This window comes from Undibacterium sp. CY21W, from assembly GCF_014284265.1.
In the GTDB taxonomy this organism is placed as follows: domain Bacteria; phylum Pseudomonadota; class Gammaproteobacteria; order Burkholderiales; family Burkholderiaceae_D; genus Undibacterium; species Undibacterium aquatile.
In genome coordinates this window covers 519,044-634,386 of record NZ_JACOGE010000002.1, presented here as the reverse complement: position 1 = coordinate 634,386, position 115,343 = coordinate 519,044, and the positions used below count along the sequence as shown (strand labels likewise).

The 115,343-nt window shown below is 49.7% G+C and carries 109 protein-coding genes (2 of these 109 running past the window's edge); 63 read left to right on the top strand and 46 right to left on the bottom strand.

The genetic code is table 11. The features are described 5' to 3' along the window. Both H8K29_RS07465 and H8K29_RS17915 read left to right on the top strand, forming a co-directional pair. A protein-coding gene (locus tag H8K29_RS07465) for a methyl-accepting chemotaxis protein (RefSeq protein WP_186897047.1) crosses the window boundary here: on the top strand, positions 1-907 show its 3' end. It extends 1,430 nt beyond the left edge of the window; 907 of the gene's 2,337 nt are visible here — the last part of the coding sequence; its start codon lies beyond the left edge, outside the window; it ends in the stop codon at positions 905-907. Positions 908-997: 90 nt separating this feature from the next. Then, entirely contained in the window at positions 998-7,333 is a 6,336-nt protein-coding gene (locus H8K29_RS17915) for an Hpt domain-containing protein (protein WP_255423293.1), read from the top strand. A gap of 157 nt (positions 7,334-7,490) precedes the next feature. Here H8K29_RS17915 and H8K29_RS07455 read toward each other — a convergent pair whose 3' ends face one another. Then, on the bottom strand, positions 7,491-8,978 hold the full coding sequence (locus H8K29_RS07455; RefSeq protein WP_186897046.1) for a deoxyribodipyrimidine photo-lyase: 1,488 nt from the start codon (positions 8,976-8,978) through the stop codon (positions 7,491-7,493). 85 nt (positions 8,979-9,063) lie between these two features. Here H8K29_RS07455 and H8K29_RS07450 point away from each other — a divergent pair, with 85 nt between their 5' ends. The 6 genes from H8K29_RS07450 to H8K29_RS07425 all read left to right on the top strand — a co-directional run bounded on the left by H8K29_RS07450 (position 9,064) and on the right by H8K29_RS07425 (position 13,916). Continuing rightward, complete coding sequence (locus H8K29_RS07450) at positions 9,064-9,744, top strand: YqgE/AlgH family protein (protein ID WP_186897045.1); 681 nt, start codon at positions 9,064-9,066, stop codon at positions 9,742-9,744. After that, positions 9,744-10,151 carry a Holliday junction resolvase RuvX gene (gene ruvX / locus H8K29_RS07445; protein WP_223826935.1) on the top strand — a complete coding sequence of 136 codons (408 nt, stop codon included), beginning with the start codon at positions 9,744-9,746 and terminating at the stop codon, positions 10,149-10,151. The genes H8K29_RS07450 and ruvX overlap by 1 nt, the downstream gene beginning before the upstream one ends. After that, a complete protein-coding gene (gene pyrR / locus H8K29_RS07440; RefSeq protein WP_186897044.1) occupies positions 10,148-10,660 on the top strand; it encodes a bifunctional pyr operon transcriptional regulator/uracil phosphoribosyltransferase PyrR in 513 nt (170 codons plus the stop codon). Before ruvX ends, pyrR begins: the two co-directional genes overlap by 4 nt. Next, positions 10,653-11,627 (top strand): aspartate carbamoyltransferase catalytic subunit, encoded by a 975-nt coding sequence (locus H8K29_RS07435; RefSeq protein ID WP_186897167.1) that lies wholly within the window; start codon positions 10,653-10,655, stop codon positions 11,625-11,627. The genes pyrR and H8K29_RS07435 overlap by 8 nt, the downstream gene beginning before the upstream one ends. Before the next feature lie 82 nt (positions 11,628-11,709). Beyond that, positions 11,710-12,993: a dihydroorotase gene (locus tag H8K29_RS07430; protein WP_186897043.1), complete on the top strand. Its 1,284-nt coding sequence runs from the start codon at positions 11,710-11,712 to the stop codon at positions 12,991-12,993. 188 nt (positions 12,994-13,181) lie between these two features. Next, a complete protein-coding gene (locus H8K29_RS07425; RefSeq protein ID WP_186897042.1) occupies positions 13,182-13,916 on the top strand; it encodes a 1-acyl-sn-glycerol-3-phosphate acyltransferase in 735 nt (244 codons plus the stop codon). 290 nt (positions 13,917-14,206) lie between these two features. Here the strand turns inward: H8K29_RS07425 and H8K29_RS07420 are convergent, their stop codons facing one another. From H8K29_RS07420 to H8K29_RS07395, 6 genes are all read right to left on the bottom strand, one after another. Next, positions 14,207-14,746, bottom strand: a complete 540-nt coding sequence (locus tag H8K29_RS07420; protein ID WP_186897041.1) for a hypothetical protein — start codon at positions 14,744-14,746, stop codon at positions 14,207-14,209. A gap of 57 nt (positions 14,747-14,803) precedes the next feature. Next, complete coding sequence (locus tag H8K29_RS07415; protein WP_186897040.1) at positions 14,804-17,635, bottom strand: DUF1631 family protein; 2,832 nt, start codon at positions 17,633-17,635, stop codon at positions 14,804-14,806. A gap of 232 nt (positions 17,636-17,867) precedes the next feature. Beyond that, positions 17,868-18,695, bottom strand: coding sequence for a symmetrical bis(5'-nucleosyl)-tetraphosphatase (locus H8K29_RS07410; RefSeq protein ID WP_186897039.1), 828 nt, complete (start codon positions 18,693-18,695; stop codon positions 17,868-17,870). Positions 18,696-18,706: 11 nt separating this feature from the next. Next, entirely contained in the window at positions 18,707-19,813 is a 1,107-nt protein-coding gene (hemH, locus tag H8K29_RS07405) for a ferrochelatase (protein WP_186897038.1), read from the bottom strand. Positions 19,814-19,826: 13 nt separating this feature from the next. Continuing rightward, positions 19,827-21,473: a DNA repair protein RecN gene (gene recN, locus H8K29_RS07400; protein ID WP_186897037.1), complete on the bottom strand. Its 1,647-nt coding sequence runs from the start codon at positions 21,471-21,473 to the stop codon at positions 19,827-19,829. Between the two features lie 153 nt (positions 21,474-21,626). Next, the gene (locus H8K29_RS07395) at positions 21,627-22,520 is read right to left on the bottom strand and encodes an NAD kinase (protein ID WP_186882855.1); all 894 of its coding nucleotides are present in this window, start codon (positions 22,518-22,520) and stop codon (positions 21,627-21,629) included. A 74-nt stretch (positions 22,521-22,594) separates the two neighbouring features. On the opposite strand from H8K29_RS07395, the gene H8K29_RS07390 reads away from it, so the two are divergent. The 3 genes from H8K29_RS07390 to H8K29_RS07380 are packed head-to-tail and all read left to right on the top strand — an operon-like array spanning position 22,595 to position 24,741. Next, positions 22,595-23,281 (top strand): HAD family hydrolase, encoded by a 687-nt coding sequence (locus tag H8K29_RS07390; protein WP_186897036.1) that lies wholly within the window; start codon positions 22,595-22,597, stop codon positions 23,279-23,281. A 44-nt stretch (positions 23,282-23,325) separates the two neighbouring features. After that, the gene (gene hrcA / locus H8K29_RS07385) at positions 23,326-24,345 is read left to right on the top strand and encodes a heat-inducible transcriptional repressor HrcA (protein WP_186897035.1); all 1,020 of its coding nucleotides are present in this window, start codon (positions 23,326-23,328) and stop codon (positions 24,343-24,345) included. Between the two features lie 12 nt (positions 24,346-24,357). Then, positions 24,358-24,741: a response regulator gene (locus H8K29_RS07380; protein ID WP_186882858.1), complete on the top strand. Its 384-nt coding sequence runs from the start codon at positions 24,358-24,360 to the stop codon at positions 24,739-24,741. A gap of 64 nt (positions 24,742-24,805) precedes the next feature. Here H8K29_RS07380 and fur read toward each other — a convergent pair whose 3' ends face one another. Next, positions 24,806-25,234, bottom strand: a complete 429-nt coding sequence (gene fur, locus H8K29_RS07375) for a ferric iron uptake transcriptional regulator (protein WP_186882859.1) — start codon at positions 25,232-25,234, stop codon at positions 24,806-24,808. A gap of 130 nt (positions 25,235-25,364) precedes the next feature. On the opposite strand from fur, the gene H8K29_RS07370 reads away from it, so the two are divergent. The 16 genes from H8K29_RS07370 (at position 25,365) to H8K29_RS07295 (ending at position 42,082) form a co-directional block, all read left to right on the top strand. Continuing rightward, positions 25,365-25,850: an outer membrane protein assembly factor BamE gene (locus H8K29_RS07370; protein WP_186882860.1), complete on the top strand. Its 486-nt coding sequence runs from the start codon at positions 25,365-25,367 to the stop codon at positions 25,848-25,850. 11 nt (positions 25,851-25,861) lie between these two features. After that, positions 25,862-26,674, top strand: a complete 813-nt coding sequence (dapB, locus tag H8K29_RS07365; RefSeq protein ID WP_186897034.1) for a 4-hydroxy-tetrahydrodipicolinate reductase — start codon at positions 25,862-25,864, stop codon at positions 26,672-26,674. Positions 26,675-26,687: 13 nt separating this feature from the next. Next, positions 26,688-27,374 carry a MotA/TolQ/ExbB proton channel family protein gene (locus tag H8K29_RS07360; RefSeq protein WP_186897033.1) on the top strand — a complete coding sequence of 229 codons (687 nt, stop codon included), beginning with the start codon at positions 26,688-26,690 and terminating at the stop codon, positions 27,372-27,374. Positions 27,375-27,376: 2 nt separating this feature from the next. Next, positions 27,377-27,823: a biopolymer transporter ExbD gene (locus H8K29_RS07355; protein ID WP_186897032.1), complete on the top strand. Its 447-nt coding sequence runs from the start codon at positions 27,377-27,379 to the stop codon at positions 27,821-27,823. An 86-nt stretch (positions 27,824-27,909) separates the two neighbouring features. Further along, a complete protein-coding gene (gene leuS, locus H8K29_RS07350) occupies positions 27,910-30,600 on the top strand; it encodes a leucine--tRNA ligase (protein WP_186897031.1) in 2,691 nt (896 codons plus the stop codon). Between the two features lie 23 nt (positions 30,601-30,623). Next, positions 30,624-31,133, top strand: a complete 510-nt coding sequence (gene lptE, locus H8K29_RS07345) for an LPS assembly lipoprotein LptE (RefSeq protein WP_186897030.1) — start codon at positions 30,624-30,626, stop codon at positions 31,131-31,133. Next, entirely contained in the window at positions 31,134-32,153 is a 1,020-nt protein-coding gene (holA, locus tag H8K29_RS07340; protein ID WP_186897029.1) for a DNA polymerase III subunit delta, read from the top strand. Between the two features lie 136 nt (positions 32,154-32,289). After that, positions 32,290-33,558: a glutamate-5-semialdehyde dehydrogenase gene (locus H8K29_RS07335; RefSeq protein WP_186897028.1), complete on the top strand. Its 1,269-nt coding sequence runs from the start codon at positions 32,290-32,292 to the stop codon at positions 33,556-33,558. Positions 33,559-33,595: 37 nt separating this feature from the next. Continuing rightward, positions 33,596-34,018 carry a CopD family protein gene (locus H8K29_RS07330; protein WP_186897027.1) on the top strand — a complete coding sequence of 141 codons (423 nt, stop codon included), beginning with the start codon at positions 33,596-33,598 and terminating at the stop codon, positions 34,016-34,018. 115 nt (positions 34,019-34,133) lie between these two features. Beyond that, positions 34,134-35,345 carry a class I SAM-dependent RNA methyltransferase gene (locus H8K29_RS07325; protein WP_255423292.1) on the top strand — a complete coding sequence of 404 codons (1,212 nt, stop codon included), beginning with the start codon at positions 34,134-34,136 and terminating at the stop codon, positions 35,343-35,345. A gap of 228 nt (positions 35,346-35,573) precedes the next feature. Next, positions 35,574-37,055 carry an NAD-dependent succinate-semialdehyde dehydrogenase gene (locus H8K29_RS07320; protein WP_186897026.1) on the top strand — a complete coding sequence of 494 codons (1,482 nt, stop codon included), beginning with the start codon at positions 35,574-35,576 and terminating at the stop codon, positions 37,053-37,055. 104 nt (positions 37,056-37,159) lie between these two features. Further along, positions 37,160-38,395, top strand: coding sequence for a multidrug effflux MFS transporter (locus H8K29_RS07315; protein ID WP_186897025.1), 1,236 nt, complete (start codon positions 37,160-37,162; stop codon positions 38,393-38,395). Positions 38,396-38,742: 347 nt separating this feature from the next. After that, positions 38,743-39,723, top strand: a complete 981-nt coding sequence (locus H8K29_RS07310; RefSeq protein ID WP_186882870.1) for a porin — start codon at positions 38,743-38,745, stop codon at positions 39,721-39,723. A gap of 231 nt (positions 39,724-39,954) precedes the next feature. Then, positions 39,955-40,317 (top strand): hypothetical protein, encoded by a 363-nt coding sequence (locus tag H8K29_RS07305; protein ID WP_186897024.1) that lies wholly within the window; start codon positions 39,955-39,957, stop codon positions 40,315-40,317. A 29-nt stretch (positions 40,318-40,346) separates the two neighbouring features. After that, positions 40,347-41,312, top strand: coding sequence for a homoserine kinase (locus tag H8K29_RS07300; protein ID WP_186897023.1), 966 nt, complete (start codon positions 40,347-40,349; stop codon positions 41,310-41,312). Then, entirely contained in the window at positions 41,309-42,082 is a 774-nt protein-coding gene (locus H8K29_RS07295; protein ID WP_186897022.1) for a BPSS1780 family membrane protein, read from the top strand. The genes H8K29_RS07300 and H8K29_RS07295 overlap by 4 nt, the downstream gene beginning before the upstream one ends. On the opposite strand, the gene H8K29_RS07290 is transcribed toward H8K29_RS07295, so the two are convergent. After that, entirely contained in the window at positions 42,073-42,528 is a 456-nt protein-coding gene (locus H8K29_RS07290) for an OsmC family protein (RefSeq protein WP_186882874.1), read from the bottom strand. The genes H8K29_RS07295 and H8K29_RS07290 overlap by 10 nt on opposite strands. 291 nt (positions 42,529-42,819) lie before the next feature. On the opposite strand from H8K29_RS07290, the gene rplM reads away from it, so the two are divergent. The 11 genes from rplM to H8K29_RS07235 all read left to right on the top strand — a co-directional run bounded on the left by rplM (position 42,820) and on the right by H8K29_RS07235 (position 51,467). After that, positions 42,820-43,248, top strand: a complete 429-nt coding sequence (gene rplM, locus H8K29_RS07285) for a 50S ribosomal protein L13 (RefSeq protein WP_186882875.1) — start codon at positions 42,820-42,822, stop codon at positions 43,246-43,248. A gap of 9 nt (positions 43,249-43,257) precedes the next feature. Further along, positions 43,258-43,650, top strand: coding sequence for a 30S ribosomal protein S9 (gene rpsI, locus H8K29_RS07280; protein ID WP_162039944.1), 393 nt, complete (start codon positions 43,258-43,260; stop codon positions 43,648-43,650). Between the two features lie 149 nt (positions 43,651-43,799). Then, positions 43,800-44,837, top strand: a complete 1,038-nt coding sequence (argC, locus tag H8K29_RS07275; protein WP_186897021.1) for an N-acetyl-gamma-glutamyl-phosphate reductase — start codon at positions 43,800-43,802, stop codon at positions 44,835-44,837. 52 nt (positions 44,838-44,889) lie between these two features. Continuing rightward, positions 44,890-45,570 (top strand): DUF6776 family protein, encoded by a 681-nt coding sequence (locus H8K29_RS07270; protein WP_255423291.1) that lies wholly within the window; start codon positions 44,890-44,892, stop codon positions 45,568-45,570. A gap of 78 nt (positions 45,571-45,648) precedes the next feature. Next, positions 45,649-46,041 (top strand): polymer-forming cytoskeletal protein, encoded by a 393-nt coding sequence (locus tag H8K29_RS07265; protein WP_186882878.1) that lies wholly within the window; start codon positions 45,649-45,651, stop codon positions 46,039-46,041. Between the two features lie 50 nt (positions 46,042-46,091). After that, positions 46,092-46,442 (top strand): iron-sulfur cluster insertion protein ErpA, encoded by a 351-nt coding sequence (gene erpA, locus H8K29_RS07260; RefSeq protein WP_186882879.1) that lies wholly within the window; start codon positions 46,092-46,094, stop codon positions 46,440-46,442. Positions 46,443-46,582: 140 nt separating this feature from the next. After that, a complete protein-coding gene (locus H8K29_RS07255) occupies positions 46,583-48,070 on the top strand; it encodes an FAD-linked oxidase C-terminal domain-containing protein (RefSeq protein ID WP_186897019.1) in 1,488 nt (495 codons plus the stop codon). Between the two features lie 32 nt (positions 48,071-48,102). Further along, the gene (glcE, locus tag H8K29_RS07250) at positions 48,103-49,167 is read left to right on the top strand and encodes a glycolate oxidase subunit GlcE (RefSeq protein ID WP_186897018.1); all 1,065 of its coding nucleotides are present in this window, start codon (positions 48,103-48,105) and stop codon (positions 49,165-49,167) included. Positions 49,168-49,173: 6 nt separating this feature from the next. Further along, positions 49,174-50,403: a glycolate oxidase subunit GlcF gene (gene glcF / locus H8K29_RS07245; protein WP_186897017.1), complete on the top strand. Its 1,230-nt coding sequence runs from the start codon at positions 49,174-49,176 to the stop codon at positions 50,401-50,403. A gap of 9 nt (positions 50,404-50,412) precedes the next feature. Next, positions 50,413-50,745, top strand: a complete 333-nt coding sequence (locus H8K29_RS07240) for a CidA/LrgA family protein (RefSeq protein ID WP_186897016.1) — start codon at positions 50,413-50,415, stop codon at positions 50,743-50,745. Beyond that, on the top strand, positions 50,742-51,467 hold the full coding sequence (locus H8K29_RS07235) for an LrgB family protein (protein ID WP_186897015.1): 726 nt from the start codon (positions 50,742-50,744) through the stop codon (positions 51,465-51,467). Before H8K29_RS07240 ends, H8K29_RS07235 begins: the two co-directional genes overlap by 4 nt. Positions 51,468-51,503: 36 nt before the next feature. On the opposite strand, the gene H8K29_RS07230 is transcribed toward H8K29_RS07235, so the two are convergent. The 3 genes from H8K29_RS07230 to H8K29_RS07220 are packed head-to-tail and all read right to left on the bottom strand — an operon-like array spanning position 51,504 to position 54,196. Continuing rightward, positions 51,504-51,989, bottom strand: a complete 486-nt coding sequence (locus H8K29_RS07230) for a glutathione peroxidase (RefSeq protein ID WP_186882885.1) — start codon at positions 51,987-51,989, stop codon at positions 51,504-51,506. 2 nt (positions 51,990-51,991) lie between these two features. After that, positions 51,992-53,128: a PilT/PilU family type 4a pilus ATPase gene (locus H8K29_RS07225; protein WP_186882886.1), complete on the bottom strand. Its 1,137-nt coding sequence runs from the start codon at positions 53,126-53,128 to the stop codon at positions 51,992-51,994. Between the two features lie 24 nt (positions 53,129-53,152). Continuing rightward, the gene (locus H8K29_RS07220; RefSeq protein WP_186882887.1) at positions 53,153-54,196 is read right to left on the bottom strand and encodes a type IV pilus twitching motility protein PilT; all 1,044 of its coding nucleotides are present in this window, start codon (positions 54,194-54,196) and stop codon (positions 53,153-53,155) included. A 132-nt stretch (positions 54,197-54,328) separates the two neighbouring features. Between H8K29_RS07220 and H8K29_RS07215 the strand changes: the two genes are divergently transcribed. Both H8K29_RS07215 and proC read left to right on the top strand, forming a co-directional pair. After that, positions 54,329-55,033, top strand: a complete 705-nt coding sequence (locus H8K29_RS07215) for a YggS family pyridoxal phosphate-dependent enzyme (RefSeq protein ID WP_186897014.1) — start codon at positions 54,329-54,331, stop codon at positions 55,031-55,033. After that, entirely contained in the window at positions 55,023-55,850 is an 828-nt protein-coding gene (gene proC / locus H8K29_RS07210) for a pyrroline-5-carboxylate reductase (protein WP_186897013.1), read from the top strand. The genes H8K29_RS07215 and proC overlap by 11 nt, the downstream gene beginning before the upstream one ends. Positions 55,851-55,856: 6 nt before the next feature. Here the strand turns inward: proC and H8K29_RS07205 are convergent, their stop codons facing one another. The 4 genes from H8K29_RS07205 to ubiA all read right to left on the bottom strand — a co-directional run bounded on the left by H8K29_RS07205 (position 55,857) and on the right by ubiA (position 57,889). Next, positions 55,857-56,168, bottom strand: coding sequence for a YqjK family protein (locus tag H8K29_RS07205; protein ID WP_186897012.1), 312 nt, complete (start codon positions 56,166-56,168; stop codon positions 55,857-55,859). Positions 56,169-56,176: 8 nt separating this feature from the next. Then, entirely contained in the window at positions 56,177-56,560 is a 384-nt protein-coding gene (locus tag H8K29_RS07200) for a phage holin family protein (protein ID WP_186897011.1), read from the bottom strand. A gap of 3 nt (positions 56,561-56,563) precedes the next feature. Then, positions 56,564-56,875: a YqjD family protein gene (locus tag H8K29_RS07195; RefSeq protein WP_186882892.1), complete on the bottom strand. Its 312-nt coding sequence runs from the start codon at positions 56,873-56,875 to the stop codon at positions 56,564-56,566. A 147-nt stretch (positions 56,876-57,022) separates the two neighbouring features. Then, positions 57,023-57,889 (bottom strand): 4-hydroxybenzoate octaprenyltransferase, encoded by an 867-nt coding sequence (gene ubiA / locus H8K29_RS07190; RefSeq protein WP_186897010.1) that lies wholly within the window; start codon positions 57,887-57,889, stop codon positions 57,023-57,025. A 515-nt stretch (positions 57,890-58,404) separates the two neighbouring features. On the opposite strand from ubiA, the gene H8K29_RS07185 reads away from it, so the two are divergent. Further along, on the top strand, positions 58,405-59,190 hold the full coding sequence (locus H8K29_RS07185; RefSeq protein WP_255422767.1) for a helix-turn-helix transcriptional regulator: 786 nt from the start codon (positions 58,405-58,407) through the stop codon (positions 59,188-59,190). A 52-nt stretch (positions 59,191-59,242) separates the two neighbouring features. On the opposite strand, the gene H8K29_RS07180 is transcribed toward H8K29_RS07185, so the two are convergent. From H8K29_RS07180 to recG, 4 genes are all read right to left on the bottom strand, one after another. Further along, positions 59,243-60,187 (bottom strand): hydrogen peroxide-inducible genes activator, encoded by a 945-nt coding sequence (locus tag H8K29_RS07180; protein WP_186882894.1) that lies wholly within the window; start codon positions 60,185-60,187, stop codon positions 59,243-59,245. A gap of 223 nt (positions 60,188-60,410) precedes the next feature. After that, complete coding sequence (locus H8K29_RS07175; RefSeq protein ID WP_186897009.1) at positions 60,411-61,325, bottom strand: SDR family oxidoreductase; 915 nt, start codon at positions 61,323-61,325, stop codon at positions 60,411-60,413. Positions 61,326-61,439: 114 nt separating this feature from the next. Then, positions 61,440-61,934 (bottom strand): GNAT family N-acetyltransferase, encoded by a 495-nt coding sequence (locus H8K29_RS07170; protein ID WP_186897008.1) that lies wholly within the window; start codon positions 61,932-61,934, stop codon positions 61,440-61,442. Positions 61,935-61,938: 4 nt separating this feature from the next. Next, complete coding sequence (recG, locus tag H8K29_RS07165; protein WP_186897007.1) at positions 61,939-64,062, bottom strand: ATP-dependent DNA helicase RecG; 2,124 nt, start codon at positions 64,060-64,062, stop codon at positions 61,939-61,941. Between the two features lie 122 nt (positions 64,063-64,184). Here recG and queA point away from each other — a divergent pair, with 122 nt between their 5' ends. The 7 genes from queA to H8K29_RS07130 all read left to right on the top strand — a co-directional run bounded on the left by queA (position 64,185) and on the right by H8K29_RS07130 (position 74,491). Then, positions 64,185-65,228 (top strand): tRNA preQ1(34) S-adenosylmethionine ribosyltransferase-isomerase QueA, encoded by a 1,044-nt coding sequence (gene queA / locus H8K29_RS07160; RefSeq protein ID WP_186897006.1) that lies wholly within the window; start codon positions 64,185-64,187, stop codon positions 65,226-65,228. 72 nt (positions 65,229-65,300) lie between these two features. Then, positions 65,301-66,434, top strand: a complete 1,134-nt coding sequence (gene tgt / locus H8K29_RS07155) for a tRNA guanosine(34) transglycosylase Tgt (protein WP_186897005.1) — start codon at positions 65,301-65,303, stop codon at positions 66,432-66,434. 218 nt (positions 66,435-66,652) lie between these two features. Further along, complete coding sequence (gene yajC, locus H8K29_RS07150) at positions 66,653-66,919, top strand: preprotein translocase subunit YajC (RefSeq protein ID WP_255422803.1); 267 nt, start codon at positions 66,653-66,655, stop codon at positions 66,917-66,919. A gap of 77 nt (positions 66,920-66,996) precedes the next feature. Then, entirely contained in the window at positions 66,997-68,877 is a 1,881-nt protein-coding gene (secD, locus tag H8K29_RS07145; RefSeq protein WP_186897003.1) for a protein translocase subunit SecD, read from the top strand. Positions 68,878-68,910: 33 nt separating this feature from the next. Further along, positions 68,911-69,849, top strand: a complete 939-nt coding sequence (gene secF / locus H8K29_RS07140) for a protein translocase subunit SecF (protein WP_186897002.1) — start codon at positions 68,911-68,913, stop codon at positions 69,847-69,849. 302 nt (positions 69,850-70,151) lie between these two features. Then, positions 70,152-71,408 carry an efflux RND transporter periplasmic adaptor subunit gene (locus H8K29_RS07135; RefSeq protein WP_186897001.1) on the top strand — a complete coding sequence of 419 codons (1,257 nt, stop codon included), beginning with the start codon at positions 70,152-70,154 and terminating at the stop codon, positions 71,406-71,408. Continuing rightward, the gene (locus tag H8K29_RS07130) at positions 71,405-74,491 is read left to right on the top strand and encodes an efflux RND transporter permease subunit (protein WP_186897000.1); all 3,087 of its coding nucleotides are present in this window, start codon (positions 71,405-71,407) and stop codon (positions 74,489-74,491) included. Before H8K29_RS07135 ends, H8K29_RS07130 begins: the two co-directional genes overlap by 4 nt. A gap of 100 nt (positions 74,492-74,591) precedes the next feature. Here H8K29_RS07130 and H8K29_RS07125 read toward each other — a convergent pair whose 3' ends face one another. The 5 genes from H8K29_RS07125 to purB all read right to left on the bottom strand — a co-directional run bounded on the left by H8K29_RS07125 (position 74,592) and on the right by purB (position 78,517). Beyond that, complete coding sequence (locus H8K29_RS07125) at positions 74,592-75,023, bottom strand: MarR family winged helix-turn-helix transcriptional regulator (protein WP_186882905.1); 432 nt, start codon at positions 75,021-75,023, stop codon at positions 74,592-74,594. 108 nt (positions 75,024-75,131) lie between these two features. Next, the gene (locus H8K29_RS07120) at positions 75,132-75,701 is read right to left on the bottom strand and encodes a YceI family protein (protein WP_186882906.1); all 570 of its coding nucleotides are present in this window, start codon (positions 75,699-75,701) and stop codon (positions 75,132-75,134) included. A gap of 77 nt (positions 75,702-75,778) precedes the next feature. Beyond that, on the bottom strand, positions 75,779-76,345 hold the full coding sequence (locus H8K29_RS07115; RefSeq protein WP_186896999.1) for a YceI family protein: 567 nt from the start codon (positions 76,343-76,345) through the stop codon (positions 75,779-75,781). A gap of 20 nt (positions 76,346-76,365) precedes the next feature. Further along, the gene (locus tag H8K29_RS07110; RefSeq protein ID WP_186896998.1) at positions 76,366-76,902 is read right to left on the bottom strand and encodes a cytochrome b; all 537 of its coding nucleotides are present in this window, start codon (positions 76,900-76,902) and stop codon (positions 76,366-76,368) included. Positions 76,903-77,149: 247 nt separating this feature from the next. Beyond that, the gene (purB, locus tag H8K29_RS07105; protein WP_186896997.1) at positions 77,150-78,517 is read right to left on the bottom strand and encodes an adenylosuccinate lyase; all 1,368 of its coding nucleotides are present in this window, start codon (positions 78,515-78,517) and stop codon (positions 77,150-77,152) included. Between the two features lie 267 nt (positions 78,518-78,784). Between purB and H8K29_RS07100 the strand changes: the two genes are divergently transcribed. Continuing rightward, the gene (locus H8K29_RS07100) at positions 78,785-79,393 is read left to right on the top strand and encodes a glutathione S-transferase N-terminal domain-containing protein (protein ID WP_186896996.1); all 609 of its coding nucleotides are present in this window, start codon (positions 78,785-78,787) and stop codon (positions 79,391-79,393) included. A gap of 56 nt (positions 79,394-79,449) precedes the next feature. Here the strand turns inward: H8K29_RS07100 and bfr are convergent, their stop codons facing one another. The 6 genes from bfr to asd all read right to left on the bottom strand — a co-directional run bounded on the left by bfr (position 79,450) and on the right by asd (position 82,606). Next, positions 79,450-79,926 carry a bacterioferritin gene (gene bfr / locus H8K29_RS07095; protein ID WP_186897165.1) on the bottom strand — a complete coding sequence of 159 codons (477 nt, stop codon included), beginning with the start codon at positions 79,924-79,926 and terminating at the stop codon, positions 79,450-79,452. A 93-nt stretch (positions 79,927-80,019) separates the two neighbouring features. Then, positions 80,020-80,706, bottom strand: a complete 687-nt coding sequence (locus tag H8K29_RS07090; protein WP_186896995.1) for an energy transducer TonB — start codon at positions 80,704-80,706, stop codon at positions 80,020-80,022. Continuing rightward, complete coding sequence (locus tag H8K29_RS07085) at positions 80,703-80,942, bottom strand: bacterioferritin-associated ferredoxin (RefSeq protein WP_186882911.1); 240 nt, start codon at positions 80,940-80,942, stop codon at positions 80,703-80,705. Before H8K29_RS07085 ends, H8K29_RS07090 begins: the two co-directional genes overlap by 4 nt. Before the next feature lie 42 nt (positions 80,943-80,984). Continuing rightward, entirely contained in the window at positions 80,985-81,299 is a 315-nt protein-coding gene (locus H8K29_RS07080) for a hypothetical protein (RefSeq protein WP_255422768.1), read from the bottom strand. A 77-nt stretch (positions 81,300-81,376) separates the two neighbouring features. After that, positions 81,377-81,577 (bottom strand): hemin uptake protein HemP, encoded by a 201-nt coding sequence (gene hemP / locus H8K29_RS07075; protein ID WP_255423290.1) that lies wholly within the window; start codon positions 81,575-81,577, stop codon positions 81,377-81,379. A gap of 183 nt (positions 81,578-81,760) precedes the next feature. Further along, positions 81,761-82,606 (bottom strand): archaetidylserine decarboxylase, encoded by an 846-nt coding sequence (asd, locus tag H8K29_RS07070; protein WP_186896994.1) that lies wholly within the window; start codon positions 82,604-82,606, stop codon positions 81,761-81,763. Between the two features lie 370 nt (positions 82,607-82,976). On the opposite strand from asd, the gene ahpC reads away from it, so the two are divergent. Beyond that, positions 82,977-83,540, top strand: coding sequence for an alkyl hydroperoxide reductase subunit C (gene ahpC / locus H8K29_RS07065; RefSeq protein WP_186882913.1), 564 nt, complete (start codon positions 82,977-82,979; stop codon positions 83,538-83,540). 70 nt (positions 83,541-83,610) lie between these two features. Beyond that, a complete protein-coding gene (gene ahpF / locus H8K29_RS07060) occupies positions 83,611-85,158 on the top strand; it encodes an alkyl hydroperoxide reductase subunit F (RefSeq protein WP_186896993.1) in 1,548 nt (515 codons plus the stop codon). Positions 85,159-85,249: 91 nt separating this feature from the next. On the opposite strand, the gene H8K29_RS07055 is transcribed toward ahpF, so the two are convergent. The 3 genes from H8K29_RS07055 to H8K29_RS07045 form a co-directional block, all read right to left on the bottom strand. Further along, positions 85,250-86,191 carry a MurR/RpiR family transcriptional regulator gene (locus tag H8K29_RS07055; protein WP_186882915.1) on the bottom strand — a complete coding sequence of 314 codons (942 nt, stop codon included), beginning with the start codon at positions 86,189-86,191 and terminating at the stop codon, positions 85,250-85,252. A gap of 191 nt (positions 86,192-86,382) precedes the next feature. Continuing rightward, positions 86,383-87,486 (bottom strand): tRNA 2-thiouridine(34) synthase MnmA, encoded by a 1,104-nt coding sequence (mnmA, locus tag H8K29_RS07050; protein ID WP_186896992.1) that lies wholly within the window; start codon positions 87,484-87,486, stop codon positions 86,383-86,385. Next, entirely contained in the window at positions 87,483-87,953 is a 471-nt protein-coding gene (locus tag H8K29_RS07045; protein WP_186882917.1) for an NUDIX hydrolase, read from the bottom strand. Before H8K29_RS07045 ends, mnmA begins: the two co-directional genes overlap by 4 nt. 487 nt (positions 87,954-88,440) lie before the next feature. On the opposite strand from H8K29_RS07045, the gene H8K29_RS07040 reads away from it, so the two are divergent. From H8K29_RS07040 to H8K29_RS07025, 4 genes are all read left to right on the top strand, one after another. Next, positions 88,441-89,556, top strand: a complete 1,116-nt coding sequence (locus H8K29_RS07040) for a Re/Si-specific NAD(P)(+) transhydrogenase subunit alpha (RefSeq protein WP_186896991.1) — start codon at positions 88,441-88,443, stop codon at positions 89,554-89,556. A gap of 47 nt (positions 89,557-89,603) precedes the next feature. Continuing rightward, positions 89,604-89,966, top strand: a complete 363-nt coding sequence (panD, locus tag H8K29_RS07035) for an aspartate 1-decarboxylase (protein WP_186882919.1) — start codon at positions 89,604-89,606, stop codon at positions 89,964-89,966. Positions 89,967-90,082: 116 nt separating this feature from the next. Next, positions 90,083-90,409, top strand: a complete 327-nt coding sequence (locus tag H8K29_RS07030; RefSeq protein WP_186882920.1) for an NAD(P) transhydrogenase subunit alpha — start codon at positions 90,083-90,085, stop codon at positions 90,407-90,409. After that, positions 90,409-91,854 (top strand): NAD(P)(+) transhydrogenase (Re/Si-specific) subunit beta, encoded by a 1,446-nt coding sequence (locus tag H8K29_RS07025; protein ID WP_186882921.1) that lies wholly within the window; start codon positions 90,409-90,411, stop codon positions 91,852-91,854. Before H8K29_RS07030 ends, H8K29_RS07025 begins: the two co-directional genes overlap by 1 nt. A gap of 129 nt (positions 91,855-91,983) precedes the next feature. Here H8K29_RS07025 and rocF read toward each other — a convergent pair whose 3' ends face one another. Beyond that, entirely contained in the window at positions 91,984-92,895 is a 912-nt protein-coding gene (rocF, locus tag H8K29_RS07020) for an arginase (RefSeq protein WP_186896990.1), read from the bottom strand. A gap of 35 nt (positions 92,896-92,930) precedes the next feature. Beyond that, positions 92,931-94,022, bottom strand: coding sequence for an ornithine cyclodeaminase (locus H8K29_RS07015; protein WP_186896989.1), 1,092 nt, complete (start codon positions 94,020-94,022; stop codon positions 92,931-92,933). Between the two features lie 299 nt (positions 94,023-94,321). Here H8K29_RS07015 and H8K29_RS07010 point away from each other — a divergent pair, with 299 nt between their 5' ends. After that, positions 94,322-94,777 carry an Lrp/AsnC family transcriptional regulator gene (locus H8K29_RS07010; RefSeq protein WP_186896988.1) on the top strand — a complete coding sequence of 152 codons (456 nt, stop codon included), beginning with the start codon at positions 94,322-94,324 and terminating at the stop codon, positions 94,775-94,777. A 120-nt stretch (positions 94,778-94,897) separates the two neighbouring features. On the opposite strand, the gene H8K29_RS07005 is transcribed toward H8K29_RS07010, so the two are convergent. The 3 genes from H8K29_RS07005 to H8K29_RS07000 form a co-directional block, all read right to left on the bottom strand. Continuing rightward, the gene (locus tag H8K29_RS07005; RefSeq protein ID WP_255423289.1) at positions 94,898-96,118 is read right to left on the bottom strand and encodes an S-layer protein; all 1,221 of its coding nucleotides are present in this window, start codon (positions 96,116-96,118) and stop codon (positions 94,898-94,900) included. A gap of 84 nt (positions 96,119-96,202) precedes the next feature. Continuing rightward, the gene (locus tag H8K29_RS17910) at positions 96,203-96,541 is read right to left on the bottom strand and encodes a hypothetical protein (protein WP_255423288.1); all 339 of its coding nucleotides are present in this window, start codon (positions 96,539-96,541) and stop codon (positions 96,203-96,205) included. Positions 96,542-96,753: 212 nt separating this feature from the next. Then, the gene (locus H8K29_RS07000) at positions 96,754-97,155 is read right to left on the bottom strand and encodes a hypothetical protein (RefSeq protein WP_186882925.1); all 402 of its coding nucleotides are present in this window, start codon (positions 97,153-97,155) and stop codon (positions 96,754-96,756) included. Positions 97,156-97,466: 311 nt separating this feature from the next. On the opposite strand from H8K29_RS07000, the gene H8K29_RS06995 reads away from it, so the two are divergent. Then, positions 97,467-99,023, top strand: a complete 1,557-nt coding sequence (locus tag H8K29_RS06995) for a sigma 54-interacting transcriptional regulator (protein ID WP_186896987.1) — start codon at positions 97,467-97,469, stop codon at positions 99,021-99,023. Positions 99,024-99,054: 31 nt separating this feature from the next. On the opposite strand, the gene H8K29_RS06990 is transcribed toward H8K29_RS06995, so the two are convergent. Both H8K29_RS06990 and H8K29_RS06985 read right to left on the bottom strand, forming a co-directional pair. Then, positions 99,055-99,474 carry a hypothetical protein gene (locus tag H8K29_RS06990; protein ID WP_186896986.1) on the bottom strand — a complete coding sequence of 140 codons (420 nt, stop codon included), beginning with the start codon at positions 99,472-99,474 and terminating at the stop codon, positions 99,055-99,057. Between the two features lie 174 nt (positions 99,475-99,648). Then, positions 99,649-101,880, bottom strand: a complete 2,232-nt coding sequence (locus H8K29_RS06985; protein WP_186882928.1) for a serine/threonine-protein kinase — start codon at positions 101,878-101,880, stop codon at positions 99,649-99,651. 394 nt (positions 101,881-102,274) lie between these two features. On the opposite strand from H8K29_RS06985, the gene H8K29_RS06980 reads away from it, so the two are divergent. Next, positions 102,275-104,347, top strand: coding sequence for an AidA/PixA family protein (locus tag H8K29_RS06980; RefSeq protein WP_186896985.1), 2,073 nt, complete (start codon positions 102,275-102,277; stop codon positions 104,345-104,347). 74 nt (positions 104,348-104,421) lie between these two features. On the opposite strand, the gene H8K29_RS06975 is transcribed toward H8K29_RS06980, so the two are convergent. From H8K29_RS06975 to H8K29_RS06955, 5 genes are all read right to left on the bottom strand, one after another. After that, a complete protein-coding gene (locus H8K29_RS06975; protein ID WP_186882930.1) occupies positions 104,422-104,634 on the bottom strand; it encodes a hypothetical protein in 213 nt (70 codons plus the stop codon). Between the two features lie 121 nt (positions 104,635-104,755). Then, positions 104,756-105,949, bottom strand: coding sequence for an FAD-dependent monooxygenase (locus H8K29_RS06970; RefSeq protein WP_255423287.1), 1,194 nt, complete (start codon positions 105,947-105,949; stop codon positions 104,756-104,758). After that, on the bottom strand, positions 105,950-107,302 hold the full coding sequence (locus H8K29_RS06965) for an aminopeptidase P N-terminal domain-containing protein (protein ID WP_186896984.1): 1,353 nt from the start codon (positions 107,300-107,302) through the stop codon (positions 105,950-105,952). It abuts the gene before it with no gap. A gap of 5 nt (positions 107,303-107,307) precedes the next feature. Continuing rightward, complete coding sequence (gene murU, locus H8K29_RS06960; protein WP_186896983.1) at positions 107,308-108,021, bottom strand: N-acetylmuramate alpha-1-phosphate uridylyltransferase MurU; 714 nt, start codon at positions 108,019-108,021, stop codon at positions 107,308-107,310. 10 nt (positions 108,022-108,031) lie between these two features. After that, the gene (locus H8K29_RS06955; RefSeq protein WP_186896982.1) at positions 108,032-109,099 is read right to left on the bottom strand and encodes an aminoglycoside phosphotransferase family protein; all 1,068 of its coding nucleotides are present in this window, start codon (positions 109,097-109,099) and stop codon (positions 108,032-108,034) included. Between the two features lie 98 nt (positions 109,100-109,197). Between H8K29_RS06955 and H8K29_RS06950 the strand changes: the two genes are divergently transcribed. The 5 genes from H8K29_RS06950 to pgi form a co-directional block, all read left to right on the top strand. Next, complete coding sequence (locus H8K29_RS06950) at positions 109,198-111,486, top strand: LPS-assembly protein LptD (protein WP_255423286.1); 2,289 nt, start codon at positions 109,198-109,200, stop codon at positions 111,484-111,486. A gap of 179 nt (positions 111,487-111,665) precedes the next feature. Then, entirely contained in the window at positions 111,666-112,997 is a 1,332-nt protein-coding gene (locus H8K29_RS06945) for a peptidylprolyl isomerase (protein ID WP_186896981.1), read from the top strand. Then, positions 112,997-114,040, top strand: a complete 1,044-nt coding sequence (gene pdxA, locus H8K29_RS06940; protein ID WP_186896980.1) for a 4-hydroxythreonine-4-phosphate dehydrogenase PdxA — start codon at positions 112,997-112,999, stop codon at positions 114,038-114,040. Before H8K29_RS06945 ends, pdxA begins: the two co-directional genes overlap by 1 nt. Next, positions 114,037-114,813: a 16S rRNA (adenine(1518)-N(6)/adenine(1519)-N(6))-dimethyltransferase RsmA gene (gene rsmA / locus H8K29_RS06935; protein ID WP_186882936.1), complete on the top strand. Its 777-nt coding sequence runs from the start codon at positions 114,037-114,039 to the stop codon at positions 114,811-114,813. Before pdxA ends, rsmA begins: the two co-directional genes overlap by 4 nt. A 56-nt stretch (positions 114,814-114,869) precedes the next feature. Further along, a protein-coding gene (pgi, locus tag H8K29_RS06930; RefSeq protein WP_186896979.1) for a glucose-6-phosphate isomerase crosses the window boundary here: on the top strand, positions 114,870-115,343 show its beginning. It continues 1,173 nt past the right edge of the window; the window shows 474 of its 1,647 coding nt (coding positions 1-474); its start codon is at positions 114,870-114,872; its stop codon lies beyond the right edge, outside the window.

Here is a 115,343-nt window from a genome sequence, read left to right as displayed (position 1 = left end):
AGATATTACTGGTGCGATTGCCGACTCGGTTAACTACACGGTGGAAGAGTTGCGTGGTCTGGTCGGCCGGGTTACGACGACTGCGGAACAAGTTACGTCTGCGTCGAATCAGGCGCAAGGTATTTCCGATAACTTGCTTGAAGCGTCAGAGCAACAGTCACGTGAAATTTCCGATGCCGGTCAGGTGGTTCTGACGATGGCGCAGGATATTACCGACGTTTCCCGCTCTGCGAATGAATCTGCTGAGGTTGCGCGTCAATCGGTTGCGGCGGCCGAACAGGGGGCGCATGCGGTGGAAGACGCGATCAAGGGTATGAACGAGATTCGCGAGCAAATTCAGGAAACGTCTAAACGTATTAAACGTCTGGGTGAATCTTCTCAGGAAATTGGTGAGATCACCGAACTGATTTCCGACATTACTGAACAAACTAACGTGCTGGCGCTGAATGCGGCGATTCAGGCGGCGTCTGCAGGTGAAGCGGGGCGAGGCTTCTCGGTGGTTGCGGAAGAGGTTCAGCGTCTGGCGGAACGTTCGGCTGAAGCGACCAAGCAGATTGGTGCGCTGGTGCGTACGATTCAAACGGATACCCATGACGCGGTTGCTGCGATGGAAAAATCCACTCAGGGTGTGGTTGAGGGAGCAAAACTGTCAGATGCGGCGGGTACCGCCTTGTCTGAGATCCGTAGCGTTTCGAACCGTCTTGCTGAACTGATTCAGGGTATTTCTCTGGCGACTGAACAGCAAGCGACATCAGCAAACGGTGTTGCACAAAATATTCAGCACATTCTGACTATTACCGAACAGACCCAGAACGGTACACAGCAAACATCCGAGTCGATTAAGCAATTGTCTCTGTTGGCTGAGGAATTGAAAAACTCAGTATCCCGTTTCCGTGTAACTGCCTGATTTTCCAGTCTATGGGTTGCTTAAAACGACCCTATCATATTTGCAGACGATGAACCGCGGTTCATCGTCTCTTGAGTTTGCGGAGCGCGCATGACATCCGATTTTTCAAATTCGTCACATCTGCCTCAGGAACAGTTTGATACTGGACCACTCTCCTGGGTTATGCCCGAGGTGCGGGAAGCGATGACCAACGCTGGCAAGGTGCTTACCGAAGCGCTTGCACAGGATGTTGACGCAAGATCCACTACTTTATTACATGCGAAAAGTTATTTGCATCAGGCACATGGTGCCTTGCAAATCGTTGATATTGACGGCGTTTCTATCGTCACCGAAACCATTGAGGAATTGATAGAACGCTTGCAAAGCAGTCAGTTAGAAATGACGCAGGCAAATATCGATGTCATTCTCGACGCTTTTCATGCTGTATTGCGCTACCTTGAGGATTTACTCTCCGGGGCACCGCATCAGCCAGTCAGATTGTTCCCCTACTACCGCGCGCTGCTGGAGCTCAAGGGCGCGGAGCGGATACATCCGGCGGACTTGTTTTTCCCAGCGTTATCTGTCAGTGAAAAAATTCCCGAACTCGCTGTAACGCCCAACGGCAAATCTGCGAATTACAGTGGATTACGTCAGCGTTTTGAGAAATTACTGTTGACGGTACTGACTAGCAAAGATCAGCAAAAGCGACGTGAAGCAGCCGAGAACATGCATGGCTTGATTCATGAAATCGATCAGATGCAGACCAATTCTCAGGCGAAAGCTTTCTGGGTTGTCATGCGGGCATTTGTTGAGGCGGTCGCCGATGGTGGGATCGACGACCAGCAATATGTAAAACAAATTTTCGGACGTATTAATTTACAGATCCGTCGTCTTGTCGATGGCGTCAACACGATTCCTGAGCGTCTGCTCAGAGATGCCTTATTCTTTTTGGCTCAGGTTGAAAAGCCGTCCGCGTTCGTGTCCAGTATTCGTCGTGCATATCAACTGGATAACAAAGTACCGACTGACTATAACGAGAAAAATTACGGTCAGATTGCGGCAGGTGTATTAAGTACCGCAAAAGAACAGCTCACCGCTGTTAAAAATTTATGGGGTCGGATTGCGAACGGCGATGCCAGTCTGGCTGATAAGTTTTCGCAAAAAATGAAGGATCTGGCAGAGACGGGCACGGGTTTAAATGTGCCCTCGCTATCTAAGCTTTTGCGCGAATTAAGCGGTATTGCCAGACATGTCGCACATTCGGCAGATGGCAGTAAGCTGGCACTGGAATTAGCGACAAGCTTGTTATTCGTCGAAAATGCACTGGATCAGATTACCCGTTTACCTGCGCATTTTTCCGAGCGTGCGGATGAAATTACAGCCCGTTTATTATCCGTTGTGTCCGGCGATGAGCCGCAGTCGCAAGCGGCCTGGATGGGAGAAATTTCGCGCGAGGCACAGCAGCGTCAGACCATGACGGTTCTCGTTTCTGAAATTCAGACGAGCCTGCGCCAGGTTGAAAAAACACTGGACGAATACTTCCGTGATCCTGCGCAAAGTGAATCTTTGCATTCGATCGATAACATGTTGCATCAGGTCAGTGGCGCGATGGCGATTCTGGATCAGGATGCGGCGATGCAAGCCTTGGAAACGACCAGACAGACGGTTGCTACGTTGGCAGACTCCAAAGAGTTGTCTGAATCTGATCGTGAAGCTGAGCATCAAAAACTGGCGCAAAATATTGGTGCTCTCAGTTTTTTCATCGAAACTTTGCAGACCCAGCCAGAAACAGCGAAAAAGAAATTTGTGTTTGACGCTGATGCAGGTCTTTTCCGCCCAAATCTGCTCGATGCGCCGGCGCAGAAAGAGTTATTGCCTGTCAGCGAGGATGTGATTTTTTCAGCTGATCAGTTACAAACTTCTACCGAAGAGTCCTCTTCCGTTTTAACCGCAGAAAAAGAATTACTTAACCAACAGCATGAATCGGCACGTCTTGCCGTGTCTCTCGCTGAAAATCCTGACGATAAAACACTGAAGGCGCAATTGAAAGATTCGCTGGAGTCTGAACGCTCGGTGGCGACTTTATTGGATGACTCAGCTGCAAGTGGCCGTGCAAAAGCAGCGATTGAGTTGCTTGGATCTGGTGAAGAGTCTCATTCAACTGAGAGTTTGCAGGATATTGTTGCTGCCACCTCACCGGTTGCTGTAGCCGAAGTGAAGGCGACGGCTGTTGCTGCTGTTTTGCCGCAAAGTGATGAGGCAATTGATGCTGAGTTGCTCGAAATTTTCCTGACAGAGGCCGATGAAGTTTTGCATTTTGTGCAGGACACGTTGCCACGTTCACGCGCCGATGTTGACAATCAGGAATATCTGACCAGCCTGCGCCGCTCCTTCCATACATTGAAGGGCAGTAGCCGCATGGTTGGACTGAATGTGTTCGGTGAAACTGCCTGGAGCATTGAGCAGGTGATGAACTTATGGTTGTCGGAGTCGCGTCGAGGTGACGACAATCTGTATGCACTGCTCGAACGTACGGCAAGTGAGATGAATACCTGGGTCGATGAGCTCAAGCAATCAGGCCAGTCTGCAAGAACCGGCTCTGCGATTATCGCTGCGGCGGAGCGAATCAAAGCCGGCCTCGATTATCAGGAGGCCGACGAGTTGCCAGTCGTGGCCTCAGAAATTTCAGAGCAGCCTGCGGCAATTGAGCCTGAAGATGAATTGTTGTCAGAGCCAGTCGTGCATGATGTATCTGAAGTGGAGGATTCAGCGATTGCCGATGCGCTTGATGAACCCCTTATTGCAACTTCGCTTCCCGTGGACGGTGAGGCATTCGCGATTCTTGACGACGGTGCAGAAACGATAGAGGCCTTGCCGTTAGTGGATGTGACCACGGATGCGGCGACAGACGCGCTGACATCTGGGTTTGAACTCAGTGCATTCGACGATTTGCCAAGTGCGGCGAACATATTGGCTGAGACTGCAGCGACGCTTGATGATGTCACGACAGGGCATTCTTTGCCTGCTTCTGATGACATCGTTATTGCTGCTGAAACTGCTGCAACTGTTGAAACTGAAGCGATTGAAACAATCAGTTTTTCTGCTCCCGATGCGGTTGCTGAGGATGTTCAAAATCCGATAACTGAGCCTGAAGAGGTTGTTGATTTGCCGAGTCCGGTGGAAGAGCAGATCGTGGCAACTGTAATGACATCTGAGGATGCTGTTGAAGAAGTTTCTTCTGTTGCAGATATTGAACACTCCGTACCACAGATAGTTGAGGAGCCGGTTGCAGTGGCTGAACCAGTTTCTGATCCTGTTGGCGCAAAAATCATTGAGTTTCCGGAGTTGAATAAGTCGGCTGTAACGCTCGATGACAATATCAAGCGTATCGGTGATCTTGAAATCAGCCTGCCGCTGTACTCTATATACATGGCAGAAACCGACGAAATTGTTCGCTTCCTGACTCAGGATTTATCTGAGTGGCGCCACGAACCCGAGCGTCATGTCTCCACACATGCGATTCATGCGAGTCATTCTCTTGCCGGCAGTTCCGCAACTGTTGGTCTGATTCCGTTGAAAGAGTTGGCGCATAGTCTGGAATCTGTTTTACAGCGCCTTGAGCGTCATCCGGTTATCTTGACCTCTGCAGAATTCGACATGCTGGATCATGCGTTGGAGTCTGCAAAACGGATGCTGCAGAAATTTGCATTGTCTGAAATGGCCGACTTTGCCCCTGATGATGTCAGACAATTAGATCAGTTATTGCAAGACGTGATCGCACGTTCGAGTTCCGGTGCAGATGAGGAGTTCATCACCTCAACGAATGAAAAACTGAATCCGGCAGACTTGTCGGGAACGGCGGTCATTGAAGAGTTGTCTGGTGATAGCCTGGCGGAAACACCTACTGAAGAATCTGGCACACTGAATCTGGCGGATGAGACTGTCGTTCAGCAACTGAACGTTGCATTGCCGGAAAGCACTCCTCAACAAACAACACAGGTCAAAGATGACCTCGATCTTGATTTGTTGCCGGTCTTCCTTGAAGAAGGAAATGACTTATTGCCGATGGTCGGTCAGTTATTACGTAGCTGGCAAGCACAGCCTGATGACACGGCAATACCGCAGTCGATTGCACGTCTGATGCATACGATTAAAGGTAGTGCGCGGATGGCCGGTGCGATGGGATTAGGGCAGCACATCCATGACATGGAAACGCGTATTGAAAGTCTGATGCACACCAGTGGTGCAGTACGTGCGCCGTTGATGGATGATTTAATGGCTCGCCATGATTACAGCATGCAGTTGTTTGATCGTTTGCAAAACCCTGAGGCTCACGTTGAGCCATTGTTGCCTGAGCCATTAACTGCCGCGCAAGAGCTGGATCAGTTCCAGGAAGCGTTGGTCGCGAGTGAGACTGGTATCGCACCTGCGGAGGCCGTCGTAGCACCGCGTGAAATGGTCAGCCTGACACCTTTGATGCCGATTACTGATAGTCAGTCTGCGGTCAGAACGACTGCAATTCCGCATGCTCCTGTCAGTGCGCCGGCAACTGCAGGTGCGCCGGTGCCTCTGGTGCGTGTACGAGCCGACGTGCTGGATCGCTTGGTCAATCAGGCCGGTGAAGTGTCTATTTCACGTTCACGTTTAGAGAATGAAGTCAGCACTTTGCGCTCGTCATTAGGCGAACTGACCGCCAACGTCAGTCGTTTGCGTGATCAGTTGCGTGAAGTAGAGATTCAGGCTGAAACGCAGATCACATCGCGTATGGCGCTGTCCGGTGATCGTGAATTTGATCCACTGGAGTTTGACCGTTTTACCCGTTTGCAAGAGCTGACCCGCATGATGGCGGAAAGCGTGAGCGACGTGGCAACAGTGCAGACGAATCTGACGCGAACGATAGATGGCGCTTCCGGTAATTTGCATGTGCAGGCGCGCCTGACACGTGAGTTGCAACAGGATCTGATGCGCGTGCGTATGATTCCGTTTGCGAGCGTTTCTGAGCGTCTGTATCGTGTTACCCGTCAGACCTCGAAAGAAGTAGACAAGCGGGTCAATCTGGATATCCGTGGTTCCGGCGTTGAAATGGATCGTGGCGTTCTGGAAAAAATGGTCGGGCCGTTTGAGCATCTGTTGCGGAATGCGATCGTGCATGGTATCGAAACACGTGACGTGCGGCGTCTAAATGGCAAACAAGAAACCGGTGAGTTATTGATCGAGATTCGTCAGGAAGGTAACGAAGTTGTTATTCGTTTCAACGATGATGGACAAGGGCTGGATTTGCAAAACATCCGTCAGAAAGCGCTCAGCGTTGGTCTGATCGGTACAGATGAAACACCGGGCGATGCGGAAACTGCCAGCCTTATTTTTGAACCTGGATTCTCAACGGCGAATGAAGTAACTGAGCTGGCCGGACGTGGTGTCGGCATGGACGTCGTCCGTTCTGAGGCAGCATCACTGGGCGGTCGTGTTGAAGTTTCTACGGTAGAAGGTAAGGGCGCTGAATTTACTATTCGCCTGCCGCTCACGCTTGCTGTGACACAGGTCGTGTTGCTGAGTTCCGGTGGACGTACTTACGCGGTACCGTCGGTTCTGGTTGAACAGGTGCAGCATCTGAAGTCGAATGCGCTGGCCAATGCATACAATGACGGTGCTTTAATGTGGCAGGGCCAACGTGTTGCGATGCATTATCTGTCTGCTCTGTTAGGTCAGCGTGACGCAGTGCCTGTGACCCAGCAATACACACCGTTGCTGATCATGAAGAGCGGTACTGATCGCGTGGCGATCCACGTCGATGATATCGTCGGTAATCGTGAGGTCGTTGTTAAAAACATCGGCCCGCAACTGGCGCGTATGGTGGGTATTGCCGGTGCGACTGTGCTGGGTTCCGGTGAAGTCGTTTTGATTCTGAATCCTGTTCCGTTAGCGCAGCGTGCTGAACATGAACATGCTCGTTTGCCGCAATCCGGTTCTGAGGCAGTTTCTGATTTAGGTGCCGTCGCTGATTTGCATCACGAAAACACCACGGCGCAGGTGAATGCCGAACCGGTTCAGGGCTTGCGGACACAGCATATCGTCATGGTCGTCGATGACTCCCTGACCGTGCGTCGCGTTACTCAGCGTTTGCTGACACGTGAAGGCTATCAGGTCGTGTTGGCGAAAGACGGTATTGATGCGTTGGAACAGTTGCAATCAGTGACGCCAGACGTGATGCTGGTCGATATTGAAATGCCGCGCATGGATGGTTTCGATTTGACGCGTAACGTTCGCAGTGATGCTCGTACGGCGCATATTCCTATCATCATGATTACGTCGCGTACTGCCGATAAACATCGTAACTACGCACGTGAACTTGGCGTGAACGAATATTTCGGTAAGCCTTACCGTGAAGACGATTTACTTGAAGCGATTGTTGGTTTTGTTGGCAAAGAACAGGCAATCGTCGTGTAAGTAACTCCTGATTTAGTAAATAAAAAAGCAGAGATTTATCTCTGCTTTTTTTATGTTAATTGCGTTCTGTTTTATGTTCGACGCTGCATTGACTTTGGTTTGAGTGCTCCAGAGCTCTCATCAACTCCATCGAATGCTTGTCGCTGCTTGAGGCACTTCAATCCGTTGAAAGTATTCCCGCCTTTTTGACCACAGCATAACGCGCAAGGGTTTTCTTTCGCGCCTCGTCATGTTCGACGATGGGATAAGGATAATCCTTCCCCAGACTGACGCCCGCTTGCTGTAATAGCAGGGGAGCCGCTTTCCAGGGCGCGTGTATCGAGCGCTTATCCAGCCTGGCTAGTTGCGGTAAATAGCGCGCAATGAATTTGCCATCGGCATCAAACTTTTCGGATTGTGTTATCGGATTAAAAATTCTGAAATACGGTTGCGCGTCACAGCCGGATGACGAGGCCCATTGCCACCCGCCGTTGTTTGCCGATAAATCAAAGTCATTCAGTTTTTCGGCGAAATAAGATTCACCGCGCCGCCAGTCTATACCCAGATCCTTAATCAGAAAGCAGGCGGTCACCATGCGCAAGCGGTTATGCATGTAACCGGTCTGATTCAGTTGCCGCATCGCTGCATCAACGAGCGGATAGCCGGTATTACCTTCGCACCACGCGGCAAAATGCGCATCCGCCTGTTCACCTGTTTCCCATTGAATTGCATCGTAATCGGGTTTGAACGAACGCTCTGCCACATGCGGATGATGGTGCAGAATCATGAAATAGAAATCACGCCAGATCAGTTCAGCCAGCCAGATTTCTGCACCGTGATTACTGCTGGTTCTGATTTGTTGCATCGCTTCACGCACCAGATGCCTGATAGAAATGGTACCGAAACGCAGATGCACTGACAAATACGACGGACCCTTCAGCGCAGGGAAATCGCGGGCAACGTCATAATGTTTCATCCGCGCCAGAAAGTCCTGGATCAGCTGTGTGCCGCCGGACATCCCGGCCTGCAGGGGAATAGCCTGCGTTTGCGCAGCGGCAAAACCTATGTCTGATAGAGACGGTATGGCGGGCACATCAAGACGATAGAAGTTTGCTGCATATTTTTCTACCGGATATGATTTTGCGTAAAAATCACTACCTTCAGCATAGAATTTTTTCAGCCATGCATTCTTGTACGGTGTGAAGACGGAAAAGGGCGTACCAGCCTGGGATAAAACTTCGCTTTTCTCAAAAATCACCTGGTCTTTATAGCTTAAGAATTCGCACTGTTGCTTACCGAGCGCGGTCTTCACCGCGGTATCCCTTTGTAATGCCGCCGGTTCATAATCGCGATTGGCGAAGACTGCGTTGACTTGCAGTTGTTCTGCAAGGCGTGGAATTTCGGTGACAGGATCGCCGTGTATCACCAGCAGGCTGCCGCTAAGTTTGCTGATTTCCTGTTCAAGTTCAATGATGCTGTCGTGAATGAAACGCACGCGTCTGTCATTGGCTGGCAGATGTTTCAATATGTTCTGATCAAAAATAAAAACACAGATAACTTCTTTGCTATGCCGTAAAGCCTGATATAACGCGGCATGATCAAAGCAGCGTAAATCACGCCGGAACCAGACCAGAGCGCGCCGAAAAGAAACAGATTTTTCTTGCATAAGTATCAGAATAGGAAAGTCGGAATCATGGTGCGGAACCTTAGCACACATCGAAAATACACGTTAAAAATGCTAAAATGGCGGCATGGCGAAGCAAACAAAATCCCCACACTCTGAACTGTCCGACGGTGTTCCCGCACCGGCCGGTGCGATTTCTGACATTGTTGCAACAGCGGGCGGCGATACCGTTCCAGAATTTGATTTAAATCTAACAAATCATTTCCTGATTGCAATGCCTTCTATGCATGACCCCGTGTTTGGCGGTAGCGTGGTGTATCTGTGTGAACACAATCCGCGCGGCGCGATGGGCATGGTGATTAATCGCCCTACCGATATGACCGTGGCTGAATTATTTGACCGCATCGATCTGCGTCTGGAAGTGATTCCCGATTCGCATCCTATGGGTAAGCATCTGGTGATGTTTGGCGGCCCGGTACAGGACGATCGCGGTTTTGTGCTGCATTCTCCGGTCGGCGAATATACTTCCTCGCTCAAAGTGACCGACGATATCGCCTTCACGACCTCGCGCGATGTTTTGGAAGCGATTGCCGCTGGCGAGGGGCCGGAGCGTATTGTCATGAGTGTTGGCTATGCCGGTTGGGGCGCAGGGCAACTTGAAAAAGAAATTCTCGCGAATGGCTGGCTGACTGTTGCAGCTGATCCGCAGATTATTTTTTCGCTGCCGGTCGAAGAACGTTTTAATGCAGCCATCAAATTACTTGGTATTGATCCCATCATGCTCTCGTCCGAAGCGGGGCATGCCTGATGACTATGCTCGAAGCCAGGGCTGATGGTACGGTGCTTGCCTTTGATTTCGGATTGAAACGTATTGGTGTGGCGGTCGGCAATACCTTCCTGCGCCAGGCCGAGCCACTCAACATCATTCATGCGCCGACTAACGATGGCAAATTTGCCGAAGTTGCCGCGCTGATCGGCAACTGGCAGCCAGTCTTATGCGTGGTCGGCTTACCGTTGCATCCGGATGGCGAGTCGCATGAAATGACCCAACGTTGCCGCCGCTTTGCGAACCAGCTGCAAGGCCGCTTCAAGCTCCCGACGATACTGGTCGATGAACGTTATTCCTCCGCCGTTCTGAACGGCAAGCGCGGTGCACACATAGATGACGATGCCGCAGCCCTGATTCTGCAACAATATTTTGACGAGAACCCATGAGCAATGTTTCCCCCACACTGAATGCGGAAGCGCTGTATCAGCAGCTTCTGAAGCAGATCAAACCACAAGCCGTGGCAAATGATAATCTGGCGATCATCGGCATTTATTCTGGCGGTGCCTGGATTGCCGAACGTCTGGTGAATGATCTCGGCCTGAGAAATAAACCTGGTTTGATTGATGTGTCATTTTATCGCGATGATTATGCGGCAAAAGGTTTGCATGCTGATGTCAAACCGACGCATATTCCATTCGAAGTCGATGGCGCACACATCATACTGGTAGACGACGTGCTGTACACGGGACGAACGACGCGCGCAGCGATCAACGAGTTGTTCGACTACGGCAGACCCACACGAGTGATGCTGGCGGCGCTGGTCGATCGCGGTGGGCGCGAATTACCGATTGCTGCCGATTTTGTTGCGCATGTTGCCTCATTTGAACCCGCTGTCTCTGTGAATCTGCAACGCGCAGACGATGGCACACTTAGTTTCTCTATCGATCATGCATAATCCACAGCTCAATAAACACGGCGAACTTCAGCATTTGCTGACGATAGACGGTCTGCCTAAATCCATCGTCAATCATATTCTCGATACAGCCTCATCATTCGTCAGTGTCAGCGACCGCGAAGTCAAAAAAGTGCCGCTGATGCGTGGTAAAAGTGTGTTCAATCTGTTCTTTGAAAACTCTACCCGTACCCGCACCACGTTTGAGATTGCGTCGAAACGCCTGTCGGCCGATGTGATCAATCTCAATATTGCGGCGTCGAGCACCAGTAAAGGTGAATCCTTGCTCGATACCATCGACAATCTGGCCGCGATGCACGCCGATATGTTTGTGGTACGTCATGCGACGTCCGGCGCACCTTTCCTGATTGCCAAACATCTTAATGACACGAAACAGCATCATGTGCATGTGGTGAATGCGGGTGACGGTCGTCACGCACATCCGACTCAGGGTTTGCTCGACATGTACACCATCCGCCACTATAAAAAAGATTTCACGAATCTGACTGTCGCGATTGTTGGCGACGTGTTGCACAGCCGCGTTGCGCGCTCCGACATTCATGCGCTGACCACGCTGGGCGTGCCGGAAGTGCGCGTGATCGGTCCGCGTACTTTGCTGCCCGGTGGTCTGGAGCAGATGGGTGTGCGCGTCTTTACCGACATGAATGAAGGCCTGAAAGGCGTTGACGTAATTATTATGTTGCGCCTGCAAAATGAACGCATGAGCGGAGCCTTGCTGCCGTCGGCGCAGGAATATTTCAAAAGCTATGGTCTGACGCCGGAGCGGCTGGCGCTGGCGCATCCTGACGCGATCGTCATGCATCCGGGGCCGATGAACCGTGGTGTGGAAATCGATTCTGCGGTGGCCGATGGCCCGCAGGCAGTGATTTTGTCGCAGGTGACTTTCGGTATTGCCGTGCGTATGGCCGTCATGAGTATTGTCGCCGGCAACAGCGGCAGTGACGCCTGATATCTGTGAGATTCAGCCAGGCGCAGGCCCGGCGATAACTGATCGTGCGTTATCCGTTAGGTGAGACGTACAGGGAAGCAACATGAAAATTCAAATTAAAAATGGCCGCGTGATTGATCCGGCGAGTGGCGTTGATGCGGTACAGGATGTGTTTATCGCCGCCGGAAAAATTCTTGCGATCGGCACAGTACCGGCCGATTTCATTGCCAATAAAGTCGTGGATGCCAGCGGGCTTGTTGTGGCGCCGGGGCTGGTGGATTTAAGTGCGCGTTTGCGCGAACCCGGCTTTGAATATAAAGCAACGTTGGAATCGGAATTGCAGGCAGCCATGCGCGGTGGTGTCACCAGTCTGGTCTGTCCACCGGATACCGATCCTGTGCTGGATGAATCTGGTCTGGTCGAAATGCTGCGACAGCGTGCACGCACACAGAACAAAGCGCATGTCTATCCACTGGGCGCGCTGACGGTGGGACTCAAAGGCGAGTCTCTGACAGAAATGTCTGCACTGACCGACGCCGGCTGTATCGGTTTTTCGCAAGCCGAAGAAACAATTGCCGACACGAATACGTTGCAACGCGCTTTGCAATACGCGAGCACGTTTGGGTACACGGTCTGGTTACGTCCGCAAGATGCCTACATCGGTAAAGGTGGCGTCGCGCATAGCGGCCCGCTGGCATCGCGTCTGGGGTTATCTGGTGTGCCTGTCATGGCAGAAACGATCGCGCTGCATACCTTGTTTGAGCTGATGCGTGCCACTGGCGCGAAAGTGCATCTGTGCCGGATTTCATCTGCCGCCGGTTTGGAACTGGTGCGTCAGGCGAAAGCCGAAGGCTTGTCGCTGACTTGTGATGTCGGCGCCCATCATGTGCATCTGACCGATAACGATATCGGCTACTTCGATTCGAATGCGCGCATGACGCCGCCGTTGCGCAGCCAGCGCGACCGTGATGCGATCAAAGCGGCACTGTTGGATGGTACGATCGATGCGATCTGCTCTGATCACACACCGGTTGATGATGATGAAAAACTGTTGCCGTTTGCGGAAGCATCACCGGGCGCAACCGGACTCGAATTATTATTGTCGCTCGCGCTGAAATGGGCAGACGACAGCCGTGGTGCCGTCACCTTGGCGCAAGCCTTGTCGAAAATCAGTAGTGGCGCGGCACAGGTCGCAGGTATCGCTGCCGGTCAACTGACCGCTGGCAGTGCGGCTGATCTGTGTGTATTTGATCCCGCAGCACACTGGAAAGTGGAAGCCGCTGCGTTGGCAAGTCAGGGCAAACATACGCCATTTCTGGGTTACGAATTGCCAGGCGTGGTCAGGCTGACGATGGTGGATGGCCATATTGCCTTTGACAATCTGTAATCTGCATTCAACACCGTCACCTGCATCGTCCGCTGTTGCCGGGTGTTGCAGTGGCTGGTGTGCTCGCAATAAGCGCTATACACAAAGCAAACAGGGCGTATGGATAGTATTTGCCATGCCTCGTTTGGCTTTGTGCCGAAGAACCAAAATTTTTATAAATACTCCCTTGGAGTATCTGGCGAGTCCGTATGATTTTCTGGCATTTTTTCCGCGTTTTTCTCCATCTGGTCGCAGGTTTGCTGACTTGCGCCGTGCTCTTTCCTTTAGTCGGAGCAGCCAGAAGAGAAGCGCTGGTGCAGCGCTGGTCGAAGCAACTGATGGCAATCTGCACGGTGGATGTCGTGTTTAAGGATGCCAGCCAGGGTCTGTTTGCCGAACGGACGCTGATCGTCTCGAATCACGTGTCCTGGCTCGATATTTTTGTCATCAACACGGTGCATCCGTGCCACTTCGTTGCGAAAGCAGATATCCGTTCCTGGCCCGTGCTCGGCTGGTTATGCGAAAAAGCCGGAACCATCTTTTTAGCGCGCGGCAAGCAGCGTGAAGTGCGGCGGATTTACGAAGGTCTGGTGCATCAGATTCATGATGGCAAACGGATCGCTTTTTTCCCCGAAGGGACTACTGCAGCACAGGGCACGGTGCTGCCATTTCACGCCAATTTATTTGAAGCGGCGATAGAGGCCAAAGTGCCGGTGCAGCCTTTCGTGCTGCGCTATGTCGATGCACAAGGAAAATTTCATCCGGCAGCCGATTTCATCGGTGACATGACGTTTGCCGAAAGCATGAGCACGATCTTAAAAGCGCCGCGCATGACTGCTGAAGTGATCCGCCTGCCAGCGATTGCGACAGAAGGTGCGCATCGCCGCGATATCGCTTTGCAAGCGCGCGAACTGGTGATGCGCGAATTAGGACTATCGCAATAGCTGTCTGATTAGTCGGACAAAAGCGCCGGACAAAAATGCAGGATAAAACACCGGATAAAAACGGTATTTCCGACGTCCTTGTGTTGGCGATTTGTTCCGGTGTACTCAGCGTCCATTTGCGTGCCGTAAACCCGCGCCGATACTCCTTAAAAATTGGTTTTATGGGGAGTATATGAAGAAAACCGCTTATTCTCAGCGTTAATAAAAGACTTTAAAAAATACTCCCCGGGAGTATTTTCAGGCTTCCAGCAGCCGTTGTATGACTCAGGCGGTCTTCTGTCGCGGCAGAGTCAGCGACATTTTCCCGATATCGCCGCCTGCTGTAAATCTTTCTGCAAACGCTCATATTTACCCGGTGCCGCATTTTCCAGGGTTTTGCCACTGGCTTCGGCACGTTGTTGCAATTCACTTTTACTTGCCTGATAGGCTCTGGCAATACTTTGCGGGCTGATATCGAGCGGTACTGAATCGTTTGCAGTGTTAGCGGTGGCAGAGACCCGTACATTAACGCTTTCAGGAGTGTCGGCAGCGCTTGTCGATACGGTAGTCGAGGTTGATTTGTTGCGTACCTTACGCATAGCATCGGAAGTCGGTGCCGTAGTCGCAGGCGCGTCTTTCGCAGCGTCGACAGCCAGGCGGATATTCAGTGGAAATTGCAACAGCATGGCTGACACTGGATGAACGAAAGTATCGGACGTCTTGATGATATTGAGCGGACGCGACAGGGCTAATATCAATAGCAGCGTGACTCCCGCTGCCAGCAGTGCAGAGCACAGCCGCACGGTTTTGCGTTGTGCATCCCATTCATCGTGGCGATAGATCACAGTCATGACAGGCGATGGTCTGGTTGGCAGTATCGCCTCTGACACCCGAGATCGTTACAAAGTTCAAGCGAATGCAGGATGGTCAATCGCATCTGCCGAAGTCAGCAAGGCTTGCACCGCGCGTTCAAACAGCGGCTCATTTTCGAGAAAACGCACACGACCGTGAGCAATCATGCGGCGGAACATACGCACACTGACGAGCGAGGGTTTTTCATTGCCTGCCAGCGTCAGCACCAGATTATGATGTGATGGATCAACCCAGTTCAGCGTGGCGATACTGGGTTTGATTCCCAGTTTTACTTCCAGGCTGATACCGCTGCGCAGGCGTTCCTGTATGACTTCCTGCGTAAATTCCACGGCGTCGGCGGGCTTTTCACCAATGGCACTTTCTGTCGCTAACTCGCTATCAAAAAACTCATCCAGCATCTGCACCTGAATGTCGAGGTCGCGTATTGCTTTGTCCAGTCTTTGCTGGGTTTCCGGCGCACGCAACTGTTCATGCAATGCTTCCTGCGAGGCTTCGTTGTGATAGATGAAGTCGGCAAAATGCTCATGAATTGCCGGTAAGCTTAATGAACGTGTCTGCGGGTTAAGCGGCTGCTGCACGGTACGCAAGGCATTCGTATGAGCATCCACCAGCCAGTCGAGCAAATGTTTCTGCTTAGCGTTATTCCACTGAATCGCAGTCAGTGCTTCGCGCAACGTGTTCAGTATGATGGGCAGCAAAGCGAACAGTTGTGTGCGGTCTTCCTCGTTCAGTTTGGCAACGATGCTCCACAGCAGATCCGGAATCAGCAGGCGATAACGGATACCGCGTTTGGCATCTTCACGTTCGGCATATTCGATCGCATGTACCCAGGTATTTTCTAAAAAATCACGCAGATAGGGATCAATCTGCAGTTTTTGCAAGACCTCGCGTAACTGCGCCGAGATATGCACCAGGCGCAAAGTGCGGTTCTGTGCGGTTTCGATAGCTTCTACGGTGTGCGCAATCGTTTGCTCACTGGAGCGCAATTCACGCGCGATAAACGCATCAAACTCATCGAGCATGCGGATAAATAATTGCGAATTTTCGCTGTCGTCTTCCAGTAATGTTTCGACGATGCGGCAGATTTCCTGGGTGATGTGCGCACCCGTTGGATCTATCTGTTTCAGTCCCAGTGAAATCGAGCCGACACGATTGATCAGCATGCGTGCCGGATGCCCTTTCTGGGTCAGCAAAGTCTGATCGCGAAGGGCGATTTTCAGCACCAGAAATTGCAATCGCCCCAGCTGCGCCCGTATTTCTGCCGGTACCTGCGGATCGCTCAAAATAAATTCAAATAGCATTGCGACGACATCAATGGTCATCTGCTCATCGACATTGTCCGTCATGTCATTGAGCGTGGTTCTTTGCTCCAGTATCAGATTACGGATGCCGCCCAGATGATTGAACATCTGTTCGCCGGCAATGATGTTATTTTTTTGTAGCTCATGCACCGACCGTACTATGCCTGTACTGGTCTCTGAATGATTGCTGTCAGTGATGCTGTAAGCGGGATCGGAATGGTTGTGATGGTCGCTATTTGCCTTTGGTGTCGCGCTGGTTTGTGCTGATCCGTATGCTGTGTGTGGCAGATGGTGGGCGCCGTTCAGCGTTTGGCCGGTGGCATGCCCTTCCGCATTGCCAGTTGCTACGCCATTGCTGGCGTCAAGACTGTTGTTGACACTATTGCTGGCGCTATTGGCTGTACGATTTGTTGCGTTGTCGTTCGTGCTGTTTATCTCCCCGTGGCCACCGAATAACTGTCGTAAGGTCGAGCCGACGGATTGATTTTTTTCCAGCCATTGAAATGCGCTGGCGCGTGCCTGACCTGGGTCTGCCAACGGCGCGGCGTATCCGTCCAATCCTGGATATGGCGCAACGACTTTCGGCTGTGATGTAAAAGCAGATGCGGCTTGTTGCACCAGTTGTTGAGTGAATTGCTGTGTTGCTGACCCGATTTTGCTGGCGCTTATTCCAGCTGCGAGATCCCGCACGCTGTTGAATAATTGTTCGACTTTGCTGACCGGTGTCACCGCCGGAGCGGCTTGTAACTGTTGCGCTGGATATGCTGGCGAAGGCAATCCTTCGTTGCCTGAGAATGATTGTTGATGCATCGCGCCCGGCATTGCACCTTCATTATGCGTATCCGTGGAGGGCATACTGTCGTTGGCCTGAGGGGACGTGTCAGGCGCGGCGGCAGCTGTCGCCGTGGTTGCAGCGGGCGGTGTTTTCTTGATTTTTAACTGCAGTTCCGCTGCCACCCCTTTGGCGGCGAAGTAGTTATTCACTGCATCATAAATTTTACCGATATGTGGCGTCAGATCTTCTGCAATCTGTGCGATAACGGCCGCAGAAATATCGTCGTCCAGTTCAAATTTTTCTATGCCGCTGGCGATGCTGCGGGTGATTAAATACGGCCGGAAAGGATTCTCTCGTTCGCTGATTTTTTCCTGACTGAACAACAACGCGATACGTATATTCAGATCGCGTATCTGCTCTTCGGCTTCGGCACGGAAACGCGCCGTAATTTCATTGAGCAACAGTTCGTTTTCCAGCGCATGCGAATCGACCAGTGACAGACTGTCGCTTTGCATTTTTAAGATGGATGCCGGGCGAAATGTATTGTAGGTGGTCTGGAAGCTCCGGTTCAGCAAGCCATCCATCGCTTCGCTCATGGCATCGAGCATTTGCCTGCCTTGCCGCAGGCGCATGCTGGCATGCAGATAATCTCTTTGTTCTGTTGAGCTGCGGGCGGCCTCGGCTTTTTTAAATAAGGCTTCCAGTGTGTGCGGTGTTGCGGCTTCTATGCAGCTCAGAAAAGTCCGGTGAAACTCTGTTCGGGTGGCGGGCAGAAATTCATTCGGATCCATATATTTTTCCCAGATTTTGCGCGCAGGCACATGTTTAAAAACGTAATAAATGTAACAAATTTGTTATCTGGAAGTATAGATCAGAAAATTGCTAAATTATTATTTGAATGTAATGTTTTAAACATTGTTCACAACTGTTTTGCGTCGTCGCCGTCATGAATACAACAACGGCAAGTGGGCTGAGCGCGCACTTGCCGTTAGATTGTTTCTAATGGGAAAAATGTTGCTTATATCAGCCTGGTTTTTGCTGTTGCGGGCAGTCGATCTGTACCAGCGTTCTGTCGTGAAGAGCAACTGCGGTCAGCTTACCGCCCCAGACGCAACCGGTATCAAGGCTGATCAGATTGGGACGCAATACCAGTCCTAAAGTGGACCAGTGACCGAACACCACCGTGCTGTTGTCCGAGGCGCGTGGCAGATCGAACCAGGGCGCATATCCTTGCGGAGCAGTACCGACGCCATCCTTGCTGGCAAAATCCATCTGTCCTTCAATGCTGCAAAAACGCATCCGTGTCAGGGCATTGACGATGCAGCGCAAGCGATCTGCTCCCTGTAAACCGTCATCCCAGTAAGCCGGAGTATTACCATACATTTGCCGTAAAAAGCCCAGCCAGTCCGCACTGCGCAACATGGTTTCCACTTCACCCGCGAGTGCCATGGTTTTTTCGGCTGACCACGACGGGAAAAGTCCGGCATGGATCAGTAAGTGCTGTTGCTCTGTTATCGCCATCGGCCGCTGGCGCAACCATTCCAGCAATTCAGCGCAATCCGGCGCATTTAATATTTCTGTAAGCGTATCGCTGCGATGCGCGGGACGTATGCCATGAGCAACCGCCAGCAGATGCAGATCGTGATTCCCAAGCACACTCTCTGCTCGCCCGGCTTGTTGCAAAGCACGGACGCGACGCAGAGTCTGCAAGGATTTCGGACCGCGATTCACCAGATCACCGGCAAACAGATAGCGGACGGAAGGCGAGCGCTGTTCTATGCGATGCAGCAGTTCACCCAACTGATCGTCGCAACCTTGAATGTCGCCGATAAAATATGTGGCTGTTGTCATGTCACTGGCGCTTATTGATTCGCACCCATGCGTTTGGCTTCGGCGCGGCTGAGCAGTGCCTGTTGCTTCTGTTCTTCGCGCATGCTGACAGTCAGCATGGTTGGCCAGCCGATCAGATGTTGTTCCGCAATTTCCGCCAGAGCGCGTAACCAGGATTGCGATTCGTTCAGACAAGGAATGTAATTAAATTCTTTACCACCGGCTTGCAGAAAGTCAGCCCGTACTTCCATCGCAATTTCTTCCAGCGTTTCCAGGCAGTCGGCGATGAAGCCGGGGCAGATCACATCAACGCGCCGCACCCCATCTTTGGCGAGTTGCGTTACCGTTGGTGCAGTGTAAGGTTGCAGCCATTCGGCTTTTCCTAAACGCGACTGAAAAGTGACGATGTACTGATCTTTCGATAGGCCTAGCTTTTCAGCAAGCAGGCGTGCGGTTTTGTAGCATTCACAATGATAGACGTCACCGCGCAACAGAAAGGCTTTTGGCAAACCGTGAAAACTCATTACCAGTTTTTCTGGCCTGCCGTTGGTTTGCCAGCTTGCCAGCACTGATAGCCGCAGCGCTTCTATGTAAGCCTCGTGATCATGATAATTTTTGACCAGACGCAGTTCAGGAATATTTCTGACCTGTTGATAATGGCTGAATACCGCGTCGAAATTCGATCCGGTCGTTGTCGCAGAATATTGTGGATAAGCCGACAAAATCAATAAGCGATCATAACCATCTGCTTTCAGCTTTTGCAGCACATCGGGTATCGACGGTGTGCCGTAGCGCATCGCATAAGTGACGTGTACCTCATGACCACGTTCGCCAAGATAGCCCTTCAGTAGTACGGCCTGTTTTTCCGTGTGTACTTTCAGCGGCGAGCCGTCATTCGTCCAGATAGACGCATATTTCTTCGCTGACTGGCCGGAGCGGAAAGGCAGGATAATCCCATGCAGGATCAGCCACCAGATTGCGCGGGGTACTTCGACGATACGTCTGTCCCATAAGAACTGTTTCAGATAGCGGCGCACTGCCGGTCTGGTCGGTGCATCCGGCGTACCGAGATTAATCAGTACGACCGCCGTTTTTCCGATTTTTCCGTGGGAGTAATCAGGTTCTTTCAGAAAGCGCATGGTATTTATTTTTTTAAGAAGCCAGTAATTCTCTGGCGTGTTTACGAGTGGTTGCCGTGATTTCTATGCCACCCAGCATGCGGGCGATTTCTTCGACGCGTTGTTTGTTATCAAGAGCATCGATATGAGAGATGGTTTTGCCGTTGTGATTCGTTTTGCTGACCTGAAAATGCTGATTCGCCTGACTCGCCACTTGCGGTAAATGGGTGACGCACAATACCTGCCGGTCTTGTCCCAGGCGTTTCAGTAAACGTCCGACCACTTCCGCAACACCGCCCCCAATACCGCTGTCGACTTCGTCGAAAATCAGGGTCGGCGTTGCTGTCGCACCAGACGTGATGACGGAAATGGCTAAAGAGATGCGCGCCAGTTCGCCACCGGACGCCACTTTGGCCAGCGGACGGACCTGCACCCCGGCATGACCGGCGACTAAAAATTCAATCTGCTCGATACCGTATGCAGCAGGCTCACATGGATTCAGACTGACGGCAAAACTGCCACCGGCCATGCTTAATTCTTGCATTGCCGCCGTTACCGCGACACTCAGTGTTTTTGCGGTTTTTTCGCGCGCTTTGCTCAGTTGTTGTGCGGCTTGCAGATAATGCTGATACGCTTTTTCTTCCTGCAAGCGAAGCGCGTCCATATCACTGGCATCGGACAACTGTTTTAATTGCTCAGATAAAGTTGCAAATTCCTGATGTAAATATTCAGGAGCGACATGAAAGCGGCGCGCAGTTGTATGTATGGTTTCGACGCGCTGTTCGACTTCACGTAAGCGTGCCGGATCGAGCTCGGTGCGATTCAGATAATCGTTCAGCGCGTAAGTTGTTTCCTGCAAATTGATGCAGGCAGATTCCAGCGCTTCAGTCACCGGTTTCAGCGCGGCATCGTAATCCAGCAGCTTGAGTAATTTTTGTTGTACGGCAGTCAGTTGCGATAGCACTGGATGTTCTGAATCCGAAATCAGTGCTGCCGCTTCTTGCGCGCCATCAAGCAGGCTTGCTGCATGTGCCAGACGGCTGTGTTCCTGACTGATGTTTTCCCATTCGCCTGCTTTGATTTGCAATTTGTCGAGTTCACCTACCTGCCATTCAAGACGCTCGCGCTCTTGCAAGACATTCTTGGCGTTGGTTTCAAATTCTTCGCGTTGCCGGCTCAGATTGCGCCAGGCTTTGTAACGCGTTGCAACTTCTGCGGCGTTCTCTTGTAAGCCGCCTTGCATATCCAGCAGTGAGCGTTGTGCTTCTGCTTTGAGTAAAGACTGATGCGCGTGTTGCCCGTGGATATCGACCAGCAGATCACCCAGTTCGCGTAATTGCGTCGCGGTGGCTGTGATGCCGTTGATCCAGGCCTTCGAGCGTCCAGCATTATCGATCGTGCGGCGCAGAATCAACTGTTGCTCAGGATCGCTGAATTCATTTTCCAGCAGCCATTGCTGGACATTATCCGAGACCGAAAATTCGGCAGAGATATCTGCTTTCGCGGCAGATTCGCGCACCATGCTCGCATCCCCACGTCCACCGAGTGCCAGTGTCAGTGCATCGATCAGTATCGACTTACCTGCGCCGGTTTCACCCGTCAGGACACTGAAGCCGGATGAAAATTCCAGTTCAAGAACATCAACAATGACAAAATCACGAATGGCAAGCGTGCGCAGCATAGGAGCAGGAGTAGTTAAAAATAAAAAAACGAAATAAAAAAACGAAATGAAAAAAGGAAAAAATTCAGACTGGATTAGCAAAGCTATTTTAGCAATAAGTAACCCTATAAGCAGTGTCTCGCATCCCCCAATTCAGCGGAGAGCCGTTTGCCATTAATTCAGCGCGCCTTCCACGGTAGGGTATTCGTTCCAGTGCAGTTTTTCCCGCAGCGTATGGTAATAATTCCAGTCCTGAGGATGCAGGAAAGTCACCGTGTGGTTGGAACGTTTGACGACGATGCGATCCTGACGCAACAGGCTGGCAAAGGTTTGCATGTCAAAGTTGACGCTGATGTCGCGTCCGGCAACGATTTCGATCACGATTTCACTGCTTTCCGGCAGGACGATAGGGCGATTCGATAAAGCATGCGGTGCGATTGGCACCATGACGATGCCGCTCAGGCTGGGGTGCAGCAGCGGCCCGCCTGCTGAGAGAGAATACGCAGTGGAGCCAGTCGGGGTGGAGACAATCAACCCATCCGAGCGCTGGTTATACATGAAATGCGAATCGACTTCGACACTGAGCTCGACCATGCCGGAACCGGTCCCACGTGACACTACAATGTCGTTAAAGGCGAGACCGCTGAAGATCTGATGTCCTTCACGGACAACGATAGCCTGCAGCAGGCTGCGCCGTTCAGAGACGTATTTGCCTTCCAGCATCTCAGCAATCACCGGAATCATACGATCGAGCGGGATATCTGTAATGAAACCGAGCCGCCCCTGATTAATGCCTATCAGTGGGATATGGTATTGCGCCAGTTGCCGGGCGATACCGAGCATCGTACCGTCGCCGCCGACCACAATCGCGGCATTTGCATGTTTTCCTATGTCCGCGACTGACATGGCCTGAAACCCCGGTAATTCTATGTATTGCGCCGTTTCAGCTTCGATCACAACCGTATTGCCTGCGCGGTCAAGAAAGCTGGCGAGTTCACTCATTGATTCTGCTATACCGGGAGCATTAAATTTACCAACAAGTGCAATCGTTTTTGAAGGGACAGTCATAAAAAAAGAGTGGTGACGTGATTCGTCAGATTAGACCATAATTAGCGTAGAAATGAATCAACTGACTGCTATTTATGACAATTAAAGCTGTATTGCTGGATTTAGACGATACCTTGTGGCCGGTTGCGCCGGTGATTCAACATGCGGAAGCGAGCTTGTATCAGTGGATGCAGGAACATGTGCCAGCAGTGGCAGCGAATTATTCCGTCGAATCAATGCGGCAACGTCGCAATAAGCTGGTACCAACCGATCCCCGTTTTCAATACGACCTGTGGGTCTTGCGACATACCTTGCTTAGCCAGATATTCGCAGAACATGATGTGCCTGTCGCGAAGGCCGATCAGGCCATGGCGGTATTTGCCGATGCCCGCAATCAGGTGAGTTTGTATGATGATGTCGTTCCAGCGCTAAAGGTATTGTCGCAGCGGGTTCTGTTGGGTTCGGTCTCAAATGGCTTTGCTGATCTGTGTGAAATTGGCCTTGCTTCACATTTCCGTACATCGATTGCGGCACGTGAGTTTGGTTGCGCAAAACCTGATCCGCGCATATTTCTCGCCGCCTGTGAAGCACTGGGCGTAAAACCGCACGAAGCCTTATATGTCGGCGATGATTTATTGCTCGACGTGCAAGGCGCGCAACAGGCAGGATTGCGTGGTGCATGGATGAACCGGCATAGTCTGGAGATCAAGGATGACCGCCATCAACATATTCAGCCTGATGCGGAATTTAAAAATTTACATGATTTGACAAAATGGTTATGAAGTTTTCTATGTTCATGTTTGCTTCAGTCGCATAAAATGAACAGATGCTACTAGACACTCGCGCTCAAACTCTTTTAAAAGCCCTCGTAGAACGCTACATTGCCGATGGTCAGCCTGTAGGTTCGCGTGCTCTCTCAAAAATTTCCGGCCTTGATCTGTCGCCGGCGACTATCCGTAATGTGATGGCTGATCTGGAGGAGATGGGCTTGGTTGCCAGCCCGCATACGTCGGCTGGCCGCGTTCCCACTCCCAAAGGTTATCGCGTATTTGTTGATAAATTACTGACGGTGCAGGAAATCAGTGAACTGGGGCTGGAATCCCGGCTGCAATCGGGTTTGTTATCTCAACCCCCGCAAAAAATCATTGCGAATGCCGCACAGATATTATCCTCGTTGTCGCAATTTGCCGGTGTTGTTATGACGCCGAAAACCGAATCCATTTTTCAGCAGGTCGAATTTTTGCGGCTGTCGGAAAAACGCATTTTGCTGGTAGTTGTGGCGCCGACCGGAGAAGTGCATAACCGCTTGCTCCTGACGGATATTGATTACAGCCCGGCGCAGTTGTCACAGGCAGCTAATTATCTGAATCAGAATTTCAGCGGACATGCTTTTGAAGATGCACGCCTCGGTATTAATAGCGAATTACGGCAGTTGCAAACAGATATGACTAGTCTGATGCAAGCCGCTGTCGAAGCGGGCAGTGATGCCTTGTCTGAGCAAAGTGATGAAATGGTTATTTCAGGAAAAACCAATTTGCTGAATGTGCAGGATTTATCGTCCAATATGACATCACTGCGTAAGCTGTTCGACATGTTCGAGCAAAAGAGCAGTCTGATGCAATTGCTGGATGTATCGTGTAAAGCGACGGGGGTGCAGATTTTTATCGGTGGGGAATCGCAGTTGTTGCCGATGGATGAGATGAGCGTTGTCACTGCGCCGTATGAGGTTAACGGTAAGATTGTCGGCACCCTGGGTGTGATCGGTCCGACGCGGATGGCGTATGAAAGAGTGATACCGATAGTCGATATTACGGCGAAATTACTTTCTAACGCCTTGAGTCAGTAAAAGAGACATGCGATGTTAAATAAAAATATTTCCATATTACTCATCGACGACAACGATATTACCCGCGAAGTGTTACGTGTCGTGTTGCGCAACGAGGGATACACGGTTGCAGGTGAGGCGACAGACGGTGGAACCGGGCTGGATATGGCGCTCAAACTACGGCCGGACGTGATTATGCTGGATGTGGTGATGCCCAAAGTCAGTGGTCTTGACGTGCTGCCAAAACTTAAAGATATGTTGCCTGATACCAGAATATTGCTGGTGACAGCGAGTCACGATAAGGACATTTTGTCGGAAGCGGTGAAATCAGGCATACATGGCATTATTCTGAAGCCATTTAATGCGCAGAAAATTATCGATACCGTTGCTGGTGTCGCTGCAAAAATAAAAAAATAACCCAACACACTCACGCATCCGGTTACAAGCGCTTCAATGCTCATTGGTATGAGCACGTTGATACTTAATTTTTGTGCTCGCAGTTCTCTTTCGTGCAACTACCGTAGATGGCGAGTGAATGTTCTGCGATTTTAAAGCCGCGCTCCAGAGCGATGGTATGCTGGCGCTGTTCAATTTCCGCATCAAAAAACTCTTCAACACGACCGCAATCGAGGCAGACCAGATGATCATGGTGTGAGCCTTCGTTTAATTCAAAAATAGCTTTGCCAGTTTCAAAATGATTCCTGTGCAGCAGGCCTGCCTGTTCAAATTGTGTCAGAACGCGGTAGACAGTTGCCAGACCGACATCCATATTTTCATTCAAAAGTATTTTATAGACGTCTTCTGCAGTCAGATGGCGAACCTTACTACTTTGGAAAATTTCGAGGATTTTCAGGCGTGGCAAGGTTGCTTTAAGTCCGCTGGCTTTCAGATTTGGAGTGCTGTTTGTCATGTTTTCGGTCAAAAGAGGGCTATCTGCTTTATGATATCGGGTTTTAGGGCATGTTGCTCAATTACTGAGGGTACCTATGCGATTGTTGTTTTCAAAATCTGTTCAAGGTAAAGCCATCCGGCTTGCAGGCATGACATTATTACTGGGCGTATCAGCTTGCGCATCGAAACCGCCAGTGGCGGACAAAGCTGTGTCAGCAACGGCCGGTACGCAAATATACGCACCGACAGGGGTGAGTAAATTCCTGGGCTATATTTCCCCATATCGTATTACCGTTCAGCAAGGTAACTTCGTTTCTCAGGAAATGATGGCGCAGATCAAAGAAGGGATGACGCGTGAGCAAGTCCGTTTTGTGCTCGGTACCGCTTTGTTGACCGATATGTTCCACGAAGACCGCTGGGATTATCCTTTCCGCCTGACTAAGCCGAATGGCGAACAGGTAGTCAGTCAGGTCACCATTCATTTTAAAAACAATACGGTTTCTAAATTTGAAGGCGGTAGTCTGCCAACGGAAAAAGAATATCTGGCAAGGATTACCGAGTCGGCGCTGGGCTTAGATAAAGTTGAGTCGCTGAATGATCTCGACGGCACGCCGAAGAAAAAAGATAAAAAATAAAGAAAGCTGGTATGACTGCATTAAAAGTAGCGGTGGCGGGCGCTTCCGGCCGCATGGGGAAAATGCTGATTGAAGCTATCAGCAACGCAGACGACATGGTGCTGGCCGGTGCGTTGGATGTTGCCGGTTCCCCGGCAATAGGTACCGACGCTGGCGTATTTCTGGGCAAACCTGCCGGTGTGTTGATTGAGTCTGATCTGGCTAAGGCATTGGCCAACGCAGAATTTCTGATTGACTTCACACGTCCTGAAGGGACGTTGAAGCATCTCGACTACTGTGCCGCGCATGGCATCAAAATGATTATCGGCACGACAGGTTTTGACGATGCCGGTAAGGCAGCCATTGCAGCAGCGGGCAAACAAACCGCGATTGTCTTTGCGCCGAACATGAGCGTTGGCGTTAATGTCACGCTCAAGTTACTGGAAATGGCAGCCAAGAGTTTCGCCGAAGGCTATGACATCGAAATCGTTGAAGCACATCACAGACATAAAGTTGATGCGCCTTCAGGTACCGCGCTCAAAATGGGCGAGGTGATTGCGGATGCGTTGGGACGCGATCTGAAAGAAGTCGGCGTCTTTGCGCGCGAAGGTGTGACGGGCGAACGTGATCCGTCTTCTATCGGGTTTGCGACGATACGTGGCGGTGATATTGTCGGCGATCACACGGTGTTGTTCGCCGGTATCGGTGAGCGCGTAGAAATTTCGCATAAATCCTCCAGTCGTGTCACTTACGCGCACGGCAGTCTGAGGGCGGCACGTTTTCTGAACGATAAGGCAACCGGTCTGTTCGATATGTACGACGTGCTCGGGCTGAATAACCACTAATTTATCTATCGCAATGAACGCTGCAATCGCGCATTACTGGGAGCAGGCAGATCAGTTCGGGCACGCCATTGCCTATCTTTTACTGCTGATGTCTCTGTTGAGCTGGGCGCTGATTTTTGCCAAAGCCTGGTCTTTCTGGCGTGTGCGTAAAGCAGCACCGTTCTTGCCGAAATTCTGGCTCGCGCCGAGTATGGCCGATGCGCAGATGCTGTTACAACAGCGCGATAAAGAGCAGGTGTATCTGTCGTTGGCTGTAGCGGCGATGTCGGCAATGGATGCCGCTCAGCGTGCATCAACATTGAGTGCTGACAGCAGTCTGAATGACGCGCTGACGCGTGCTTTGCGCCAGCAACTGCAGGTAACCACAAGTCGTCTCGAAAATGGCTTGACGGTGCTGGCCTCCGTTGGTTCCACTGCGCCGTTTGTTGGCTTGCTTGGTACGGTATGGGGCATTTATCATGCGCTGACGACGATATCGTCCGCAGGTACGATACAGATAGATCAGCTTGCCGGGCCAGTCGGTGAAGCACTCATCATGACCGCTTTTGGTCTGATTGTCGCCATTCCTTCCGTGCTTGCTTACAATGTCTTTAACCGTTTCAATCGCATGACATTCGCTGAGCTGGATGGCTTTGCGCATGATCTGCATGCGCATTGCAGTCGCGACGGCGATCAGCAACATTCTGAAAAACAGGTGTAAGCATGGCGTTTGGTTCGTTTAATGACAAAGCCGGACGTTCACAGATGCACAGCATGGCCGATATCAATGTCACTCCTATGGTGGATGTGATGCTGGTGTTGCTGGTGATTTTCATCATCGCCGCGCCACTGATGACGCCAGCGATCAAATTAGATTTGCCACAGGCTGCGGCGAAGGCCGGTCAGCAACAGCCAGAATCGCTGCAAATTGCGATTGACGCCGCAGGCATCATTTATCTGCAGGGCGTTGCGACAGATCTGGCGGCGCTGGAGCCCCGTTTCCGGCAGGCAGCCTTGCAACAGCCGCAACCCGATCTGCAATTACGCGCCGACAAATCCACCCGTTACGACATGATTGCGCAACTGATGGCGGCGGCGCAGGCGCAGGGGCTGAACAAAATTGCGTTTGTGATGCAACCCGTGACGGAACCGGTCACCGTCAAACCCTGATGCTCGCAAGCATTGCTCAATATCACCCCTGAACCAGTTATAATCTAAGGTTCTGAGTCATTCCCGCATCTACTTCTGGTCACGTCATGCAAGAAAAATACACGCCCTCCGACGTCGAGCAATCGGCGCAATCCCATTGGAAAAAAATCGACGCCTATAAGGCCGTAGAAAACAATCCACGTTTCCCTAAAGGCAAGTACTACGCCTGCTCCATGCTGCCTTACCCTTCCGGCAAGCTGCACATGGGTCACGTGCGTAACTACACCATCAACGACATGCTGGCCCGCCAGCTGCGTATGAAGGGGTATAACGTGTTGATGCCGATGGGCTGGGATGCATTTGGTCTGCCCGCCGAAAATGCCGCGATTGCATATAAAAAATCACCGGCAGAATGGACTTACGCGAATATCGAAGACATGAAGTCGCAGATGGAACCGCTGGGGCTGGCATTCGACTGGTCGCGTGAAGTAGCGACCTGCGATCCCGATTACTACCGTTGGAACCAGTGGCTGTTCCTGAAGATGCTGGAAAAAGGCATCGCCTACAAAAAAACTCAGGTCGTGAACTGGGACCCGATTGATCAGACCGTGCTGGCGAATGAGCAGGTGATTGATGGTCGCGGCTGGCGCTCTGGAGCGTTGGTGGAAAAACGTGAAATCCCCGGTTACTACTTCGGCATCACCCAATACGCCGAGGAATTGCTGAGCAGTATCGATACGCTCGATGGCTGGCCAGAACAAGTGCGCACCATGCAGCGTAACTGGATAGGCAAGAGCGAAGGCGTGCGCTTTGCATTCAGTCACGAGATCAAAGACGACACCGGCGCCTTGGTACAAGACGGCAAAATGTATGTCTTCACGACTCGTCCAGACACCATCATGGGCGTGACGTTCTGCGCCGTGGCGGCGGAGCATCCGCTGGCGACTGTCGCTGCAAAAAATAACGAAAAACTGGCAGCGTTCATCGAAGAATGCAAAGCCGGTGGTACGACGGAAGCCGAAATGGCGACCAAGGAAAAAGAAGGTCTGCCAACGGGCTTATTCGTCACGCATCCACTGACCGGTGAGCAAGTCGAAGTCTGGGTCGGCAATTATGTGCTGATGACTTATGGCGACGGCGCTGTGATGGGTGTACCTGCACATGATGAACGCGATTTTGCATTTGCGAATAAATACCAAATTGAAATCAAACCGGTTTATCGCAGTATTGTTATAAAAGATAAAAACAGGGGCGAAGGGCAGACGGTTGCAGAAGCTGCAGTGGAATTTGATCCAAAAGTTTGGCACGACTGGTATGGCGATAAGTATGAAACCACTCTAACTACCTGTAACAGTGGTAAATATGACGATTTGACTTATAAGCAAGCGTTTGATGCTGTCGCCGCTGATCTCGCAGCCAAAGGCGTCGGTGAGAAAAAAACCACCTGGCGCTTGCGCGACTGGGGCATTTCCCGTCAACGTTACTGGGGCACGCCGATTCCTATCATTCATTGCGAATGCTGCGGTGATGTACCCGTGCCTTACGAAGATTTGCCGGTGGTATTGCCAACCGAATGTATTCCTGATGGTTCCGGTAATCCGCTGAAAACGCATGCAGAATTTTTGAATGTGCCTTGCCCTAAATGCGGCAAGCCAGCGCAGCGTGAAACCGACACCATGGATACTTTCGTCGATTCCAGCTGGTATTTCATGCGCTATACCTGCCCGGATGCGACGACGATGGTCGATGAGCGCAATGATTACTGGATGAGTCCTAAGGGAATGGACCAGTACATCGGCGGCGTTGAACATGCGGTATTGCATTTGCTGTACGCCCGTTTCTGGACCAAAGCGATGCGCGATATGGGTCTGGTCAAGATTGACGAGCCATTCAAAAATCTGTTCACGCAAGGCATGTTGCTGAACGAATCGTTCTACCGCGAAGATGCCAGCGGTAAGAAGACCTGGTTCTATCCGAATGAAATCGAAGTACAACACGACGACAAAGGCCGTCCGGTATCGGCGAGCCTGAAATCTGATGGTCAGCCAGTGCAAATGGGCGGCATAGAAAAAATGTCGAAATCCAAAAACAACGTGGTTGAACCAAAAGACATCATCACCCAGTTCGGTGCTGATACGGCACGTCTGTTCACGATGTTTGCAGGCCCACCGGATCAAAGTGCTGCCTGGAGCAGCAGCGGTGTCGAAGGCGCCTCGCGTTACCTGCGCCGCCTGTGGGCATCAGCATTGAAATTGTCTGCGACGATTGCCACTGGTGCGACAGCACCGGCGAATTACGCGGCGGACGTGAAAGTATTGCGCCGTGAAGTGCATCTGACATTGAAACAAATCGATGCCGATTATGATCGCCTGCAATACAACACTGTGGTTTCCGGTGCGATGAAGTTACTCAACACGATAGAGTCATTCAAATCGGAAGCCGAAGGTTCGGCTGCCGCATTGCGTGAAGCGTTCAGCGTTTTGTTGCGCGGCCTGTATCCGGTTTGCCCGCACATCACGCATGCGCTGTGGCAAGAACTTGGCTTTGCCGCCGAGCTTGGCGAGCTGATCGATGCGCCATGGCCGCAGGTCGATGAAGCAGCACTGGTGCAGGATGAAATCGAACTGATGGTGCAGGTAAACGGCAAATTGCGCGGCAGCATCAAGGTCAGTAAAGATGCGGATAAAGCCACGATAGAAGCCACCGCGCTGGCCAGCGAAAGCGTGCAGCGTTTCATCGAAGGTGCGCCGAAGAAAATTATTGTTGTACCGGGTAAACTGGTCAATATCGTCGCTTAATTTTTGTTACAGGAGTACACCGCATGCGTTCTGTTTTTTCACGTCAACTGACATGGCTGCTCGCAGTCGCCATGCTGGTGAGTTTGTCTGCATGCGGTTTCACCTTGCGTGGACCGGTCAGCTTTCCATTTAAAAGTATTTATATCGGTCTGTCTGATGGTTCTTCGCTGGGCGGCGAGTTAAAACGTCAGATACGCGCGAACGGGCAGACGCAGATCACGGCTGAGGCGAAAGATGCGGAAGTGATACTGGATGTCCTCAGCGAAACCCGTGAAAAGCAAATTCTGTCCTTGAATAGCCAGGGCCGGGTACGTGAATACAATCTGCTGTATAACTTCCGTTTCCGTTTGCGTGATGCGGTCGGTAAAGAATATCTGGAGCCAGTGACGGTGCAATTGAAACGCACGATCACGTTTAATGAAGCACAGGTATTGGCGAAAGAATCCGAAGAAGCCTTGTTGTACCGCGATATGCAAAGCGATCTGGTGCAGCAGATTATGCGCCGCCTGTCTGTTGTGAAGATGGATCAATAAATGCAGTTGCGCTTCGATGCCCTCGATGGCCATCTGGCGAAAACGCTGGCACCACTGTATGTGATCACCAGCGATGAGCATTTACTCGCACTCGAAGCTGCGGACAAAGTCCGTCGCGCGGCGAAAGCGCAGGGCTTTTATGAGCGTGAAATTTTAACCGTCGAGCGCAGTTTCAAATGGGGCGCGCTGCTGGCAGCGAATCAGTCGCAGTCGCTGTTTGGCGATAAAAAACTGATCGATCTGCGCATTCCGACCGGCAAGCCCGGCAAGGATGGCGGACAAGCGCTGCAGGATTATGTGGCAAATCTGTCGCCGGATAATCTGACGCTGATTACCTTGCCCAAGCTCGATTGGGCAACGCAAAAAGCGGCCTGGGTCAGCAGTCTGCAACAAGCCGCGGTGTATATCGATATTCCGCTGGTCGAACGCCATCATTTGCCGAACTGGATTAGTCAGCGTCTCGCCTTGCAGCAACAAAGCGCGGATAGGCAAAGCCTGGATTTCATCGCCGATCGCGTCGAAGGCAATTTGCTTGCTGCGCATCAGGAAATACAAAAACTCGCTTTACTGCATCCGGCCGGGAAGCTCAGCTTTGAACAAATCCACGACGCGGTGCTGAATGTTGCCCGTTATGATGTGTTCAAACTCAATGAAGCGATGCTGGCTGGCGATGTTGCCCGTTTATCGCGGATGCTGAACGGACTTAAAGGTGAAGGTGAAGCATTGCCGCTGGTGTTGTGGGCGATGGCGGAAGAAATTCGCACTTTGCTGAAACTGAAATCCGGCATGCAGCAAGGGCGGCCGTTATCTGCCCTGCTGAAAGAATACAGAATTTGGGGACCCAGAGAAAAACTCATGGACCCGGCATTACGCAGAGTCAGTTTGCAGACCTTGCAAACAGCGCTGCAAGAAGCCTCGCAAGTCGATAAGATGGTCAAAGGTTTACGTGCCAAAGCATTTGCCGGCGACGCCTGGGATGCGCTGCTGCAGTTGGGATTAAAAGTCGCGACCGCCGCCTGAACTGCCGTCGCAGCACTGCCGGAAATGCCAAAAATCCCTGAAATTGGGGGAGTATCCTTAAAAACACACCTAATGTCCTTGTAAATAAAGGGCTTTAAAAAATACACGGGGGAGTATATAAAGCTCCCAAAATGACATGATGGACATCAAACATTACATGAACGACCTCGGCGCCCGCGCCCGCGCGGCATCGCGGGCGATGGCGAAGGCCGATACTGCTGCAAAAAATCGGGCGTTGAGTCTGATTGCTGCCGCGATCCGGCGCGACGCAGCTGCATTGCGCGCCGCCAACGAACTCGATCTCGCTGCTGCCAAAGCATCAGGCATGGAAGCCGCGATGCTCGATCGCCTGACTTTGTCAGATAAAGCGATTGCGACGATGGCCGAAGGTCTGGAGCAGATCGTCAGTCTCGCAGATCCTATCGGTGAAATTTCGAATATGAAGTATCGTCCGACCGGTATACAAGTAGGGCAGATGCGTGTGCCACTCGGCGTGATCGGCATCATTTACGAAGCGCGCCCGAATGTGACTGTTGATGCGGCGGGTCTGTGCATCAAGAGCGGCAATGCGACGATACTGCGCGGCGGCTCAGAAGCAATTCACTGTAATCAGGCATTGGCAAAACTGGTGAAAGAAGGGCTGGCGGGTGCCGGTTTGCCTGCCGATGCAGTGCAGATCGTGGAAACCACCGACCGTGCTGCGGTCGGTGAACTGATCACCATGCCGCAGTATGTTGATGTAATCGTGCCGCGCGGTGGCAAAGGTCTGATCGCGCGACTGATGCAGGAAGCAACCGTGCCGATGATCAAGCATCTCGACGGTATCTGCCATGTGTACATCGACGATAAAGCCGATCTGCAAAAAGCGCTGGACGTTGCATTCAACGCCAAATGCCATCGTTACGGCACTTGCAACACCATGGAAACTTTACTGGTCGCTGAAGGAATTGCCGCGCAGGTCTTGCCGCCACTGGCAAAACTGTATGAGGCCAAACAAGTCGAATTGCGTTGCGACCCAGCAGCAGCGGTGATTCTGGCTGACTATCCTTATCTTGCGCAAGCCACCGAAGAAGACTGGAGCACAGAATATCTGGCACCAGTGCTGGCAGTCAAAGTGGTGGCGGATATCGATGCGGCGATGACGCATATCAATGATTATTCTTCGAAGCATACCGAAGCGATCATCACCGAAGATTACAGCCGAGCGCTGCGCTTCTTACGTGAAGTGGATTCGGCTTCGGTGATGGTGAATGCATCCACCCGTTTTGCGGATGGTTTTGAATACGGGCTGGGTGCGGAAATCGGTATTTCCAACGACAAATTGCATGCCCGTGGCCCGGTCGGACTGGAAGGTTTAACTTCGTTAAAATACGTCGTGTTTGGTCACGGCGAAGTTCGCCAGTAAATTTTTGTATGCCACTTTGAAATTTTGAAAGTCAATTATGCTCTGGATTAAAGCGCTGCACATTCTGTTTGTCACCTCCTGGTTTGCCGGTTTGTTTTATCTTCCGCGCATACTGGTGAATCTGGCGATGGAAACCGATGCCACCAGTACCGGACGTTTGTTGCTGATGGCACGTAAGCTGTATCGCTTTTCCACGATGCTGATGGTGCCAGCGATATTGCTGGGCTTGTATTTGTGGCTGGGTTACGGCATCGGTAAAGGCCCCGGCAATGGCTGGATGCATGCGAAATTATTGTGTGTGATTTTGCTGATCGGTTATCACCATGCCTGCGGCAGTTTGCTGAAAAAATTTGAAAAAGGCCAGAATAAGCGCAGCCACGTCTGGTTCCGCTGGTTTAACGAAGTACCGGTGATTTTGTTGCTGATCGTCGTGATATTAGTTGTCGTCAAGCCTTTCTGATTGGTGACCGAAAACAGTGCACGTTGCTGATGTACAGCGGCTGCGTGTAAGTGCAGTGAGGGGTGAGCCATGCTCACCCTGTATTTTTTGAATTACAACGGATAAAAGGTTCCCCATGACACGTCATTCTTATTTTTGTCCATGCCCGCGCGGCATGGAAATCGCTCTCGCTGAAGAGTTGAACGAAATTGCTGCGATGGATAAAACCATGGCAGTCCACAATCAAGTGCCGGGCGGCGTCCATTGTTCCGGCAGTCTGCAAGACGGCTGGCGCATCAATCTGCATTCCCGTATCGCCTCACGCGTGCTGATGCGTATGGCGCATGCGAGTTACTCGAATGAAAACGATATTTACGATCTGGTGTTAGCGCAGGCGTGGGAAGACTGGTTCGGTTATCACCACACGATACGCGTCGATGTCACGGCAGTGAAGTCACCAGTCAAAAGTCTGGAATTTGTCACGCTGAAAATCAAAGATGCGATTTGCGATCGTTTCCGTGATCAGTTCACGCAACGTCCTTCGGTTGATACGAAAACACCGGATATGCGTATCGTCGGTTTTCTCGATGCGCATAATTTCACGATTTATCTCGATACTTCCGGTGAACCTTTGTTTAAGCGCGGCTGGCGTATGGAAACCGGTGACGCGCCTTTGCGTGAAAATCTGGCCGCAGGTTTGTTGCGGACGGCGGGCTGGAAACCGGGCGTGCCTTTGTTTGATCCTATGTGCGGTTCCGGCACGATACTGATCGAGGCGGCACAAATCCTGGCAGGGATTCCACCGGGATTAAAACGAGAATTCGGCTTTGAAAAATTTCATCAGTTTGATGCTGATGCGTGGGCTGCTATCAAAGCCGCGGCGAAGCCAAATCCTTTGCCCGCTGAACCGACGATTTTCGGCAGCGATATTTCCGGCGATATGGTCGTGATGACGCGCAATAATCTGAATAAAGCGGGCATCCGTTTTGAAGTGCCGCTGAAACAGATCGAAGCGCAGGAAATCAAGGCGCCGACAACGCAGCCAGGCATATTGCTGACTAATCCACCGTATGGTGAACGTATTGGCGTGCGTGGCGACAGCTCGCTGGAAACCGATGATCTGGCAAAAGAATTTTTCAGTGCCTTCAGCACCACCTTGAAACAACGCTTTGCTGGCTGGAGCGTCTTTTTGTTTACTGCCGATCTGACGGTACCGAAAATGCTGCGTTTAAAAGAATCGCGCAAAACACCGTTCTTTAATGGCGCGCTGGAATGCCGCTTATTCCGCTTTGATATGGTTGCCGGTTTCAACCGTCGCGAGGAAGCCAAGCCAAAAGAACAGAGATGAAATCAAAATAATTCATCTGAATAAAACAGCCGGGTCAAGCAGACCTGGCTGTTTTGCTTTAGGCTTTCCTTTTTATTGCGGACTTACGGCAATTTTGTCGCGGCAAGGGGTGTCAGCTAAGGCTGACATATTTATATGATCAGAAGCGATCACCCTGCCGAGCGCGATGTCGCATAAGTCCGGTAGTTGCTATTCATTAATCAGTCAAAATACGATGGAGACGGAGCGATGTCATCAGAACAAATTGCAAAATCATTAGGCTTAAAAGACGCATCGTTGTTACGTGACGCTGCGTATATCAATGGCGCGTGGGTGCAGGCGCAAACGAAATTTGATGTGGTGAATCCATCAACCCAGGCTGTGCTGGCGACCGTACCTAATTTAGCCGAATCAGATGCGCATGCCGCTATTGCTGCCGCGCAAGCTGCTTTTCCGCTGTGGGCGGCGAAAACAGGAAAAGAGCGTGCCAATATCATGCGTCGCTGGTTTGATCTGATTATCAGCCATGCCGATGATCTGGCCGCGATCATGACTGCCGAACAAGGAAAGCCGCTTGCCGAGGCAAAGGGCGAAGTCATCTACGGCGCCAGTTTCGTTGAATGGTTTGCCGAAGAAGCGAAACGTGTCACGGGCGACGTGATGGCCTCGACCTGGAGCGATAAGCGCATGGTCGTGTTGCGGCAACCGATTGGTGTGTGTGCCGCAATCACGCCATGGAATTTTCCTATTGCGATGATTACCCGCAAGGTTGCTCCGGCTGTGGCCGCTGGCTGTTCGATTGTCATCAAGCCAGCTGAGCAGACGCCTTTGTCGGCGCTGGCGATTGCCGAACTGGCACACCGCGCAGGTATTCCTGCCGGGATCATTAATATTATTACTGCCGATGCGGAGCAGTCTATCGCTGTCGGTAAAGTTTTATGCGATAGCTCTGTCGTCCGGCATTTGTCGTTTACCGGTTCGACGCCGGTGGGCCGTATTCTGATGCGTCAGTCCGCCCCGACGGTCAAGAAGCTGGCGCTGGAACTGGGTGGTCACGCGCCATTTATTGTTTTCGACGATGCAGACATCGATGCGGCTGTCGAAGGCGCCTTGTTATCCAAGTTCCGCAACTCGGGGCAGACCTGTGTGTGTACCAATCGCTTTTATGCACACGCTTCGGTCTACGATGAATTCGTCAGTAAATTAGCTGCCGGGGCAAAAAAAATCAGAGTCGGTGATGGTTTCGATGCCGGTGTTAATCAGGGCCCCATGATCGATGCGCAAGCGGTGGCGAAAGTAGAAGAACATGTTGCGGACGCGATGGAACAGGGCGCCCGCTTGCTCGCTGGTGGTAAGCCACATAGCGCTGGGGAATTATTCTATGAACCAACAGTGTTGGCGGATGTCACAGCATCGATGCTGGTGATGAATGAGGAAACCTTCGGACCGGTCGCTGCAGTAGTGAAATTCACTACTGAAGAAGAAGTCATCGCGGCTGCAAATAATACCGACTTCGGATTGGCTTCGTATTTCTATTCACGCGATATCGGCCGCGTCTGGCGCGTCGCCGAAAAGCTGGAATACGGCATGGTGGGGATTAATACAGGCTTAATTTCCAATGAGGTCGCACCGTTTGGCGGCGTCAAGCAATCCGGACTCGGACGTGAAGGTTCCAAATACGGTATGGATGAATATCTGGAAATGAAATACCTCTGTATGGGGGGAATTTAATCCTGACGTGTCTCGCATTAGCAACAAAAAGGCGAAATATTTCGCCTTTTTTCTTTTTTTTTGTAACAGCATTTTATTTATTTTTTTGAATGATTGGGTAACAAATGCACTCCCGCCAACAGCTCAGCAATGCCGGACTTGCCACTTTATTAGCTGCACTGGCGATGTTGGGACCATTTTCCATTGATACTTATTTACCAGCTTTCCCTAATATACAGAGCAGCCTGGCGGCAACTTCACTGGAAGTCCAGCAGACGCTCACCGCTTATATGTTGTCGTTTGCGTTTATGACTTTATGGCATGGCGCGCTGTCGGATGCGTTCGGGCGGCGTAACGTCATTCTGGCTGCCTTAGCGATTTTTGCCGTCGCCAGTTTTGGTTGCGCGTCGGTACACAGCATTCATTACCTGTGGGGATTTCGTATTCTGCAAGGCGTCTCGGCCGGTGCCGGGATGGTGGTCGGACGGGCAATGATCCGTGATCTTTATGCCGGTGCTCCGGCAGAACGCTTGTTGTCGATGGTGACAATGATCTTCTCGATCGCTCCTGCAATTGCGCCGATACTCGGCGGCTGGATTGTGGGTTTTATGAGCTGGCGCGCAATTTTTTTATTGCTTTTTTTATACACAATTGCGTTATGGTTTGCCTGCTTTAAGTTCTTGCCTGAATCTTTACCGAAAGATAAACGGCAGGAATTCAGTATGGAGTTTCTATGGCTTAGTTACCGAAAAGTATTTAAGTCTCCTTTATTCCATCTAAAAGCCGGTACTGTTGCCTTTAATTTTGCTGGCATGTTTTTATATGTTTCTGCCGCCCCGGTGTTTATTACTCAACATCTGAAGCTTGCTGCCGATCAGTTCGGCTGGCAATTTGTCCCCTCTGTCGCTGGCATTTTTTTAGGTGCTCTTGCGGCAAACAGACTGGCTGGCAAACTCTCTGTATGGAAGCAGGTAAGTATCGGTTTCTGCTTCCTTATCGGAGCGTCTGTTTTTAACGTGACATTTCATTTTTTCTCTGCGCCAGTGCTGCTCTGGTCGGTAACTCCGTTGTTTTTTTACACGTTTGGCATGTCACTGGTTGCACCAGGCGCGACCTTGCTGGTTCTGGACTTGTTTCCTACAATCAGAGGTATCGTTGCGTCCTGCCAGTCGGCAACGTTGACTTTACTTGGGGCAGTAATTGCTGGTGTTGTCGCGCCGGCGTTAGATCATTCGGCTCTCTCGTTAGCCCTTGGTCAGCTGGTTTGTGCATTGATTGCGGCAGCGCTCTGGTACAGCGGCCGTGCCTACTGGCGGTCGAAAACGGCGCAGAAACAAAATGCATGGGAAACCGTCGGATAAATATGTTTTTTTCTATCTATTGAAAAATACGGGATATCCCTTATCTGACTGGTGCTGTGCAGCAAAGGTAAAAAATGCCTATAATGCGAGCCTGGACATCGCTGGCTTTGTTAAATACCTGATTAAATTTTTCAAAATTGGCTATGTCTTTATATTGCAACGCTCTGTAAGTCCTTGTTTATTAAGTAGTCTGATTTCATCAAAATGTCATTTTTCGCAGGTATCGTGACATTTGTCATTGGATCAATTATTGGTTCAAGGCTGTAAATTGACCTGCAATTCAGTTTTTTGCCGCGTTTTGTTTGTGGTGCAGCAAAAATTTAACATTCATTTTTGGATACTAGACAATGAAAAAATCATTCCTCGCACTTGCTCTGATGAGTGCATTCTCTGGCGCAGCTTTCGCGCAATCTTCCGTAACTATCTACGGTATCGTTGACATGGGCGTGGTTCGTGATGACAACGGTTCTGGCGCAAAAACTTCTTTGGATAGTGGCGTTCAAAACGGTTCACGTCTGGGCTTCAAAGGCGTTGAAGATCTGGGTAGCGGTCTGAAAGCAAACTTCGTTTTGGAAATGGGTTTGAAAACTGATACTGGCGCGTCTGATCAAGGTGGTCTGGCTTTCGGTCGTCAAGCTTATGTTGGTTTGTCCGGTGATTTCGGTTCTGTGAACCTGGGTCGTCAAAAATCTGTAACTTATGACATCGGCGATAACGTTGATCCATTCCACATTGGTCTGGCTGGCGACATCGGTCGTTTGTTCAAAACATCGACACGTACTGACAATGCAATCACTTACTCTACAAACAGCCTGAGTGGTTTTGTAGGTTCTGTGCAATACGGCTTCGGTGAAGTTGCTGGTAATAATTCTGGCAACCGTAAAGTTGGCGTTTCCGGTGTTTACTCTGAAGGTCCAGTGTACGCAGCAATCGCTTACGAAAAACTGAACGATGCAGCTGGTAATGATGCAAATGCTGGTAAGAAAACATTCGTTGGTGGCACTTATGACTTCACAGTTGTAAAAGCTCACGCTGCATACGAAACTATCAAAGGCGGCACTAACGATGAACGCATTTGGATGATCGGCGCGACAGTACCGTTTGGTCCAGGTGCATTTGTAGCTGACTTCACACAAGCTAAAAACAAAGCAGTTGCTAACGCAGATGGCAAACAATTCGCTATCGGTTACACATACGATTTGTCTAAACGTACAGACATCTACACATCGTTCTCTCGTACAACTAACGACAACAACGGTAAATACAATGTAGCTGCTGCTGGTCAGACAGACAAATTGCTGAACGTTGGTATTCGTCACAAGTTCTAATTGAATTCGGGCTTACACCCGAATTAATTTAGAAAATTCAAAAAGGAGTCGTCGTCAGACGACTCCTTTTTTTATCGAATTTGGAACCGTATATTCTCTGTCAGTGAGAGCACTGCTTTGTTACAATGTCTGCCAGTTCAAGCCAATTGGATATTAACCATGAAAAAAATGTCGAAAATCCTGTCAGGAGTTCTTTCTGGCCTCTTTTTGTTGAGTTTCGCAGGAGTAGTATTGGCTCAGACGCAAAAGCCCGACCAGGCGCCACCTAAGCTGGATAAATTGGAAGACGGCGCAGCAGATCCTTCATTATCTGTAGGCAAACCTGAACCAAAGAATAAAGTAACTGAGAAACGCAATAATGCTGGCAAAGTCACTGAAGTTCAGGTGAAGTCGGGCAAAAGTAATTACACCTTAAAAGCGGATCCTGAAGTCGGTAATGCGCCCAAAGGTACCGTTCAGGGAAATGCAAACCGGGCGCCGCAGTGGACTATTCTCGAATTCGGCGGAAAAAAAGAAAGCAAAGAAATCGAGCAGCCGCCTGTATTGCCACCAGCTTCAGCGCAGGCCGTACCAGCCAGTGCTACAGGTAAGTAAGTTTTCTATTCTATTTTTGCGATATCACAATGGCAGTTTTTACCTCAGTCACACTCGACGACCTCAGTTCCTGGATAAAACAATTCCCGTTGGGAAAAGCGCTGGCAATTAAAGGGATTGCATCTGGAATTGAAAATAGTAATTTTTTTATTACGACAGAGACCGGTGAGTATGTTCTGACGATTTTTGAAAATCTGACTTTCGAGCAATTACCGTTTTACCTGAAGTTAATGCGCCATCTTGCAGACAGAGGAGTATTGGTACCCGCACCTGTTGCGAATATCGATGGCGAGTTGGTGACAGCTTTACACGGAAAGCCTGCCTCTATCGTCAGCAAGTTAGAAGGGGCATCGCAGATGCATCCTGAACCCGTGCATTGTGCCGCAGTCGGTGCGATGCTTGCGCTCATGCATCTTGCTGGAAAAGACTTTCCCTTGTATCAGGAAAATTTACGTTCTTTGAACTGGTGGCATGAAACCACGCCGAAAGTTCTTCCTTTTCTCTCTGATGAGTTGAGACATCTGTTGTGCGCAGAGGTGCATTATCAGGATGCCTTTGACAGCACGCCAATCTATCGTGCTTTGCCAAGAGGACCTGTCCATGCGGATTTGTTCCGTAATAACGTCATGTTTGATGGCGAAAAGCTGACAGGTTTTTTTGATTTTTATTTTGCGGGCTGCGATGCCTGGATTTTCGATGTTGCCGTGACCGTGAATGATTGGTGCATCGATACTGCAACCGGTGAGTTGGATGTTACGCGGGTAAGGGCTTTGTTGAATGCTTATCATCTGGTGCGGCCGTTTACTCCTGAAGAGTCGGTTGCCTGGAAGCCGATGTTGCGGGCAGCCGCTCTGCGTTTTTGGTTGTCCCGCTTGTATGACTACTACCAACCACGAGATGCAGAAATGCTGACGCCGCATGATCCCGCACACTTTGAACGGATTTTACGTTTGCGCGAGTCTTTGCCTGTCCCCCCTTTAACAAGTGATTTATGAATTCAGTACCAGCTTCAACGGGGTGGGTATGGGTTAAACGTGGTTTTGCCCTGTTTCGCCAGCAACCTGCAGAAATGTTGACACTCTTTTTTGCATATATGTTTTTTAACATGGGAATTAGCTTGGTGCCATTTATCGGCCGCTTTTTGCCTCTGGTGTTAATTCCCGTATTTGCCATGAGCTTTATGCAGGCTTGCCGTCTGATTGAGGATGGTGTGCGGGTGAAACCGACTGTGTTGCTGGTAGGTTTTCGTTCTGAATTCTTTTTACGTTTATTCGCTTTGGGTTGCCTGTACCTGCTGGCCATTTCCGGCGCAGCATTGATCTCGCAACTTTTTGACGATGGTGCCTTATTCGAGTTTATTTCCAGTGAAAAGCCAGTTGATCCTAAGGATTTACCTCAAGGGCGTCTGTTTTTAGGAATGTTGATGGCGGTACTTGCCTTTTTGCCGGCTTTGATGGCTTTCTGGTTTGCGGGGCCGTTAATTATGTGGCGCGGGATGTCAGTACCAAAAGCGCTGTTTTACAGTTTTTTTTCGGTAAAACGTGCCGCCAAGGCGTTTTTGATTTACGCACTTTCCTGGTTCCTCATTTCAGGATTATTGCCAGCCATTTTTGTTGAGATCTTAGCGCTGGTCACAGGCAACACCGGTTTTGTCGTGTTGTTGATGATGCCTGTTCTGGCTTTATTGACGACGATCAGGTATTGCACGTTTTATCCGACATATCTGGATATTTTTGAGCAAGCTGAAGAGCCCGTTCATCCCTGAGTATCGTGCTCAGAAGGTGTCTCAGCATCTTCAATGATTTCATAGCTGTGCGTCATCTGAGCCGTTTTTTCAAGCATGATAGACGCAGAGCAGTATTTTTCATGTGAAAGTTTGATTGCGCGTTCGACCAGATTAGCTTTTAACTGACGTCCACGAACCGTGAAGTGAAAGTTGATTTTGGTAAAAACTTTAGGTTCTGTCTCAGCTCTTTCCGCGCTGAGCTTTACATCGCAGCCACGTATATCTTGTTTACTCTTACGTAAAATTAATACGACATCGTAGGCCGTGCATCCGCCCGTTCCCAATAACACCATTTCCATCGGGCGTGGCGCCAGATTGTGACCACCACCTTCCGGTGCACCATCCATTAAAACTGCATGGCCTGAGCCAGTTTCTGCCAAAAAAGACATGCCAGATAAGCCTGTCCAGCGTACGGTAGCTTCCATTTATTCCTCGTTATGATGTGATCTAAGTCGTTAGAGATTTTACTGCATATGATTCTGGCGAATCGGAGAGCCTGCATCAAATTATTATTTATTTAAAAATATATTTGCCGATCTGCTTGGGAAATTTATGGAAATTTTGCTTAAAATTTAAACAGTTCTTGCACTAACTCCTTGAAAACCCTATAATTTCCGATTCTCAATTTGCCCGACTGAGAGTTTAACAAGGGAGAGTCTGCCAGATCATGGGCAGAACCACCAAAAAAGGGCGTATTTAACTTTTTAGGATTCAACATGAAAACCTTTTCCGCTAAGGGCCATGAGGTTCAGCGCGACTGGTTCGTGATTGACGCGACAGATAAAGTACTCGGACGTGTTGCCAGCGAAGTGGCACTCCGTTTACGCGGCAAACATAAACCAGAATTTACTCCACACGTAGACACAGGCGATTTTATCGTTGTTGTTAATGCAGGCAAACTGCGCGTGACTGGCACTAAAGCTCTGAACAAAACATACTACCGTCACACTGGTTATCCAGGCGGTATCTATGAAACAAATTTCACGAAAATGCAACAGCGTTTTCCAGGTCGTGCACTCGAGAAAGCAGTTAAAGGCATGTTGCCTAAAGGCCCACTCGGCTATGCAATGATCAAGAAGCTGAAAGTCTATGCAGATGCAACACATCCGCACGCAGCTCAGCAACCACAAGTACTCGACATCTAAGGATTAGCCATGATCGGTAATTACAACTACGGAACTGGCCGTCGCAAGAGCGCAGTTGCTCGCGTATTCCTGAAATCCGGCAGCGGCAAGATCGTTGTCAACGGCAAACCAGCTAACGAGTACTTCTCTCGTGAAACTGGCCTGATGGTCATCCGTCAACCTCTGGAACTGACTAATAATCTCGAGACATTCGATATTATGGTTAACGTTCACGGCGGCGGCGAATCCGGCCAATCCGGTGCAGTTCGTCACGGTATCACTCGCGCTCTGATCGACTACGATGCAACTTTGAAATCTGAATTGTCCAAAGCTGGTTTCGTTACTCGTGATGCACGCGAAGTTGAACGTAAAAAAGTTGGTCTGCGCAAAGCACGTCGCGCAAAACAATTCTCCAAGCGTTAATTTTTTATCGCTGGCAGGAATTGCTACAAAAAGCCGCCTCTGGGCGGCTTTTTGCTTTTGTGTGCTGATTGCGGATGAGTTCCGTGAAGTGCGTTTTGAGATGAGCGACTGCTGTTAAAATAGCGGAAAATTTCTTGCAAGGAACGTCAATGATTAAAGTTGGAATAGTAGGTGGCACGGGTTACACCGGGGTTGAGTTATTGCGTTTGCTGACAATGCATCCAGCAGTGGAACTGACGGCAATTACTTCGCGTAAAGAGGATGGCTTACCTGTGGCGGACATGTATCCATCACTACGTGGGCGTGTTAACCTGGCATTCTCTTCGCCTGATAAAGCAAAGCTGACGGAGTGTGATGTCGTTTTTTTTGCGACACCTCATGGTGTTGCTATGGCACAAGCGCAAGAATTGTTGATGGCTGGTGTCAAGGTAATTGACCTTGCCGCAGATTTCCGGATGCAAGATGTTGCGCAGTTCGAGAAATGGTATGGCATTCCACACACGTGTCCTGATGTGCTGAGCGAAGCTGTTTATGGTTTGCCTGAGCTGAATCGTGATGCGATCAAAACCGCACGGGTTATTGGTAATCCGGGTTGTTATCCAACGACCATGCAATTGGGTTTCTATCCATTATTGAAGGCGGGAATTGTTGATGCAACGGATTTGATTGCTGATTGCAAATCCGGAGTGTCAGGTGCCGGACGTAAGGCTGAAATCGGTATTTTGTTTTCCGAGGCGAGCGACACATTCAAGGCTTACGGCGTTTCAGGCCATCGCCATACACCGGAGACCGTAGAACAATTACAGCGTATGACTGAGCAAAAAGTGGGACTGTTATTCACTCCTCACCTTGTTCCGATGGTACGCGGTATGCACTCAACGTTGTATGCTCGCCTGAACACTGATATCAGTAATGACGAATTACAGGTTTTGTTTGAAAGTACCTACAAAGATGAGCCATTCGTTGACGTTATGCCATTTGGTTCTCATCCGGAAACACGTTCTACCCGCGCTTCCAATATGCTGCGTATTGCGTTGCACCGGCCAAATAATGGCAAAACTTTGATCGTTCTTGTCGTGCAGGATAACCTTGTAAAAGGTGCATCCGGGCAGGCTGTGCAGTGTATGAATCTGATGTTTGGATTGGATGAAGTAACAGGATTGCAGCATATTCCTGTTTTGCCGTAATTCATTCATGGCAAAGAAACGACTCTGGCAACGACGCCATCTAGCGTCGAAAATGACCATTACGCATCAACAGCCGTGGCCGCTCCGGCTGGCCATGCTGGCATTGGTCATTGCACTGACGTCTGCTGTCGCATGGTGGATCTATGATCTTGGAAAGAGCTTTGCATTCGGAACAAAGTTTAATCTGAATCAGATGCAGTCACTTGAAACACAGGTAAAAGAGCTGACAGCTGAGCGCGATAAGTTGTTACTGGAAGCAAACACGATAGAAAGTAAGCAGAACATTGATCGTTCTATGCAGAAAGAGCTGACGGATCAGATCAAAGCGCTGACTGCAGAAAATCAAAAGTTGAAAGATGATCTGGCTTTTTTTGAAGGCGTGATGCCTTCAACGACTGGGAATGATGGTATTACCGTTCAGAATCTGAAGATAGAAATGCTCGCACCCGGCCAATTGCGTTATCGAGCTTTGGTAATGCAAGGCGTAAAAAATGGCAGAGATTTTAATGGTGAATTACAATTTTTATTAGGTTTGGTGCAGGCAGGTAAACCTGCTACGATGTATTTTCCTGATCCCAAATCGGGCGAAGCTGGTAAATTAAAATTATCGTTTAGACATTACCAGCGATTGGAGGGAGTCATTACCCTTCCGGATGGTGCGGTCGCCAAAAATGTCCAGGTAAAAGTGTTAGACCGGGGGCAAGTCCGCGCTCAACAAGCGGTTAATTTATAAACCAGCATCAATTATTTCTGAGTTGGATGATGAAGCTCATGAATATTTTTGATCTATGTCCTGAAAAGGAATTCTTTCATGTTCAGTCGTAAAACCAAAAGCACTATCGATAGCCTTATTGGATCCACTACAAGAATTGAAGGCGATCTGCATTTCAAAGGTGGCTTGCGCATTGATGGACACATTCGTGGCAACGTTATTGCTGATACTGAATCATTGAGCATGCTGGTCATTTCAGAGCAGGCCGTTATTGATGGTGAAGTAAGGGCGGCACACATCGTCGTGAACGGTGTGATTAACGGGCCAGTGTTTTCAACAGAACTGTTAGAGTTGCAGCCTAAGGCAAAAATTTCTGGTGACGTTCACTACAAAACTCTGGAGATGCTCAGTGGTGCTCTGGTATCCGGTAAACTCACGCATGATCTTGCTCAAGAGCCTGCAACTCTGAAACTTGCAGCGTCCAATGCATAGTTCCGGAGTCGGGACTATAATGAGAACATCTTAGATCCAAGGAGCAAAAAATGAATGCTGTAGCCGAAATGCCAACACCAATCAATTTCACAGAAAGCGCAGCTGCAAAAGTTGCTCAGTTGATTGAAGAAGAGGGTAATCCTGATTTGAAATTACGCGTTTTTGTACAAGGTGGCGGATGTTCAGGTTTTCAATACGGTTTTACGTTCGATGAAATCACGAATGAAGACGACACCACCATGACAAAAAATGGTGTGCAGTTGTTGATCGATTCTATGAGCTATCAGTATCTGGTGGGAGCTGAAATCGATTATAAAGATGATCTGGAAGGTGCACAGTTTGTGATTAAAAATCCTAATGCCTCCACCACTTGTGGTTGCGGATCTTCATTCTCCGTGTAAGCACCCTGAATGCTAAAAAAAGGACGCTGTGGCGTCCTTTTTTTATGTCCTGAAAAAAATTCAGTCAGTAAAGTTTAAAGTATTCATCCCAGATACATCAAAGCTGATTACACTGACAAAAAAACAGATGGGGTAAAGCGATGGAGCAAAACAGTTCAAATGATTTGTATGGCGGGCGGCAGCAGGAAGTCGTGAAGGCGCTGCGCCAGGTATTGCCAGGGCATTGTGTCTTGCATCATGAAGAAGATGTTCGTCCATATGAATGTGATGGTCTGGCAGCCTACCGCCAGTTGCCCATGATCGTTTGTCTGCCGGAAAATGAATCACAGATTATCGCGGTGATGGAAGTTTGCCGCCGTTTGAACGTTCCTATCGTACCGCGCGGTGCAGGAACTGGCTTATCTGGTGGCGCGATGCCGATCGCCGATGGTGTCGTGTTATCTACTGCCAAATTCAATAAAATTCTGAAAGTAGATGCTTACTCGCGAACGGCTGTGGTTCAACCGGGTGTGCGTAATCTGGCAATCTCGGAAGCCGTATCACCTTTAGGTTTGTATTATGCGCCGGATCCCTCGTCGCAGATTGCCTGCACGATAGGCGGCAACGTAGCGGAAAACTCTGGTGGTGTTCACTGTCTGAAGTATGGTCTGACCGTACACAATGTGCTGCGCGCGCGCGTAGTCACCATTGACGGTGACGTTGTTGAGTTGGGTAGCGAAGCGCTGGATGCTCCGGGTTTAGATTTGCTGGCGGTTTTTATCGGCTCAGAAGGAATGCTCGGAATCGTCACCGAGGTGACGGTCAAGCTGGTGCCTAAACCGCAGGTTGCGCGCGTCATTATGGCCTCATTTGATGATGTGGTGAAAGGCGGAAATGCGGTCGCAAACGTGATTGCTGCCGGTATTATTCCCGCAGGTTTGGAGATGATGGATAAAACATCGTCACGCATGGTCGAACCCTTTGTTAAAGCCGGTTATGACATCAATGCGGAAGCGATTTTGCTGTGTGAGTCTGACGGCACGACGGAAGAAGTTGAGGAGGAAATCGCGCGTATGTCTGCCGTGCTGGAACAGGCTGGTGCGACGGCAATTGCGGTTTCCCAGAGCGAAGTGGAACGTTTGCGTTTCTGGTCCGGTCGTAAAAATGCGTTTCCCGCAGCGGGACGTATATCGCCGGATTATTACTGCATGGATGGCACGATTCCCCGGAAGCGCTTATCGGAAGTCTTGATAGGCATTACTCATATGGAAGAAAAATATGGTTTGCGCTGCGCAAATGTGTTTCATGCCGGTGACGGTAACTTACACCCGTTGATTTTGTTTGATGCGAATCAGGAAGGCGAGTTTCTGCGGGCTGAGGCATTCGGTGCGGAGATACTGGAATTATGTGTAACCGTCGGCGGCACGATTACTGGCGAGCATGGTGTTGGTATAGAAAAAATTAATTCCATGTGTGTGCAATTTTCGCGTGAAGAGCTGGATGCTTTTTTTGCCGTGAAGCGTGCATTTGATCCCCATAGTTTGCTGAATCCGGATAAAGCGATACCAAGCTTGCATCGCTGCGCTGAATATGGGCGTATGCATGTGAAACAGGGAAATCTGAAATTTCCGGATTTACCTCGTTTCTGAGAAAAATAAAAAACATACAGATGGACACAGTGATGAACAACATAATCGAAGGCTTCCGGGAACGGATATTAAATGCCTCGCAGAACCACCTTCCACTGCAAATCGAAGGCGGTGGCAGTAAGCGTTGGTATGGACAGGCTCCGCAAGGTGACGTGCTTGATACCCGGGCGTATTCCGGCATTCTGGCGTATGAGCCGACCGAACTGGTATTGACAGCACGCTGCGGTACACCGCTTGCCGAGATCGAGGCACTACTGTCCGAAAACAATCAGATGCTGGCATTCGAGCCGCCGAAATTCAGCGCAACGGCAACCATAGGAGGCATGCTCGCCTCAGGCTTGTCAGGTCCGCGCCGTCCGTATGTCGGGGCTGCACGTGATTTTATTCTTGGTGCGACATTGATGGATGGCCGTGGACAAGTACTGGAGTTCGGTGGCCAGGTCATGAAGAATGTTGCTGGCTATGACGTCTCGCGTTTGCTGACAGGCTCCATGGGAACATTAGGTCTGGTGCTGAATATTTCCGTCAAAGTGTTGCCGCGGCCATTTGCGGAAACGACATTGGTATTTGCGTTATCCGAAGCCGATGCGATTCAGAAGATGAATGAGTGGGCAGGACAGGCATTGCCGTTGTCCGGTAGCTGTTGGCACGTGGGGCGCCTGATGTTGCGACTCTCCGGCGCTGAGGCTGCTGTGCGCGCCGCGAAGCAGCGGTTGGGAGGCGAAGAGATGCAGGATGCCGCTTCTGCCTGGAATGATTTGCGCGAGCAGACGCATGATTTCTTTTCACAGGATGAGGCACATGGTTTGTGGCGCTTATCCGTTCCTTCCACCACTGCACCTTTAGCTTTGACCGGGAAGTCGATGATAGAGTGGGGTGGTGCGCAGCGCTGGTTGTTCAGCGACGAGAGCCCTGCAACGATACGCGCTGCGGCACAAGCTGCTGGCGGTCATGCGACCTTATTCCGTGGCGGTGACAAGAGTATCGGCGTCTTTACGCCCTTATCCGCTCCGCTGGCAAAGATACATCAGCGTCTGAAAGTCGCTTTCGATCCCTCAGGTATTTTTAACCCTGGCCGCCTGTACAAGGACTTTTAATTCGCTATGCAAACTAATCTCGCAGACTTTATTAAGAATACCCGTGAGGGTAAAGAGGCCGATGACATATTGCGCAAATGTGTGCATTGCGGTTTTTGTACAGCGACTTGCCCTACCTATCAATTGCTGGGTGATGAACTCGACGGCCCGCGTGGCCGCATTTATCTGATCAAACAGGTACTTGAAGGCAAAGTCGCCACTGAAAAAACACAGCAACATCTGGATCGCTGCCTGACTTGCCGTAATTGTGAGTCGACCTGCCCGTCAGGTGTTCAGTATGGTCGCTTGCTGGATATTGGTCGCAAGGTCGTGGAAGAGCAGGTGCCGCGTTCGCTTAAACAAAGGCTTATCCGGAGCACGTTGAAAACGATGTTGCCGACGCCCTGGATATTCAAACCGGTAATGAGTCTGGGTCAATCCGTCCGCCCATTATTGCCCAAAGCGTTGCAGAATAAGGTTCCTGAAAGACTAGCTGCCGGATTATGGCCGCAGCAACAGCATGCGCGGAAAATGTTATTGCTGGATGGTTGCGTGCAGCCATCGATGTCACCGAATATTAATTATGCGACCGCCCGAGTGTTGAACACCTTAGGTATCGAACTGATCCGTGCTCCGAAAGCCGGATGCTGTGGTGCTATCCGTCATCATCTGAATGAGCAGGACGCGGCACTGGATGATATGCGCAATAACATTGATGCCTGGTGGCCATATGTAGAGTCTGGTGCCGAAGCCATCCTGATGACCGCATCCGGCTGTGGCGTGACCGTGAAAGAATATGGGCATCTGCTTGCGCATGATGAGGCTTATGCCGAAAAGGCGCAGCGTATCTCTGCTCTGACCCGCGACCTGAGTGAAGTGTTACCTGCATTTGAGAGCGCGCTGGTTGGCAGATTACAAGGCAAACTCAGACAACGTATAGTCTGGCATCCGCCTTGTACTTTGCAGCATGGCCAGCAAATTCGCGGCAAAGTCGAAGGCTTGCTGAAAGCGCTGGGAATTGATGTGCAGATGTGTGCCGACAGCCATTTATGTTGTGGCTCGGCAGGCACCTATTCTGTTTTGCAACCGGAATTGTCTTATCAGTTGCGGGATAAAAAATTACACAATCTGCTGGCGACAAAACCAGACATGATTTTATCGGCGAACATCGGTTGCCTGACGCATTTGCAATCAGGAACAGATACACCGGTCAAACACTGGGTCGAATTAATTGATCATGCGTTATCCAGCACCTGAGTCAACATCATGATCCGGACGTTTTTAATACTCCTGATTTTTCAGTGTCTGGGCGAAGGTTTTGTCTTTATGTCGAAAATGCCCGTCCCAGGACCCGTTATCGGGATGTTGTTGCTATTTGGATTTTTGTTGCTGAAAAAAGAGGCTGCTCCCAAACTGATACCAGGCGTGCAGGAGTTACTCAGACATTTATCCCTGCTGTTTATTCCGGCCGGTGTTGGCATCATGGTGCACGGAAAAACTGTCTTGGATGAATGGATACCGTTGGTCATCGCACTGGTGCTGAGTACAGCAATTTCGATTGTTGTGACAGCCTTGTGTGTGAAGTGGATGTCGCGATGAACGCAAGATTAGCAGATGTGTGGGTTTATCTCGCGGCATCGCCTCTGTTGGGGCTGACTGCAACGCTGCTTGCCTATCAACTTGCCTATGCGATCTATGTCCGATGTAAATTCAGCCCGCTTGCGAATCCGGTCGCGATTGCCGTCGCAATGCTCGTGCTGGTGTTAATCGGAACAGGTACGTCGTATCAGACCTATTTTTCAGGTGCGCAGTTCGTCCATTTTTTACTGGGGCCGGCAACAGTTGCTTTGGCTGTGCCCTTGTATCAACAGATGAATAAACTCAGGTCTCAGTGGCGGGCATTTCTGCTTGCCGCCGTGATGGGGAGTGCGTCTGCGATTATCACCGCAATGTTGCTCGCACAATGGTTCGGTGCATCGCATGTGACGGTGTTATCACTGGCGTCAAAATCGGTAACGATGGCGATTGCGATGGGGATTACGGAAAAAGTCGGCGGCTTACCTTCCCTGACTGCAGCATTGGTCATGCTGACTGGCATACTCGGCGCGATGATGGCGACGGGTATCCTGAATTTTCTGCATATCAAAGATGACAGCGTACGCGGCTTTGCATTAGGCGTGAGTGCGCATGGCATAGGAACTGCCAGAGCTTTTCAGTTAAGTGAGGAAATGGGCGCTTTTGCAGGCCTGGCAATGGGATTGTCAGGGTTACTGACAGCAATATTTTTGCCGCTGGCATTGCAATGGTTGGGGATAATATGATCTTTCCCAACCATACAATGCAACTGAAAACACGACTTATTTTCCGGCGATCAGGTTTTCCACGTCCTGAATAATATCTGCCGGTGCTGTTTGCGGCGCATAGCGTTTAAATACCGAGCCGTCTTGCTTAATCAAAAATTTAGTGAAATTCCACTTAATCGCCTGTATGCCCAAAAGACCGGGCGCTTCAGATTTCAGGTGTTGAAACAGCGGATGCGCATTTTTGCCGTTGACATCAATTTTCTCAAACAGAGGAAAAGTAACGCCATAATTTTTTTCGCAGAAACTGCCGATTTCATCAGCCGTTCCCGGTTCCTGATGACCGAATTGATTGCATGGAAATCCAAGCACCACCACGCCCTTGTCTTTAAACTGCTGATAGACCGCTTCCAGGCCTTTGTATTGGGGCGTAAAACCGCATTTACTAGCGGTGTTAACGATCAGTACCACTTTTCCCAGATACTGTTTCAGGTCAACAGCTTGTCCCTGCAGATTAGTGACGGTGTAATCAAGTGCGCTCATAGTTAAACGATGCCTAAATGGTGGGTGCCAGCGCTAAGGTCGCGCTCTTTTGACTCTTTACCCTGCAACATGATTGCGAGACGTAATTCGTTCACAGAATCCGCATTACGCAGTGCATCTTCGTAGGTAATTTTGCCGGCTTCATGCAAATCAAATAAATCCTGGTCAAACGTACGCATACCGAGTTCACGTGATTTCTTCATGATTTCTTTGATCTCATGCACTTGGCCTTTGAAGATCAGATCGGAAATCAGTGGTGAGTTCAGCATGATTTCAACTGCGGCGACGCGGCCTTTACGTCCTTTTAACGGTATCAGACGTTGTGAAATGACGGCTTTCAGATTCAGTGATAAATCCATCAATAATTGCGCCCGACGCTCTTCCGGGAAGAAGTTGATGATACGATCCAGTGCCTGATTTGAACTGTTTGCGTGCAAAGTTGCGAGGCATAAATGGCCAGTCTCTGCAAATGCAATCGCAAAATCCATGGTTTCACGATCACGGATCTCGCCAATCTGAATGACATCAGGTGCCTGACGCAACGAGTTTTTCAACGCGGCTCCCCAGTCTTCCGTATCGATACCGACTTCCCGCTGTGTCACGATGCAATTCGCATGTGGATGCACATATTCGATAGGGTCTTCAATGGTGATGATATGACCGTAACTGGATTGATTGCGGTGGCCTACCATCGCCGCCAGTGTGGTTGACTTGCCTGAGCCAGTTGCACCGACCATGATCACCAGACCACGTTTGGTCATCACAACCTCTTTGAGGTTTTCCGGTAAACCCAGGTCTTCTAATTTAGGAATGGCCGTGGTGATTGTCCGCAATACAAGGCCGACACGACCTTGCTGCATAAAGGCGGAGACGCGAAAGCGTCCCATGCCGGCAGGATTAATCGCGAAGTTACATTCTTTGGTCGATTCGAATTCAGCTGCCTGCTTATCGTTCATGATAGCGCGAGCCAGATCAACCGTATGTGCCGGTGTCAGTGGTTGGTTCGATACTGGTGTCACTCTGCCGTCGATTTTAAACGCAGGAGGGAAGTCAGCGGTGATGAATAAGTCAGAACCATTTTTACTCAGCATCAGTCTGAGCAGGTCATGCATGAATTTGGTTGCCTGATCGCGTTCCATGTTCGTCTCTTTCTATCTGCTCAATTAACCTGGGAAATTTTCCGGAATTTTCGCTGCTGCACGTGCTGTGCCCACCGAAATCACGTTGCGCTTTACCAGATCAGTCAGGTTCTGATCCAAAGTCTGCATACCCATGTTGTTACCGGTTTGTATTGCAGAATACATCTGAGCAATTTTTGCTTCGCGAATCAGATTACGAATCGCGGGTGTGCCGATCATAATTTCATGGGCAGCAACGCGTCCCGAGCCATCTTTGACTTTCAGCAGCGTTTGCGAAATCACGGCCTGTAAAGACTCTGACAACATCGATCTGACCATTTCTTTTTCTTCAGCAGGGAAAACGTCGACAATACGATCTATCGTTTTAGCAGCGGAAGACGTATGCAAGGTGCCGAAAACTAAGTGGCCTGTTTCAGCGGCGGTCAATGCCAGGCGAATTGTTTCAAGATCACGCAACTCGCCGACCAGAATCGCATCCGGATCTTCACGCAAAGCTGAACGCAATGCGTTATTAAACGACATGGTATGCGGGCCGACTTCACGTTGGTTGATCAGGCATTTTTTTGATTCATGCACAAACTCGATAGGATCTTCGACGGTCAGGATATGTCCGTATTCATTCTCATTCAGGTGATTCACCATCCCGGCAAGCGTGGTTGATTTTCCTGAGCCGGTTGGGCCGGTAACCAGAACCAGACCGCGAGGTTTTAAAGCAAGGTCAGCAAAAATACGCGGCGCATTCAATTGTTCCAGCGTTAAAATTTTTGATGGAATCGTACGCATAACGGCAGCCGGGCCACGCTCCTGATTAAACGCATTCACACGGAAACGTGCCAGTCCCGGAATCGCAAAAGAGAAGTCACACTCCAGAGTTTCTTCGTAAATTTTGCGCTGCGAATCATTCATGATGTCGTAGATCAACTCATGTACATCTTTATGCTCGAGTGGCGGCAAATTAATTCGACGTACGTCGCCGTGTACCCGTATCATTGGTGGCAGACCCGATGATAAGTGAAGATCGGAGGCGTTATTCTTGACGGAGAACGCAAGCAGTTCAGAAATGTCCATTTATAATTCCGGTAGTTGGTGTACGTCTTTTATGACAATCGCGATAAAGCGGCGACAAAGCGTAGTGCATTTTGCTCTAATAAAGAAGAGCAAGCAAAAAATTGATGAAGTTCCCTACAAAATTTTCTGATTATGTCCTTAATTTCTAACAACTTGCAAGCCGTACTTGATGACATCCGGGCAACAGAACTGAGGTTTGATCGTCCGTCGAAGTCGGTCAGACTGTTAGCTGTTTCTAAAACTTTCGGTGCGGAAGCGATTCTGGAGGCTGCGCAGCATGGGCAAACTGCTTTTGGCGAGAACTATCTTCAGGAAGCGTTAGAAAAAATGACTCTGATACAGAGCAACTCGCCTGAGCTACACCTCGAATGGCATTTTATCGGGCCGATACAGAGTAACAAGACAAAACCAATCGCCGAGCATTTTGACTGGGTGCATTCGGTGGACAGAGAAAAAATCGCAGTTCGCTTGTCGGAGCAACGACCAGCAACCATGGCCGATTTAAATATCTGCCTGCAAGTTAACATCAGTGGCGAAGAGAGTAAAAGCGGCGTCGCTCCGGAAGACGTGGTAGCGCTGGCGTTAAGAATCGCCACATTACCTCGTATCCGTTTGCGGGGATTGATGGCGGTGCCCGAACCAACCTCGGACGTCGCACAGCAGCGTCAGGCATTCCGTCATTTAAGAGAGTTAGGCGAAAAAATATCGGCGCAGGGAATTTCCTTAGATACCTTATCGATGGGGATGAGCAGCGACTTGCATGCTGCAATCGCCGAGGGCAGTACGATGGTCAGGATAGGAACCGGAATTTTTGGGAGTAGAAATTATGCAAAATAAATTAAAGATTGCTTTTATCGGTGGCGGCAACATGGCGTCCGCACTGATTGGCGGATTGCTGCCGGATTTTACGGAGCCAGAATATATTCATGTAATCGACGTGAATCAAACGTCTTTAAACAGGCTGGAAACAGAATTCGGGGTGACCACTGCGTTAAGTATTGATGAGCGTTTGCAGGCCATGGATGTGATTGTTCTGGCTGTTAAGCCGCAGCAATTGCGCGATGTCATCGGCGCATTGGCGCCATTCATTCAACACCAGTTGTTACTTACAATTGCCGCAGGCATACGCACGACAGATATTTCCCGCTGGCTGAATTCATATCCGACCATTGTCCGTGCAATGCCGAACACGCCTGCATTGATTGGGAAAGGTATTACTGGTTTATATGCGATGCCGGGCGTCAGCGAGCAACAGAAAAAAGTCGCAGATGACATTCTGCGCTCGGTCGGGCTGACTTCCTGGTTAAGCGAAGAGCATCTGATTGATGCTGTGACTGCTGTTTCCGGCAGTGGCCCAGCTTATGTCTTTTATTTTATTGAAGCGATGCAGGAGGCTGCAGTTGCACTCGGACTGAGTGCAGAACAGGGAACGCAATTTGCCATCGAGACTTTTGAGGGCGCAGCACAACTGGCGATGCACTCGAATGAACCCGTTGCGGTGTTACGGGAGCGGGTGACTTCTAAGGGCGGGACCACTTATGCCGCTTTGACCAGCATGGAAAATAGCGAAGTGAAACAAGCGATCATCCGTGCCATTCAAGCCGCAGCAGCCAGAGGTGCAGAGCTGGGCGATGAATTTGGTCAGCAGGAATAAGCTGCCTTATTGATTTTCAGCTTGTTTAAGCAATGGCGCAAGTTTGCGCCATGTTTGCCAGGCTCGTAATGAGGTCGTTATGAAGGACAAGGCGCGGGCAGGCTTTACCACATAAACTGCCGCTGCAATCACCACGCCTAATATTGGTTTTTTTCTGACTGCGACCACAACTTTCGCCGCGCAATTCAGACTGAATTCAGCAAACTCGATTGACTGCTGAAGCTCTTGCGTCTGTAAAGACAATAGCTGTCTTTGCGCATGTACCTTCAGTACTAGCGCTTCGCGGCGGAAAGCAAGTTTTTCTTTGTAAGCCGACATTATTTTCCTCAGTTCGGAGTGGAGTGAGGAAATTTATCGCGCAGTGCCTGCCCATCTTTTTCTAACTCTGACAAGGTCAGTGAGAGCAGTCTTGGCTTTACTTGCAACTGCTGGTGTATCCACCAGGTAATGCCCGCAGCCGCAACTGCAAACACGGCAATCAGACCTGAAATTAACTCAATTCTGTGGGTGTCCCAAAATACAGCGATCAACAGAACCACAATCAGGACAACGGCACAACAGGCACAAAACAGCGCCGTCAATGACCATAGAAGAATAGAGGAAAAGCGGCTGAGCTCCTCCTCTATTTCGACCGCAACCAGTTCCAGGCGTGTATGGACGATGCCTGAAAAGGTCGCGATGAGTCTCCCCACAGAGTCGAGAATAGCCATGAGTTACTTACTACGTCCGATCAGCAAACCGAGCAGCAAGCCAACACCTGCGGCAATACCGGCAGATTGCCATGGATTTTCTTTCACGTAGACATCGGTTGCTTTCGCTGCATCTTTTGTTCTGGTAATGACCAGATCTTCAACGCGCTGAACTTCAGCCTTCGCATTTTTCAGCGTCTGCTCAAAACGCGCTTTCGCCGATTTGAAGCCTTCACCCGTCTGCTGCTCTGTATTTTTCAACATTTCTTCGGCATCGCGTATGACCTGATTCAGATCGTGCATCAATTGATCTTTGTGCTGTTCTATTGAGCTCATCGTATTTCCTTTAAAAATGTTGATAAAGAGTATCTGTTGATAGTCTAGGTAGTACAACATAACAGCTTTTGCGACAGATCAAACAGAGTGGCACTTATTTGTTACGCTGGCTTATGGCGCTGGCGTTCATTACTTTGATCGTCGCATTTAATGTAATACATAGTCAACAGCAACACCAGCAAAGATTGCCGCCCCCAGCCAGTTATTGTGCCTGAACGCGGCGAAGCAGCGCATCCGGTCGCGGTCTTTGATCAGGTTGTAATGATAGATCGCGCAGGCGGCCGCGACGGCGATGCCAGCGAAAAACCAGCTACGCAGACCATAAGAGTAACCGATCAAAGTGATCATCGCGAGGCTGATGACGTAACAGAGCATAATCGCCTTGACGTCAAACTGACCAAAGGTAATCGCGGAGGTTTTGATCCCGATTTTAAGATCATCATCTCTGTCCACCATCGCATATTCGGTGTCATACGCAACCGTCCAGAATACATTGGCGACCAGCAGCATCCATGCAGTCCATGGCACGGTGTTTTGTACAGCCGCAAATGCCATCGGAATGCCGAAACCATAAGCGATGCCAAGATAAGCCTGAGGGATGCCGAAAAAGCGCTTGAAATACGGATAGGTCGCGGCAATCACGACCGCAAGAATAGACAATTGTTTCGTTAACGCATTCAGCGGAAGAATGAGTGAAAAGGCGAGTAACGATAATACCAACGCAATCAGCAGAGCTTCTTTGCCGGATACTTTGCCGCTGGTCAAAGGGCGATCTGCAGTACGTTTGACGTGCTTGTCAAACTCTCTGTCTGCGTAGTCATTCACCGCGCAGCCAGCAGAACGCATCAGTGCAGTACCAAGACAAAAGATCGCAACCAGTTTGCCATCGGGTGCGCCGTCAGTCGCCAGCCATAGGGCGATCAGTGTCGGCCACAACAGTAATACGATGCCGATAGGTTTATCGAGCCGTACTAGTTTTAAATACCATTGCAATCGCGAGAGTAAAGCGTTCATGTCTTAAAGCGGAGTGATTTTAGCCCCGCCATTATAAGTGCGATTTGCGCTTGTATTTGCGCTTGTTCCAGTGCGCCTCCTGGCTGAGCACAGTCCTGCAAATGTCTCAGGTAAGCAATGACGATTGGCCTCTGTTGGCAGGTGCGCGTCGCCAATCAGTATCCGAGCGGTAATTCACCGGACATTCGGCTTCTGTGGCTGAAGAGCAAGCGGGCTTGAATGGTTTGTCGCTTGTTCTTCCTATCACGTAGCCCGAGGTAAAAACGGCCAGGGTAACGCAGATACAAGCGAGATATCGGATGATTGATTTCATTTCTTACTTTCAATGTCAGATGAGAAGTGGCCCTGATGGAATTGGATGACCGGAGTGGCATTCAGGGACGACGATAAGTAAAAAAAGAGTTTCTCAATACTGTGAACTTCGTACTATTAAAATGTTCAAAGAATAAATTTTCAAGATAATTGGTATTGAAAGACGATATTATTCGCGAACTGCTTATTCGATGGAGGCGCAATTGAGTTCACCTGAATTACTGCTGAATGTGTTACGGACAGAGCTGCGTGCCGCTGGTGTGACTTATAAAATTCTGGCCGAACGTATAGGCATGAGTGAGTCCAGCGTTAAGCGCATGTTTGGACAGAAAGATATGAGTTTGTCGCGTCTGGCGCAGATATGTAAGGCGTCAGGTATCGCGATGGAGGATGTCTTGCGTCAGGCGGCGGACGTCGCTCCACACTCGGATAATCTGACGTTGGCGCAGGAAAAATCCCTGATTGCTGAACCTAAATTATTGTTAGTGGCAATCTGTTGCCTTGGTCACTGGACCTTAGAGCAGATTGTGGACACTTACGAGATCAGTCCGGCGGAAACAATATTGCATCTGGTCGCACTGGATAAACTGGAATTGATTGAATTGCGGCCGAATAACCGTTACCGGTTGAATGTTTCACCGGCATTTCATTGGTTGCCGGATGGTCCAGTACAACAGTTTTTCCGGGACTACGTCGTCAGCGATTATTTCAATGGCCGCTTTGATCATGTGGGCGAAACCTTGCTATGTGTACCGGCGCGGGTTTCCAGTCGCAGTGCGCAGGAAATCGTACAAAAAATTCAGCAATTGGTGGCAGAACTGGCGCGCCTGCATCAGGAAGACCGCAAACTCAGGCCGGAAGAAATCGATGGCTTTACTTTGCTGGTCGGTTTCCGTTCATGGGAATTTTCTGCGTTTACCGCTTTACGTCGTCCTGAATCTAAGCCTGCGATGAGCAGCATTACTCATCAGATTGCAACGAAGAAGTAGAATTACAGATGTCGCAGACGGATGCGCATCGGTATCATTCGCAATCGTCTGGCTATTGTGCCGCGGGCGGTAAGTCCAACATGGTCACGCCAGGTAAATCGCAGGCCAGCACTGCCTGATGGATTGCTTCGATGGCCGCCTGGCGGGTAAAACTTTTGCGCCAGGCAATCACGACACGACGATCCGGCACTGGGGCGGCGAATGGTACATAGCGCAGCATGCCATCCTTGGCATTCATATCCGGCACCGAGGCAATCGGCAGCACAGTCAGGCCTATGCCTGAGGCCACCATGTGGCGTATGGTTTCGAGAGAGGAACCTTCAAAGGTACGGGCGATACCATCGCCAGTCGTCGAGAACCTTGCCATTTCAGGACAAACCTCCAACACCTGATCGCGGAAACAATGACCGTTTCCGAGCAACAGCATGGTTTCAGATTTTAATTCTTCTGCGGAGACTTCCTTGCGCTCAGCCCAGGCATGATCACTTGGCATCGCGACGACAAACGGTTCGTCATACAAGGGTTGCGTCATCAGCCCCTGATCCGGCAACGGCAACGCCATGATGGCTGCATCCAGTTCGCCCTGGCGTAGCAGCTCCATCAATTTCACTGTGAAATTTTCCTGCAATACCAGCGGCATTTGCGGTACTTGTCTGATCATCGTTTTGACCAGCGTTGGCAACAGGTAAGGGCCTATGGTGTAGATCACGCCGAGACGGAAAGAACCTGCTAGCGGGTCTTTGTTCTGCTTGGCGATTTCTTTGATGGCGGCGGTCTGTTCCAACACACGCTCTGCCTGTGCAACGATCTGCGCGCCCAGCGGCGTTGTTGAAACTTCTGTGCCACCACGTTCAAATATCGTGACTCCCAGTTCGTCTTCCAGTTTTTTGATCGCAACCGACAGCGTCGGCTGGGCAACAAAACAAGCTTCTGCTGCATGGCCGAAATGTTTCTCGCGCGCGACCGCGACGATGTATTTTAATTCTGTGAGTGTCATGAGCTTAGTTTGGCACAGAGTCTTGCTGGCGTCAGCAATCTGATTTATTTATTTTCAGAAGAATGCACAAGGATAAATATATGGGGGGAGTATATTTTAATGCCCTTGTATCTATTGGGGGATAGACGTGAAAATTGATCATACTCCCCGGGAGTATGATCTTCATCCAGTGTCACGAAGGTGCTCTGGATGAAGACGGATTTCTGATTTACCGGTGCCGCATTTATTTTTTCTGCGCGTGACTCATCGCTTTGGTCAGTTCCAGATGTCCTTGTGCTGCACCACTTTCAGGAACGATTTCACCGTCGCGCTGGCGAACCTCGTTGAGCCGTGCTGCCAGTTGTTCTGGCGCATCGCCTTCACGTCCTACCCAGATGCCTTGCGTCATCGTGATATTCGCGGCTTCAAAACTACCTGCACCGGCACACAGTATGGTTCTGGATGGTGCGCTTTCCGCGGCGAGTACCAACATTGCCGGTACGACGTCGGCCGGTTTTAATGCATCTAAAAACTCTGGCGGGAACAGGCTTTCGGTCATACGGGTGGCGGCTGTTGGTGCCAGGCTGTTGACATGGATATTGTATTTTGCGCCTTCCAGTGCCAGCGTTTGCATCAGACCGACCAATGCCATTTTGGCTGCGCCGTAATTCGATTGACCGAAATTGCCATATAACCCGGATGAGGAGGTCGTCATAACGATGCGACCGTATTTTTGTTCGGTCATCACTGGCCACACCGCTTTGCAGCAATGAACTGCGCCCATCAGATGCACATCCATCACGAGCCGGAAGTCATCCAGCTCCATTTTCGCAAAACTTTTATCGCGCAAAATTCCTGCGTTATTGACCAGAATATCAATGCGACCCCATTGTTTGAGCGTGTCTTCGACCATCGCCTGCACGGCGGCAAAATCTGTGACAGAGGCACCATTCGCAATGGCTTCGCCGCCTGCTGCGCGGATTTCTTCGACGACTGCTAACGCGGCGGCCGATGAACCACCGGAGCCATCACGTGCGCCACCCAGATCGTTGACGACCACTTTGGCACCACGGGCCGCTAATGCCAGCGCGTGTTCGCGCCCCAAACCCCCACCTGCACCAGTCACGATGGCGACACGGCCTTTGAAATCTATTGTCATTTTTTCTCCTGTTGTAATTTGAAGTCGTTGGCAGACTCAGCCCTGACATGTCGAGTGTATGCTATTTCTTTCGACATGTAGCAGCAGGCAGTTCCGTTTTTTAGAGCTTGGCGACTAAACAGGTTTTGTGCCAATTTTCTTTTGCATGATGATCGCCCCACCAAATTCCGGGTTCAGTTCATACGGTGCGAAACCTTCTGTGCGATAGAGATTTTGTGCGCGTGTATTCCCTTCCAGTACTTCCAGGGTCATCTTGCAATAACCCAGTTGCTCGGACAGGGTAGTCAGGTGCTGCATCATTTTATTGCCTATGCCCTGACCACGAAAATCGGGGTGCACTGCAAAGTCGTGGATGTTCAACAGAGCCTTGCAGGCAAAGGTGGAGAAACCTTCTATACAAATTGCAAAACCCGCAGCTTGATCATTCACATAAGCGAGAATGGCGCGGACGGTATTGCGCTTTTTGAGTTCGCTGATGAGATTGGCCTGTGCATAATCAGACAGGGTTTCACCGCCGCCCATAGGGTCTAGCGCATACATATTGAGCATGTCGACCAAGTCTTTTGCATGTTGTGGCTTATTGAAGTCGACATTAACGATATTCAGCATAGATTTACACTCTCAAAAATTCTTCTTTGTTGCCCAGCCAGCGCTCTAAGTGCGCGGCGACGGTGAGCGGGTCATTTTTTAATAAATCAGCCGCCAGATTTCTGGCTTTTTCGACCAGCCATTGGTCTGTCTCCAGATTGGCAAAGCGTAGCATGGCTTCGCCGGACTGACGTGCTCCGAGAAATTCGCCGGGGCCGCGTAACTCTAAATCTTTACGGGCGATTTCAAAGCCATCATTGCTTTCGCGCATGGTCGCCAGCCTTTGTTTGGCAGTACCACCCAACGGACCTTGATAAAGCAAAAGACAGACGCTGGCGGCCGCGCCGCGACCAACGCGACCACGCAGTTGGTGGAGTTGTGAGAGTCCGAAGCGCTCAGCGTGTTCGATCACCATCAGGCTCGCATTCGGCACATCGACCCCGACTTCAATCACCGTCGTGGCAACCAGCACCTGAGTACGGTTGTGAATAAAGTCGTCCATGACAGCCTGTTTTTCCGCAGGCTTGAGTCGTCCGTGTACCAGTCCGACTTGTATGCCGGGTAAAGCCGCTGCCAGCATGGCATGGGTGTCGGTCGCGGTTTGCAGTTGCAGTGTTTCTGATTCTTCGATTAAGGGGCAGACCCAGTACACTTGCTTGCCTTCCTGCGCTGCCGCATGCACCCGCGCGATCACTTCATCGCGGCGGTTCTGATCTATCACGCGGGTAACGATGGGCGTGCGTCCCGGTGGTAACTCATCAATCACGGACACTTCCAGATCGGCGAAATAGGTCATCGCCAGTGTCCGCGGGATCGGTGTTGCCGACATCATTAACTGATGCGGGACTTTCCCCGCCTCGGCTTTATTCGCCAGATTCAGGCGTTGGCTGACACCGAAACGATGTTGTTCATCGACGATGACTAAGCCCAGTTTTTTGAACTGCACGTTATCTTGTATCAGTGCGTGAGTTCCTATCACCAGCTGCGCTTCGCCGGAGGCAATCAGCACATTGGCCGCTTCTTTTTCTTTTTTCCTGAGGCTGCCGGTCAGCCAGGCCGTTTTCACGCCCAGCGGCTCCAGCCATGCAGCGATTTTTCTGAAATGCTGTTCTGCCAAAATTTCTGTTGGCGCCATTAAGGCCGCCTGAAAGCCATTGTCGATGGCTTGTGTTGCAGCCAGGGCAGCGACGATGGTTTTACCGCTGCCGACGTCGCCTTGTAACAGACGTTGCATGGGGAAGGTTTCGCGTAAATCGGCACGGATCTCTGCCAGTACCTTTTCTTGCGCGCCTGTCAGTGAAAAAGGCAGATTCAATAAAAATGCGTTACTGAGTTCGCCGGTAACAGGCAGCGCGTTTGCGCCTTTGCTGCGGCGTGTGATCTGCGCCCGCTTTAACGAGAGTTGCTGTGCCAGCAGCTCATCAAATTTCATGCGTTCCCACGCCGGATGTTCGTGCTCCATCAGGCTATACTGATCGACATCGGGAGGCGGATTGTGCAAAGTGCGTACGCTGGCCTCGAATCCTTGTAAACCTAATGCTGCTAAACGTGCCGGCGACAAGGTGTCGCGCCAGTTGACCCTGGTCATGGCGTTTGCAATGGCCTTGCGTAGCAGCGCTTGTGGCATGCCTTCGCCGGAATGGTAAACCGGGGTCAGTGCGGTTGGTAATGGCGCGCCTTCGTTGACGATTTTGTAGCCGGGGTGCACCATTTCCGCACCCAAAAAACCATGCCGCAATTCACCGCGTGCCCTGACGCGCACGCCCATCGCTAATTGCTTGAGTTGGCTGCCGTAAAAATTCAGAAAGCGCAAAACGACTTGCCCACTATCGTCGCTGATGGTGACAACCAGCTGGCGGCGCGGTCGATATTGCACATCCGATGCGGTAACGATGCCTTCCACCTGCACTGTGCTGCCACCGCGCAAAGCTGCATCATGCATGGGAATAATGGCCGTTTCATCCTCATAACGCATGGGCAGATGCAGGACGAAATCTATGTCTTTGCGCAAGCCCAGTCGCGCGAGTTTTTCGCTGGCTTTGCTGGCGCTACCTGCCGCTTTGGGCGACGTTTTTTTTCCTGACTGGCGGGCTGCTTTGATCGGTGACGCGTGCGTCTCTGTGCTTGCGCTTGGGTCTTCAGCTGCCATGGGTGTAAAATGGTGGGTTTTGCTGTTGGCTCGGTTGTACAGGAAAATCCTGTTGCAGCTTATTTTACTGAGTTTTTATACAGTATGCAGCATTTTGTTCTATCTCTTTTTGTTTCCCACGCATGAAATATTCTCTGAGTGATTTTGATTTTGATCTGCCCGATGCATTAATCGCGCAAATGCCGCTGCCGGACAGAACCGCTTCGCGCTTATTGCATGTCGATGGTGAACAACTGGTGGACCGCCATTTTTCTGATGTGATCGACCAGCTGGCCGCCGGTGATTTGCTGGTGTTCAATGATACCCGTGTGCTCAAAGCGCGTTTTTTCGGTGTCAAGGAAACCGGCGGCAAAGTGCAATTGCTGGTTGAGCGAGTGCTATCGAATACGGATGACAACCGCAGCGTGCTGGTGCAGATGCGTGCCTCAAAATCACCGCTGTCGGGAAGTAAAATCCGGTTGGCGGATGCGTTTGATGTGGTGGTCGGTGAACGGCAGGGCGAATTTTTTACTTTGTTTTTTCCGGACGATATTTTTACCTTGCTCGAAACCTATGGTCGCCTTCCTTTGCCGCCATATATCGAACACGATGCCGATGACTTTGATGAACAGCGCTATCAAACGGTCTATAACCGCGTTCCCGGTGCAGTCGCTGCGCCGACGGCAGGGCTGCATTTTGATCAGGCATTATTGCAACGCTGCCAGGAAAAAGGCGTTGGTTTGGCGTATGTGACTCTGCATGTTGGCGCGGGGACATTTCAGCCCGTGCGGGTTGAAAATCTGAATGAACACGTGATGCACAGCGAATGGTACACCGTGCCGCAAGAGACGGTAGCTGCCGTACGCCAGACAAAAGCGGCGGGTGGCAAAGTCATCGCCGTCGGCACCACCAGTATGCGCGCACTGGAATCAGCGTCGCAAAGCGGTCAGTTGGAAGCTGGTAGTGCGGACACGCAATTGTTCATTACACCGGGCTATGTGTTTAAAACTGTTGACCGCTTGATTACGAATTTCCACTTACCCAAATCGACGCTGATGATGCTGGTATCGGCGTTTGCGGGTTACGATAAAATCAAATCAGCTTATGCGCATGCGATTGCACAGCGCTATCGATTTTTTAGCTATGGCGATGCGATGTTGCTGACCAATACCTCCGGGAAAGCCTGATTCAGGCAGGACACATAAAAGACATAGAACGACTCATTACCGTGTGCTCCGCGGAGCGTACAAGGAAGAATCATGCTTGAATTTACTCTGATTAAAAAAGATAAAACGACTGCAGCCCGCCGGGGCCGTGTGAAAGTGAATCACGGCGAAATCGAAACGCCGATTTTCATGCCAGTCGGTACTTATGGTTCAGTCAAAGCGATGTCACCGCTGGAACTCAAAGAAATCGATGCGCAGATTATTCTCGGCAATACCTTTCATCTGTGGTTGCGTCCAGGCCTGAGCGTGCTGAATAAATTCGGCGGCTTGCATGACTTTATGGGATGGGATAAACCTATCCTCACAGATTCAGGCGGCTTTCAGGTGTTTTCACTCGGAGCGATGCGCAAGATCACGGAAGAGGGCGTGAAATTTTCTTCTCCCATCAGTGGTGAACGACTGTTCTTGTCGCCGGAAATTTCCATGCAGATTCAACGCGCCCTGAATTCCGATATCGTGATGCAGTTCGATGAATGTACGCCTTACGAAATTGACGGCAGACCGGCGACGACTGAAGAGGCTGGTAAATCGATGCGCATGTCGTTGCGTTGGGCCAAGCGCTCTATTGACGAATTCAGACAGGGTGAAAATCCGAACGCGCTGTTTGGTATCGTCCAGGGCGGTATGTTTGAAAACTTGCGCGACGAATCACTGGCGGGGCTGAACGAGCTGGGTTTTGATGGGATTGCGATAGGTGGCTTGTCGGTCGGTGAACCAAAAGAAGACATGATGCGCATCCTTGCGCACACCGGCCCCAAACTGCCGGAAAACAAACCGCATTATCTGATGGGCGTCGGTACACCGGAAGATCTGGTGGCAGGCGTGGCGAACGGCATCGACATGTTTGACTGCGTGATGCCAACCCGGAATGCGCGGAACGGCTGGATATTCACCCGCTTCGGCGACGTGAAAATCAAAAATGCCCGCTACAAGGAAGACAAAGAACCGCTGGACGCGACGTGTGATTGTTATACCTGCAAAAATTTCTCGCGGGCGTATTTGCATCATCTGCACCGCACTGGCGAGATTCTGGGCGCACGTCTGAATACGATACACAACCTGCATTACTACCTGGATCTGATGAAAAACATCCGTCAGGCGCTGGATGACGAACGTTTTCCTGAGTTTGTACAGCAGTTTCATGCTGACCGCGCGCGCGGCATCTAGTCTGCATCTTAGTCTGTATCTGGCTTTTTTCGCCAGTTCTGATGAAGAGCAGTGCTAGAATGTGGCGCTTTACTGCTTGAAAAGTAGTTTATCGTCACTATTTATCATTATCTTGCTCAACACTGGCTGGATAATATTTATACAATTAACGGAGTCTGAACGTGTTTATTTCTAACGCTTATGCGCAATCTGCGGGTGCTGGTGCTGATGGTGGCCTGATGAGTTTCCTGCCTCTGGTATTAATGTTTGTGGTCTTATATTTCCTCATGATACGACCACAAATGAAGCGCCAGAAAGAGCAAAAAAACATGATGGAAGCGCTGGCGAAGAATGATGAAGTAGTGACTTCCGGCGGCATACTCGGCAAAGTGACCAAGGTCAATGAGAGCTATGTGACGATAGAAGTCGCTGAAGGCACAGAGATCGTTGTGCAAAAAGTAGCTGTCACTATGTTGTTGCCTAAAGGCACCATCAAAGCGATTTAATCAGTAAATACCGGCAACGCAGTCCGATCCATATCCGGGCTGCGTTGTGCTTTTCAGCTTCCATTTCTATTTTTATTATGAATCGCTACCCACTCTGGAAGTATCTGTTGATTGTGATTGCGCTGGTATTCGGTGTGCTGTACACCGCGCCAAATTTTTTTGGTGAGTCTCCGGCGGTACAAATCAGCAGCGCGAAATCGACCGTCAAAATTGACGAAAGCATGAAGGCGCGTGTTGAAAAAGCCTTGCAGCAATCCGGCCTGAAAGATAACGGCGTTTTCTATGACTTTAACGGTATGCAAGGATCTGTGCGCGCGCGCTTTGCTGATACCGATACGCAATTTAAAGCGAAAGACATACTCGAAAAAATACTGAATCCTGACGCAACAGATCCGACGTATACAGTCGCTTTCAATCTGTTGCCGAACACACCGAAGTGGCTGCAAAGTCTGAACGCGCTGCCGATGTACCTCGGTCTGGATTTGCGCGGTGGCGTGCATTTCCTGATGCAGGTGGATACTAAAGCGGTGTTGACGAAGCGGGTACAGGGGCTGCAATCAAGTGTACGTTCAGTCTTGCGTGAAAAAGATATCCGTCATGCGGGCATCAGCCGCGATGGCGACAACATTTCGGTGAAGTTCCGTGATGCTGAAACCCGCTCCACAGCGAAAGCGGTATTAGCATCCCAAATGACGGACGTGAATCTGACTGACGTTGCCAGTGCAGACAATACAGAATTCAATGTCACTATCAGCCTGAAGCCTGAAGCCTTGCAAGCCGTAGTGACCGAAGGCGTGAAACAAAACATTACTGCTTTGTCGAAACGTGTGAATGAACTCGGTGTTGCTGAGCCGATTATTCAACAACAAGGCCCTGATCGCATCGTCGTGCAGTTGCCTGGTGTGCAGGACGTAGCGCGGGCGAAAGAAATCATCGGACGTACAGCAACGCTGGAAGTGCGCTTGCTGGATGACAGTGTGATTGGCCCGGTCGACGCGAATACGCCAGTACCGTATGGCTCTGAAATGTTCAAAGGCAATCGTGGTGGCGAGTTGCTGATTCTGACCAAAGACCCGGTGGTGACTGGTGATTACATTACTGGTGCGACCGCCAGTTTTGATCACAACCAGCAACCAGCCGTAGGTGTTGACCTGAACGGTGACGGTGGTCGTAAGATGCGCGAGGCAACCCGTAGCCGCATCGGTAAGCGTATGGCGATTGTCTTGTTTGAAAAAGGCAAAGGCGAAGTCCTGATCGCGCCAACTATTAATGATGAGCTGGGCTCACGCTTCCAGATTACCGGCATGGGCACTGCTGCTGCGTCTGCCGATCTGGCCTTGTTGCTGCGCGCTGGTTCGCTGGCAGCACCGATGGAAATTATCGAAGAACGCACGATAGGCCCGCAACTTGGTGTGGAAAACATTAAGCAGGGTCGCAATTCAACCTTATACGGTTTTGCTGCGATCTCGATCTTTATGGTCATCTACTACATGCTGTTCGGCTTCTTCAGTGTGCTGGCATTGTCCGTCAACCTGTTGTTACTGGTCGCCTTGTTGTCCTTGCTGCAAGCGACACTGACTTTGCCTGGTATCGCTGCGATTGCGCTGGCACTCGGTATGGCGATTGACTCGAACGTGCTGATTAACGAACGTATCCGCGAAGAGTTGCGCGCTGGCAGGTCACCGCAAAAGGCGATTGAAGAAGGCTTCGGCCACGCCTGGGCAACGATTCTTGATTCCAACGTGACGACACTGATTGTGGGTCTGGCCTTGTTGATCTTCGGTTCAGGTGCGATCCGTGGTTTTGCGGTGGTTCACTGCCTCGGTATTCTGACGTCGATTTTCTCTTCCGTTTTTGTGTCGCGTGGCGTGGTGAATCTCTGGTACGGTCGTCAGAAAAAACTGACTTCGCTTTCTATCGGTCAGATCTGGAAGCCAACCGATGATGCAGCCAAATAACCGATTGCCCAGATAAGAATTCAGGAATTCATTATGGAATTATTCCGCATTAAAAAAGACATTCCTTTCATGCGCCATGCGCTGATTTTCAATGTCATCTCTGCACTGACTTTTGTTGCCGCCGTATTTTTCCTGCTGCACAAAGGCTTGCATTTCTCTGTCGAATTTACCGGCGGTACAGTGATGGAAGTCACGTATCCCAAAGCCGCTGACGTTGATGGTATACGCCGTACCGTTGAAAGCCTCGGTTATGTTGATGCACCGGTGCAGACCTTTGGTAAGGCACAGGATGTCGTGATCCGTTTGCCATTGGCAAAAGGTGTGACAGCGGCAGATCAGGCTGAGAAGGTCATGAAAGCACTGCAGGCAAAAGACCCTGAAGTGAAACAACAACGCGTAGAGCAGGTCGGTGCGCAGGTCGGCGACGAACTGGCGCATGATGGTCTGATGGCGCTGTTATTCGTGGTGCTGGGGGTGGTTGCTTATCTGGCGATACGCTTTGAATGGAAATTTGCGGTCGCGGCGATTCTTGCCAACTTGCATGACGTGGTGATTATTCTCGGCTTCTTTGCGTTCTTTCAGTGGGAATTCAACCTCTCTGTGCTGGCGGCGGTATTGGCGGTGCTGGGTTATTCGGTGAATGAGTCCGTGATTATTTTCGATCGTATTCGTGAAAATTTCCGTACTCAGCGAAAAATGTCAGTGACAGAGGTGATCAATCATGCGATCACCAGCACCATCTCGCGTACCATCATCACTCATGGATGTACGCAAATGATGGTGTTATCGATGTTGTTGATTGGCGGCCCGACTTTGCATTATTTCGCTGTGGCGCTGACGATTGGTATCTGCTTCGGTATTTATTCTTCTGTCTTCGTTGCTGCTGCCATCGCGATGTGGTTGGGTGTCAAACGTGAAGATCTGGTGAAACCAGTTAAGGAAAAAGACGATACCGACGGTGCCGTTGTTTAAAAAACGCTGATATTCGTCGTTATGATGTAACGATAGGTATCTAAAATCAAAGCCAGCACTCTAGCTGGCTTTTTTTTTGTTAGGATTTGCCGCAGGCAGGTATTTTGTAAAAAACACTTAGTGTTGCCGTTGTTCTGATCTGTTTTCCATGCGGCGAAATGGTATTGCAAGATAATTAGCTGAAACCTGTTATTGCCATTAAATTGAATGATTTGACGTCAGCTCAGCCTATTTTTAAATAATTACGTAGAACTTTCTTGTTGCGCATCAGTCTTACTGCGTCTGCAAAGGATAAAAATAACATGAGCCAATTGAAAAATTTTACTATCGTTGCGGTGATTGCCGCACTCGCGGGCGGCACCTATTATTTTGTTGCGCCGTCTCAAAAAAATAAAGCCGATCCTTTAGCTGCGGGTAAAACAAGCGGAGCCAAAAATGATGCGCAGAGCCGTCCTGTGAGTGTGTCTACCATCGTTGCCCAAAAGCGGGATTACCCGGTGCGTATCGCGGCGAATGGTGTGGTGTCAGCATTGAATACAGTGGATATCCGGCCACAGGTCACCAGTACCGTGGCGAAGGTGCATATCAAAGAAGGTCAGTTTGTGCGCGCGGGTGATTTGCTTTTCACACTCGACAGCCGCACGGATGAAGTGAATCTGGCGAAAGTACAGGCGCAACTCGATAAGGATCTGGCGACGCTGGCCGACAATCAGCGGCAATTGGCTCGTAGTAAAGAATTATTGGCGAAAAAATTCGTGGCACAGAGTGCGCTCGATTCGAGTCAGACCCTGGTTGATGCGCAACAGGCCGTCGTCGCTTCTGATAAGGCTGCTGTTGCTGCTGCCCGCGTCGCGCTGAGCTATAACCGTATTGTTGCTCCATCGGCAGGACGCACCGGTATCATCAGCGTTTTTCCGGGGTCTTTGGTTCAGCCCAGCGCAACAGCGACAGCAATGGTGACGATTACGCAGATGAATCCCATTGCAGTGACCTTCCCGCTGCCGCAACGTAATTTGCCGGATGCGCTACAAAGTATGCAAGGTCAGGACAGTTACGTCACGGCGAGTTTGCCGGACGGGGTCAGTAAATTTAAAGGCAAGTTGCAGTTCGTCGATAATGTCGTGGATGCGTCATCCGGTACTGTCAAAGTGAAAGCCGTGTTTGATAACAAGGAAATGAAACTGTGGCCGGGCGCGTATGTGAATCTGGAAATGAGTGTGCAGACGCTGAAAGATGCGGTGGTCGTGCCGCAGGATGCGGTTGTTGTTGGGGCGCGTGGTAAGTCTGTCTATGTTGTGAATGCCGAATCAAAAGCCGAGTTGAAGCCTGTCGTTGTGACGCAAAGTTTCGGTACCGATGCGGTCGTGTCTGGGATTGAGGCTGGCGCTAAAGTAGTGCTGGAAGGTAAACAGAATTTACGCCCGGGTGCGGTCGTCAAAGAGCGCGGCGCTGACGCAAAAGAAGGCGATAAGTCGGGCAAAGGTGAAAAATCAGCTGCACCTGCGAAAACCTCTGAGCAACCGGCAGCAGCATCTGCTTCCGCAGCGAGCGCATCATGAATTTATCTGAGTTGTTCATCCGCCGTCCTGTGATGACGGTGTTGCTGAATCTGTCGATCGTCGTCGCGGGTATTCTGGCCTACCGCTATATCCCGATTGCCGCTTTACCGAGCTATGACACGCCGGTCATCAGCGTGAATGCGAACCTTCCTGGCGCGAGCCCTGAAACGATGGCAACTTCGGTTGCGCTGCCACTCGAAAAGCAATTTGCCACCATCCCCGGTTTATCGATTATCAGTTCCAGCAATACGATAGGGAATACTTCCCTGACGCTGGAATTCGATCAGAATCGCAATATCGATGCAGCAGCGGTCGATGTGCAGGCAGCTTTGCTGCGTGCGCAACGTTCCTTGCCTATCGATATGACGTCGCCGCCTTCGTATCGCAAGGTCAATCCTGCTGATGCGCCGGTATTGTTCATTGCCCTGACTTCGCCTTCGCTGAGTCTGGCGGAGCTGACCAGTTACGCTGAGCATCTGATTTCACCTAGTTTGTCGACGCTGGAAGGCGTCGCGCAAGTGAATATTTTTGGTATCAAACGTTATGCGGTGCGCATACGAGTGATGCCGGATGCCTTGTCCGCACGTAATCTGACGCTGGATGAACTGGCGAGCAGTATTAAAACATCGAATGCCAATACACCAGTCGGTACGCTGGACGGCGATAAGCAGACGTTAACGCTGCAAGCCAATAAACAATTGCAGAGTGCAGCAGAATTTGCCAATCTGGTGGTCAGCAACAAAGGTGGACAAGTGGTTCGTCTGCGTGATGTTGCAGTCGTTGAAGATAGTTATGAGCAGGTGAAAACTTCCGCCAATTTCAATGGCGAAAGTTCCATCACTTTAGCGATTCAGCGTCAGTCTGATGCAAATACGGTGAAGGTGGTTGATTCGATTAAATCCGCTTTACCGGGTTTTCAGGCGCAATTGCCAGCCTCAGTCAAACTGAATCTGGTGAATGATCGCTCCATCTCTATCCGCGATGCCTTGCATGATGTGAATCTGACTTTATTGCTGACGATATTTTTAGTGGTGATCGTCATTTTCCTGTTCCTGCGCCGCATGGTCGCGACCATCATTCCGACTTTATCGCTGCCGGTTTCGCTGGTTGGCGCGATCAGTCTGTTATGGGGTTTTGGCTATACGCTGGATAACGTGTCCTTGCTCGGTCTGACGTTGGCAGTCGGGCTGGTGGTGGATGATGCGATCGTGATGCTGGAAAACATCATGCGTCACGTTGAAAACGGTGAAGAGCCGTTTAAGGCGGCATTGAAAGGCTCACGCGAAGTTGGTTTTACGATTATTTCCATCTCGACTTCGCTGGTAGCGGTTTTCATTCCTATCTTCTTCATGCCCGGCGTCATCGGTCAGTTGTTCCATGAGTTTGCGGTGATTGTCAGCCTGGCGATTCTGGCATCTGCCTTTGTTTCTCTGACACTGGTGCCGATGCTGGCGAGTCGTTTCCTGAAAAGTGAACATGAACTGAAAGCGCCTTCGCGACTGGTGGCTGCGATGCTCAATACGTTTGAGCGCGGCTTTAACGCGTCGCTGCGTGTTTATACAAACGGACTTGATCTGGCGTTGCGGCACCGGAAGATCGTGCTGTTGATTGCGTTGGCGACTTTCGCGGCAACGGCATATCTGTTTAACGTGATTCCTAAAGGGTTTTTCCCGCAAGAGGATATCGGCCAGATCAACGTTTCTACCGAAGCAGCGGAAGATACCTCATTCCCGGCAATGGTGGCATTGCAGGATCAGGTCGCCAAAATTATTCGTGACGACCCTAGCGTACTGACTGCAACCTCGTTTAACGGCGGCAGCGGCTCGCAGAATACGGGTCGTATGTTCATCAACCTCAAACCACGCGATCAGCGCAAGCCCATGAAAGAAGTGGTCGATGGCTTGCGTAAAAAACTGGCGGCGGTTCCTGGCATCAATGTCTTCCTGCGACCAACCCAAAACTTGCAGCTCGGTGGTCGTCCAAGTAAAAGTCAGTACCAGTATATTTTGCAAAGTGTGGAGGCGGGTGAGCTCAATAGCTGGGCCAATAAACTACAGGAAAAACTGCGCGCTGATCCTGGCTTCAAAGATGTGACCACGGATTCACAACTGAAAGGCTTGCAGGCATCACTTGAGATCGATCGCGATCGCGCGAACACGCTGGGCGTCGGCATGGACAGCATACGTTCTGCTTTGTACAGTGCTTTTGGTGAACGTCAGGTATCGACAATGTATACGAATGTTGATAGCTATCAGATTATCATGGAAGTCGCGCCGGATGCCAAAAAAGATGAAAGCGCGATCAACGGTATTTATGTCCGCAGCAATACCGGAACCCTGGTGCCGCTGTCGAGCGTGGCAACCGTCAAACGTACGGTCGGCCCGACCTCGATCAATCACGTGGGTCAGTTACAGGCGGTGACGGTCTCGTTCAATCTGGCGCCGGATACGGCATTGGGTGAGGCAACCAATCGTATTGAAAAATACCGGGAAGAGATTAAATTGCCGACCTCCATCATCACCAGCTATGGCGGTGATGCGGCGGTGTTTAAAAATTCGCAATCCGGACAAGTTGTGCTGATCGTTGCGGCGCTGCTGGTGATTTATGTTTTGCTCGGCGTACTGTATGAAAGTTTCATCCATCCGATTACGATTCTCGCTGGCTTGCCATCGGCTGCGGTGGGCGCTTTGTTGACACTGAAATGGTTCGGCGAAGACCTGACGCTGATTGCAACCATCGGTATTTTGCTGCTGATCGGTATCGTGAAAAAGAATGCGATCATGATGATCGACTTCGCGCTGGATGCACAAAGGCATCAGAACATGACGCCGGCAGAGGCTATACGGGAAGCCTGTATTCAACGTTTCCGTCCGATTATGATGACGACACTGGCAGCCCTGGTCGGTGCTTTACCAATCGCGCTGGGCTTGGGTGCTGGTGCCGAACTGCGTCAGCCGTTGGGGCTTGCGGTAGTCGGTGGTTTGATTTTTTCACAGGCGATTACGCTGTTCATTACACCTGTGATTTATCTGGCGCTGGATCGCTTCAGTGGCAAAGGCCCTATCGTCGGAGATCATCTGTAAAACCAGAAAATACAGATACTCCCCCATCATTTTAATAAAAAAGGCCTAATGTCTGCAGAAACATTAGGCCTTTTTATATACTGGGGGGAGTATGTATATATTATTTTTCGGTACTGAAATGCTGTTTGAGTTTTTCCAGCGCATCTTCCAACGCCTGATAATCGGCTTCTGAATAATCAGCAAAATGTTTGTCGCCTTCTGCGACCACATGTGGAAAAACTTCATCAAAGCTGGCTTCACCCAGTGGCGTCAGCTTCACAAAAAACTGGCGGCGGTCATTGCAGCCCCGCTCGCGGGAAATCAGTTTTTTCTGCTCCAGCCTGTCGAGCACACCGGTCAGCGTGCCTTTGGTAATCAGAGTTTTTTCACCGAGTTCTTTACATGTCATACCCTGCGTATTTCCCAGGGTAGCGATGATGTCAAACTGGGAGTGCGTCAATCCGAATTGCCGGACTTTGGCAGTGGATATCTGCTCAAATAATTGCATGCATTCGGCCAGCATACGTATGCTGCGGAGAAATCGTTTACCCATAGTTAACACTCGATTCAACACTCAAAATAGAAGGCCGATCATAGGATCGGCCTGGTCATTCAGCTGCTCAGCACGATGTAAAACATCGTGCCTGAAGAATTAATCCACTTAGTCAGCTTTGATGGCTTCAACCTGAATTGCCAGTTTAACTTCTGGTGCAAAACCATACGCCATACCGTAGTTCAGACCAAAGTCTGTACGTTTGAATTCAGCAGAAGCGTCGGCACCGCATGCTTCTTTCTTGAACATAGGATGCTGGATGCATTTGAATTTATTGATTTTCAATGTCAGCGGCTTAGTAACGCCCAGCAAAGTGAAGTTACCTTCAACTGCTACTGGTGTGTCGCCTTCAAATTTGATCGAAGTACCTTTGTAGGTCGCAGTCGGGAATTGAGCGACGTTGAAAATGTCTTTTGATTTTGCGTGTTCGTTCATTTTTTCATGACCGAAATCGATAGAGGATGCATCGATAGTGATATCGACAGTACCTGTTTTTGCCGCACGATCAAGCACTACTTTACCGCTGGTTTTATTGAACTTACCACGCCATACGGAAATGCCCATGTGATCAGCTTCAAAACTTGGGTAAGTGTGGTTTGGTTCGATGTTGTATGTTTGTGCGAATGCTGGCGCCGCGCTGATAGCCAAAGCGGCGATGATTAATTTGCTGAATTTCATAATTGCTCCTGATTAAATGGTCAAAGTGTGAGACCGATGATTTTCTGATGTGATAGCTTACAAACTGAGTTGCTGGTTTACTGCGTGGTGACTACATGAAACTTGATGACAACTTCGTCAGCGATCATGCCGGTATCTTTCCACTCACCTTCGCCGATGTTAAATGCCAGACGTTTGATCGGCAGGCTGCCGTCAAAAATCTGATTTTTACCATCTTGCTTGACGTTGAGTGGAAAACTGACGTTGCTGCTTTTACCTTTGATGGTGAGCGTGCCGTTAACGTCGAGCTTGCCCGGTCCGCTGGCTTTCATTGTGCTGGCAACGAAACTGGCTTTCGGAAATTGTGCGGCGTTAAACCATTCTTTTTTTAAAACTTCTTTGTTGTATTCAGGATCGCCCAGATCAAAGCTGGCAAGTTCAATCTCAACACTCGCTTTGGATGTTTCTGGTTTTGCTGCGTTGTAATCGATGTTCGCGCTGAATTTTTTAAATTTCGCATCGACCGGCACATTCATTTGTTTAAAGACGATAGCCACATTGCTCTTAGCATTATCGAGCTTTGCCATGGCGGCCAGCGCAGGAATGGCAACGGCCAGTGTGATCGCGGAAACGACGAGTTTATTGGAGAATTTTGAGAGTTTCATAAGATACTTTCTGTAAGAAATTATTTGCCTGGCATCATGCGACGCAGCAGACCGTCTTTATCAATGAATTGGTGCTTTAATGCAGCAGCGACGTGCATGAGAACTAAAACCGCCATGCCGTAGGTCAGCATTTCATGCAACTCTTTCAGGCTGTGTTTGATCTCCGGATTGGGGGCGATAACACTCGGTAATTCAAACAAGCCCAGATACACGACAGGGTAACCAGCAGCACAAGTGTAAAAATAACCCGACAATGGCACCGCAAACATCAGTGCATACAACAGCAGATGCGTGTAGCTGGCGGCTTTTTGCTGCAACACGCTCATGTGTGCAGGATAGTCTGGCGCTTTACTTAGCAAGCGGTTCAGTAAGCGCAGCGCAACTAAGGCCAATACCGTTACACCTATCCATTTATGGTAAGAGTAGTATTGCAATTTGGTCGGACTGATTTTCATATCCGTCATCACCCAGCCCAATGAAAAGGCAGCAATGATCAGTAAAGCGACCAGCCAGTGCAGTGCCACTGAAACTGTAGAGTAACGCTCATTGTTTGCCATCGGGGATTCCTTTTAAAATTGAAAATTAGTTCGCATTAGGACTAATATAGCAAAAAAAATGAAAGTGTGCAGAGGCGCATCAAAAACAGGATAGCGCAATATAGGAACTGTTATCTGTTATGAAGTGATACGGACAGCTAGTGCAAATTCCGGTGAGCATCGTGACGCGCTGAGAAAAGAAAAAACTGGCGTATCAGAGCAAATCTGATACGCCAGTTTTTGTCGGAATGTGAAAAGATCTAATTGCTTAGATCGCTTTTGCTAATTTTGCTGCGATACCAATATAGTTCGCCGGTGTCATCGCCAGCAACAAGTCTTTGGCGTCCTGAGGAATTGCCAGAGTTAACACGAATTCACGCAGCGCTTCTTTAGAAATCCCTTTGCCGCGTGTCAGTTCTTTGAGCTGTTCGTATGGGTTTTCAATGCCGTAACGGCGCATCACGGTTTGCACCGGTTCTGCCAGCACTTCCCATGTTGCGTCCAGATCGGCGGCCAGGCGTTCAGGATTAGTTTCCAGTTTGTTTAACCCGCGCAGGCAACTATCGTAGGCCAGCAAGGTGTAACCAAAGGCCACGCCGATATTGCGCAATACAGTTGAGTCGGTCAGATCACGCTGCCAGCGGGACACCGGTAATTTTTCAGACAGATGACGCAGCAGTGCATTTGCCAGACCCAGATTGCCTTCGGAATTTTCAAAATCAATGGGGTTCACTTTATGTGGCATAGTGGAAGAACCGATTTCACCAGCTTTGGTTTTTTGTTTAAAATAACCGACCGAAATGTAACCCCAGATATCGCGGTTCAGGTCCAGCAAAATGGTATTGGCACGCGCGAAAGCATCAAACATTTCGGCCATGTAATCATGCGGCTCAATTTGTATCGTGTATGGGTTATAAGTCAGACCCAGACGTCGCTCGATCACGTTTTTAGAAAAATTTTCCCAGTCGTACGCAGGGTAGGCAGATAAATGCGCATTGTAGTTACCGACTGCGCCATTCATTTTTCCGAGAATTTCAACTTGTTCGATACGTTTGATCGCACGCTGCAAACGAGCCACGACATTCGCCATTTCTTTGCCGAGTGTGGTCGGGCTGGCAGGTTGGCCATGTGTACGCGATAACATCGGCACGTCCGCATTCGTGTGCGCCAGTTCTGTCAGGCGGGCAATCACTTTTTGCAGTGCCGGCACCATCACGCTGTCACGTGCGGTTTTCAGCATCATACCGTGCGATGTATTGTTGATGTCTTCGGAAGTGCAGGCAAAGTGTATGAATTCACTCGCAGCAACGAGTTCTGTCGATCCGGCCACTTTTTCTTTCAACCAGTATTCGACCGCTTTGACGTCGTGATTTGTGACCGCTTCAATCTCTTTGATGCGTTGTGCGTCGGCTTCTGAAAATTCAGCGACCAGTTTGTTCAGTAATGCCTTGGCATCGTCAGAGAAAGGTTTGATTTCATCGAAGCCTGCTTCTGCTAAAGCCTGCAGCCATGAAACTTCAACTTTGACACGGTGATGCATAAAACCAGCTTCGGACAGTGTTGTGCGCAAAGCATCAACTTTAACTGCATAGCGGCCATCAAGAGGGGAGAGGGCTGAGAGTGAAGAAAGGGGCATGATGGAGATATATGTGGAGGTCAATAGAAAATGCTTACGCAAAAAACAACGATTTTACAAATTATGTGAAATTTGCCGGTGAGTAACGAAACCTGAGATAAATTACAGACTATCGAAGATTTTTGCACTGAATACGAGATTTTACCATTGTGAGGCGGCTTGTAACCGGGTATCGCTTCCTTGCGTAAAGCCAGATCGCTTGTCGGGGCAGGTGGAAATAATGTGCTTAACCGTTATAATCCCGACTTAATTAACCATGCAAAAACTATGAAACTCATTGGCTCCATTACCAGTCCTTACGTAAGAAAAGTCCGCGTTGTGATGGCGGAAAAAAAATTGGATTACGCCTTTTTACTAGAAAATGTGTGGGCAGAAGATACGACGATTCAGGAGTCTAACCCTCTAGGCAAAGTTCCCTGTCTGTTAATGGAAGATGGCGGTGCGATGTTTGACTCACGCGTCATCGTTGAATATCTCGATACCTTGACACCGGTTGGCCGCTTGATTCCCTCACTGGGACGTGAACGGGCCGAAGTGAAATGCTGGGAAGCCTTGGCAGATGGCATTCTGGACGCCGCAATTCTGGTGCGACTGGAAAAAACATTGCGTCCACAAGAACAACAAAGTGAAGACTGGATCAATCGCCAGATGGGTAAAGTGAATGCTGGTTTAAAAGCGATTTCTTTGGGGCTGGGCGACATGCCTTTTTGCTCTGGCAGTCGTTTAACCTTAGCTGACATCAGCGTTGCCTGCCTGTTGGGCTGGCTCAGTTTCCGCTTCCCGGAAATCTCATGGCGCGATGATTATCCTAACCTCGCAAAATTGTTTGATAAATTATCGGAACGCCAGTCTTTTAAAGACACGGTGCCGCAGTAATTTCAAAAAGAAAGACGGAAAAAAAAGGATGATGTGGTGAGCATCATCCTTTTTGTTTATTCTTCGCTGCTGAGTTGCGACTGCAAATAATTCTGAACGCCAATTTTTTCGATCAACTCTATCTGCGTTTCCAGCCAGTCTATATGTTCTTCCGTGTCTTCCAGGATCATTTGAAATAAATCACGGGAAACATAATCGGCACAACTTTCTGATACGGCAATACCTTCTTTTACAGTCTTTTGCGCGGCCTGCTCAAGCTTCAGATCGCACGCCAGCATCTCAGGTGTGTCTTCACCTATCATCAGCTTATGCAGCGCCTGAAGATTCGGCAAGCCGCCAAGCATCAGTATGCGGTCGATCAGCTTGTCAGCATGTTTCATTTCGCCGATAGACTCTTCGTACTCTTTCTTCGCAATTTTTTCCAGTCCCCAGTGTTTGTACATGCGTGCATGTAAAAAATACTGGTTAATCGCGCTTAATTCATTGGTCAGTTGCGCATTGAGCAGCTTGATGACTTTCGCATCGCCTTTCATCATGAATCCTTTCGACAGTGGTGAAGAGTGAAGTGCTCCTATCATAGCAACTTACTGCTCAATCGAAATAAAAAAATCGATTGTGAAATCTGGTTATACGTCCAGAGAAAAATTAATGGTCGCAGTTGCAATCATTGCCAGAGCCCTTCCATCTTCGAGATAGGGCTTGAAGATGGCTTGCATCAAGGCATGACGCGCCGCTTCGTCCAGACGTTGGAAGCCGGATGATTTCTGAATGTCGACCTTTTCAGCATATCCTTTCTCATTGACTAATACTCGTAAGGTTACTTTACCTTCTTCGCCCATGCGTCTGGATACGCGCGGATACTCTGCTTTGGGTGCGCGTATATATTCAACAGCGCTGACAGTCTTGATTGCTGTCGGGGAAGGTGTCCCGGTCGGTGCCTGCGTCGTTACTTCCGTTTTTGCACTGGCAACCGGTGCTTCAGTTGCCGCTGCAACAATCGCCTGTTCATTCGGGACGTTATTCGGAGTAACGATAGGAGTTTTAGGTGGCATTACTTCTGTCGTAACAGGAGTGAGCTTTTTTTTGCTCTGAACAATTTGCGGTTTTGTTTGTTCCCGTACAGGCGTTTCCGGCTGTATTAAGGTCATGACAACTTCACGTGGCAGCAATTGGGTCACTTTAGAAATCAAGCCATGTTGTAGCGCGTATGCCAGACCCAGATGCGCGAGGACTATGATCGAAAATGACAAAATGCGTGAGCGGCTCAGCGCTTTTTCTTCATTGCCATACGTAGGGTAGAAGTGTGTATTCATGCTGGTATCTCGTTATTCTGAAAGCCCAGTTTATGTAAAAATAACTGCACTTCATGTTCTCTCGATTCTTTCTTGGCGATGCATTCGCGCAGCACTTGTCGCGCGCAGCCAGCACATTTACCGCAGCAAGTACCGACATTCAGATGAGCACGTAAATCAGACATGGTGCTCATCCCGGTATCGACTGCATGATGAATCTTTTTTTCAGAGACATTGTTGCAAACACAAACAATCATAGCTCCCTCGCTCTTTTCTTTGCTTTAATAACTAGACGCTTTTCACATCAGCCAGGAAAAGCGTTTTGGCTTTCTTGGCTGACATAGATTGCGATCAACTAATGTTGCCCATTGTTCCGATAATTGCTGACAGGTTGCCCGCAACACCGGTGCTAATTCAGGTAATTCAGACAAGGCCTGCAGATGTTTTTCAATCACGGATGCCAATTTGACGCAGGCAGCTTCGCCTTCTGCATTGACTGAGTTCACGGTGTAATGCGACATCAGATGCAGAACAGCGGAAACCAATATTTCCGGCGTCGATGCTTTTGATGGCGGTGTTGATAACTCAGAATGCATTTCATAGTGAATCGACATAGTGTTTTCCTCAGTGAGAAACCGGATCGGACTGGCTGAACCCTGATTGGCTGGCTACCTGTGAAATCAATGACGGCTTAGGCTGTCAGAATCAATTTGTTTAACTGTGTTATCCGCAGGCGATAAATGCGTCCTTCGTGATCAATTTCGAGTTCCCGGGAAGACTGCATCAGATCCCTGCTGCTTAACCGAGGAACCGTTTTGCGTGCTACAGGCTGAAGTTGCGCCTTTGCTGACGTGTCTGAGACGAGCATCTGTTGCGTATTAAATTCAGCCATTTTGCTTTCCTATAAATCTAAGTGAGAACAATTCTTATTTAGATTATTATGCAAATAAATGAGATTGGCAAGAATTTTTTAGTATGCAGATGTCTCTGAATGTAATTGCTTGCGTTCGCGCAATAAAAAAAGCCTGCAATATCGAATTGCAGGCTTTGTCTGGTGAGTGGAGGAGCATCAGCCTTACGAACGACTTCCCATGGCTTCTCCCATGCGTACGGACTTTGCTGCAGTCCACGAAGAATTAAATGCCAGCGTGTTATGAGGGAAAAGTAATACCACCGTTGATCCCAGCATGAAGCGTCCCATTTCTTCTCCTTTTTTGAGGGAGATGTTGTCTTTGCTGTAGTCCCATTCGACGATATTTTTAGTGCGCGGCGGATTCACAATGCCATGCCAGACTGTGGCCATGCTGCCAACGATCGTCGCTCCGACGAGGGTTAATACAAATGGACCTGCAGCAGATTCAAAAAAGCAGACAACGCGTTCATTTCGCGCAAATAAGCCTGGAACACCGAGGGCAGTTGTTGGATTGACGGAGAATAAATCACCCGGCACGTAAATCATGCGGGTCAGCTTTCCATCGCAAGGCATGTGTATGCGGTGATAATCGCGCGGGCTCAGATAAATGGTCGCGAAACTGCCATCGTGAAACTGGGCGGCAGCCTTGTTATCTCCGCCAAGCAATGCCGTCGCTGAATAATCGTGCCCTTTCGCCTGGAAAATTTGCCCTTTGGCGATGGGGCCGAATTGACTGATTGCACCATCGACAGGACAAATCAAATCGCTGTTCGCCAATGGTCTGATACCGCTCTTCAATGGTCGCGTAAAGAATTCGTTAAAGCTGGTGTAACTGGCGACATCCGGATCGGCTGCCTCACTCATGTTGACCTGATATTTGTCCACAAACCATTCGATCAGGTGAGTGGTCAGCTTGCCTGCCTTGGCATTCGCAATTTTTCCGGCAAATACGGTCAGAGCCCGTTTAGGTAAAAGGTATTGAGGAAGAACGGCAAGTCGGTCTGACACGATAGATATTCCTTGTGATGAGGTGGTCGGGAATTATAACGTTGCACAATAAGAAATCGAATGCTTTGTAGATTCGACATAGAAATTATTATTTGGCTCTCACAGAGTTGATCATTGAATCTCAAGGAGCAACGTTGTTGACTGTGATGGCGACAGCTGGGGTGACACATCCGTTTCTGTTGACCGTTTTGATTCTGTGATCTGCTCACGTGAGTGCATGACATATCTATTTAAGAATATTACGGTATACTAGTTTAGATAGCTAAAATTAATGAGTTTAATAAAATTAATTAGCTATTTAAATATGGAAAAACGTTTTATCATTTGAACTCATCACTTAACACCTGTTTCAACAACAAAGGAAATTACCATGTCACTGATTAATACTACTGTAAAGCCATTTAAAACTACCGCTTACCACAATGGCAAATTTGTTCCGGTTTCCAGCGAAGATCTGGCTGGCAAATGGTCTGTTTTTGTATTTTATCCAGCAGACTTTACTTTTGTTTGCCCAACTGAGTTAGGCGATCTGGCGGATCACTACGAAGAATTCAAAAAACTGGGCGTTGAAATCTACAGCGTTTCTACAGATACACATTTCACCCACAAAGCGTGGCACGACACTTCTGACACTATCGGCAAAATCACTTACCCAATGCTGGGTGATCCAACACTGGCGATTTCCCGTAACTTTGAAGTGCTGATCGAAGAAGAAGGTCTGGCACTGCGCGGTACATTCGTTGTGAACCCAGCGGGCGAAATCAAAGTTATGGAAGTGCATGACAACGGTATTGGCCGTGACGCGAAAGAATTGCTGCGTAAAGTTCAGGCCGCACAATACGTTGCAAATCACCCAGGTGAAGTTTGCCCAGCGAAATGGACACCAGGCGCGGAAACATTGACTCCATCCCTGGATCTGGTTGGCAAGATCTAAGTAGTATTTCGCATCTTCCCGGTGATTGATGCCGGGAAGATGAATTCAACAGTATCAGAAAGAAGGCATCATGTTAGACACGACTCTCAAAACGCAATTAAAAGCATACCTCGAAAAACTGACACGTCCTATTCAGTTGCTGGCCTCGCTTGATGACAGCGAGAAGGCAAAAGAAATGCAAGTCTTGCTGCGTGAAATTGCTGAGTTGTCCGACAAAATCAGCCTGTCTGAAAATACTGATGATAATGAGCGTAAGCCGTCATTTGCGATTACTTCACCAGGGCATGACATTAACCTGCGTTTCGCTGGTATTCCGATGGGGCACGAGTTCACATCTCTGGTGCTTGCTTTACTGCAGGCAGGCGGTCATCCGCCTAAAGTTGACGCAGATGTGATTGAGCAGATCAAAAATCTCGATGGCGATTTTCGTTTTGAGATCTATATTTCTCTGACTTGCCAGAATTGTCCGGAAGTTGTGCAGTCGCTGAATCTGATGGCGGTATTGAACCCACGAGTGCAATCGGTCACGATCGATGGCGCATTGTTTCAGGCTGAAGTTGAACAACGTCAGATTATGGCTGTGCCAACCGTATATCTGAATGGTCAGGTATTCGGTCAGGGACGTATGTCCATCGAAGAGATTCTGGCGAAACTCGATACCGGGTCTGTGCAACGTGCTGCTGAAAAATTGGATGCAAAAGCACCTTATGACGTGCTCATCGTCGGCGGTGGTCCGGCAGGTGCGGCTGCGGCGATCTATGCTGCCCGTAAAGGAATTCGTACTGGTGTGGTGGCTGAACGGTTTGGCGGTCAGGTTCTCGACACGATGTCGATTGAGAATTTTATTTCAGTTACCGAGACAGAAGGGCCAAAGTTTGCGGCGGCACTGGAACAGCACGTGAAGACCTATGATGTCGATATTATGAATTTGCAGCGAGCTGAGAAGCTCACGCAAAAAGACGGTGTCAATGAAATTCAGTTGGCCAGTGGTGCAACGCTGAAAGCCAAAGCGGTCATTTTAGCGACCGGTGCGCGTTGGCGTGAAATCAATGTTCCCGGCGAACGTGAATACCGTAACCATGGCGTTGCTTACTGTCCGCACTGCGATGGTCCTTTATTTAAAGGAAAACGTGTCGCCGTCATTGGTGGTGGCAATTCCGGAGTTGAAGCAGCAATTGACCTGGCTGGCATAGTCAGTCACGTCACCTTGCTGGAATTTGGCGCAGAGTTACGTGCCGATGAAGTATTGCAGCGTAAATTGCGTAGTCTGACCAATGTAACGGTGATTACTCAGGCGCAAACAACGGAAGTGCATGGTGATGGGCAGAAGGTGAATGCGCTGAGCTACAAAGATCTTGTCAGTGGCGAGTTGAAAAATGTTGAACTCGAAGGTATTTTCGTTCAGATTGGTCTGGTACCAAATACTGAATGGTTGAAAGGCAGTCTGACATTATCCCGTCACGGCGAAATTGAAATCGATGCGCGTGGGCAAACTTCTTTAGCTGGCGTTTTTGCCGCCGGCGATGTGACCACTGTGCCATACAAGCAAATTGTGATTGCTGTTGGCGAAGGCGCTAAGGCTTCACTGGCTGCGTTTGACTACATTATCCGATCCTGATTTTCAGCTTCATCTCCATCTGTAAAAAAACCTCAAGGCAAAATTTGCTTTGAGGTTTTTTTATAAGGTCTCGAATGGACAGAAACGTTATTTATGCCGGTCGATCTGCATCGATCACAGTCAGATCTGGCGACGATTTACGCACTCCTGTATTTGACTCTTGGTATAGCCATGGCATTACAAACTTTGTCATTTCTGACGCGGCATGTACCGGTGCTTTTGCCTGATGTGCGACGGCGCTGCATATCGCCTCTATCAGGCAGAGTGCGGCACCTTCAGAGTTTGGCGAAAAATGGCGTCGGGTCTGCGCATACAGAGTGATATTTGCCAGGGCAGCCAGTGGTGAGCTTGGCGCATCAGTGAGTGCCAGTACCGGTACTTTTTTCTCATTCAGTTGCCGCAAAATGGTCACAGCATCTTCTGCATAGCGTGGAAAAGAAATACCGATCACCAGGTCACGCGAAGTGTATTTGAACAATTGCCGGGCTACTGTGGACGGGCCGCCGGTACCGATGGTCGATTGCACGGTATTGCAGAATGGATCAAGACTGTGCGCCATCAGCCCTGCCAGAAAGGCGCTGGCACCGTAACCAATGATGTAAATGCGCTCGGCATTCAGGATCATTTTGACGGCCTGATTACATAGTGCAGGATCGAGACCGCGACGGGTGGCTTCCAGATTGGCCAGATCTTCGTTGAGAGAACCCGCAATAATTTCGGTGCTGGTTGCTGGTCGTTGGACTTCGCTACGCAGGTTGTCAATCGGGGCGAGCATGGCCTCAAAGCCGCATACAAGTTCAGCACGGAATTGCGGATATCCGTCAAATCCCAGTGCGCGGGCAAACCGGTTGGCCGTTGCAACGGAAATACCAACCGCATTCGCAAGCTCGTCGATTGACATCGTCGCCGACCGAAATACATTCGACAGTACATAATCCGCAGCTTTTTTATGTGCTTTAGACAGGCTCATATATACCTTGCCTATCCGCGCATTGACGGTGCCGCCCAGGACTTGCGTATCAGGATGATTCATGATTTGCTGGCGTTTCCAGTGTGAGAAAAATGTAAATGTAATTTCATTAAATTGAATTGTAAAGCGACAAAACGTATCAAATAATCGTGATTATTCAATTTAACGAAGAAAATCTTAAATAAAATTTAGATTAATCTTGCCGGAACCGGTCATTCATTGTTTTTTGTCGCAAATTTTCAGTTCCGCAAAATTCATTTTTCTGTGCTTGCAGAATGAATAATACCTCCGCCGAGACAGATGTCACCATCATACAAAACGGCAGATTGCCCCGGCGTAACCGCCCATTGTGCCGTATCGAAATGCAGATGGAATTGCTCATTATCTCCGGAGAAATTACAACTGACGTCGGGTTGACGATAGCGTGTTTTTGCTGATAACTGGCCGACTTCAGGAGCGTGGCCTGCGACCCAGCTTACCTGCGTTGCATCGAGTGCAGAAGACAGCAGCCAGGGATGATCGTGACCTTGTACTGCATACAGCGTATTTTCTGCCACATCTTTTCTTGCGACATACCACGCGTCGCTGCTGCCATCGGCATTCTGATGAGACTTGATGCCGCCTATGCCTATGCCTTTGCGTTGTCCTAAGGTATAAAAACTCAAACCGACGTGTTGTCCTATTGTTTCACCTTCAGGAGTTTTAATCGCTCCCGGTTTATAAGACAGATAACGATTCAGAAATTCTCGGAAAGGACGTTCGCCGATAAAGCAAATCCCGGTCGAGTCTTTCTTTTTTGCATTTGGTAATTGCAATTGCTCGGCAATTTTCCGGACTTCAGTTTTATGAATTTCACCTAAAGGAAATAAGGTATTGGCGAGCTGCTTTTGATTTAACCTGTGCAAAAAATAGCTTTGATCTTTGCTGGCATCCAAGGCTTTCAATAACTGAAATTCGCCATTGACTTCCCGCACACGTGCATAGTGGCCAGTTGCGATATAGTCTGCGCCCAGCTTCATTGCGTGATCCAGAAATGCTTTAAATTTGATTTCAGCGTTACACAGCACATCCGGGTTTGGTGTGCGTCCGGCCTGATATTCGCGTAAGAATTCAGCAAACACGCGATCTTTATATTCACTGGCAAAATTGACTGCTTCTATATCGACGCCAACGACATCGGCGACGCTGACTGCATCTATCCAGTCTTCACGGGTGGAGCAATACTCTGAGTCATCGTCATCTTCCCAGTTTTTCATAAAAAGGCCGATGACTTCATAGCCTTGTTCTTTTAGAAGCCATGCAGATACAGATGAATCAACGCCACCAGACATACCTATCACTACTCGTTTTTTACTCATAATACGCTCGGGTGTGTAAACAGTAAGGACAGCGGAGCACGCTTTCCTCGTAAATAATCATCGATACATTGCAACACCAGCGGACTGCGATGGAGATGTTCTGCATTCAGTATTTCGTTGTAACTCATCCACATGGATCGCAGAATGCCTGTATCCAGAGCGCGATCATGTTGCTGCCCGACTTCTCCCGTGAACGCGAAACGTAAATAAGTGACGTCTTCTCCGGTTTTAGGAGACGTGTAGCGTGATAGATATGTACCGATCAGCGCCGTGGGTGTGAAGTCGTGTGCTGTTTCTTCCAGGGTTTCCCGTATCACCGCTTGTTCAAGTGATTCATTCGGGTCCAGATGGCCGGCAGGCTGGTTAATGCGAATGCCTTCGTTTGTTTCTTCTTCCACCATTAAAAAGCGTTTGTTACGCTCGATGATGGCGGCGACTGTGACGGATGGTTTCCAGATAGTTGACATAGCTTTTCTCAATAAGTCCGACATTTTACTTTGCCACGGGCGTTTGTGTCGTCTGTCGATATACTTACGGGTTGCCCGAAGCATCTCTAGCGGACTATTTTTTTATAATCCGCCGCTCTTACGGGATAAAACAGGGGGGAATTGGCGGCTCTTGTCTCGCATAACATATTTGTGGTGAAAGGGAAAATAGTAGAAAGCCACAAAAACGAACGGTTGTTCTAAAAAACATTTTGCGTGTAATATCGTTGCCTATTATTAAATGTAAGAATCTGGTAAGCATTGTTGATTTTTGCATCAGATACTTGCTGCTGTTTTGAGGCTGTTGTTAGATTGAAGCCGGTACCTGCCATCGCCGGATAGCACTGTTTGGATCAGATCGGTATTCATGTTCTGAACGGACCGAAGTCAGATACAGCAAGCATGTAATCGCTTGCATGTTTGCGATAAGCATAAAAAGATTTTATTTACTTAGTCAGGGAGCAAATCTATGAAAATCGGCATCCCCGCCGAGACTCGGCCCGGAGAGACGCGTGTTGCGGCAACTCCGGAAACCATTAAGAAGTACGTAGCTGCAAAACATCAGGTGATTGTGCAGTCTGGTGCTGGCGTGGCCTCGAGTATCACTGATGAAGCTTATCAAGCAGCAGGAGCTCAAATTGGTTCTGCTGCCGACGCATTTGGCGCTGAACTGGTGCTGAAAGTGCGTGCCCCGGATACTGACGAACGGACTTTGATCAAGTCCGGTACAACGTTAGTGGGCATGCTGAATCCTTTCGATACTGAAAATATTGCAGTGATGGCCGCACACGGTCTGAATGCATTCGCTCTGGAAGCTGCACCGCGTATTACCCGTGCGCAGTCACTCGACGTGCTGTCTTCTCAGGCAAACATTGCTGGTTATAAAGCAGTGATGTTGGCTGCGAATACTTATCAGCGCTTCATGCCTATGCTGATGACCGCAGCTGGAACAGTGAAAGCGGCACGCGTTTTAATCATGGGCGTCGGTGTTGCCGGTTTGCAGGCAATTGCGACGGCCAAGCGTCTGGGCGCAGTGATTGAAGCATCCGACGTCAGACCGCCCGTTAAAGAGCAGGTCGAATCGCTCGGTGCAAAATTCATTGATGTACCGTACGAGACAGATGAAGAGCGGGAAATTGCCAAGGGCGTTGGTGGTTATGCGCGCCCTATGCCAGCCGCCTGGATGGCGCGTCAGGCGGCACTGGTTCATGAACGAGCCAAACAGGCAGATATTATCATTACGACCGCACTGATCCCGGGAAGGAAAGCACCGGTTTTGATTTCGGAAGAAACTGTCAAAACGATGAAACCAGGATCGGTCATCGTCGACATGGCGGTGGAGCAAGGTGGTAATTGTCCTTTGTCTGAATTGAACAAAACAGTCACTAAATATGGTGTACACATTATCGGCGAACCGAATCTGGCGACCCTGGTTGCGGCAGATGCGTCTGCCTTGTATGCACGCAACGTGTTGGATTTTCTGAAATTAATTATCGACAAAGATGCCGGACTGGCGATTAATCGTGAAGATGAAATCGTTGCAGCAACTCTGGTTTGTGCGGGCGGTGAGGTACTGAAGAAATAAAACAGATTTTAAGTTTTTTGTAACAAGCAATAGAAAGTAGAAATACCATGCAAAGAAATATGCTCCGCGCCAAAATTCATCGCGCATCTGTGACCCAGTGCGATCTCCACTACGAAGGTTCATGTGGAATTGATGAAGATCTGCTCGACGCCGCGAATATCATCGAGAACGAACAGATTGAGCTGTATAACGTCAATAATGGTGAGCGCTTTTCCACTTATGCCATCAAAGGTAAACGTGGAAGTGGCGAGATCTCCCTGAATGGCGCTGCAGCCCGCAAGGTGCAACTGGGTGATTTGATGATTATCTGTACATACGCGCCGATGACAGAAGAGGAAGCGCGTCATCACAAACCGAATGTGGTATTTGTGAACGCAAAAAACCAGATCACCAGTCTGAAAGAGTATTGAGGCAATATTGGCGAGGCAGCATCTGGACTGAATTTTTAAAATTTTCAGACTGGTTGCTCCTCGCGACAGTATCGTCTGCTTTTGCATGTCTTAATCCATACTACAGAGAGGACATCATGGAAGTAAGTCATACCCTAACCAACCTCATCATTTTTGTACTGGCAATTTATGTCGGTTATCACGTGGTGTGGACGGTTACTCCCGCATTGCACACGCCATTAATGGCCGTGACTAATGCGATTTCTGCCATCATCATCGTTGGCGCCATGCTGGCAGCAGGACTGACTGAAGGTTTGCTGGCACAGGTGATGGGAACCGTTGCGGTGGCGCTGGCTGCTGTGAACGTGTTCGGCGGATTTCTGGTTACCCAGAGAATGCTGGAAATGTTTAAGAAGAAGGAACCTAAGGCAACGCCGACCAACGCCAGCAAGGAGAGCAAATAATGAGCATGAATCTGGTCACGATGCTCTATCTGATTGCATCTGTTTGTTTTATTCAGGCGTTAAAAGGTTTGTCGCATCCATCGACGGCGAGACGTGGTAACGCTTTCGGCATGATGGGAATGGCCGTCGCTGTTGCTACGACCATTGCCTTGATCGTTAAGCTGAAAACCGAAGCAGCAGGTGGTGGCTTGGGTTATGGCCTCGTCGCGCTGGGCGTGATTGTCGGTGGCGGCATTGGCGCTACATTGGCAAAACGGGTCGAAATGACCAAGATGCCAGAGCTGGTTGCCGCAATGCATTCACTGATCGGTTTAGCGGCAGTGTGTATTGCCGTGGCGGTCGTTGCAGAACCGTGGATTTTCAATATCACGACACGTGATGTTGCGATTCCTTTCGGTAATCGTCTTGAGTTATTTATCGGTACGTTTGTTGGTGCGATTACGTTCTCAGGTTCCGTGATTGCGTTTGGTAAATTGTCGGGTAAATATAAGTTCCGCTTGTTTCAGGGCGCACCTGTCAGCTTTACAGGGCAACACTTTTTGAATCTGATCCTGGCGATCACGATGGTCGGGCTTGGTCTGATCTTCTGTTTTGCGCCTGGTACAGAACCGGCATGGATACCGTTTGTCCTGATGGCGCTGATCGCGTTTGTATTGGGTGTGCTGATCATCATTCCTATCGGCGGTGCTGATATGCCGGTTGTGGTTTCCATGCTGAATAGTTACTCAGGCTGGGCTGCTGCAGGTATCGGTTTTTCCCTCAATAACTCTATGCTGATTATCGCCGGTTCATTAGTTGGCTCGTCTGGTGCGATTCTTTCTTACATTATGTGTAAGGCAATGAATCGCTCGTTCTTTAATGTGATTCTTGGTGGTTTTGGTGGGGCTCCAGCGGAAGCAGCAGCCGGTGGACAGGCACAGCGAAATGTGAAGTCTGGTTCGGCAGATGACGTTGCATTTTTGCTCGGTAATGCGGAAACAGTCATTATTGTTCCCGGCTATGGTCTGGCTGTGGCACGCGCTCAGCATGCGCTGAAAGAGTTGACTGAGAAACTGACGCACAAAGGCATTACCGTCAAATATGCAATTCATCCTGTGGCAGGGCGTATGCCTGGACACATGAATGTGCTGCTGGCAGAAGCGGAAGTACCATACGACCAGGTGTTTGAGATGGAAGATATCAATAGCGAATTTGGTCAGGCAGATGTTGTGCTGGTACTCGGTGCTAACGACGTCGTCAATCCTGCAGCAAAAGATCCAAAATCGCCGATCGCAGGTATGCCAATTCTTGAGGCCTACAAAGCAAAAACCATCATCGTGAATAAACGCTCGATGGCGTCCGGCTATGCTGGTTTGGACAATGAATTGTTCTACATGGACAAGACCATGATGGTGTTCGGTGACGCTAAAAAGGTCATCGAAGATATGGTGAAAGCGGTTGAGTAATCGTAGCAGTTGATGAACGAAAAAAATCCCCGTTATTCAGCGGGGATTTTTTATTTTGACCGTGCATGCTAATGTAGCATAGGGCTTGAACTGAGTTCTTCTGTAACGGTGTAGAGCTACAACATGGTTCTACATTCTCACCAATGTTGATTTGCCAAACAAACTTTCAATCAGATCTACCGCCAGAATCGCAGTCTGGTTGCGAATGTCCAGCGCTGGATTTAATTCCACTAGATCAAGTGATGCCAACAAGCCGGTATCGGCAATCATTTCCATACACAGTTGTGCTTCACGGTAGGTCGGGCCTCCCAATACCGCAGTACCCACACCCGGAGCGATACCAGGGTCGAGGCAATCCATGTCAAAGCTGACGTGCAGATGTGTGTCAGCATCTAGGCCTGCCAGCGCCGAGCTCATCACATTGCGCATGCCATATTCATCAATGTAGCGCATGTCGAATACCTGCATTCCCATGTCGTGGATAAACTTTTTTTCGCCAGCATCCACACTGCGAATGCCTATCAGGCGGATATCTGCAGGCTGTATCGCAGGAGTATGCCCGGCATAACTGATGAGTTCCTGCGGGCCATGCCCCATCAGGCACGCAACTGGCATTCCATGAATATTACCGGTCGGGCTGATAGTGGATAAATTGCTGTCCGCATGCGCATCAAACCACAATACACGCAGCTTCTTTCCTGCACGTCGGCAATGTGCCGCAACCGCGCTGATCGAGCCGATGGCGAGGCAATGATCGCCCCCCAGCATCATAGGAATATGACCTTGTATCAACGCCTGATTGACCGCATCGTAGACTGCCTGATTCCAGTCTATTGCTTCTTTCAGGTGGCGTAAGCCATTGATTGGTTGTTGCCACGGATTGGCCGGGCCGTGCAGATTGCCGTGATCAACAACATTGAACTGACGGGCGGCAAGCGCTTCGTTGAGTCCTGCAACTCTCAGTGCGTCCGGCCCCATGCCAGCACCTCTGACGCTCGCACCAACATCCGTTGGCGCACCGATTAAAGAAATAGTCTTCATTCTTTTTTAATTATGTGGGTGAGATGGGCGCAAGTTTAAGCTGGAGTCGGTATTTCAGGAAGGCCATCATATTCTTTTTCATTGTTAAGCAGGTTGGTATCGCTATTTTCTGTGCTGCATACTCCCAAGCCAAACAAATCTTTAGGATTGCGCATCACAGGCAGCAGATCAAGTTCGGTCGAAGATTGCTGCATGACGTATTTTTCCAGATAACGCATCGCAGAGAAATCCTCCAGTGCAAAGCCGACGGAATCAAAGATAGTGATATTCTCCGCACTTTGGCGATAGGTGCTGCCTGAGCGCAGGATAGTCCACAATTCAGTCACCTGGAAGTCTGCCGGCATTTGCTGCAACTCCCCTTCAATGCGCGATTGTGGTTCGTATTCGACGACGACGTTGGCCCGTTGCAGAATTGCCGCGTGCAGTTCCGTTTTTCCTGGGCAGTCACCGCCGACGGCGTTGATGTGCATACCCGGTTCTATCATGTCCGGCGTCAGAATTGTCGCATTGGTTTTATCTGCGGTGACCGTCGTGATCACATCTGCACCTTTGACTGCATCAGCGACAGAGTCGGCACGAATGACGCGTATTTGAGGATAAGCGCGTAAATTACGCACCAGCTTATCGCTGGCCTTCTGATCAATATCGTAAATTCGTAATTCCTTGATTCCCAATATCGTATAGAACGCAATGGCCTGAAATTCACTCTGTGCGCCATTACCTATCAACGCCATGCTGCGACAGTTTTTACGCGCCAGATATTTAGCAGCCATTACCGATGTGGCCGCAGTACGTATTGCAGTTGTCAGTGTCAACTCTGATAACAGACGTGGATAACCTGTAGCGACATCGGCCAATACGCCGAAGGCAGTGACTGTCAGTAAGCCCGTTTCCGTGTTTTTTGGGTGACCATTCACATACTTGAATGAATAGTTGCTGCCATCAGAAATCGGCATCAGTTCTATGACGCCAACATCCGAATGATTTGCAACCCTGGCAGATTTGTCGAAGCATTCCCAGCGCAGATAGTCTTCCTCAATCATTGCCGCCATGCGGGTAATGGCTCTCTCAAGTCCGACCTCACGCAGATGCCGTTGCATGTCTTGTGTACCAATGAAAGCGACCATGATGTTCTCCTTAGTAGATATGGTGAGCAGAAACATCGTCACTGGGGTTGATCTGCTAGCGTGCAGTTACTCCAGAAGCTGCTGCGAAATTTTCTGAATTTCGCAAAAGCCTCTCGCATCTATGTGCGTTGTTGAATGACGTGTTCTATTGAAGATTGTAGCCAGTCACGTCAAAAATTAGATTGCTAAATTTGACGGCTTATTTATAAAAAAAGAAATTTAATTTCATATATCTATAATTAGTATGTTTAAATTTCTAAAATAAGATTCTTAATAAAATATACCGATGAGAGGTCGAGATGGATAATTATGACCGCAGCATTTTGCGTTACTTGCAAGAAGATGGGCGTATGAGTAATTTGCATCTGGCTGAGCAGATACATTTATCGGCGCCACAAACCTTACGCCGGGTCAGAACGCTGGAAGAAAAAAAAGTGATACGCGGCTACGTTGCGCAAGTTGCACCTGAGGCCGTTGGTCTCGGCGTCATGGCGTTTGTGAACCTGTCGCTGGATCGCGAACAGTTTCGTAATGTGCGTGAGGTTGAACGTCAACTGATGGCATTCCCCGACATCATTGAATGCCACACTATTTCAGGCGACTTCGATTACATTCTCAAGGTTGTCGCCAAAGATCTCAAAAGTTTGTCGCAGTTTCTGACGGATACACTGATGCAGGTATCTGGCGTAGCTTCTCTGCGTTCGATGATTTGTATGGAGGAAATTAAACCGGTCAGCGGTTTGCCGATAAACTAAAACTGAGTTTTGGGCTGAGTATAAGTTATCTTATGGTTGCCATCCTGAGTACTGTGGATGTAATTGAATGGCAACCGACTTACGCTACTAAGCTAATGCGTCACAAGACAACGGGTACTTTTACTGCACGCTGACAAAGATAGGATTGGAGTAAAACCATAAACTGGCGTAGTTGCGATCATTGATCTGGTTGTGACGCGTGGGGTTGTCTGTGGTCATGATTTTCGCATCCGCCAAAGGTTCGCCATTATTCGTCATGTCTGCAACGTTGATGCCCAGGTTGGTGCCACGCAGGCGCAGGTACTGGTTTTTCTGCACGACCATCTGGTACTTGATGACGTTGTAACCATCAGCGTCTGTTTTCCAATCGGCACTGGTGAAGCGTTTCAAGACCTTGGTGCTGGGATTAGTCGCCACATTGTAGGCACTGGAATCCGGTGCGGCTTTGGTACCAACGTCACCTACGATCAGATCCACATGATCCACTTTCGGTGCCTTGTTACCGGATATGCCGCTACCTGCCGGAAATTCATAGTTATTTTTTGCCGGGCTCTTGAAGCGTATGGTGACATCAACCGTGCTGCCGTTCGCGACCTTCAGCTCTTGCCCCATATTTTTTACGTCGCTGGCATTACTGACATTGCTGACGGTGAATTCCATGGCATTGATCAGGTCGCCAAAGACGCTGAACATTCTTCCTGATTGCAGGCTTTTGATCAGTTCATTGACGCCTGCTTTTTTGTCGTTCATCCAGGCATAATTTTTTGCATATTCGCCAGGGAAGTAGCCACTGCTATTGCCAGCGTCATCAATTTTGAAATGCGAGTCTGAATCGGCAATATTCCAGATACGACGACCTTCACCCAGCAAGGCATCCCAGACACCGCCTACCTGCGCCACGATGGCGTCAACGCCGCCATAAACACGGTTTGGTTTGTTGGCATCGATATAGCTGGAGGTATAACCGCCGCGATCAGGTTCCATCTGGTTGCCGACCATACCTTCTATTGAGAACATGATGTTGGGAGCCATATCATTCATCGTGCGGAAATCAGCAATCGTGTACTTGCCAGGATTGCGCGAAGGATGGTTGATCGTGACAAAACTGGCGTCAGGATAATTTTTCTTCAACCATGAAATGGCTTGTAATGCATCTGCTGCGGTGCTGTTGAAACGTTGTGGGTATTTTGCTTTCCATTTGCTGACGTCGGCTGCGTCAAACTTGCTATCGTCCAATGTGGTGAACAGATATTGAAATTCTTTCGCCGCCGATGTAGATGAAATCAATTTGCCATTTACTACATCAAAAATACTGACACCCATATGATCATGCGTGGGCATATCCCACTCGAAACCAGAGAAGATAGTCTTGTCTGCATAACGCCCTGAAGCTTGCAATGCCTTGATTCTGGGGATTTCATACGATTACATGCCATATGCAAAAGGCACAGGGTTTGCCAGCAGGGTGCCGTTATTGTCATATTTTGACGAGCGCAGGTGATTGGTGATGGCGGTCCAGTCCAGGCCATAGCTGGTGAAAGCTTTGTCGAGCACAGTATCCAGTGTTTGTGTGGTGCGGGCGTCGTCAGATTGTATGGTATGAACATGCAAATCGCCTGTCGTCCATCCCGACTGTGAAGTCACGGGTGGATTTGGGTTGTTCGCTTGCTGGGGAACGTCAGATGAACTACCGCAACCATACAGCAAAAAAATTGCGGAAGGCACAGCACAAAAAATACCAAGCAAACTCAAACGGGGGCGCATAGATTAACCTTTTCTTTAAATTAGTCGACATCGTCGTACGCATTTGTAATGCATAGACGCGACGGATTTTAAAAGTTAAGTGTGACACCAGAATGAAACCTGAGTTTGGCTGGTTTTGCACATCGCGATCTCAAAGAAGATCTCCCGTGTTGCAACAGGCTTGTTTTGCGATTTGGCCAGGAGGTGAAATTGATACTGACTACTTAAACAATTCAGCGTGACTTTGCTCGAGCTGCTTGAGCGGCATTGAATGTGGCGGAGTAAGTGGTCGTGGCACCGCCAAGTTCACCACTATATTTAATGGCAATGTCACGCGTATCAACAGGTGCGTAATATCTGAAAAACACCCTGACTGCCGGACGCCAGATAAGGTTAACAGGGCAATGCCGACTTTTGGAAAACAAACCGCTATGCGTTTGTTGCAGCAGTATCGGGGTATCATCCATGTTGCCATCTTCGATTTTGCGCAGCAGCTCATTGCGTACTTCGTAGTAATAAATATCATCACTGATCAGACGCGCGGCAACTGTGCGGGCAAGATGTGCCTGCAATGCAAAAACGGCGGCTAACAGCAGCAGCCCTAAACTTACTATTATCCAAAACGACTGACTCATTTTTATTCTCTCTGCATTCGCAGATGCGGGCATATTTTCTGTTTGAAAATAACCTCACGATTTCTGATGCCCACTTCTATGCGATTTTTCGGTGTTCACATCAATACCGACATGAATATTGATATTTATTTGATCACTACTGCAAGCCGTGTGCCAATTCAGTGCTTTGCAGGAATGCCCGGTAATCCCTGGCTATAGTCGAAAAAAAGAAAGAATTCTTTATTGATTGACATGTCAACACAGCGAATTTACATTCAATTCTTTACACGTTTGCTTATCTATTTCATTTCATGAACCAAACTGATCTGACAATGACCTCGCCTTCTCTGACTTTGCAGAGGGAAGAGCGGCCACTGCTTGGGTTGACCATCGTCTGGCATCCTGATGCGCAAAGAATAGGTGAGCAATTTATAGCAACGAATACCGATGGTGTCGTTGAACTGAGTCGGTTTTTGCCAATGTTTCGCCATCCGGCGGGTGATGGTTTGCCGTTGGGATACGGCGGTGTCTCGCGAGAGCCTTTGCGGATTTTACGGACATCCAGCGACCACATCGTCATACAGCCGCCGGAGAGCCGGATGGTGGTTGAATTAAATGGTGTAGAAATTCAGGGCGCTCATCAATTAAGCCCGGAACAGATCACTGCGGGAGCGATCCTGGGGTTGGGCAGGGCAATACTGATTTGCCTGCACTGGATGCGTTGTTTACCTAAAAAAAATGACATCGCAGGTCTGATCGGTGTCGGCAGTGCCGCGATTTTATTGCGCGATCAGATACGTCAAATTGCAGTGATGGATTTCCCTGTCTTATTGCTGGGGGAAACCGGTACAGGAAAAGAGATTGCCGCACGTGCGATTCACGCGCACAGCAAACGTCGCCATGCAAGCCTGGTCACGGTCAATATGGCGGCGCTGAATGAATCGCTGGCAGCTGCTGATTTGTTCGGTGCCGTCAAAGGTGCCTACACCGGTGCTCAGCAGGCGCGTAAAGGCTTATTTGGCGAAGCTGCCGGAGCCAGTCTCTTTTTAGATGAAATCGGCAATACGCCTGCGACGATACAGCCTATGTTGTTGCGGGTTCTGGAAACTGGTGATTATCGTCCTTTAGGTGCGCAGCAGGATATGCATTCCAGCGCGCGTTTGATTGCGGCGACCGATCAGGATTTATACAGCGAACATTTTAATCAGGCACTGTTGCGTCGTTTGGAAAGTTTCGTGATTCAGTTGCCGCCGCTACGCAGCCGACGTGAGGATATCGGGGTGCTGCTGAAGCATCTGTTGGACGAGAGTCGCGCAGTGAGCCTGACACTGTTGCCTTCGTTGAGCGTGCCGTTGGTCAGTGCCATTGCCAATTATGATTGGCCCGGCAATATCCGCCAGCTCAGTCATGTGTTGCGTCGTATTTTGCTGGCGTTGCAGGCCGGGGAATCGCCTGATTTCGCGGCTCTGGTACAGCCGCGTAATGGACGCATCAATGAGGATATTACGGCTTTCAACGTCGGCAGCGTAGCAAGTAACACCAGTCATGTGACTGAGTGCACCAGAACAGCAGGGGCAGCGGAATCAGCAAATGACCTGCCTGTACTGCGCAAAAAAATGAACGAGTTCAGTGAAGCCGAAGTACTGCAAGCGATGGACAATAATGATTGGTACATACAGGGTGCCGCTCAGGAACTCGGTATCTCCCGCCCATCAATGTATAAATTGCTGGAACAGCATAGCGCGATACGCCGCGCTGAGCAGATACCTCTGGAAGAAATACGCCAGACACTGGCAAGCAGTGCTGGCGATATTGAAGCCTGCGCGGCCATCCTGAAAACTCCGAGTGAGGCTTTGCGGCGATTTTTAAAGGTATTGCCGGTTAGCTGAAGGATCCGGCAATACTCTCTTTACGAGTTTATCAGCCTGGTTCGCCCGTACCCACTTGCATTTCCGGGTCGGGTAAGTGGTATTGATAGCCACTGACTGTCACATACATGCTGAAAGTCCAGGTACCATTCGGTGTTTTTTCGCTGAATGTCAGGCTCCACCCTGCATTGATCAGATCGATCATGGAAAATTCCAGCCCCTGATAACCTGTAAATGGATTGCGTGCAGGCGTCTTATCGATAACAGGATACATTTTTAAAGCGGCAAAGCTGCAGTTTTCTATCGAGCGATTAGTAAAACCAAACCTCAGGGTATCCCCACTTTCAAAGTCGGGATGGGGAAGCTGAACATCTGAATCTTGCAAATAAAAAGCCCCACTTGCGGTTACTGACGACAAATCAGGGGGGTCAACTGGATCAGGTAAGGTCAGGAGAAATACGTATGCAGTCATATTTTTCTATAAAAAAGTTGAGGTTATATGAATCAGTCAATCAATAAATCAAGAATTTAAAATACCAGGTAAAACTAAGTATTACCAGTTGCCGCAGTTGTTGTTTCTCTTTATTTTTCGCTTTCCTTTCTCTTCACTCGCTTAGTCATTTTCCATGATCAACTACCCCCCCGCTCATTGCTCATAGCGTGCATCTTTTCTGAGTGCCAGCAAATCGGGTTCTGCTTCGATAAATTTACGCGGGTATCCCTTTTTCATGGCCAGATGAATTTCTTCGAGAGCCCGCGCACGATTACTCAGCAATTCGTATGCCAGCCCCGCGCGAAAGTGCACTGTCGCATTTTCTGGTAATAATTGCAGGGCTTTTTCTGTGTATTGCTGCGACTCTTTTTCATTACCTGCGCGCGCTGCATATACGCCCATCTGCGAATTGATCGTCGGGTTGTCGGGCGCGCGTAATAATCGGGGCATGAGTAAGTCTATGGCTTTTTCGTAGGCGTTTTTCGCCTCCTGCTTACGCCCTGGCATCCATAACAAGGCATCGCCTAAATTTGCCCAGCCCAGATAGTCGACGGGGTTTCCTTTTGCCGGTGACACTGCATTTTCGAATGCATCGACGGCCGCTGGATAATCACCACGCATAAATAAGATGTTGCCTAAATTACCGTAGAGCATGGCACTGGGTCTGATCTGCAAGCCCTGCTGCAACACTTGCATCGCCGCACTACTGTCTTTTTTTCTGGCTAAGATTGCCGCCAGATTTGCATACGCAAACACGGCGTCCGGTTGAATTTCGATACTGTGGCGAAAGGCTTGCTCGGCTTCATCAAATTTGTCTTCCTGAAAAAATGCATAACCCAGTAAGTCAGCAAAATGTCTTTCAGATGGATGCAGGTTTAATTGTATTTTCGCGTATTCCTGCGCCTCACTATACCGGCGCAGGGTTGTTAATATTTTGATTTTGCCAAACCAGGCAAAAATATTCCCGGCATCCAGCGATAGTGCTTTATCGTATTCAAGTAATGCCCGCTCTGCTTTTCTTTGCGCGGCTAAGGCTTTGGCTTGTGCAACATGGCTCAAGGCCAGTAATTGATTCAATTTCAGGGCTTGCTGTGCACTGGCATCGGCTTGCCTGAGCAAGGTTTCATCGGGTAATTCAGTTTCATAGCGATAGCTATACACCAGTGATACACCTGCTACTGCTGCTGCATTGTTCGGGCTATGCTTGAGTATGGTTTCGAAGCTTTGCTGGGCTTTGTCTAGACTGCCGGGGCGGTCGAAGAGTTTTAATGCCTCAAGCCCCTGTTGCATCGTCAGGGCTTCGGAATAAGGTTTGAGCAGGCTGGTGTCGAAATTCAGATAAGGTATCGCTTTCCACGCACCGAAGGCGAGTAATACGCTGGCGCTGATTGTCATCAGAATGCGGGCGGGCTTACCGCGTAGCCGTCCGCTTGCAGAGGGGGAAACCTTGGCTGGCGCATGTTGTGTCAGAGTCATGGCTTCGGCTTTCATTGACACCGTGCCAGAGCTATCAGTGTTCTGCACCTGCTGTATCTGCGTGATCACTTGTTGCATATCGGGCAGGCGGCGCTCTGCCTGGCGAGTGGTCATTGCAATCATCAGTTGAATCACGGCGGGCGGTGTCAGCGAAGGAAATTCCCAACTATCAGAATTGGCCTGCATCAGTGCCGCAGCCAAGGCAAGGCCATTGAGATTTGCGAATGGTCGTTTTCCACAGACGCTTTCGTACAGGATTACGCCTAACGCATAGATGTCGCTTTGCGGGGTGGCGGCAGAGCCTGTCATGCGTTCAGGTGCCATGTAGGCGATGGTTCCCTGAGGGTCTAGCTGATTCAACGAGGTCGTTAACTGCGTGTCTGCGTGTGATGCCAGACCAAAATCGAGAATGCGTACGCGGCTATCAGGTTCAAGCATGAGGTTGGAGGGCTTCAGATCGCCATGTGTCAGACCTGAGACATGGGCGACCTGCATTGCTTGTGCTACTTGCAGCACAACATCCAACGCTTGCGTTGTTTCCAGCGGGCCTTGCTGTAATCTTTGCTTTAAGGTTTGCCCCGGCACCAGTTCCATGATGATGGCAGGCGGATCAAACTCATCCTCAATCGCAAACACTTTAACGAACGCGGGATGTTGTAAGGACGCGGCCAGCCTCGCTTCTTTTATCAGGCTGGCGGTCGACGAGTGGCCGTCAAGACTTTTCAACTGTTTGATCGCGACATAGCGTTGCAGCTTGCTATCCCATGCCTGACGCACTTGTCCGAAGCCACCTTCGCCCAGACTTTTTCCCATTTGGTAATGTCGTAAATTCACAGAGTCATCCGTGTGTACTGGATGGGAAGGCTGTTCCTGATCGTCGGATTTTGGTAGGGCATCGCTGTTTGACATGTGTTACTGGGCTCCTGCGTTGGCGGCGCAAAAGAAAATCATCTTTTGCTCTGGGTCATCGCCAGAAATATAGCAAGCTATGAAGTGAATGTAAAAACTTCTTGCAGTGCAGTATGTCAACGCGATTTTTTACATGTCAACGATCATGCTGCGACACGCTTTCTCATTACGTGCGCGGTACGATTTGATCCGCTTCTTCTATGGTTAAAGGGCTAAATTCTTTGTGGTGACAGCGTTTCCAGGTTCTATCACTGTTACTGTTTATGCGCGGAAATATTCTGGCACATGATTTGCAATTGCATTGTTGAAAGCACATGTCAGGTCAACAAAATTGTTTGTTGACCTGACTATGCTGCAAGGTTGATGTTGAGAATCATGCATTCCGGAGAGCGCTATGAGCAATTTGGTCGTCAATATCAGTACCACGAGAAACGAAAAACTTTTGTGGCTGATGGCAACGCTGTCGGCAGGCTGTGAGACCGCACCCAGTATAGGTGTTTGCACACCGGTGTTATTGTCAACGTTGAGCAGCGTGACTATTCCAGCAGGATTTTCTGGTCGTTTATATTTTTTTTGCACTGATGACCAGAGTTCGATTCCGACAACGCCATCGGCGATAACGACGGCGTTAGCGCTGCGTTACGATTGGATAGAAATCACCTACGATGGCTCGCCAACGGCATGTGCGAATCTCACTTCGGTCGATCAGTTTGGTCTGGCGATGAGTTTGAGCACCTTGGATGCCGCAGGCGGCGTGTTGCAAAGCGTTGGCTATCAAACCGACGCGGCTACCTTGATTCAACAATGTCAGGCGGTGGCACCTGATGCGATTGTGAACGATGGCTCGCAGCAATTTGTGCGGGTCGTCTCGCCTTTGCATATGCCTGCTGCTTACCCAAGTCTGCAAACCTATCTGGATGCTTTGGAAGGACAATCCCTGCGGCTGACAGGAGAATACGATGGAGGTAAGGATGCGAAGGGGTATTTCCATAGATCCAGAAGCTTTGATTACAGCTGTGAATTTGATCTCAGCCAGTTGAATTTGCGATTGACTGCTCATCCGGACAGCCAGATCACCGGCACAATTCAGATTGCCAGCGCCGATTTTATGAAGATGATTTATGCCTGCGACGGTCAGTTTAACGTGCCGCGCAGCAGCGCTGGCCCATTTCAGAATGGCATAGGTGACTCTGTTGGTTTCAATGATCCCTGGTCTGCCGTGGTACGTAATTTTATTGCCGGATTTAATCTTGGCTTTTATGGATATTCGCCAAGCCTCAACCAACATACGTATAACTGTAATCATAGCTGGAACTGGCTGCCGCAGTTCGCATTCCAGAACACGATGACGGGTACGCCTGATTACAATCGATATGCGGCCATTGTGACGGCTGCGTCGAATTCTTACGGCTTTCCTTTTGGTGATTTACTTGGCAAACCATTGGTCAGTCTTGCGGATACGTCGAGCTTGCAGGTCACGCTGTTTGCCGATAATGAATCTGGCGGTTATACGCCACTGCCTGCGACCAGCCTCAGCCCGGTGGCTAGCCTGAATCCTCAGGGCACAGGAGAGACTTCGCTGGCCGTGATTTTTGATGCAGGCGTTGGTCAGCCCCATCCCTATCCTGGCAAATTGATTTTTGAAAATGCCAGCTACTCCTTCGGTCAATACTGCTGGTTCGATCATCAGAACCCATCCATCAGCAGTGCCCCCGGTAATTGCACGATTAACTGGGTACCCTTTACACAGAGTGAGATTTGTCAGTATCAGTTTTCTATACAAAACAAGCCATTTAATCTTTATCTGCAGTTTGATACGGCGGGAAATATTCTGCAAAGCGTCGTCGATGGTGGTTTAACTGCGACCGTGAGCGCGACACATCAGCAGATCACTATTTCCGGTATTCAGAATCACATTGCCCCCTTGCCTGCAAAAAGTGAGACACCTGAAACAGTCGATATTCTGTGCGTAATTGATGCCACAACATTGATGAAGGCAGTTAAAAACGGTCTCTTGCATTCTGGTAGCATCGCGCAGCCAACGCCACTGGGATCGAGGGACGATTCTGACGCTTTTATTTTTATGATTGCTGATAGTGATTATGTCGTCAATGATCAGACAAAGTCCGAGTTGACGGTCAAATGTAAAGTGGGAGATACGCTGCGTTGGACTATTACGAATCCATCCGCCGGTCTTAATTACAATTGCATGTTGTATGATTTTACGATTGGATCTGAAGGTGTTATATCCAATCCTTCTGTGCAGGTCACACCTTTGGCATCTTATTGCAATAATCCGTTGAACCCGATTTTGTCTTTACCTACCGCGTATATGGCAGCACCGTGGACCGCAGAAGTATTGAAAACAGGCAGTGTTCAATATTCGTGGGCGCTGCAGATTATCAATGCCAAAACCGGACGTACTGAGGCATGTTTTACGTGGGCCCCAATTATTAACGTTGAGTGACAGATTAAGGGGGGAACGCAGAGATACGGTTGACGAAGGGCGTATTGCCCTTCGGATGGCGACGCAAATCTGGATTAGCGTGCGAAGGAAAAACGCAGTGCAAATTTCCTGAAATGGCGATAACTGGCACCAAGCTTTTGCAGGGAATCGAGTGATTCAGAAAGGGATTCGCCGTCTTTTGCAAAGCTGACGCGGAAATCTTCGTAGGCTGCTTCCAGCACAGTGGCGAGCTGGTGGTTGTATAAACGGCTGTAATTCAGTGCGCGTCTTTTCGTGCGTAATTTCATGGTGTTTCCTTAAATATTGGCAATACAGGGGCGGATTATAGCCTGTTTAAAAAAAGCACTGCGTTAAAAACCCCGTAAGGCAATCAATGCGAATATCAGACCTGATCAGCACTAATCCGCCTTATTCGCGCCAGCCGTACATCATATGTCCGGCCAGCACATCGCGTGCTGGTTTGTATATATCGACGACACTAAGACCCAAGCCCAGCAGCGATTGCATCAGTGAGCCATCTGGCGTACTGGCAAAGATGCGAGCCAGCGTATCGGTCAGGCGTATCGTGATGTTGCGGTCGGCTTGCCTTTGCCGGATGAATTGTTCCAATGTCGCCGCTGGCTGATCCAGTTGATGCGCATGGCGGCTCAGGCAACGCGCCAGCGCGAACGTATCACGCAATCCCAGATTTAGCCCTTGTCCTGCCACCGGATGCAAAGTCTGGGCTGCGTTACCTATGCTGACGGTGCGGGCTGTTGCATGTGCCTGCGCATTCAGACCTAGCGGGTAAGATACCCGTTCTGATGCCTTTTGCAGTTGCCCGATACGATCACCGAACGCCTGTTGTAAGGCTTGTTTAAAGTGCAGATCATCGGCTGCTAATAATTGCTCGGCCACAGCTGGACGCACACACCAGACCAGCGCATAACCATCTTCTTGCGGCAATAGGGCGAGCGGTCCTTGTTCGGTAAACCGCTCAAACGCCCGGTGCAGCAAAGGCTGATCGCTGGTGACATGTGCGATGATGGCGATTTGCTGATAATCGTGGCGGTGGGTGCGTGCAGACTGATCGGAAAACGTGCCACCTTCGGCTTGCACAACCACGTTGGCGCTCATGCTGCTGTTGTCGCCAGTGACAGGGTGTTGCAAATTCAGGCGCACATGATCGTCTGCTTCATCCAGACTGCTGACCAGTAAGGGGCGGTGAATCCGGATACCGGCGTGGGCGATCTCTCTTTGCATCGGTGCAATGATGTCGCCGTAACGCGCAACATAACCTAAGGCTGGCACCGCATAATCATTGGCTTTGATCAGGCTGCGTCCGAAATGCCCGCGCCGCGAGACATGAATTTCGCTGATCTGCGTTGCTTTGACTGGCCAACTGCCCGCCATCTCTAAAATTTGCTGACTGCCGGCAGACAGCGCAATTGTGCGTGCATCCTGCTCTGCCTGAGCGCTGGTTTTGCCATCAAATAAGGCGATCCGGTCTGCCGCGATACCCTGTTTATGCAACAGCAAGGCAAGTGCCTGACCGGCAGGGCCAGCGCCGCAAATGGCGATGTCGACATCATTGATAATGGCGTGCGTTGTTGGTTTCATCATTTATGTAGTACGCATTTCTGCTTCAATTTCTGCCACCGTTTTTGGTGTGGCGCTGGTCAGATTCCGATGGCCCTCAGCAGTGATCAGGATATCGTCTTCGATGCGGATACCGATATTCCAGAATTCTTTCGGTACATCGGGTGCTTGCTGTACGTAGATGCCCGGCTCTATCGTAATGACCATCCCTGCCTGCAAAAGACGATAAGGCTTTTCATCGCCGCTAAGTTCACTTTCTCGGTAATTGCCGACGTCATGCACATCCAGCCCCAGCCAGTGTCCGGTGCCATGCATATAAAAACGCCGGTAAGCCTGACTTGCCAACGCGTCATCAAGATTGCCGACACTATTTTTATTCAACAAACCGGTATCCAGCATTCCCTGCGTTAAAACGCGCAAGGCTGCGTGATGTCCATCTATATACCGGCTGCCCAGATGCGCGCAGTCCAGTGCTGCCTGCTGTGCTGCCAGCACGATGTTATACAAGGTTTTTTGTGCAGAGCTGAAGCGACCATTGGCTGGAAATGTACGCGTGATATCGGAAGCGTAACTGTTGAATTCGCAACCCGCATCGATCAGGATCAAATCCCCGTCTTTTATCTGCGCCCGGTTGCTCTGATAATGAAGAATACAGGCATTGGCCCCGCTGGCAACGATGGAGCCATAAGCAGGTGCTTGCGCACCTTGACGAAGAAACTCATGCAGTAATTCGGCTTCGAGTTCATATTCAAACTGACCCGGACGGGCGCTGCGCATGGCTCGCGTATGTGCTGTTGCAGAGATGCTGGCGGCGCGTTGCATCAGTACGATTTCTGTCTCGTCTTTGATCAGGCGCATCTCATCCAGCAGTACCCGCACATCTAAGGTATGGGCCGGAGCCTGAATCCCTGTGCGGCTTTTGGCACGTACCGCCTGTAGCCATTGATGTACCTGCGTGTCCAGATGCGGTTCGGCGGCAGTGCTGTAAAACAAGGTGCGCGCATCAGCCAGAAAATCCGGCATTTCAGTGTCGATATTGTCGATGGCATCAGTGAGATCGAAGCCGAATGTAGTTTTAGCAGCTTCCGGCCCGAAACGGAAGCCATCCCAGATTTCACGTTCGGGATTTTTTTCACGGCAAAACAACATCGATTTTTCTTCGTCTGCATTGGCGATCAATACCAATACCGCTTCGGGCTCATCAAAGCCGGACAGATAATAAAAATAGCTGTCGTGCCGGAATGGAAACGGATTATCGTTGTTACGGATATGTTCCTGTGCAGTTGGAATGATGGCGACACCACCGCCATGCTCCCGCATCAGCGCCATCAGTCGCTGGCGGCGGAGCTGGAAATGGGCATGGCTGTGTTTTTGCATTGCTTTCACCGCTTGAACGTCAACGGCGCATTGAGTGCATGTAACTGATCCGGAGTCCCAAGATTATGCCATTCGCCGCGATACAATTCGCCGCCGATGCGACCTGCATCAATGTATTCACGCAGCAGCGGGCCGAGCTTGGCGTAATCGCCGGGGCGTATGCTGGCAAACATTTCCGGGCGGTACACGCCGACATTTGCAAAGGTATGTCTTGGTGTGCCTTCGTTCGAGAGACCCATCAGCGTCATTGCAAAGTCGCCACCCGGATGAAAGGAGGGATTTTTCACCATGTAAAGCCAGGCGATATCCCGTTGATCTGTTGGATGCGGATTGCCCCATGGATCATTGTCTTCCAGCGTGTTCAGACATTCTTTAAAATCAAAATGCGGAATGTAAATATCGGCAGAAACAACGACAAACGGATCGTCGCCGATCAGAGGCAGGGCTTGGGCGATACCGCCGGCGGTTTCAAGTGCATTGGTTTCCGCCGAATAACGGATTTGCACACCGAATTGAGAACCATCACCCAGTGCATCTTCTATCATATGACCCAGGTGCGCATGGTTGATGACGATGTCGGTGATGCCTGCCTTAGCCAGATTCAGTAAGTGCCAGACGATCAGCGGTCTGCCACGCACCTTCAGTAAGGGTTTAGGGCAATCATCGGTCAGCGGGCGCATGCGTTCACCGCGTCCCGCTGCGAGTAACATGGCTTTCATTTTGGTCGCCTCAGAATGTATAGCCAACTTGTGGCGCGGTATTTTCTAATTCATCAAGTAATCGCAACAGCGGCACCAGTTCTTTATAACGATGTGCGGTCTTGCGTATATATTCCATGACAGTTGGAATGTCTGCGAGATAGGTGTCTTTGCCGTCGCGATGTGAGAGGCGAGTAAAAATACCGAGAATTTTCAGATGACGTTGTAAGCCCATCCATTCAAAGTCGCGGTAAAAATTGTCGATGTCGGTCGGAACCGGCAAGCCTGCACGTTTGGCCTTTTCCCAGTAACGGATGGCCCAGTCGAGCACCATTTCTTCATCCCATTGTACATACGCGTCACGTAATAAAGACACCAGATCGTAAGTAAGGGGACCATATACTGCATCCTGGAAATCAACGATGCCGGGATTGCCTTTGTCCATCCACATCAGATTACGCGAGTGAAAATCGCGGTGTACAAAGACTTGTGGCTGCGCCATTGCGCTGGCGAGCAGATGATCAAAGACCTTGTCCAGCGTTTTAGTTTGCGTTTCTGTAAGGGCGATACCCAGATGTTTGCCGATATACCACTCAGTAAAAATATTCAGTTCACGCAACAGAAATGCGCGATCGTATTCAGGCAAAACATCCGGCTGGCTCTGGGTTTGCAGCAAGACCAGGCTGTCTATCGCATCCAGATACAGTTTATGAGCGGTGTCATTATTCAGTACATGGGCATAGGTATGTTGCCCCATATCGCTGACCAGCAGAAAGCCTTGGGTCAGATCTTGCGCAAAAATTTCCGGTACAGATAAATTCATTTGCCGGAACAGATCGGCAACCTTGACATAGGCGGCTGAATTTTCTGTGGCGGGTGGGGCATCCACGGCGATCAGGCTGTTGCCACTTTTTGTGTCAATCCGGTAGAACTGGCGAAAACTGGCGTCGGCGGACGCCGGACGCATCGTTTCTATCAGCAATTCCTGATCCGGAAGATTTGTCAGCCATTCACGCAGAGCGAGGCGGCGTTCTTCTTTTTTATCCGGCAAAGCGGGATTTTGTGTCGGTGTTTGCGTCGGTGTAACGGTGGATGACATGGGTAAAATAATAAGAGAGTTAGTTTGTCTGCACTGTTCAGCTGGTTTTCTCAGCATTTCACCTATAATAGGCGACTGATTTCTGGCGGATTGTCTGAATGATACCGACCAGCATGCTTGCAAAACGCTTACTGACCTCTGAATACATGCGCAGGAAACCCGTATTATCTCACTCACCGCTGATGTTTCCTACTATCCCCGCGATTGTCGTGTCGGTGCTCGTACCGGCCTTCTTTGCGCAGGCGCAGGCGCAAACAACAGCTCCTCAGAGCTTTGAGGAAGATCTGGTACTACGCCAGAAAAATAATCAAACCAAAGCCGACGATAAAAACGCTCCGACAACCGTGCAGTCAGAACGTCTGTGGGGAAGGCCAGAGCGATTTATCCACTTTGAAAATGATGTTGAAGTGGTAAAAGGTGCGACGACCATGAACGCAGATAAGGCCACTTATCGCTTTCTTGAAGACGAGGTCGACGCCGAAGGGAAGGTCAGTTTGCAGCGTAATGGTGATTGTTACAAAGGGGATAGCGCTCGCATCCAGCTTGATTCAAGCTCCGGCAATGTGATCAACCCTGTGTACAAACTGTTGCGTAACAACGCGCAGGGCAAAGCGGAAAAAATCGATTTTATTGATGAAGAGCGTTCTCTCATTCATCAGGGAACTTACAGTACTTGTGATGGGCTTGATCCGGATTGGTATTTGCGCGCTGAAACACTGGACCTCGATACCGGTCTTGATAAAGGGATCGCAGGCAAATCCGTACTGTACTTTCTGGGAACGCCAATTCTGGCGACGCCTTCGCTGACATTTCCGTTGTCAGGCGCGCGTCATTCAGGTTTCCTGCCACCGGTTTTCGGCGCTTCATCCAAGGGTGGTGCAGAATTTGCCTTACCCTATTATTTCAATATTGCACCGAATCGTGATCTGACTTTATATCCTAAGGTGATTTCACGTCGTGGCTTGCAGCTTGGTGCTGAAGGGCGCTATCTGGGCGAAACCTATCGTGGCGAAACCAGTCTTGAGGGGCTCAATAATGATCGCGTCACGAATACCAATCGCTATGCGCTGACGTCTGTTCATCAGCAACAACTGCTGCCAGAGCTGGCGCTGAACTGGAATCTGAATTACGCGTCAGACGATAATTATCCGTCGGATTTTTCAAATTCGATTACCAAGACTTCGCAGCGTTTATTATTGCGCGACATTAATTTCACGTATACCGGATCGTTCTGGAATCTGAATTTACGTGCCAGTAACTATCAGGTGCTGCAGGATTATGCAGCACCGATTGATCGGCCGTATGATCGTTTACCGCAACTGCAATTTCATGCCGAACAGCATGATGTGAAAGGATTTGACTGGTCCGCAGATGCAATGCTGACGCGCTTCTGGCATCCCACGCAAGTCCGTGGTGACAGGCTGGTTCTGAATCCACAGGTCTCGTTCCCTATGGTTGAGCCTGGCTATTTTGTGGTGCCGAAAGTTTCTTTGCATGCGACCACTTATCAGTTGTCCAATATCGTTCCCGGTCAGGACCCGAATTTCCACCGTGTCGTTCCGACTTTTTCTGTTGACAGTGGCCTGGTGTTTGAACGGCAATCCAGTTTGCTGGGGAAAGAAGTCACACAAACGCTGGAACCGCGCTTGTTCTATGTACGTACACCGTATCGCGAACAGTCTGCTTTCCCTAATTTTGACAGTGGTGTAGCTGATTTCAATTTCGCGCAGATTTTCAGTGAAAATCGTTTTACCGGCCAGGATCGCATCGGTGACGCCAATCAGATTACCGCCGCACTGGTTTCCCGCTATATCGAAATGGATGGCGAGGAAAGACTTAAACTTGCGTTGGGGCAACGCTTTTATTTCAATACCCAGCGCGTGACGCTGGATAACGTGAACAGCCCGAGTCGTTCAGACTTATTACTGGCAGCATCTGGAAAAGTCTCACCGACTTTGTCGGCAGACGCCGCTTTGCAGTTGAATCAGAGTACCCATCAGTCGGTGCAGGCAAGTTATGGTATACGCTGGCAACCCGAAGTAAAAAAAATCTTGAATCTGTCTTACCGCCTGCAACGGGATACATTGAAACAGCTCGATATATCGGGACAATGGCCGATTGCGAATCGCTGGTATGCCGTCGGTCGCAGCAATTATTCTCTGATGGATAAGCGCGTTGTTGATGGTCTGGTTGGTTTCGAATACAAGGCCGATTGCTGGTCTTTACGCTTCCTCGCGCAGCGTTTTGCGGTGAACAGTACCAATAATAATTCAGGTTTTTCAATTCAGCTTGAACTGAACGGTTTAGCGCGATTGGGTATCGGTAATAACCCGATCGAGGCGTTAAAAAGGAATATCTCCGGTTATCAACCGATTAGTGAGCGTTAATTGACGTTCGTTTAGACGAGAAAAAAGTCATTGACGATTTTCTCTGCGGCAATGTCAGGATGTGGTTGTTTGTGAAATGAGAGCTAACGTGTATATTGCAACTTTTGCGCTCTCAGAACACGCTGCTCTGACGCCTTGCTTAACCAGATTTTTAGAACATTATGCGACATTTATTGCACATGAAACAAAGCACTTTTATTTCTGTTTTGGCCGTTTCCGCAAGTTTGCTGACAAGTCAGTTCAGTCTGGCGCAACAGGCTTCAGCCCCTGCTAAACCGCAAGCCATCAACAGCATTGCCGTGGTCGTGAATGATGAAGTGATCACTCAGCAAGAGGTTAATGAGCGCATAGTGTCTGTTGAGCGCCGGCTCAAAGCGCAGGGAACCGCCTTGCCTGACCGCGCCGAATTAAAGAAGCAATTAATTGAACGTCTGATTGTTGACCGTGCCCAGTTACAGCTGGCCAAAGAAAATGGTATGCGGGTTGATGATGTGATGCTGGATCGTACCTTACAGCGCATGGCCGAGCAGAATAAAATGAATCTGCAGGAATTCCGCAATCAGATCGAACGTGAAGGCACTTCATTTGCGCGTTTCCGCGAAGAAATCCGCGACGACATCATGATGCAACGTATTCGCGAACGTGAAGTGGATAGCAAAATTTTGATTACTGAATCAGAGATTGATAATTTCCTGGCAGCAGAAGCCAGTGCCAAAGTAGGCAAGCAAGAAATCAACTTACTGCATATTCTGGTTCGTATTCCTGAAAATGCTACTGCCGAGCAAATCGCTTTGCGCCGTAATCGTGCTGAAGAAGTCGTGCAGAAATTACGTTCTGGCGGTGATTTTGCCAAGCTGGCCGTGACTTATTCTGACAGCGCTGAAGCCTTGAAAGGTGGCGATATCGGGTGGCGTGAACAAGATCGTATTCCACAGTTGTTTATTGACGCGATCAATAAAATCAAGGTTGGCGAATTCTCTGAAATCGTCCGTAGCCCGAATGGCTTTCATATTTTGAAACTGGTCGGGAAGCGTGCCGCCAGTGAGGGCCAGCCTGCAGTTGCGGCGGTTCAGCAGACCCGCGTTCGCCACATCCTGATTAAAGCGAATCAGATCGTGACTGAAGCGGAAGCACGTCAGAAATTACTGGACCTGAAAAAGCAGATAGAAAATAAAACAGCGACATTTGAAGAGTTGGCTAAAACCAATTCTGCTGATGGCAGCGCGTCCAAAGGCGGTGATCTCGGCTGGATTTACCCAGGCGATACCGTGAAAGAGTTTGAAGATGCGATGAATAAGCTCGCCATCAATGAAGTCAGTGATCCTGTGCAGTCGCCGTTTGGTTTTCATCTGATTCAGGTGCTGGAACGTAAAACCGAGGATCAGTCTAAAGACCGCCAGCGTATGACGGCACGTCAGGCTTTACGCGAACGTAAATCGGATGAAGCGCTGCAGGACTGGCTGCGCGAATTGCGTGACCGTACCTATGTTGAATACCGGGAAGATCAATAATGCCTGAACCAAGATTGCCGGTCATTGCCCTGACGGTAGGAGAACCGGCAGGAATCGGACCGGAAATCTCGTTGCGTGCGGCATGGTCTTTACGTCACGAAGTCCGACCAGTACTGATAGGGGACGCTGCTTATCTGGCGATGCTGGCAAATGAGATTGATCCGGCCATTCGCCTGATGGCAGTCTCGATCGAAGCAGTCAGAAATTATGGCTTGTCCGCCATCCCCGCAGATCGAATGAGCGTCATTGATTGCCCGCTGAGTGCGCATGTCGTTGCCGGTCAGCTTGATCCGCGTAATGGCCGTGCGGTATTGCATACATTGGATGTTGCTATCGAAACGGTGGAGCAAGGCTGGTGTGATGCTGTCGTTACTGCCCCTTTGCAGAAAAGCACGATCAACGATGCTGGTGTCAAATTCAGTGGTCATACAGAATATTTCGCAGAAAAAACGCATACACCACAAGTTGTGATGATGCTCGCCTGCGAAGCCAACGCTCATTTGCCTCAAGCTTTACGCGTTGCGCTAGCAACCACGCATTTACCATTAAAAGACGTTCCGCAGGCGATACAGCCAGAACATTTGTTGCGCACGATACAGATCATCAATATTGACTTGCGAGACAAGTTCGGTCTGTTGCAACCACGCATTCTTGTCTCTGGTTTGAATCCCCATGCCGGTGAAAACGGTTATCTCGGAACTGAAGAGATCAACGTCATCACCCCCGTGATTCAGCAGGCGCAAAGCATGGGCGTCAATGTCAGCGGCCCTTATCCGGCCGACACATTGTTCCAGCAAAAATATCTGGCGGATGCGGATTGCGTGCTGGCGATGTATCACGATCAAGGCCTTGCGGTTCTCAAGCATGCGAGTTTCGGGCTAGGCGTCAATATCACTTTGGGATTGCCGCTAATCCGTACCTCCGTCGATCATGGCACGGCGCTCGACCTCGCTGCAAAAGGCGTGGGACACGCCGATATCCGCAGCATGCAGGTCGCGATACGCACCGCTGCTGTTATGGCAAAAAACAAAACATCATCATGAAACATATTCCACGTAAACGTTTCGGTCAGAATTTTTTGACCGATCAATTGGTATTGAGCCAGATTATCCGCTCTATCAATCCGCAGGCTGGTGATACGATGGTTGAGATCGGCCCTGGTCTCGCCGCGATGACGCGCTTACTGCTCGAAGGTGTGCCGCAGATGCATGTGGTCGAGCTCGATCGCGATCTGGTCGCCCGTCTGAAGAAAAGTTTTTCTCCCGAAAAGCTGATTGTGCATGAAGGCGATGCGCTTAAATTTGATTTCTCCTCTATTCCTGTACCGGAAGGAAAGAAATTACGGGTCGTCGGTAATTTGCCGTACAACATTTCCAGCCCCTTGTTGTTCCGTCTCGCTGAAATTGCACCGCTGGTTCAGGATCAGCATTTTATGTTGCAAAAAGAAGTCGTTGAGCGCATGGTCGCAACGCCGGGTAGCAAAGCGTATGGACGTTTGTCGGTCATGTTGCAATGGCGTTATCACATGGACTTGTTATTCATTGTGCCGCCAGAGGCTTTTGATCCGCCGCCGAAAGTGGATTCGGCGATTGTGCGCATGATTCCTAAAGCTGAAATGCTGGCGTGCGAGCAAAAAAACTTGGAAGCCGTTGTGACCAAAGCATTTTCGCAGCGACGTAAAGTGGTGCGGAATTGCGTCGCCGGGATGTTTACTGAGCAACAGTTAATTGATGCCGGTATCGATCCGCAAGCGCGGCCTGAGACGATTGCGCTTGAACAATATGTCAATCTGGCTCGCCTTCTGCCTGCTGCATAATTTCTGCGTAACTGCGGATTAATTTTTCACTTTCAGTTCACATTGGTTTTGACGATATGAATATTACGCTGACACCGGAATGGTTATCCCTGTTAGAACATCAAAAGCGCCTGGAGAAGACGCATTTACGCGATCTTTTTGCACAGGATAGCCAGCGATTTCAGCGTTTTTCATCAGAGCTGGAAGGACTTTTGGTCGATTATTCCAAGCAACGTCTGGATCAGCCTGCGCTCGATAGCCTGATGGCATTGGCGCGTTTAGCCGATGTTGAAGGCTGGCGAGATCGCATGTTTTCCGGTGAAAAAATTAACATCAGCGAAGACCGCGCTGTGTTGCACACCGCTTTGCGCCACATGGATTACAAGGCGTTTCCGGCAGTCGACAATGATGTGATGCCGCAAGTGCGTGCAGTGCGCAAGCAGATGCGCGACATTGTTGAACGCGTGCGCAGCGGTTTATGGCGTGGCTTTAAAGGCGATGCGATACAGAATATTGTGAATATCGGTATCGGTGGTTCCGATCTGGGCCCC

Bases quoted from the DNA above. Each gene is read 5' to 3' on its own strand.
- proC (WP_186897013.1), top strand. From the start codon at position 55,023: ATGCAAAATAAATTAAAGATTGCTTTTATCGGTGGCGGCAACATGGCG.
- mnmA (WP_186896992.1), bottom strand. From the start codon at position 87,486: ATGAGTAAAAAACGAGTAGTGATAGGTATGTCTGGTGGCGTTGATTCA.
- panD (WP_186882919.1), top strand. From the start codon at position 89,604: ATGCAAAGAAATATGCTCCGCGCCAAAATTCATCGCGCATCTGTGACC.
- H8K29_RS07265 (WP_186882878.1), top strand. From the start codon at position 45,649: ATGTTCAGTCGTAAAACCAAAAGCACTATCGATAGCCTTATTGGATCC.
- H8K29_RS07325 (WP_255423292.1), top strand. From the start codon at position 34,134: ATGACACGTCATTCTTATTTTTGTCCATGCCCGCGCGGCATGGAAATC.
- rsmA (WP_186882936.1), top strand. From the start codon at position 114,037: ATGAAACATATTCCACGTAAACGTTTCGGTCAGAATTTTTTGACCGAT.
- H8K29_RS07395 (WP_186882855.1), bottom strand. From the start codon at position 22,520: ATGACTGTCCCTTCAAAAACGATTGCACTTGTTGGTAAATTTAATGCT.
- H8K29_RS06980 (WP_186896985.1), top strand. From the start codon at position 102,275: ATGAGCAATTTGGTCGTCAATATCAGTACCACGAGAAACGAAAAACTT.
- hemH (WP_186897038.1), bottom strand. From the start codon at position 19,813: ATGCGCTTTCTGAAAGAACCTGATTACTCCCACGGAAAAATCGGAAAA.
- H8K29_RS07315 (WP_186897025.1), top strand. From the start codon at position 37,160: ATGCACTCCCGCCAACAGCTCAGCAATGCCGGACTTGCCACTTTATTA.
- tgt (WP_186897005.1), top strand. From the start codon at position 65,301: ATGCTTGAATTTACTCTGATTAAAAAAGATAAAACGACTGCAGCCCGC.
- pdxA (WP_186896980.1), top strand. From the start codon at position 112,997: ATGCCTGAACCAAGATTGCCGGTCATTGCCCTGACGGTAGGAGAACCG.
- H8K29_RS07430 (WP_186897043.1), top strand. From the start codon at position 11,710: ATGAAAATTCAAATTAAAAATGGCCGCGTGATTGATCCGGCGAGTGGC.
- H8K29_RS06965 (WP_186896984.1), bottom strand. From the start codon at position 107,302: ATGCAAAAACACAGCCATGCCCATTTCCAGCTCCGCCGCCAGCGACTG.
- glcF (WP_186897017.1), top strand. From the start codon at position 49,174: ATGCAAACTAATCTCGCAGACTTTATTAAGAATACCCGTGAGGGTAAA.
- lptE (WP_186897030.1), top strand. From the start codon at position 30,624: ATGCGTTCTGTTTTTTCACGTCAACTGACATGGCTGCTCGCAGTCGCC.
- H8K29_RS07380 (WP_186882858.1), top strand. From the start codon at position 24,358: ATGTTAAATAAAAATATTTCCATATTACTCATCGACGACAACGATATT.
- H8K29_RS07420 (WP_186897041.1), bottom strand. From the start codon at position 14,746: ATGACTGTGATCTATCGCCACGATGAATGGGATGCACAACGCAAAACC.
- H8K29_RS07230 (WP_186882885.1), bottom strand. From the start codon at position 51,989: ATGAGCGCACTTGATTACACCGTCACTAATCTGCAGGGACAAGCTGTT.
- dapB (WP_186897034.1), top strand. From the start codon at position 25,862: ATGACTGCATTAAAAGTAGCGGTGGCGGGCGCTTCCGGCCGCATGGGG.
- pyrR (WP_186897044.1), top strand. From the start codon at position 10,148: ATGAGCAATGTTTCCCCCACACTGAATGCGGAAGCGCTGTATCAGCAG.
- yajC (WP_255422803.1), top strand. From the start codon at position 66,653: ATGAGTTTCCTGCCTCTGGTATTAATGTTTGTGGTCTTATATTTCCTC.
- erpA (WP_186882879.1), top strand. From the start codon at position 46,092: ATGAATGCTGTAGCCGAAATGCCAACACCAATCAATTTCACAGAAAGC.
- H8K29_RS07055 (WP_186882915.1), bottom strand. From the start codon at position 86,191: ATGAATCATCCTGATACGCAAGTCCTGGGCGGCACCGTCAATGCGCGG.
- H8K29_RS07015 (WP_186896989.1), bottom strand. From the start codon at position 94,022: ATGGTCGCTTTCATTGGTACACAAGACATGCAACGGCATCTGCGTGAG.
- secF (WP_186897002.1), top strand. From the start codon at position 68,911: ATGGAATTATTCCGCATTAAAAAAGACATTCCTTTCATGCGCCATGCG.
- H8K29_RS07180 (WP_186882894.1), bottom strand. From the start codon at position 60,187: ATGACACTCACAGAATTAAAATACATCGTCGCGGTCGCGCGCGAGAAA.
- H8K29_RS07355 (WP_186897032.1), top strand. From the start codon at position 27,377: ATGGCGTTTGGTTCGTTTAATGACAAAGCCGGACGTTCACAGATGCAC.
- H8K29_RS06950 (WP_255423286.1), top strand. From the start codon at position 109,198: ATGATACCGACCAGCATGCTTGCAAAACGCTTACTGACCTCTGAATAC.
- secD (WP_186897003.1), top strand. From the start codon at position 66,997: ATGAATCGCTACCCACTCTGGAAGTATCTGTTGATTGTGATTGCGCTG.
- rplM (WP_186882875.1), top strand. From the start codon at position 42,820: ATGAAAACCTTTTCCGCTAAGGGCCATGAGGTTCAGCGCGACTGGTTC.
- H8K29_RS07290 (WP_186882874.1), bottom strand. From the start codon at position 42,528: ATGGAAGCTACCGTACGCTGGACAGGCTTATCTGGCATGTCTTTTTTG.
- H8K29_RS07130 (WP_186897000.1), top strand. From the start codon at position 71,405: ATGAATTTATCTGAGTTGTTCATCCGCCGTCCTGTGATGACGGTGTTG.
- fur (WP_186882859.1), bottom strand. From the start codon at position 25,234: ATGACAAACAGCACTCCAAATCTGAAAGCCAGCGGACTTAAAGCAACC.
- H8K29_RS07005 (WP_255423289.1), bottom strand. From the start codon at position 96,118: ATGCCCACGCATGATCATATGGGTGTCAGTATTTTTGATGTAGTAAAT.
- H8K29_RS07270 (WP_255423291.1), top strand. From the start codon at position 44,890: ATGACCATTACGCATCAACAGCCGTGGCCGCTCCGGCTGGCCATGCTG.
- ruvX (WP_223826935.1), top strand. From the start codon at position 9,744: ATGACTATGCTCGAAGCCAGGGCTGATGGTACGGTGCTTGCCTTTGAT.
- H8K29_RS07410 (WP_186897039.1), bottom strand. From the start codon at position 18,695: ATGACAACAGCCACATATTTTATCGGCGACATTCAAGGTTGCGACGAT.
- H8K29_RS07255 (WP_186897019.1), top strand. From the start codon at position 46,583: ATGGAGCAAAACAGTTCAAATGATTTGTATGGCGGGCGGCAGCAGGAA.
- H8K29_RS07030 (WP_186882920.1), top strand. From the start codon at position 90,083: ATGGAAGTAAGTCATACCCTAACCAACCTCATCATTTTTGTACTGGCA.
- H8K29_RS07040 (WP_186896991.1), top strand. From the start codon at position 88,441: ATGAAAATCGGCATCCCCGCCGAGACTCGGCCCGGAGAGACGCGTGTT.
- H8K29_RS07320 (WP_186897026.1), top strand. From the start codon at position 35,574: ATGTCATCAGAACAAATTGCAAAATCATTAGGCTTAAAAGACGCATCG.
- H8K29_RS06955 (WP_186896982.1), bottom strand. From the start codon at position 109,099: ATGTCATCCACCGTTACACCGACGCAAACACCGACACAAAATCCCGCT.
- H8K29_RS07170 (WP_186897008.1), bottom strand. From the start codon at position 61,934: ATGCTGAATATCGTTAATGTCGACTTCAATAAGCCACAACATGCAAAA.
- ubiA (WP_186897010.1), bottom strand. From the start codon at position 57,889: ATGAACGCTTTACTCTCGCGATTGCAATGGTATTTAAAACTAGTACGG.
- H8K29_RS07225 (WP_186882886.1), bottom strand. From the start codon at position 53,128: ATGGAACGCGATCAGGCAACCAAATTCATGCATGACCTGCTCAGACTG.
- H8K29_RS07080 (WP_255422768.1), bottom strand. From the start codon at position 81,299: ATGTCGATTCACTATGAAATGCATTCTGAGTTATCAACACCGCCATCA.
- H8K29_RS07135 (WP_186897001.1), top strand. From the start codon at position 70,152: ATGAGCCAATTGAAAAATTTTACTATCGTTGCGGTGATTGCCGCACTC.
- purB (WP_186896997.1), bottom strand. From the start codon at position 78,517: ATGCCCCTTTCTTCACTCTCAGCCCTCTCCCCTCTTGATGGCCGCTAT.
- H8K29_RS07415 (WP_186897040.1), bottom strand. From the start codon at position 17,635: ATGGATCCGAATGAATTTCTGCCCGCCACCCGAACAGAGTTTCACCGG.
- H8K29_RS07045 (WP_186882917.1), bottom strand. From the start codon at position 87,953: ATGTCAACTATCTGGAAACCATCCGTCACAGTCGCCGCCATCATCGAG.
- H8K29_RS07390 (WP_186897036.1), top strand. From the start codon at position 22,595: ATGACAATTAAAGCTGTATTGCTGGATTTAGACGATACCTTGTGGCCG.
- H8K29_RS07200 (WP_186897011.1), bottom strand. From the start codon at position 56,560: ATGGCTATTCTCGACTCTGTGGGGAGACTCATCGCGACCTTTTCAGGC.
- ahpC (WP_186882913.1), top strand. From the start codon at position 82,977: ATGTCACTGATTAATACTACTGTAAAGCCATTTAAAACTACCGCTTAC.
- H8K29_RS07220 (WP_186882887.1), bottom strand. From the start codon at position 54,196: ATGGACATTTCTGAACTGCTTGCGTTCTCCGTCAAGAATAACGCCTCC.
- H8K29_RS07025 (WP_186882921.1), top strand. From the start codon at position 90,409: ATGAGCATGAATCTGGTCACGATGCTCTATCTGATTGCATCTGTTTGT.
- holA (WP_186897029.1), top strand. From the start codon at position 31,134: ATGCAGTTGCGCTTCGATGCCCTCGATGGCCATCTGGCGAAAACGCTG.
- H8K29_RS06995 (WP_186896987.1), top strand. From the start codon at position 97,467: ATGACCTCGCCTTCTCTGACTTTGCAGAGGGAAGAGCGGCCACTGCTT.
- H8K29_RS07360 (WP_186897033.1), top strand. From the start codon at position 26,688: ATGAACGCTGCAATCGCGCATTACTGGGAGCAGGCAGATCAGTTCGGG.
- glcE (WP_186897018.1), top strand. From the start codon at position 48,103: ATGAACAACATAATCGAAGGCTTCCGGGAACGGATATTAAATGCCTCG.
- H8K29_RS07115 (WP_186896999.1), bottom strand. From the start codon at position 76,345: ATGAAACTCTCAAAATTCTCCAATAAACTCGTCGTTTCCGCGATCACA.
- H8K29_RS07175 (WP_186897009.1), bottom strand. From the start codon at position 61,325: ATGACAATAGATTTCAAAGGCCGTGTCGCCATCGTGACTGGTGCAGGT.
- H8K29_RS07235 (WP_186897015.1), top strand. From the start codon at position 50,742: ATGAACGCAAGATTAGCAGATGTGTGGGTTTATCTCGCGGCATCGCCT.
- H8K29_RS07125 (WP_186882905.1), bottom strand. From the start codon at position 75,023: ATGGGTAAACGATTTCTCCGCAGCATACGTATGCTGGCCGAATGCATG.
- H8K29_RS06970 (WP_255423287.1), bottom strand. From the start codon at position 105,949: ATGATGAAACCAACAACGCACGCCATTATCAATGATGTCGACATCGCC.
- H8K29_RS06975 (WP_186882930.1), bottom strand. From the start codon at position 104,634: ATGAAATTACGCACGAAAAGACGCGCACTGAATTACAGCCGTTTATAC.
- ahpF (WP_186896993.1), top strand. From the start codon at position 83,611: ATGTTAGACACGACTCTCAAAACGCAATTAAAAGCATACCTCGAAAAA.
- recN (WP_186897037.1), bottom strand. From the start codon at position 21,473: ATGCTGCGCACGCTTGCCATTCGTGATTTTGTCATTGTTGATGTTCTT.
- H8K29_RS07110 (WP_186896998.1), bottom strand. From the start codon at position 76,902: ATGGCAAACAATGAGCGTTACTCTACAGTTTCAGTGGCACTGCACTGG.
- H8K29_RS07215 (WP_186897014.1), top strand. From the start codon at position 54,329: ATGTCCTTAATTTCTAACAACTTGCAAGCCGTACTTGATGACATCCGG.
- rocF (WP_186896990.1), bottom strand. From the start codon at position 92,895: ATGAAGACTATTTCTTTAATCGGTGCGCCAACGGATGTTGGTGCGAGC.
- argC (WP_186897021.1), top strand. From the start codon at position 43,800: ATGATTAAAGTTGGAATAGTAGGTGGCACGGGTTACACCGGGGTTGAG.
- H8K29_RS07450 (WP_186897045.1), top strand. From the start codon at position 9,064: ATGGCGAAGCAAACAAAATCCCCACACTCTGAACTGTCCGACGGTGTT.
- H8K29_RS07085 (WP_186882911.1), bottom strand. From the start codon at position 80,942: ATGATTGTTTGTGTTTGCAACAATGTCTCTGAAAAAAAGATTCATCAT.
- H8K29_RS06985 (WP_186882928.1), bottom strand. From the start codon at position 101,880: ATGTCAAACAGCGATGCCCTACCAAAATCCGACGATCAGGAACAGCCT.
- recG (WP_186897007.1), bottom strand. From the start codon at position 64,062: ATGGCAGCTGAAGACCCAAGCGCAAGCACAGAGACGCACGCGTCACCG.
- H8K29_RS07370 (WP_186882860.1), top strand. From the start codon at position 25,365: ATGACATTATTACTGGGCGTATCAGCTTGCGCATCGAAACCGCCAGTG.
- leuS (WP_186897031.1), top strand. From the start codon at position 27,910: ATGCAAGAAAAATACACGCCCTCCGACGTCGAGCAATCGGCGCAATCC.
- H8K29_RS17910 (WP_255423288.1), bottom strand. From the start codon at position 96,541: ATGCGCCCCCGTTTGAGTTTGCTTGGTATTTTTTGTGCTGTGCCTTCC.
- H8K29_RS07195 (WP_186882892.1), bottom strand. From the start codon at position 56,875: ATGAGCTCAATAGAACAGCACAAAGATCAATTGATGCACGATCTGAAT.
- H8K29_RS07310 (WP_186882870.1), top strand. From the start codon at position 38,743: ATGAAAAAATCATTCCTCGCACTTGCTCTGATGAGTGCATTCTCTGGC.
- H8K29_RS07295 (WP_186897022.1), top strand. From the start codon at position 41,309: ATGAATTCAGTACCAGCTTCAACGGGGTGGGTATGGGTTAAACGTGGT.
- H8K29_RS07100 (WP_186896996.1), top strand. From the start codon at position 78,785: ATGAAACTCATTGGCTCCATTACCAGTCCTTACGTAAGAAAAGTCCGC.
- H8K29_RS07205 (WP_186897012.1), bottom strand. From the start codon at position 56,168: ATGTCGGCTTACAAAGAAAAACTTGCTTTCCGCCGCGAAGCGCTAGTA.
- queA (WP_186897006.1), top strand. From the start codon at position 64,185: ATGAAATATTCTCTGAGTGATTTTGATTTTGATCTGCCCGATGCATTA.
- H8K29_RS07455 (WP_186897046.1), bottom strand. From the start codon at position 8,978: ATGCAAGAAAAATCTGTTTCTTTTCGGCGCGCTCTGGTCTGGTTCCGG.
- H8K29_RS07300 (WP_186897023.1), top strand. From the start codon at position 40,347: ATGGCAGTTTTTACCTCAGTCACACTCGACGACCTCAGTTCCTGGATA.
- H8K29_RS07335 (WP_186897028.1), top strand. From the start codon at position 32,290: ATGATGGACATCAAACATTACATGAACGACCTCGGCGCCCGCGCCCGC.
- H8K29_RS07330 (WP_186897027.1), top strand. From the start codon at position 33,596: ATGCTCTGGATTAAAGCGCTGCACATTCTGTTTGTCACCTCCTGGTTT.
- H8K29_RS07120 (WP_186882906.1), bottom strand. From the start codon at position 75,701: ATGAAATTCAGCAAATTAATCATCGCCGCTTTGGCTATCAGCGCGGCG.
- bfr (WP_186897165.1), bottom strand. From the start codon at position 79,926: ATGAAAGGCGATGCGAAAGTCATCAAGCTGCTCAATGCGCAACTGACC.
- H8K29_RS07435 (WP_186897167.1), top strand. From the start codon at position 10,653: ATGCATAATCCACAGCTCAATAAACACGGCGAACTTCAGCATTTGCTG.
- H8K29_RS06990 (WP_186896986.1), bottom strand. From the start codon at position 99,474: ATGACTGCATACGTATTTCTCCTGACCTTACCTGATCCAGTTGACCCC.
- H8K29_RS07010 (WP_186896988.1), top strand. From the start codon at position 94,322: ATGGATAATTATGACCGCAGCATTTTGCGTTACTTGCAAGAAGATGGG.
- H8K29_RS07425 (WP_186897042.1), top strand. From the start codon at position 13,182: ATGATTTTCTGGCATTTTTTCCGCGTTTTTCTCCATCTGGTCGCAGGT.
- H8K29_RS07090 (WP_186896995.1), bottom strand. From the start codon at position 80,706: ATGAATACACACTTCTACCCTACGTATGGCAATGAAGAAAAAGCGCTG.
- H8K29_RS17915 (WP_255423293.1), top strand. From the start codon at position 998: ATGACATCCGATTTTTCAAATTCGTCACATCTGCCTCAGGAACAGTTT.
- hemP (WP_255423290.1), bottom strand. From the start codon at position 81,577: ATGGCTGAATTTAATACGCAACAGATGCTCGTCTCAGACACGTCAGCA.
- H8K29_RS07240 (WP_186897016.1), top strand. From the start codon at position 50,413: ATGATCCGGACGTTTTTAATACTCCTGATTTTTCAGTGTCTGGGCGAA.
- murU (WP_186896983.1), bottom strand. From the start codon at position 108,021: ATGAAAGCCATGTTACTCGCAGCGGGACGCGGTGAACGCATGCGCCCG.
- H8K29_RS06945 (WP_186896981.1), top strand. From the start codon at position 111,666: ATGAAACAAAGCACTTTTATTTCTGTTTTGGCCGTTTCCGCAAGTTTG.
- H8K29_RS07000 (WP_186882925.1), bottom strand. From the start codon at position 97,155: ATGAGTCAGTCGTTTTGGATAATAGTAAGTTTAGGGCTGCTGCTGTTA.
- rpsI (WP_162039944.1), top strand. From the start codon at position 43,258: ATGATCGGTAATTACAACTACGGAACTGGCCGTCGCAAGAGCGCAGTT.
- hrcA (WP_186897035.1), top strand. From the start codon at position 23,326: ATGCTACTAGACACTCGCGCTCAAACTCTTTTAAAAGCCCTCGTAGAA.